General features: G+C 43.1%; 117 protein-coding genes and 3 tRNA genes (1 of these 120 running past the window's edge). 64 read left to right on the top strand and 56 right to left on the bottom strand.

The genetic code is table 11. The annotated features are described in order from the left end of the window. Both WAO38_RS02785 and ccoS read left to right on the top strand, forming a co-directional pair. On the top strand, positions 1–972 hold the final stretch of the coding sequence (locus WAO38_RS02785) for a heavy metal translocating P-type ATPase (RefSeq protein ID WP_422234131.1). The gene continues 1,422 nt to the left of window position 1, outside the view; the window shows 972 of its 2,394 coding nt (coding positions 1,423–2,394); the start codon falls outside the window, past its left edge; the stop codon is at positions 970–972. A 147-nt stretch (positions 973–1,119) separates the two neighbouring features. Next, positions 1,120–1,338 (top strand): cbb3-type cytochrome oxidase assembly protein CcoS, encoded by a 219-nt coding sequence (ccoS, locus tag WAO38_RS02780; protein ID WP_422234129.1) that lies wholly within the window; start codon positions 1,120–1,122, stop codon positions 1,336–1,338. A gap of 113 nt (positions 1,339–1,451) precedes the next feature. On the opposite strand, the gene WAO38_RS02775 is transcribed toward ccoS, so the two are convergent. Further along, complete coding sequence (locus WAO38_RS02775; RefSeq protein WP_422234127.1) at positions 1,452–1,748, bottom strand: c-type cytochrome; 297 nt, start codon at positions 1,746–1,748, stop codon at positions 1,452–1,454. Positions 1,749–1,871: 123 nt separating this feature from the next. Between WAO38_RS02775 and rfaD the strand changes: the two genes are divergently transcribed. Genes rfaD through WAO38_RS02760 form a run of 3 tightly spaced genes read left to right on the top strand, consistent with a single transcriptional unit; the run spans position 1,872 to position 4,893 of the window. Continuing rightward, positions 1,872–2,882, top strand: a complete 1,011-nt coding sequence (rfaD, locus tag WAO38_RS02770; protein WP_422234126.1) for an ADP-glyceromanno-heptose 6-epimerase — start codon at positions 1,872–1,874, stop codon at positions 2,880–2,882. Next, entirely contained in the window at positions 2,879–4,312 is a 1,434-nt protein-coding gene (gene rfaE1, locus WAO38_RS02765; protein ID WP_422234124.1) for a D-glycero-beta-D-manno-heptose-7-phosphate kinase, read from the top strand. Before rfaD ends, rfaE1 begins: the two co-directional genes overlap by 4 nt. Continuing rightward, a complete protein-coding gene (locus tag WAO38_RS02760) occupies positions 4,306–4,893 on the top strand; it encodes a YfaZ family outer membrane protein (RefSeq protein WP_422234122.1) in 588 nt (195 codons plus the stop codon). The genes rfaE1 and WAO38_RS02760 overlap by 7 nt, the downstream gene beginning before the upstream one ends. A gap of 130 nt (positions 4,894–5,023) precedes the next feature. Here WAO38_RS02760 and waaF read toward each other — a convergent pair whose 3' ends face one another. Beyond that, on the bottom strand, positions 5,024–5,986 hold the full coding sequence (gene waaF / locus WAO38_RS02755; RefSeq protein ID WP_422234120.1) for a lipopolysaccharide heptosyltransferase II: 963 nt from the start codon (positions 5,984–5,986) through the stop codon (positions 5,024–5,026). Then, positions 5,983–7,251 (bottom strand): glycosyl hydrolase, encoded by a 1,269-nt coding sequence (locus WAO38_RS02750; protein ID WP_422234118.1) that lies wholly within the window; start codon positions 7,249–7,251, stop codon positions 5,983–5,985. Before WAO38_RS02750 ends, waaF begins: the two co-directional genes overlap by 4 nt. A gap of 68 nt (positions 7,252–7,319) precedes the next feature. On the opposite strand from WAO38_RS02750, the gene WAO38_RS02745 reads away from it, so the two are divergent. After that, positions 7,320–8,291 (top strand): glycosyltransferase family 9 protein, encoded by a 972-nt coding sequence (locus WAO38_RS02745; RefSeq protein WP_422234116.1) that lies wholly within the window; start codon positions 7,320–7,322, stop codon positions 8,289–8,291. Here WAO38_RS02745 and WAO38_RS02740 read toward each other — a convergent pair. Continuing rightward, positions 8,251–9,018: a lipopolysaccharide kinase InaA family protein gene (locus WAO38_RS02740; RefSeq protein WP_422234115.1), complete on the bottom strand. Its 768-nt coding sequence runs from the start codon at positions 9,016–9,018 to the stop codon at positions 8,251–8,253. The two genes, WAO38_RS02745 and WAO38_RS02740, sit on opposite strands and share 41 nt — an antisense overlap. Positions 9,019–9,088: 70 nt before the next feature. Between WAO38_RS02740 and WAO38_RS02735 the strand changes: the two genes are divergently transcribed. Together WAO38_RS02735 and WAO38_RS02730 are read left to right on the top strand one after the other, a co-directional pair. Beyond that, a complete protein-coding gene (locus tag WAO38_RS02735) occupies positions 9,089–9,829 on the top strand; it encodes a polysaccharide deacetylase family protein (protein ID WP_422234113.1) in 741 nt (246 codons plus the stop codon). Next, positions 9,829–10,578: a glycosyltransferase family 2 protein gene (locus WAO38_RS02730; protein WP_422234111.1), complete on the top strand. Its 750-nt coding sequence runs from the start codon at positions 9,829–9,831 to the stop codon at positions 10,576–10,578. The genes WAO38_RS02735 and WAO38_RS02730 overlap by 1 nt, the downstream gene beginning before the upstream one ends. Positions 10,579–10,598: 20 nt before the next feature. On the opposite strand, the gene WAO38_RS02725 is transcribed toward WAO38_RS02730, so the two are convergent. Next, on the bottom strand, positions 10,599–12,533 hold the full coding sequence (locus WAO38_RS02725) for an LTA synthase family protein (RefSeq protein ID WP_422234109.1): 1,935 nt from the start codon (positions 12,531–12,533) through the stop codon (positions 10,599–10,601). 167 nt (positions 12,534–12,700) lie between these two features. On the opposite strand from WAO38_RS02725, the gene WAO38_RS02720 reads away from it, so the two are divergent. From WAO38_RS02720 to WAO38_RS02635, 18 genes are read left to right on the top strand one after another with little or no spacing between them, the layout of a single operon-like run. Beyond that, positions 12,701–13,891, top strand: a complete 1,191-nt coding sequence (locus WAO38_RS02720) for a UDP-N-acetylglucosamine 4,6-dehydratase (RefSeq protein WP_422234107.1) — start codon at positions 12,701–12,703, stop codon at positions 13,889–13,891. Next, positions 13,892–15,031, top strand: coding sequence for a LegC family aminotransferase (locus WAO38_RS02715; RefSeq protein WP_422234106.1), 1,140 nt, complete (start codon positions 13,892–13,894; stop codon positions 15,029–15,031). After that, positions 15,028–15,609, top strand: a complete 582-nt coding sequence (locus tag WAO38_RS02710; RefSeq protein WP_422234104.1) for a NeuD/PglB/VioB family sugar acetyltransferase — start codon at positions 15,028–15,030, stop codon at positions 15,607–15,609. Before WAO38_RS02715 ends, WAO38_RS02710 begins: the two co-directional genes overlap by 4 nt. Then, a complete protein-coding gene (neuB, locus tag WAO38_RS02705) occupies positions 15,606–16,601 on the top strand; it encodes an N-acetylneuraminate synthase (RefSeq protein WP_422234103.1) in 996 nt (331 codons plus the stop codon). The genes WAO38_RS02710 and neuB overlap by 4 nt, the downstream gene beginning before the upstream one ends. Continuing rightward, positions 16,598–17,761 carry a UDP-N-acetylglucosamine 2-epimerase gene (gene neuC / locus WAO38_RS02700; RefSeq protein WP_422234101.1) on the top strand — a complete coding sequence of 388 codons (1,164 nt, stop codon included), beginning with the start codon at positions 16,598–16,600 and terminating at the stop codon, positions 17,759–17,761. Before neuB ends, neuC begins: the two co-directional genes overlap by 4 nt. Further along, on the top strand, positions 17,758–18,807 hold the full coding sequence (locus WAO38_RS02695) for a nucleotidyltransferase family protein (RefSeq protein ID WP_422234099.1): 1,050 nt from the start codon (positions 17,758–17,760) through the stop codon (positions 18,805–18,807). The genes neuC and WAO38_RS02695 overlap by 4 nt, the downstream gene beginning before the upstream one ends. Continuing rightward, positions 18,804–19,715 carry a Gfo/Idh/MocA family protein gene (locus WAO38_RS02690; protein WP_422234097.1) on the top strand — a complete coding sequence of 304 codons (912 nt, stop codon included), beginning with the start codon at positions 18,804–18,806 and terminating at the stop codon, positions 19,713–19,715. Before WAO38_RS02695 ends, WAO38_RS02690 begins: the two co-directional genes overlap by 4 nt. Continuing rightward, on the top strand, positions 19,708–20,409 hold the full coding sequence (locus WAO38_RS02685) for a cytidylyltransferase domain-containing protein (protein WP_422234095.1): 702 nt from the start codon (positions 19,708–19,710) through the stop codon (positions 20,407–20,409). Before WAO38_RS02690 ends, WAO38_RS02685 begins: the two co-directional genes overlap by 8 nt. Beyond that, positions 20,402–21,172, top strand: a complete 771-nt coding sequence (locus WAO38_RS02680; protein ID WP_422234093.1) for an oxidoreductase — start codon at positions 20,402–20,404, stop codon at positions 21,170–21,172. Before WAO38_RS02685 ends, WAO38_RS02680 begins: the two co-directional genes overlap by 8 nt. A 15-nt stretch (positions 21,173–21,187) precedes the next feature. Continuing rightward, complete coding sequence (gene rfbF / locus WAO38_RS02675; protein ID WP_422234090.1) at positions 21,188–21,961, top strand: glucose-1-phosphate cytidylyltransferase; 774 nt, start codon at positions 21,188–21,190, stop codon at positions 21,959–21,961. After that, on the top strand, positions 21,946–23,061 hold the full coding sequence (rfbG, locus tag WAO38_RS02670) for a CDP-glucose 4,6-dehydratase (protein ID WP_422234088.1): 1,116 nt from the start codon (positions 21,946–21,948) through the stop codon (positions 23,059–23,061). Before rfbF ends, rfbG begins: the two co-directional genes overlap by 16 nt. Beyond that, positions 23,046–24,806 carry a thiamine pyrophosphate-binding protein gene (locus WAO38_RS02665; RefSeq protein ID WP_422234086.1) on the top strand — a complete coding sequence of 587 codons (1,761 nt, stop codon included), beginning with the start codon at positions 23,046–23,048 and terminating at the stop codon, positions 24,804–24,806. The genes rfbG and WAO38_RS02665 overlap by 16 nt, the downstream gene beginning before the upstream one ends. Continuing rightward, entirely contained in the window at positions 24,807–25,736 is a 930-nt protein-coding gene (locus WAO38_RS02660) for an NAD-dependent epimerase/dehydratase family protein (protein ID WP_422234084.1), read from the top strand. Next, the gene (gene rfbH / locus WAO38_RS02655; RefSeq protein ID WP_422234083.1) at positions 25,733–27,070 is read left to right on the top strand and encodes a lipopolysaccharide biosynthesis protein RfbH; all 1,338 of its coding nucleotides are present in this window, start codon (positions 25,733–25,735) and stop codon (positions 27,068–27,070) included. The genes WAO38_RS02660 and rfbH overlap by 4 nt, the downstream gene beginning before the upstream one ends. Before the next feature lie 10 nt (positions 27,071–27,080). Beyond that, positions 27,081–27,419 carry a GtrA family protein gene (locus WAO38_RS02650; RefSeq protein WP_422234081.1) on the top strand — a complete coding sequence of 113 codons (339 nt, stop codon included), beginning with the start codon at positions 27,081–27,083 and terminating at the stop codon, positions 27,417–27,419. Positions 27,420–27,435: 16 nt separating this feature from the next. Continuing rightward, positions 27,436–28,365 carry a glycosyltransferase family 2 protein gene (locus WAO38_RS02645; RefSeq protein WP_422234080.1) on the top strand — a complete coding sequence of 310 codons (930 nt, stop codon included), beginning with the start codon at positions 27,436–27,438 and terminating at the stop codon, positions 28,363–28,365. Beyond that, on the top strand, positions 28,362–29,945 hold the full coding sequence (locus tag WAO38_RS02640) for a hypothetical protein (protein ID WP_422234078.1): 1,584 nt from the start codon (positions 28,362–28,364) through the stop codon (positions 29,943–29,945). The genes WAO38_RS02645 and WAO38_RS02640 overlap by 4 nt, the downstream gene beginning before the upstream one ends. Next, positions 29,935–30,942: a polysialyltransferase family glycosyltransferase gene (locus WAO38_RS02635; protein WP_422234076.1), complete on the top strand. Its 1,008-nt coding sequence runs from the start codon at positions 29,935–29,937 to the stop codon at positions 30,940–30,942. Before WAO38_RS02640 ends, WAO38_RS02635 begins: the two co-directional genes overlap by 11 nt. Here the strand turns inward: WAO38_RS02635 and WAO38_RS02630 are convergent. From WAO38_RS02630 to WAO38_RS02470, 33 genes are all read right to left on the bottom strand, one after another. After that, positions 30,928–31,755, bottom strand: a complete 828-nt coding sequence (locus WAO38_RS02630) for a glycosyltransferase (RefSeq protein ID WP_422234074.1) — start codon at positions 31,753–31,755, stop codon at positions 30,928–30,930. The genes WAO38_RS02635 and WAO38_RS02630 overlap by 15 nt on opposite strands. Continuing rightward, a complete protein-coding gene (locus WAO38_RS02625; protein ID WP_422234072.1) occupies positions 31,755–32,861 on the bottom strand; it encodes a glycosyltransferase family 4 protein in 1,107 nt (368 codons plus the stop codon). The genes WAO38_RS02630 and WAO38_RS02625 overlap by 1 nt, the downstream gene beginning before the upstream one ends. A gap of 13 nt (positions 32,862–32,874) precedes the next feature. Beyond that, positions 32,875–33,660 carry a glycosyltransferase family 32 protein gene (locus WAO38_RS02620; RefSeq protein WP_422234070.1) on the bottom strand — a complete coding sequence of 262 codons (786 nt, stop codon included), beginning with the start codon at positions 33,658–33,660 and terminating at the stop codon, positions 32,875–32,877. A gap of 120 nt (positions 33,661–33,780) precedes the next feature. Continuing rightward, positions 33,781–35,007, bottom strand: coding sequence for an O-antigen ligase family protein (locus WAO38_RS02615; RefSeq protein ID WP_422234068.1), 1,227 nt, complete (start codon positions 35,005–35,007; stop codon positions 33,781–33,783). Then, positions 35,007–36,029, bottom strand: a complete 1,023-nt coding sequence (gene rfbB / locus WAO38_RS02610; RefSeq protein ID WP_422234067.1) for a dTDP-glucose 4,6-dehydratase — start codon at positions 36,027–36,029, stop codon at positions 35,007–35,009. Before rfbB ends, WAO38_RS02615 begins: the two co-directional genes overlap by 1 nt. Further along, the gene (gene rfbD, locus WAO38_RS02605) at positions 36,026–36,895 is read right to left on the bottom strand and encodes a dTDP-4-dehydrorhamnose reductase (RefSeq protein WP_422234065.1); all 870 of its coding nucleotides are present in this window, start codon (positions 36,893–36,895) and stop codon (positions 36,026–36,028) included. Before rfbD ends, rfbB begins: the two co-directional genes overlap by 4 nt. Further along, the gene (rfbC, locus tag WAO38_RS02600; protein WP_422234063.1) at positions 36,888–37,478 is read right to left on the bottom strand and encodes a dTDP-4-dehydrorhamnose 3,5-epimerase; all 591 of its coding nucleotides are present in this window, start codon (positions 37,476–37,478) and stop codon (positions 36,888–36,890) included. The genes rfbD and rfbC overlap by 8 nt, the downstream gene beginning before the upstream one ends. Then, positions 37,475–38,365, bottom strand: a complete 891-nt coding sequence (rfbA, locus tag WAO38_RS02595) for a glucose-1-phosphate thymidylyltransferase RfbA (RefSeq protein ID WP_422234061.1) — start codon at positions 38,363–38,365, stop codon at positions 37,475–37,477. The genes rfbC and rfbA overlap by 4 nt, the downstream gene beginning before the upstream one ends. Positions 38,366–38,403: 38 nt before the next feature. Further along, on the bottom strand, positions 38,404–39,762 hold the full coding sequence (locus WAO38_RS02590; RefSeq protein WP_422234059.1) for an exopolysaccharide biosynthesis polyprenyl glycosylphosphotransferase: 1,359 nt from the start codon (positions 39,760–39,762) through the stop codon (positions 38,404–38,406). Between the two features lie 50 nt (positions 39,763–39,812). Then, positions 39,813–40,643, bottom strand: a complete 831-nt coding sequence (locus WAO38_RS02585; RefSeq protein ID WP_422234057.1) for a hypothetical protein — start codon at positions 40,641–40,643, stop codon at positions 39,813–39,815. Further along, positions 40,640–41,578 carry a glycosyltransferase family 2 protein gene (locus WAO38_RS02580; protein WP_422234056.1) on the bottom strand — a complete coding sequence of 313 codons (939 nt, stop codon included), beginning with the start codon at positions 41,576–41,578 and terminating at the stop codon, positions 40,640–40,642. Before WAO38_RS02580 ends, WAO38_RS02585 begins: the two co-directional genes overlap by 4 nt. Further along, positions 41,575–42,423, bottom strand: a complete 849-nt coding sequence (locus tag WAO38_RS02575) for a glycosyltransferase family 2 protein (RefSeq protein ID WP_422234054.1) — start codon at positions 42,421–42,423, stop codon at positions 41,575–41,577. The genes WAO38_RS02580 and WAO38_RS02575 overlap by 4 nt, the downstream gene beginning before the upstream one ends. Positions 42,424–42,447: 24 nt before the next feature. Continuing rightward, complete coding sequence (locus WAO38_RS02570; RefSeq protein WP_422234052.1) at positions 42,448–43,773, bottom strand: hypothetical protein; 1,326 nt, start codon at positions 43,771–43,773, stop codon at positions 42,448–42,450. A 5-nt stretch (positions 43,774–43,778) separates the two neighbouring features. After that, on the bottom strand, positions 43,779–44,882 hold the full coding sequence (locus WAO38_RS02565) for a DegT/DnrJ/EryC1/StrS family aminotransferase (RefSeq protein ID WP_422234050.1): 1,104 nt from the start codon (positions 44,880–44,882) through the stop codon (positions 43,779–43,781). After that, the gene (locus tag WAO38_RS02560) at positions 44,879–45,394 is read right to left on the bottom strand and encodes an acyltransferase (protein ID WP_422234048.1); all 516 of its coding nucleotides are present in this window, start codon (positions 45,392–45,394) and stop codon (positions 44,879–44,881) included. Before WAO38_RS02560 ends, WAO38_RS02565 begins: the two co-directional genes overlap by 4 nt. After that, on the bottom strand, positions 45,391–45,789 hold the full coding sequence (locus WAO38_RS02555) for a sugar 3,4-ketoisomerase (protein WP_422234046.1): 399 nt from the start codon (positions 45,787–45,789) through the stop codon (positions 45,391–45,393). The genes WAO38_RS02560 and WAO38_RS02555 overlap by 4 nt, the downstream gene beginning before the upstream one ends. After that, the gene (locus WAO38_RS02550; protein ID WP_422234044.1) at positions 45,779–47,128 is read right to left on the bottom strand and encodes a glycosyltransferase family 61 protein; all 1,350 of its coding nucleotides are present in this window, start codon (positions 47,126–47,128) and stop codon (positions 45,779–45,781) included. Before WAO38_RS02550 ends, WAO38_RS02555 begins: the two co-directional genes overlap by 11 nt. A gap of 90 nt (positions 47,129–47,218) precedes the next feature. After that, positions 47,219–48,244, bottom strand: coding sequence for a glycosyltransferase (locus tag WAO38_RS02545; RefSeq protein WP_422234162.1), 1,026 nt, complete (start codon positions 48,242–48,244; stop codon positions 47,219–47,221). Between the two features lie 65 nt (positions 48,245–48,309). Further along, the gene (locus tag WAO38_RS02540) at positions 48,310–49,164 is read right to left on the bottom strand and encodes a sulfotransferase domain-containing protein (RefSeq protein WP_422234042.1); all 855 of its coding nucleotides are present in this window, start codon (positions 49,162–49,164) and stop codon (positions 48,310–48,312) included. Beyond that, the gene (locus WAO38_RS02535) at positions 49,161–49,904 is read right to left on the bottom strand and encodes a sulfotransferase (protein WP_422234040.1); all 744 of its coding nucleotides are present in this window, start codon (positions 49,902–49,904) and stop codon (positions 49,161–49,163) included. The genes WAO38_RS02540 and WAO38_RS02535 overlap by 4 nt, the downstream gene beginning before the upstream one ends. A gap of 3 nt (positions 49,905–49,907) precedes the next feature. After that, entirely contained in the window at positions 49,908–50,921 is a 1,014-nt protein-coding gene (locus tag WAO38_RS02530) for a hypothetical protein (protein ID WP_422234038.1), read from the bottom strand. Further along, on the bottom strand, positions 50,918–51,862 hold the full coding sequence (locus tag WAO38_RS02525; RefSeq protein WP_422234036.1) for a hypothetical protein: 945 nt from the start codon (positions 51,860–51,862) through the stop codon (positions 50,918–50,920). The genes WAO38_RS02530 and WAO38_RS02525 overlap by 4 nt, the downstream gene beginning before the upstream one ends. Before the next feature lies 1 nt (position 51,863). Further along, positions 51,864–52,514 (bottom strand): class I SAM-dependent methyltransferase, encoded by a 651-nt coding sequence (locus WAO38_RS02520; RefSeq protein ID WP_422234034.1) that lies wholly within the window; start codon positions 52,512–52,514, stop codon positions 51,864–51,866. Beyond that, positions 52,514–53,173: an acetyltransferase gene (locus WAO38_RS02515; protein ID WP_422234032.1), complete on the bottom strand. Its 660-nt coding sequence runs from the start codon at positions 53,171–53,173 to the stop codon at positions 52,514–52,516. The genes WAO38_RS02520 and WAO38_RS02515 overlap by 1 nt, the downstream gene beginning before the upstream one ends. Before the next feature lie 13 nt (positions 53,174–53,186). Continuing rightward, positions 53,187–53,876 carry a WbqC family protein gene (locus tag WAO38_RS02510; protein ID WP_422234030.1) on the bottom strand — a complete coding sequence of 230 codons (690 nt, stop codon included), beginning with the start codon at positions 53,874–53,876 and terminating at the stop codon, positions 53,187–53,189. After that, a complete protein-coding gene (locus tag WAO38_RS02505) occupies positions 53,873–54,946 on the bottom strand; it encodes a DegT/DnrJ/EryC1/StrS family aminotransferase (RefSeq protein WP_422234028.1) in 1,074 nt (357 codons plus the stop codon). Before WAO38_RS02505 ends, WAO38_RS02510 begins: the two co-directional genes overlap by 4 nt. Positions 54,947–54,952: 6 nt before the next feature. Further along, positions 54,953–56,272, bottom strand: a complete 1,320-nt coding sequence (locus WAO38_RS02500) for an ABC transporter ATP-binding protein (protein WP_422234026.1) — start codon at positions 56,270–56,272, stop codon at positions 54,953–54,955. Further along, positions 56,265–57,050, bottom strand: coding sequence for a 3'(2'),5'-bisphosphate nucleotidase CysQ (gene cysQ, locus WAO38_RS02495; RefSeq protein WP_422234024.1), 786 nt, complete (start codon positions 57,048–57,050; stop codon positions 56,265–56,267). The genes WAO38_RS02500 and cysQ overlap by 8 nt, the downstream gene beginning before the upstream one ends. Beyond that, a complete protein-coding gene (gene cysC, locus WAO38_RS02490) occupies positions 57,043–57,645 on the bottom strand; it encodes an adenylyl-sulfate kinase (RefSeq protein WP_422234022.1) in 603 nt (200 codons plus the stop codon). Before cysC (WAO38_RS02490) ends, cysQ begins: the two co-directional genes overlap by 8 nt. A 1-nt stretch (position 57,646) precedes the next feature. Then, the gene (cysC, locus tag WAO38_RS02485; RefSeq protein ID WP_422234020.1) at positions 57,647–58,378 is read right to left on the bottom strand and encodes an adenylyl-sulfate kinase; all 732 of its coding nucleotides are present in this window, start codon (positions 58,376–58,378) and stop codon (positions 57,647–57,649) included. Beyond that, positions 58,375–59,778, bottom strand: coding sequence for a sulfate adenylyltransferase subunit CysN (cysN, locus tag WAO38_RS02480; protein WP_422234018.1), 1,404 nt, complete (start codon positions 59,776–59,778; stop codon positions 58,375–58,377). Before cysN ends, cysC (WAO38_RS02485) begins: the two co-directional genes overlap by 4 nt. Then, positions 59,778–60,671, bottom strand: a complete 894-nt coding sequence (gene cysD, locus WAO38_RS02475; RefSeq protein ID WP_422234016.1) for a sulfate adenylyltransferase subunit CysD — start codon at positions 60,669–60,671, stop codon at positions 59,778–59,780. The genes cysN and cysD overlap by 1 nt, the downstream gene beginning before the upstream one ends. Before the next feature lie 21 nt (positions 60,672–60,692). Further along, positions 60,693–61,493, bottom strand: coding sequence for an ABC transporter permease (locus tag WAO38_RS02470; RefSeq protein ID WP_422234014.1), 801 nt, complete (start codon positions 61,491–61,493; stop codon positions 60,693–60,695). A 145-nt stretch (positions 61,494–61,638) separates the two neighbouring features. Between WAO38_RS02470 and WAO38_RS02465 the strand changes: the two genes are divergently transcribed. Beyond that, a complete protein-coding gene (locus WAO38_RS02465; RefSeq protein ID WP_422234012.1) occupies positions 61,639–62,040 on the top strand; it encodes a hypothetical protein in 402 nt (133 codons plus the stop codon). 47 nt (positions 62,041–62,087) lie between these two features. On the opposite strand, the gene galE is transcribed toward WAO38_RS02465, so the two are convergent. The 11 genes from galE to gyrA form a co-directional block, all read right to left on the bottom strand. Next, positions 62,088–63,092: a UDP-glucose 4-epimerase GalE gene (galE, locus tag WAO38_RS02460; protein ID WP_422234010.1), complete on the bottom strand. Its 1,005-nt coding sequence runs from the start codon at positions 63,090–63,092 to the stop codon at positions 62,088–62,090. A gap of 199 nt (positions 63,093–63,291) precedes the next feature. After that, positions 63,292–63,366: transfer RNA gene (locus WAO38_RS02455), tRNA-Asn, on the bottom strand. 27 nt (positions 63,367–63,393) lie between these two features. Further along, positions 63,394–63,468, bottom strand: a tRNA-Asn gene (locus WAO38_RS02450). Positions 63,469–63,525: 57 nt separating this feature from the next. Continuing rightward, a complete protein-coding gene (locus WAO38_RS02445) occupies positions 63,526–64,464 on the bottom strand; it encodes a radical SAM protein (protein ID WP_422234008.1) in 939 nt (312 codons plus the stop codon). Next, positions 64,465–65,508 (bottom strand): uroporphyrinogen decarboxylase, encoded by a 1,044-nt coding sequence (hemE, locus tag WAO38_RS02440; RefSeq protein WP_422234006.1) that lies wholly within the window; start codon positions 65,506–65,508, stop codon positions 64,465–64,467. After that, positions 65,501–66,025, bottom strand: coding sequence for a YqhA family protein (locus WAO38_RS02435; protein ID WP_422234004.1), 525 nt, complete (start codon positions 66,023–66,025; stop codon positions 65,501–65,503). Before WAO38_RS02435 ends, hemE begins: the two co-directional genes overlap by 8 nt. A 2-nt stretch (positions 66,026–66,027) precedes the next feature. Further along, positions 66,028–67,056 carry an aspartate-semialdehyde dehydrogenase gene (locus WAO38_RS02430; protein ID WP_422234002.1) on the bottom strand — a complete coding sequence of 343 codons (1,029 nt, stop codon included), beginning with the start codon at positions 67,054–67,056 and terminating at the stop codon, positions 66,028–66,030. Positions 67,057–67,145: 89 nt separating this feature from the next. Next, positions 67,146–68,303: a sigma-54-dependent transcriptional regulator gene (locus tag WAO38_RS02425; protein WP_422234000.1), complete on the bottom strand. Its 1,158-nt coding sequence runs from the start codon at positions 68,301–68,303 to the stop codon at positions 67,146–67,148. A 9-nt stretch (positions 68,304–68,312) separates the two neighbouring features. Then, positions 68,313–68,717 (bottom strand): hypothetical protein, encoded by a 405-nt coding sequence (locus tag WAO38_RS02420; RefSeq protein ID WP_422233998.1) that lies wholly within the window; start codon positions 68,715–68,717, stop codon positions 68,313–68,315. Then, positions 68,666–69,121: an LPP20 family lipoprotein gene (locus WAO38_RS02415; protein WP_422233996.1), complete on the bottom strand. Its 456-nt coding sequence runs from the start codon at positions 69,119–69,121 to the stop codon at positions 68,666–68,668. Before WAO38_RS02415 ends, WAO38_RS02420 begins: the two co-directional genes overlap by 52 nt. Positions 69,122–69,170: 49 nt before the next feature. Next, on the bottom strand, positions 69,171–71,654 hold the full coding sequence (gene gyrA, locus WAO38_RS02410) for a DNA gyrase subunit A (RefSeq protein ID WP_422233994.1): 2,484 nt from the start codon (positions 71,652–71,654) through the stop codon (positions 69,171–69,173). Positions 71,655–71,804: 150 nt separating this feature from the next. On the opposite strand from gyrA, the gene WAO38_RS02405 reads away from it, so the two are divergent. The 12 genes from WAO38_RS02405 to WAO38_RS02350 all read left to right on the top strand — a co-directional run bounded on the left by WAO38_RS02405 (position 71,805) and on the right by WAO38_RS02350 (position 81,963). Then, a complete protein-coding gene (locus WAO38_RS02405) occupies positions 71,805–72,143 on the top strand; it encodes a P-II family nitrogen regulator (protein WP_422233992.1) in 339 nt (112 codons plus the stop codon). A gap of 246 nt (positions 72,144–72,389) precedes the next feature. Continuing rightward, the gene (locus WAO38_RS02400) at positions 72,390–73,739 is read left to right on the top strand and encodes an ammonium transporter (RefSeq protein ID WP_422233990.1); all 1,350 of its coding nucleotides are present in this window, start codon (positions 72,390–72,392) and stop codon (positions 73,737–73,739) included. Between the two features lie 13 nt (positions 73,740–73,752). Further along, positions 73,753–74,091, top strand: coding sequence for a P-II family nitrogen regulator (locus tag WAO38_RS02395; protein ID WP_298691206.1), 339 nt, complete (start codon positions 73,753–73,755; stop codon positions 74,089–74,091). Positions 74,092–74,181: 90 nt separating this feature from the next. Then, positions 74,182–75,360: an ammonium transporter gene (locus WAO38_RS02390; RefSeq protein WP_422233987.1), complete on the top strand. Its 1,179-nt coding sequence runs from the start codon at positions 74,182–74,184 to the stop codon at positions 75,358–75,360. Positions 75,361–75,469: 109 nt separating this feature from the next. After that, positions 75,470–76,840 carry a phosphomannomutase/phosphoglucomutase gene (locus tag WAO38_RS02385; RefSeq protein ID WP_422233985.1) on the top strand — a complete coding sequence of 457 codons (1,371 nt, stop codon included), beginning with the start codon at positions 75,470–75,472 and terminating at the stop codon, positions 76,838–76,840. A gap of 2 nt (positions 76,841–76,842) precedes the next feature. Continuing rightward, on the top strand, positions 76,843–77,850 hold the full coding sequence (pyrC, locus tag WAO38_RS02380; protein ID WP_422233983.1) for a dihydroorotase: 1,008 nt from the start codon (positions 76,843–76,845) through the stop codon (positions 77,848–77,850). Continuing rightward, entirely contained in the window at positions 77,840–78,496 is a 657-nt protein-coding gene (locus WAO38_RS02375) for a response regulator transcription factor (protein ID WP_422233982.1), read from the top strand. Before pyrC ends, WAO38_RS02375 begins: the two co-directional genes overlap by 11 nt. After that, on the top strand, positions 78,486–79,331 hold the full coding sequence (locus tag WAO38_RS02370) for a sensor histidine kinase (RefSeq protein WP_422233980.1): 846 nt from the start codon (positions 78,486–78,488) through the stop codon (positions 79,329–79,331). The genes WAO38_RS02375 and WAO38_RS02370 overlap by 11 nt, the downstream gene beginning before the upstream one ends. Beyond that, positions 79,321–79,773 (top strand): TonB-system energizer ExbB, encoded by a 453-nt coding sequence (exbB, locus tag WAO38_RS02365; protein WP_422233978.1) that lies wholly within the window; start codon positions 79,321–79,323, stop codon positions 79,771–79,773. Before WAO38_RS02370 ends, exbB begins: the two co-directional genes overlap by 11 nt. A gap of 4 nt (positions 79,774–79,777) precedes the next feature. After that, positions 79,778–80,167: an ExbD/TolR family protein gene (locus WAO38_RS02360; RefSeq protein WP_422233976.1), complete on the top strand. Its 390-nt coding sequence runs from the start codon at positions 79,778–79,780 to the stop codon at positions 80,165–80,167. 71 nt (positions 80,168–80,238) lie between these two features. Beyond that, on the top strand, positions 80,239–80,934 hold the full coding sequence (locus WAO38_RS02355; protein WP_422233975.1) for a 2OG-Fe(II) oxygenase: 696 nt from the start codon (positions 80,239–80,241) through the stop codon (positions 80,932–80,934). 33 nt (positions 80,935–80,967) lie between these two features. Next, complete coding sequence (locus WAO38_RS02350) at positions 80,968–81,963, top strand: DUF475 domain-containing protein (protein WP_422233973.1); 996 nt, start codon at positions 80,968–80,970, stop codon at positions 81,961–81,963. 36 nt (positions 81,964–81,999) lie between these two features. On the opposite strand, the gene WAO38_RS02345 is transcribed toward WAO38_RS02350, so the two are convergent. The 5 genes from WAO38_RS02345 to groES form a co-directional block, all read right to left on the bottom strand. Continuing rightward, positions 82,000–82,914: a DUF234 domain-containing protein gene (locus WAO38_RS02345; protein ID WP_422233971.1), complete on the bottom strand. Its 915-nt coding sequence runs from the start codon at positions 82,912–82,914 to the stop codon at positions 82,000–82,002. 64 nt (positions 82,915–82,978) lie between these two features. Then, positions 82,979–84,760 (bottom strand): mechanosensitive ion channel family protein, encoded by a 1,782-nt coding sequence (locus WAO38_RS02340; protein ID WP_422233969.1) that lies wholly within the window; start codon positions 84,758–84,760, stop codon positions 82,979–82,981. Between the two features lie 37 nt (positions 84,761–84,797). Continuing rightward, entirely contained in the window at positions 84,798–85,127 is a 330-nt protein-coding gene (locus WAO38_RS02335) for an SHOCT domain-containing protein (RefSeq protein ID WP_422233967.1), read from the bottom strand. A 167-nt stretch (positions 85,128–85,294) separates the two neighbouring features. Further along, positions 85,295–86,926 carry a chaperonin GroEL gene (gene groL, locus WAO38_RS02330; protein WP_422233965.1) on the bottom strand — a complete coding sequence of 544 codons (1,632 nt, stop codon included), beginning with the start codon at positions 86,924–86,926 and terminating at the stop codon, positions 85,295–85,297. Between the two features lie 25 nt (positions 86,927–86,951). Continuing rightward, positions 86,952–87,212 carry a co-chaperone GroES gene (gene groES / locus WAO38_RS02325; protein WP_422233963.1) on the bottom strand — a complete coding sequence of 87 codons (261 nt, stop codon included), beginning with the start codon at positions 87,210–87,212 and terminating at the stop codon, positions 86,952–86,954. Positions 87,213–87,422: 210 nt separating this feature from the next. Between groES and WAO38_RS02320 the strand changes: the two genes are divergently transcribed. Next, positions 87,423–87,499 (top strand) — tRNA-Met (locus WAO38_RS02320). Positions 87,500–87,967: 468 nt separating this feature from the next. Continuing rightward, a complete protein-coding gene (locus WAO38_RS02315) occupies positions 87,968–88,390 on the top strand; it encodes a hypothetical protein (protein WP_422233961.1) in 423 nt (140 codons plus the stop codon). 119 nt (positions 88,391–88,509) lie between these two features. On the opposite strand, the gene WAO38_RS02310 is transcribed toward WAO38_RS02315, so the two are convergent. Then, positions 88,510–89,010, bottom strand: a complete 501-nt coding sequence (locus WAO38_RS02310) for a CZB domain-containing protein (RefSeq protein ID WP_422233959.1) — start codon at positions 89,008–89,010, stop codon at positions 88,510–88,512. Positions 89,011–89,230: 220 nt separating this feature from the next. On the opposite strand from WAO38_RS02310, the gene WAO38_RS02305 reads away from it, so the two are divergent. The 18 genes from WAO38_RS02305 (at position 89,231) to WAO38_RS02220 (ending at position 110,439) form a co-directional block, all read left to right on the top strand. Then, the gene (locus WAO38_RS02305; protein WP_422234160.1) at positions 89,231–90,991 is read left to right on the top strand and encodes a proton-conducting transporter membrane subunit; all 1,761 of its coding nucleotides are present in this window, start codon (positions 89,231–89,233) and stop codon (positions 90,989–90,991) included. Then, entirely contained in the window at positions 90,988–91,806 is an 819-nt protein-coding gene (locus WAO38_RS02300) for an NADH-quinone oxidoreductase subunit H (protein ID WP_422233957.1), read from the top strand. Before WAO38_RS02305 ends, WAO38_RS02300 begins: the two co-directional genes overlap by 4 nt. Beyond that, positions 91,803–92,324, top strand: coding sequence for an NADH-quinone oxidoreductase subunit B family protein (locus tag WAO38_RS02295; protein WP_422233955.1), 522 nt, complete (start codon positions 91,803–91,805; stop codon positions 92,322–92,324). The genes WAO38_RS02300 and WAO38_RS02295 overlap by 4 nt, the downstream gene beginning before the upstream one ends. Then, entirely contained in the window at positions 92,317–92,661 is a 345-nt protein-coding gene (locus WAO38_RS02290; protein WP_422233953.1) for an NADH-quinone oxidoreductase subunit C, read from the top strand. The genes WAO38_RS02295 and WAO38_RS02290 overlap by 8 nt, the downstream gene beginning before the upstream one ends. Continuing rightward, positions 92,658–93,743, top strand: coding sequence for a nickel-dependent hydrogenase large subunit (locus tag WAO38_RS02285; RefSeq protein WP_422233952.1), 1,086 nt, complete (start codon positions 92,658–92,660; stop codon positions 93,741–93,743). The genes WAO38_RS02290 and WAO38_RS02285 overlap by 4 nt, the downstream gene beginning before the upstream one ends. A gap of 8 nt (positions 93,744–93,751) precedes the next feature. Continuing rightward, entirely contained in the window at positions 93,752–94,177 is a 426-nt protein-coding gene (locus WAO38_RS02280) for a 4Fe-4S dicluster domain-containing protein (RefSeq protein ID WP_422233950.1), read from the top strand. Next, positions 94,174–96,603, top strand: a complete 2,430-nt coding sequence (locus WAO38_RS02275; protein ID WP_422233948.1) for a hydrogenase small subunit — start codon at positions 94,174–94,176, stop codon at positions 96,601–96,603. Before WAO38_RS02280 ends, WAO38_RS02275 begins: the two co-directional genes overlap by 4 nt. Then, positions 96,596–98,278 carry a nickel-dependent hydrogenase large subunit gene (locus WAO38_RS02270; RefSeq protein ID WP_422233946.1) on the top strand — a complete coding sequence of 561 codons (1,683 nt, stop codon included), beginning with the start codon at positions 96,596–96,598 and terminating at the stop codon, positions 98,276–98,278. The genes WAO38_RS02275 and WAO38_RS02270 overlap by 8 nt, the downstream gene beginning before the upstream one ends. Before the next feature lie 128 nt (positions 98,279–98,406). Continuing rightward, a complete protein-coding gene (locus WAO38_RS02265) occupies positions 98,407–99,000 on the top strand; it encodes a TetR/AcrR family transcriptional regulator (protein ID WP_422233944.1) in 594 nt (197 codons plus the stop codon). Continuing rightward, positions 98,981–99,868, top strand: a complete 888-nt coding sequence (locus WAO38_RS02260) for a hydrogenase (RefSeq protein ID WP_422233942.1) — start codon at positions 98,981–98,983, stop codon at positions 99,866–99,868. Before WAO38_RS02265 ends, WAO38_RS02260 begins: the two co-directional genes overlap by 20 nt. Then, a complete protein-coding gene (locus WAO38_RS02255; RefSeq protein ID WP_422233940.1) occupies positions 99,865–101,160 on the top strand; it encodes a nickel-dependent hydrogenase large subunit in 1,296 nt (431 codons plus the stop codon). Before WAO38_RS02260 ends, WAO38_RS02255 begins: the two co-directional genes overlap by 4 nt. A 198-nt stretch (positions 101,161–101,358) precedes the next feature. Further along, complete coding sequence (locus WAO38_RS02250; RefSeq protein ID WP_422233938.1) at positions 101,359–102,597, top strand: hydrogenase small subunit; 1,239 nt, start codon at positions 101,359–101,361, stop codon at positions 102,595–102,597. Further along, a complete protein-coding gene (locus tag WAO38_RS02245; RefSeq protein WP_422233936.1) occupies positions 102,590–104,365 on the top strand; it encodes a nickel-dependent hydrogenase large subunit in 1,776 nt (591 codons plus the stop codon). The genes WAO38_RS02250 and WAO38_RS02245 overlap by 8 nt, the downstream gene beginning before the upstream one ends. Before the next feature lie 10 nt (positions 104,366–104,375). Next, on the top strand, positions 104,376–105,092 hold the full coding sequence (locus WAO38_RS02240) for a cytochrome b/b6 domain-containing protein (RefSeq protein ID WP_422233934.1): 717 nt from the start codon (positions 104,376–104,378) through the stop codon (positions 105,090–105,092). 105 nt (positions 105,093–105,197) lie between these two features. Next, entirely contained in the window at positions 105,198–107,120 is a 1,923-nt protein-coding gene (locus WAO38_RS02235) for a hypothetical protein (protein WP_422233932.1), read from the top strand. Beyond that, positions 107,104–109,362 carry a carbamoyltransferase HypF gene (gene hypF, locus WAO38_RS02230; RefSeq protein WP_422233930.1) on the top strand — a complete coding sequence of 753 codons (2,259 nt, stop codon included), beginning with the start codon at positions 107,104–107,106 and terminating at the stop codon, positions 109,360–109,362. The genes WAO38_RS02235 and hypF overlap by 17 nt, the downstream gene beginning before the upstream one ends. Next, a complete protein-coding gene (locus WAO38_RS02225) occupies positions 109,352–109,909 on the top strand; it encodes a hydrogenase maturation protease (RefSeq protein WP_422233928.1) in 558 nt (185 codons plus the stop codon). The genes hypF and WAO38_RS02225 overlap by 11 nt, the downstream gene beginning before the upstream one ends. Continuing rightward, positions 109,909–110,439: a HyaD/HybD family hydrogenase maturation endopeptidase gene (locus WAO38_RS02220; protein WP_422233926.1), complete on the top strand. Its 531-nt coding sequence runs from the start codon at positions 109,909–109,911 to the stop codon at positions 110,437–110,439. The genes WAO38_RS02225 and WAO38_RS02220 overlap by 1 nt, the downstream gene beginning before the upstream one ends. On the opposite strand, the gene WAO38_RS02215 is transcribed toward WAO38_RS02220, so the two are convergent. Further along, entirely contained in the window at positions 110,420–111,112 is a 693-nt protein-coding gene (locus WAO38_RS02215; protein WP_422233925.1) for a transposase, read from the bottom strand. The two genes, WAO38_RS02220 and WAO38_RS02215, sit on opposite strands and share 20 nt — an antisense overlap. A gap of 123 nt (positions 111,113–111,235) precedes the next feature. Between WAO38_RS02215 and WAO38_RS02210 the strand changes: the two genes are divergently transcribed. The 5 genes from WAO38_RS02210 (at position 111,236) to WAO38_RS02190 (ending at position 115,221) form a co-directional block, all read left to right on the top strand. Next, a complete protein-coding gene (locus WAO38_RS02210; RefSeq protein ID WP_422233923.1) occupies positions 111,236–111,571 on the top strand; it encodes a copper-binding protein in 336 nt (111 codons plus the stop codon). Then, positions 111,568–111,768: a hypothetical protein gene (locus WAO38_RS02205; protein WP_422233921.1), complete on the top strand. Its 201-nt coding sequence runs from the start codon at positions 111,568–111,570 to the stop codon at positions 111,766–111,768. Before WAO38_RS02210 ends, WAO38_RS02205 begins: the two co-directional genes overlap by 4 nt. Further along, positions 111,762–113,105, top strand: coding sequence for a TolC family protein (locus WAO38_RS02200; RefSeq protein ID WP_422233919.1), 1,344 nt, complete (start codon positions 111,762–111,764; stop codon positions 113,103–113,105). The genes WAO38_RS02205 and WAO38_RS02200 overlap by 7 nt, the downstream gene beginning before the upstream one ends. Continuing rightward, positions 113,105–114,439 (top strand): multicopper oxidase family protein, encoded by a 1,335-nt coding sequence (locus WAO38_RS02195; RefSeq protein ID WP_422233917.1) that lies wholly within the window; start codon positions 113,105–113,107, stop codon positions 114,437–114,439. Before WAO38_RS02200 ends, WAO38_RS02195 begins: the two co-directional genes overlap by 1 nt. A 143-nt stretch (positions 114,440–114,582) precedes the next feature. Beyond that, positions 114,583–115,221, top strand: coding sequence for a hypothetical protein (locus WAO38_RS02190; RefSeq protein WP_422233915.1), 639 nt, complete (start codon positions 114,583–114,585; stop codon positions 115,219–115,221). The last annotated feature ends 122 nt before the right edge of the window (positions 115,222–115,343 follow it).

The following is a 115,343-nucleotide window of genomic DNA, read 5'->3' as shown; positions in this document are numbered from 1 at the left end:
GGGTTGGCGCTGGGAGCCAAGCGGGGAATATTGTTTAAATCGGCTGCACAGATCGAGACGATGGCCAAAGCGACGATGGTCGTACTCGATAAGACCGGTACGATCACCCAAGGACGTCCTGAAGTGGTGTATGTCAGTGTTCATCACCCTTTCAATACCGATACGCTGCATACGCTTGTCTCTTCCTCCAAACATCCGATCAGCCGCGGTGTCATGGAGTATCTGGAGCGTACCGAAGAGGGGCATGATACCGGTACGATCGAAGAAGCACGTGAAATCCCTGCACGCGGTATGGTTGGGAGGGCAAACGGTGTGATGATCGCCGGAGGTAATGCATTATTAATGGAAGAACTTGGGATCGATGTGGATTCATCGAGCGACAAGAGCCTTTTTTACTATGCGGTGGACAATACATTGGTTGCTGTCTACGAGTTACGCGATCTTCCGAAAGAGAGAGCCTATGAATCGATAGAAGCTCTAAAAACATCAAACCTTCGTGTCGTAATGCTGACTGGGGATCATGAAGCGGCGGCGTTAAGAGTGGCAAAAGAAGTCGGAATTGATGAGGTGCACGCCCATTTGACTCCTCAGGAAAAAGCGGCCTTTATTGATCTTGTGCATACTCAGGGGCATATCGTCGTGATGGCTGGAGACGGTGTCAACGATCTTTTGGCACTTGCTGCCGCAGATATCGCGATCGCTATGGGCAATGGCAGTGATATCGCAATCGAGGTGAGTGATGTGGTGCTGATGAATGATTCGTTGACATCGTTGGCGGAAGCATTCGGAATCAGCCGCAAGACGTATGGATTGATCAAACAAAATCTGGGTGTGTCACTCGTCTATAATTCGATAACGATTCCCCTCGCGATGATGGGGTATGTTATTCCGCTGATTGCGGCAATCTCGATGTCGTTCAGTTCTCTTCTCGTTGTCGGCAATTCGATGCGGGTTCGCTGGCTTTATAAATGAGTATAGATCTCTCAAGCATCCATTAAAGCCACGCACGATGGCAGTAGTGCCAAAAGTTGCGTGAGCGTTTTGGTTGAGAGATGAGCTTCTTTTGTTTCTTTTCTTTGTGGTAAAGAAAAGAAAAAATAAATAAATAAAGGGATAAACATGGATTCTTGGGTGATAGCCATGATGCTTGGTGCATCGATCTTTTTGGGCGGTATTGCGTTAGCGGCTTTTTTGTGGGGAATCAAAAACGGTCAGTTTGATGATGAGACCAAAATGATGAATCAAGTGCAATATGATGATGAGAGTGAACTCAATGATGCGGCAAATCAGCAGCGCAAGCAGGAAGCAGCACGTAAAAAAGAGTATAAACCGGAATAAGTAGAGAAGATAAACGAAGAGAATAATTAAGTGCGGTTTACTGCACGTGGGCTTTCCGCCGAGGGAACCTCAGCGTTAGCGTAGCCAAAGGGATAAATTCCTTTGGAGTTAAATTACTTGATACCTGCGATATAAGTAGCAGCTGCTTTGATATCTGCATCAGACATTGTAGCAACTTGACCTTTCATCAATGCACCCATACCAGCTTTGTTTTGTGTACCAGCTTTGTATGCTTTCAAAGAAGCTTCGATAACTGCTACTGATTGGCCTTTTACGATTGCTGATTTACCAAGAGCAGCTTTTTCGAAAGAAGCACCATGGCAAGCAGCACATTTAGCAGTTAGGGCTTTACCATCGGCAGCCATCAAAGATACACCAGCGAATAACATTGCAAGAGCAATTTTTTTCATTTGTTTTCTCCATAAAAAATTTCGGCACCATTATAGTATTAGCAATCTTAAAAACGCGCTAACTGCTTAACCTTTAAACTATTGTTTGTTACAATATGATACTACCTTAATATAGGATTACTTATGCTGTACAGTGATGTTGATTTGAACTCTAAAACGATTTTAATAACGGGAGGAGCAGGTTTTATCGGTTCCAACCTTGCGTTTTATTTTCAGGAGAATTATCCGGATGCCCATGTCGTTGTATTGGATCTTTTTCGCTCAAATTTAACCCTCTCAAACGGTAATCTTAAAAGTTTCGGACATTTTAAAAATCTTCTCGGCTTTCGCGGTGAAGTGATCAGCGGTGACATTAACGACAAAGCGTTACTGGCGATACTGGAAAAAAACTACAAATTCGACTATATTTTTCACGAAGCGGCGATTTCCGATACGACGGCCTTGGAACAGGACCTAATGATTCAGACGAATGTCAATGCGTTCAAAGATCTGCTCGATATGGCTGTGGCACACGGCGCCAATATGATTTATGCCTCTTCGGGTGCGACGTATGGTGATGCAGCGTCCCCGCAGCGCGTCGGACGGGAAGCTCCTCAGAATGTATACGGTTTTTCCAAACTGATGATGGACCATTTAGCGCGTCAATATGCTCAAAAATTTAAAAACATTTCTATCGTCGGATTGCGCTATTTCAATGTTTACGGGCCGAGAGAATTTTTTAAAAACAAAACGGCATCGATGGTCGTGCAGTTCGGTCATCAGCTCTTATCGGGGAAAAATCCGAAACTCTTTGAAAATTCGGATCAAATTTTACGGGATTTTATCTACATCGAAGACATTGTTCAGGCCAATATACTCGCGATGCACCCTAAAGAAAACGGTGTGTTCAATGTCGGTACCGGCAAAGCGCGATCGTTTCAGTCGATGGTCGATATCTTGCAGCGCGAATTAGGGACATCGTATCCGTGCGAGTATATCCCCAATCCGTATGTGGGGCGTTATCAGTTTCATACGGAAGCGGATATCCAAACTACACGTGATGCGTTGGGGTATTCTCCGCGTTATGAATTCGAAGAGGGGATCGCGGCCTATGTTCCGGAGATCAAACGCACGTATGAGCAGGAACTATCATGAATCGGCTTCATAATGCCCATCCCCATATCCTCGTCATCGGGGATTTGATGATCGACCATTATTTATGGGGAGGATGTGAACGAATTTCTCCGGAAGCCCCGGTGCAGATCGTTGATATTGCACGTGAGACCACTGTTCTCGGAGGTGCGGGAAATGTGATCAATAACCTCGTCGCACTGGGAGCAGCGGTGAGTGTTGCAGGTGTGATCGGTGATGATGAAAACGGCGAAGAGTTGCGTGCAATGCTCAGTGATATCGGTGCCGACAGTAATGGACTGATCCGCCAATCGGAACGCAAAACATCGAAAAAGAGTCGCATTATCGCGTCTAATCAGCAGATTTTGCGGTATGACAAAGAATCCAAAGAGTCGATTGACAAAACCAGCGAACGTGCTATCGTCTCTTATGTGATCGAAGTAATCGACACCTGCGACATCATTATTCTTTCCGATTACGGCAAAGGGGTGATTACTGACGCCGTTGCCGGCGGAGTAATCGCTGCCGCAAAAGCGGCGGGGAAAAAAGTGCTCGTCGATCCCAAGGGGAAAGATTATCGCAAATACCGCGGAGCTTATTTGCTCACCCCTAATAAAAAAGAGGCTTCCGAAGCGACGGGTATTGCGATCAATGATGATAAAAGTCTCCAAAAAGCTCTTTTAAGTCTAAAAGAAACCTGTGCGTTAGAGTGCTCGATGATTACCCTCTCCGAAGACGGGATTGCAATCTATGATCAAAATATGCGCCGTTTTCCGACCGTTGCAAAAGAAGTTTATGATGTAACGGGCGCGGGAGATACGGTGATCGCATCACTCTCCTATGCCCTGAGCTGCGGACTGAGCATCGATGAAGCGGCTCCGTTTGCAAATCATGCCGCTGCTGTAGTCGTCGGCAAAATCGGTTCCGCCACGGTTACCTTGGGTGAGATCGAAATGTATGAATCGAGTCTGCACCAAAGCACGTCCGAGATGCACATCAAAACAGCGCAAGAGATAGCGGCTATTGCCGACCGGTTTAAAAAAGAGGGGAAAAAAGTCGTTTTCACCAACGGCTGTTTCGATATTCTCCACGTCGGTCATGTCAAATATCTCCAAGAGGCAAAAAGCTACGGCGATATTTTGATCGTCGGGCTGAATTCGGACAGTTCGGTACGAGAGCTGAAAGGGCCAACGCGTCCGGTGAATATCGAAGCGGATCGCGCCTATATTTTAGCGGCGCTCGAATCGGTCGATTATGTCGTATTGTTTAGCGAAGAGACTCCGCATGATTTGATCAAAAGTATCGCTCCCGATATTTTGGTCAAGGGCGGTGACTACGAGGGCAAAAGCGTCGTTGGAGCAGAATTTGCTAAGGAATTGCGACTGGTTCAGTTCGTTGATGGCAAAAGTACAACTTCCACAATAGAGAGAATAAATAAAGGAACATCATGTTAAAAAAATTACTGTTAAGTGCCTTGATCAGTACCGGAGCATTTGCCGCCCACGAGATTGAAGCGAATGTCAACGACCAAGAAGTTGAGGGTCAAATTCGCCTGGATATGGGACGTATGGGGAATGCGATGAGCAATACCTATATCGGAGCCCGTTTTTTGAACGGTGATAACAACAACAGCCATACTATCGCCGATCCTGATCCGTTGATGGAAGTCTCTTTTATGGTAATGCGTCCGGTTCAAGGTGTACGGGGATTAAAATTGGGTCTTGGGATGAAGGCGGAATATACAAAAATCGATGGTAATTCGTATGCAGCTGTTCCGTTGGGGGCAGAAGCGGAACTCCGTCTCCCTTTGAATACGCCGTTTCCTTTTTATCTCGGCGGCGCCCTTTATTATGCCCCTTCGGTTCTTACCTTTAAAGAAGGAGACGGGTATTTTGAAACCCGTATCCATTTGGATGCGGAACCGATTGAAAACGGCCGCCTTGAAGTGGGATATCGTCAGATCGATACCGATCTGAAAAGCCGCAATGTGACCTATAATGATGCGTGGTATTTTGGACTTCGATTAGATTTTTAAAATACTTTCTACTTTTTTGCCCCGTCAAAAAAGTAGGCAAAAAACCTCTATCCCCTAAGCAAATCGCTCACGCATCGTTTGGCACGTCTGCTACGAGTGCGGCTTTTTTGGATGGTTAGGGGATATTGATCTATTCTATCAGTGTTTTTATTGCTTCAATAACTTCTTGTGCTTCGATGCTCTTCATACACTCATGATGTCCGAGCGGGCATTCGCGCTTCATACAGGGTGCACACTCCATATCGTGACGTACAATAACACTTTTTTCATTCATCCACTGGGATGTTTCCAGATGGCGTGTCGGGCCGAAAATGGCTACGGTCGGAACCTGATAGGCTGCCGCAACGTGCATGGGGCCGCTGTCGTTTGTGATAAAGAGATTCAAACCGCCGATAAAACTGCATAGTTCCTGGATTGAGGTTCGTCCGGCCAGATTGGTGATATTGATCCCCTTTAGGCGTGACTCGATATCGTTTGCCATTCCCACTTCGTTGGGGCCGCCGAAGAGGATGATGTCATATCGGTCGGCATAAGCGCGAGCCACTTCGGCAAATTTTTCAGGATACCATCGTTTGGCACTTCCATAAGTAGCCCCCGGATTGATCCCCAAGGTCGGACGCAAATAGCGATGCGGCGGGAGATAAAGTTTGAGATGGCCGATACTCAGCGGCTCCTGTGTCAGGGATTGGGCGATATCAAGATATTGTTCTACCAGGTGGGAGGGATGTGAGGGCTTGATGCAATGGGTCAGCAATCTGCATGAATGCCAGCTTTTACGTCCTGCCGTGATCGGAGTTTGGGTGAACCGTAACAACAGCGAGGAGTGGAGCTGATTACGAAAGGTGATCGCCATATCATGGCGTCCGAGCTCTTGAGCAAACCGGTAGGTATTGAGGAAGCGATTTCCCCCTTTTTTGGTCTCATCAATATAGGAACGGACGCATTGGGGATGATGTTTGAGCGCTTCACAGCTCACATATGAGCCGACTATCGTTAGTTTGGCGTGCGGGTAGACACGGCACAGCGCTTCGATAGCGGGTGTCGCCATCACCGCATCGCCGAGCCAGTTGGGAAGTATGATCAGAAGGTTCATAGGTCGTCCAAGGAGGTGAAGTAATAGATCGGGGAAGGTGAGAGGGTAAGGGTATCGGCCGTGAATGCTTCACCGTCGCGAAAGGTTCCCTCGACGCTATGCGCAAGCGGAACTTCCAGCGTTCCGGATATCAGCCATTCGACGTGCAATAATCCCCGAGGAGTTTTGGCTAGGAAGGTATGGCGTCCTCTTTTCTCTCCGTATCCGATAAATTCCGCATCGCTTAAATGGCGGAACATCGTCTGATAAGCATTAAAGGCACTCCGCTTGCGCAGCGTTCCCTCACGGTTATCGACAAGGCCGTATCCGGGGGCAATCAGCTGATGCCAGTAGACACATGCGGCGTGTTGGGAAGCAAAAGCGAGGAGATGATAACGGACCATAAAGGAGGCATACGTCTCTTCGTCTACACACTCGGTTTCACTGGTCGGGGCATAAGGGGCGGTATTTTGGATCGGCCAGTTGGTTTCGGTGATGATCACCTCACCGCCGGTTTTGGAAGACATCTGGGCCAATACGGCAAGAAGGCGGATTTTTTCCACGAGGTTGAACCCCAGCTGGGTATTTTCCGGTGCACCGCGGCGATCGACATAGAGGAGACTTCCAAGCGCATCGTATCGGATTTTTTTGAGATTGAAGAGGGTGTGCGCACTAAAATGGTACTCAAAATCGATGACCTGAGAGCCGATGAGTTTCAGATGAGGAAAGCGCTCACATTTGAGATCATACGCAATGCTGTAAAAATCGAGATATTCGTTGACACTGAAGAATCCCCATTTGGCGCGGTTGATCGTACTTCCGATGATAAAGGTATGACACACTCCTTCAAGTGCTTCAAAAATCTGGATGAAATGGTCACGGCTCATGGAGGCACTCATGATATGCTCACGGTCTTGCAAAAGGGCAACGGTGATCTGTTTTCCCTCGAAGCTTCGGATAAAGGTGACATACTTGTCTAATTGTTCAATCTCCCACAGAGGAATGCGGATCAGGAGTTTTTGAACCCCCAATTCATTGAGGAGATAGGGGGTGACATGGGGTTCTTTGTCGAGATTGACCCCCATACCGAAAAACTCCTCTCCTTTGATGTCGCGACGCTGCAAAAAAGGGATGGCAAATACCGCTATCGGCAGGGTTAGGAGTCCGATCAAAAATGTTTTGATGAGTGAGGGGAGTGCGGAACGGCGCATTTTACGCTTTAGCGCACGGTCACGTATGATGGCAGGCTGATCGGAATAATGATCCCAGGCAAATGGTTCTTTCATGGGCGTATTGTATCGTTTTATCAACGTAAACTGGGTAAAATCATTCCAATGATACACAAGGGTTGGCAATGAATATACTGGTAGTACGTAACGATAAACTCGGAGATTTCATTACCGCTTTGCCGACCTTGTATGTTCTCAAACACCATGATCCTTCAAATCGCATCGTTGCCCTGGTCGCTCCCTTGAACCGCCGTCTTGCCGAAGCGTGTGATTTTATCGATGAGGTGATCGTCGATGAGGGGGCAGATATTTTAGAGCTTGCCTATAAAATCAAACAAGCCCATATTGACACTTCCATCACCCTCTTTTCCAATACCCGTGTGGCAATCGCACAGTGGGTTGCCAAAATTGCGCTCCGTATCGCCCCTGCGACCAAAATTGCCCAAATTTTTTATAACCGCCGAATCAAGCAGCGGCGCAGCGAAGTGAAGATGGCGGAGTATGAGTACAACCTGGAACTGGCCAAAGCTCTTTTTCCGGAGATCAGCCTCGATTTTCCGAAGCCGCTGCTGCATTTTGAAGAGAGTGCGAAAGCTTATGCAGAATTTTGCACTGAATTTGGGATTACGAAACCGGTCGTGGCATTTCATCCGGGTTTCGGAGGCTCATCGGATGCGAATTGGACACTCCGCGAATATATTGAGCTGGTTCGGATTGCGGAGGCGGTGGAACAAATCGATGTCGTCATGACGTTCGGTCCCGATGAAGGAAAACTTTATGAAGAAGCGAAAGACCTTTTAGGGGAGAGTCGGGTGATTTTGTACCGTTCGCAGGCGAGTGTGGTCGACTTTGCCAAACTTTTGAGCAGTTTTAAACTGTTTATTAGTACCTCTACGGGGACCTATCATCTTGCGAGTGCGGTGGGATGCGAAACGTTTACCTTTTTCGCCGATACCCTCTTCGCCTCTTCGGCGCGATGGAAAAGTATCGGTGAGAAACAGCGCCATTTTATGATTCCGCTGGATGCTTCGGGGAGAGCAGAGATGTTTGAACGGGTTAAGAGAGAGCTGAAAAATCGCCTTTCAGTATCCGTTTGAGTTTTTTCTTGAAATTTTTTATCTGTTTGTTTGCATCATTGTGACGTTTCATCTCTTCAATGGCTACCGTCTCATTTAATCCGCTCAAACGGGCGTATTCCCGTCCCATAATTTCCAGTTCTTCATCACTCGCCCAAAGTTTATTAAAATTCTCGCACCCTTCCAGAGGGGTGATCGGACGAAACTCCATTCGATTGATATCGACGATTGAAAACTGATATCCCTCATCCGTCCGCTTGATCAGGATGTTGCCCGGGGAATAGTCCAGATGCCATACCCCTTTTTGGTGGAGATCATAGGTATAGGCGGCAAAAGCGGTGAATATGGCTTCACGCTCTTCCAGGGGTTCGAGCAGGGGAGTCCGGATGGTAAAGTCGTATTCGAAATATTCGCTGATAAAAAAACTCTCTTTCAGTAATCCGGAGGAGAAAAATTCGATGAGGGCGATCGGTTGAGGGGTTGAAATGTTCAGCTCTAGAAGACGCAGGGCATTATGATACGATTTATGGGCTTTTCCTTCGCGAAGAAAAGTATAGACGATCCGGTTGAGCAAATGAGGAATTTTAAACGATTTCACAACCGTTTTGATCCCTTCCAACTCTATGATTTTTAGTTCGTTGCGCGCTTTGTGGATGGAGTGATCATCATGAGAAAAAATGGATTGAATATGTTCACATGTCGCTTGTAAATAGGCATATTGTGATGGAGACTCATATTGAAAATGCATATTGACCTTTGAGTAAGTGAGGGTATGATATGATACTTTATTATTCCTGAAACACTTCAAGAGGATGTGAATGCTTCCAGCCATAATGTACCATCATATTAATAGCGATGATTTGCCATTATCCAATACTGATGGGATGATGGAAGCCCATTTGAAACTTATATCCGAACGTTTTACCACGGTATTTCCAGGTGATGAACTCACCGGAAAGTCAATTTGCTTAACCTTTGATGACGGGTACTACGATTTTTACCATTACGTTTTCCCTCTGCTCAAAAAATACCATTTAAAAGCTGTCCTTGCCGTTCCGTCTGCCTATATAGTAGAGGATACCGATTTGCCTTCTGAACGTCGCTTATCCCTCAAACATCATGAAATATATCAACAAGAGAACTATCTCTCCTTTGCTCCGTTTTGTACATATACCGAATTGCGGGAGATGATTCAAAGTAAACATGTTACGGTCGCTTCACACTCTATGAATCATGTGAATCTGAGCGAAGCCGGGGTCGATCTGGAGGAAGAAATATTGGGTTCTAAAGCAGTCCTTGAAAAGAATCTCGGATATCGGGTTGAATCGTTTGTTTTGCCGTATGGAAAATACAATGATGCCGTGATTAAACTGGCCAAAGAACATTATCCGTATGTATTTCGGATCGGGAATGCGTTCAACCCATCGTGGGATGGTATCGGAGGGCTTCTTTACCGGATCAAAGGGGATGCGCTGCAAACTCCGGATGAACTATTCAAACCGCTCAAACAACTGGGTTTTTGGTTTAAAACGATAATAAAACTCGTAAAGGTGAAATGATGAACGTATCGGCAGTGATGATTGTTAAAAATGGGGCCCGTACGATCAAACGATCGCTAGAGAGCCTGAAAGAGTTTGACGATGTGATTGTATACGATAACGGTTCGACGGACGGAACGCAAACAATCGCGGGCGAATTTAAGAACGTTCGATTGATTGAGGGGGAGTTTGACGGGTTCGGGACAACCAAAAACCGTGCGGCAGGGTATGCCAAACACGATTGGATACTCATTATCGACAGTGACGAGGTCGTAGATGCCGAGTTGCTTAGTGCCCTTGCTACGAAGTCTTTCGATCCGCATACAATCTATGTCGTCAATTTCCTCGCCTATTACAAAGAGATACCGATCCGCCATTGCGGATGGAATAATCAAAAAATCCGTCGGTTATACAATAAAACCGTTACCCGTTTCAATGATAACTTCGTGCATGAAAATATCATGGATGAAGGGATGAAAAAAATGCCGATCGAGGGAAATATGAAGCATTACAGCTACATGAGCATTTCCGATTTTATTGTGAAGCTTGACCGCTATTCGACCCTTTTTGCGACGGACAATGTCGGCAAAAAATCTTCCTCTCCCGCCAAAGCCTTTTTTAACGGGCTTTACTCTTTCTTCCGTACCTATATTCTGAAACGGGGTTTTTTAGACGGCTATGCAGGACTTATCATCGCATTTTCACACATGGCGACGAATTTTTATAAATATATCAAACTCTATGAGATGAATTTGGAGCAGAAAAAATAAGTATTAAATCCAAGGAGGGCTTATTGTGCCCACTTGTTTTTTTCTAAAAGTTTTGCCTCTGCCACATCAACGGCGAATAGCTCTTTTTGAAGTTTTTGTGTTCCCTCTTGGGTGGCATTGCTTTCGACTATCGTTTTAAAATTGTATTTGATATACCCTTCTTTCCCGATATAACCGATCAAATCACCGGCATAAAAATAGACAAAACGGTTTTTGACCGATGTATCAAACAAGGAGTTCCCCATGACGGTATAGGGTTGTTTAAATCCTAATATGTCCAGAACGGTTGGGAAAATATCGTTTTGGGAGCCTAAGGTCTTAACTTCTTGCGGTTTAAAGATCTTGGGAGCATAGATAATCAGCGGGATTCTATTATGGTCAATGGACGCCAGCGGTTTGTCATTCGGCCGCAATTCTTGTCCGATAGGACAAAGGGCATTTCCTGAACCATGGTCGGCAGTAAAAATGAAGATTGTATTATCAAACCAAGGCTCTTTTTTGACACCTTCAATAAACCGTTCAATCGAATGGTCGGCATATATGAATGCATTTAATGAACCGTTGTAGTTTCGCAAATCATGGGGGTATCGCTCATATTTTTTAGAGGGAAGATGGAAATCGCTGTGGTTGGTCGAACTGAAGGCAAATCCGATAAACGGTTTTTTGGCGGCGTTGAGTTTTTGATGTAAAAAATCAAATAAATTATAATCATAGGTACCGGTATTCGGATGTCTCCCCGGCTCTACCTCTTCTACATTGGGCATATCTTCACCACCGTAATATTCGTCGAAGCCGGCAAGATAACTCACGGCATCGACTCGATAGGAACGACGGTTTCCACCCTGCATTGCAATGGTTTGGTACCCATTTTCTTTAGCGATTTGTCCAAGATAGCTTAGGCGGGAAAGTTCAAGACCGTCTCCGAGATAGGGGAATCCGGAAGGGAGTGTAATCCCGGTGAAAATAGAGGTGATGCCGTAGATGGAACGGTAGCCGTTCGCATAGAAGTTCGTAAATTTCAGACTTTCATTACTCAGCTTTTTAAAATACGGAGTAACATTCAGCTCTTTGTATCGGGTAAAACCGTCGACATGTTCGGCACCCCAGGATTCCATGAGAACGATGACAACATTATAAGGGTGTTTCGGGTTATTTTTAAAAGCACGTGCAAGCGGAACGTTTTCGTCCACGAAAGGGGCGTTTTTACTCTCAAGAAGAGTCTTTGCGATAGGGATGGATTCGTTTAAATCCATCTGATTGTGTCCGCTTCCCTTCTTACGGCTTACCGTACGGTAGACACAAAAAAAGCCGTTTAAGGCAAGATTGCCGGAACTCACTTTACTGACGGCATAAGCATCAGACAACCCAAATGATTTATGGCTGAATGAATTACGGATACCGATAAATAAGAGCAAGATGATGACGAGCAATCCGATCCAGCTTTTGCGGCTTATTTTTTCATGTTCCAGCGGGGCACTGAATATACGGTAAAAAAGGAGGGCTAAACCCAAAAAGAACAGTGCGGCGGAAATAGTGTAGTAAAGGTAAGAACCAAAGGCCATGTCCGTAATGAGATCCATGTCATTGGAGAGGGCGAATAATTCATTGGAAATATGCCGATGAATAAAATCGAAATACAAAACATCACTGAAAGAGATGAGCAGAATAACACTCAGAAAGGTACTCCAGACAAATCCCATACCGATACGAAATTTACGTTTGTGAACCCATTTGACCGGAAATGAGAGTAGAAGAATGGACAAAGACAAAAAGGTAAAAAGGGTGATCATATCAACGCGGAATCCCATTAAAAAGGATTGAACAAGTTCCAGAAGAGTCAAGTCGGAAAAATCTTCCGGGTACATTCCAAGCAAGGCTAGGCGGGGAATCATCATCGCAATAAAGCTTACTAAAAGTGCAGCATAAATTTGAGTATAGCGGGAACGAAATTTCATGAAGGTGGTCCTGAATCTTGGGTAATAGCGAATAAAAAGCGATCATTATATCATTTACTTAACAAACTTTGGATAGAATAAAATGAATAAACAGCGAAGATTAAATTTCGGATAAATGATTTAAATCCTAGAATTTTATTGGAATATTTTTACATTGGAGTTCGGCAATGAATGATATCTTAGGGCTTATCGGCCGAGATAAAGAGCTTTTTGCATCCGATATCAACCATCACGAAAAAGAATTGTCTGCAATCATCTCTTCTTCTACTTTTTTAGTGATCGGCGGAGCCGGATCGATCGGACAGGCCGTTACCAAAGAGATATTCAAACGCAATCCGAAAAAGCTGCATGTTGTCGATATCAGCGAAAACAATATGGTCGAACTGGTACGGGACATACGAAGTTCGTACGGTTACATCGACGGAGATTTTCAAACCTTCGCTCTGGATATCGGTTCGATTGAATACGATGCGTTTATCGAAGCGGACGGAGAATACGATTACGTCTTGAACCTTTCGGCGCTCAAGCACGTTCGCAGTGAAAAAGACCCTTTTACGCTGATGCGGATGTGTGACGTCAATATTTTTAATACCGACAAGACGCTGCAGCAATCGATCCGGAAAGGGACGAAAAAATACTTTTGCGTCTCCACCGACAAAGCGGCAAATCCGGTTAATATGATGGGAGCCAGCAAGCGTATTATGGAAATGTTCTTGATGCGCCGCAGCCGTGAGATTTCGATCTCGACGGCTCGTTTTGCCAACGTAGCTTTCAGTGACGGATCACTGCTCCACGGGTTTAATCAGCGTATTCAAAAGCGCCAGCCTATCGTCGCACCTAATGATATCAAGCGTTATTTCGTCACACCGAAGGAATCCGGTGAACTCTGTTTGATGTCCTGTATTTTCGGCGAAAATAGAGATATCTTTTTCCCAAAACTCAGTGAAGCGCTGCATTTGATCACGTTTGCCGATATCGCCGTAAAATATTTGGAAAATCTTGGATTTAAACCTTATTTGTGCGAGAGCGAAGATGAAGCGAGAGCTTTAGCGGCCACATTGCCCGATCAAGGAGAATGGCCATGTCTTTTTACCGCCAGCGATACGACGGGGGAAAAAGATTTTGAGGAGTTTTTTACGGAGAATGAAACGCTGGATATGGAGCGGTTCCACAATCTCGGTGTCATCAAAAATGAACCGGTATATGATGAGTCGAAACTTCAGCATTTCACCGAGACGATCGATCGGATGAAAGCGGCGCGGAAGTGGAGCAAAGATCAGATCGTCGAGCTGTTTTTTGAAATGATCCCCGATTTCGGCCATAAAGAGACCGGAAAATATCTTGATGGGAAGATGTAGATGTTGCAGGATACCGTAAAATTTATCCAAAACCTTTATAAAACGGAAGCGTTTATCCCTCTCCATGAACCGCGGTTTATCGGTAATGAAAAAAAGTATTTGAATGAATGCATTGATTCCACCTTTGTTTCGAGCGTGGGGAAATTTGTCGATCAGTTTGAGGCGGAATTCGCCCGGATGGTCGGAGCTAAATATGCTGTCGCTACGGTTAACGGCACGGCTGCGTTGCATATCTCTCTGATTTTGGCAGGGGTAGAGGGCGAGGATGAGGTGATCACCCAGCCGCTTACCTTTATCGCGACGGCGAATGCAATCAGCTATATCGGGGCCAAGCCGATCTTTTTGGACGTTGATCTCGATACCATGGGTCTTAGCCCCAAAGCACTAAGAGACTTTTTGGAAAAACATTGTGTCGTGACGGATGGAAAATGTCTCAACCGCTCAACCGGAAAGAGAGTAAAAGCGTGTGTTCCGATGCATACGTTCGGGCATCCGTGCCGGATCGATGAGATCAAAGCAATATGCGATAAATGGCATATTTCTTTGGTTGAAGATGCGGCAGAGTCTCTCGGAAGCTATTACAAAGAAAAGCATACCGGAACATTCGGATGCGTAGGGGCATTCAGTTTTAACGGGAACAAGATCATCACGAGCGGTGGCGGCGGAGTCATCGTCACCGATGACGAAGCGTTGGCCAAGCGGGCGAAACATATCACGACTACCGCTAAAGTCCCTCATAAATGGGAATATGTCCACGATGAGATCGGTTACAACTACCGTCTTCCGAATCTCAATGCGGCGCTTCTTTGTGCTCAGCTGGAACAGCTGGAAAGTTTTTTAGAAAATAAACGGATGTTAGCTGCTGAATATAAACAGTTTTTTACATCTCAAAACATCCGATTTGTCGAAGAACCTGCGGATGCGAGATCCAACTATTGGCTTAATGCCATTCTCTTGGAGGATGCCGGAGAACGGGACGCGTTTTTGGAATATACCAACAGCAACGCTGTTATGACCCGGCCGATCTGGGCACTGATGAACAAACTGGAAATGTTTAAAGAGTGCCAGTGCGGTAATCTCGAAAATTCCCTTTTTCTGGAAGAACGCGTTGTGAATATTCCGAGCAGTGTACGGCTATGAAACCGCAAATCATTTTAATCGGCGGCGGCGGTCATTGCAAATCGCTTATAGATGTGATTGAGATGGAAGGGTCTTTTGAAATCGCCGGAATTGTCGATCAAAAAAAATTTGTCGGCCAAAACGTGTTGGGGTACGAGATCATCGGCTGCGATGATGATCTAGAGGATCTTTTCCAAAAATACAAATATGCGATCGTTTCTGTCGGTCAGATCAAGTCTCCCGATTTACGTATCAAACTTTTTAATCATTTGAACGCAATCGGTTTCGAAACGCCTACAATCGTATCTCCCAGAGCCTATGTCTCGAAACACGCGTCGGTTGACAAAGGGACGGTGATACTGCATGATGCCCTTGTTAATGCCGAAGTCCGGATAGGGAAAAATTGTATTATCAATTCAAAAGCTCTGATCGAACACGATTGCAGGATCGGAGACCATTGCCACATCTCTACGGGCGCTGTCCTGAACGGGGGAACGAATATCGGTGAGGGGACTTTTTTTGGAAGCAATGCCGTTTCCAAAGAGTATTCGGTATTTGCGGAGAGAATGTTTATCAAAGCGGGGAGTATAGCCAAATGAGTATATTTATCATCGCTGAAGCCGGAGTCAATCACAACGGTTCGTTAGAGTTGGCCAAAGCACTGATAGATGTTGCCGCTGATGCCGGTGCCGATGCCGTTAAATTCCAAACTTTTAAAGCGGATAAACTGGTTTCCAAAACGGCGCAAAAAGCTCAGTACCAGAAACAGACGACCGATGCCGCCGAAACGCAGTATGAGATGATCAAAAAACTGGAACTGAATGCGGAAGCGCATCATGAACTGATGGCCCATTGCAAAACCAAAAACATCCTCTTCTTATCCACTCCGTTTGACCATGAGAGTATTGAATTGCTCCATGAATTGAAGATGGAAATTTTTAAAATCCCCAGCGGAGAGATAACCAATCTCCCCTATCTTCGTCATATCGGCTCACTTCGTAAAGAGGTGATCCTTTCTTCCGGCATGGCGGATTTGGGTGAAATCGAAGATGCCCTGGATGTTCTGATCGCATCGGGAACGCCGAAAGAGCAGATCACCGTGTTACATGCGACGACAGAGTATCCGTGCCCTATCGAAGATGTCAATCTTCGGGCGATGCAGACCATAGCGGGAGCCTTTGGGATACAAACAGGCTATTCGGATCATACTAACGGTATCGAAGTGCCTATCGCGGCAGCGGCGATGGGAGCGAGCGTCATCGAAAAACATTTTACGCTAGACAAAACGATGGACGGACCGGATCACAAAGCGAGCCTGGAACCGGAAGAACTTTATGCGATGGTGAGTGCTATCCGCAATATTGAAAAAGCGCTGGGGAACGGGGTGAAAAAGCCAAGCCCGAGCGAAGCTAAAAATATGAGTGTTGCCCGAAAATCGATTGTAGCGGCGCAACCGATTCAAAAAGGGGAGATATTGACCGAAATCAATCTGACGATCAAACGCCCCGGCAACGGGATCAGCCCGATGCGATTTGATGAGGTTGTCGGTACTGCGGCCCTTAAAGATTATTGCGAAGATGAATTGATATGAAAAAAATATGCGTCGTTACCGGAACCCGGGCAGAATACGGACTTCTTTATTGGCTGATGAAAGAGATAGATGCGGATCTAGATTTAGAACTGCAGATCATCGTAACGGGGATGCATCTCAGCCCTGAGTTCGGTCTGACCTACAAAGAGATCGAAAAAGATTTTGTGATTACTAAAAAAATCGAAATGCTCCTCTCCAGCGATACACCGGTCGGTATCTCAAAATCGATGGGATTGGCACAGATCTCTTTTGCGGAAGCGTATGATGAATTGAAGCCCGATATCGTCGTCGTTTTAGGTGATAGATACGAAATCTTCAGTGCCGTCAGCGCGGCGATGATCGCACGCATTCCGATCGCCCATTTGCACGGAGGCGAAACGACAGAGGGGGCATTTGACGAATCAATACGCCACAGTATTACCAAGATGAGCCATTTGCACTTTACCGCTGCCGAAGAGTACCGTCGTCGGGTCATACAGCTGGGTGAGCATCCGGATCGTGTTTACAATGTCGGCGGGATGGGGATAGAAAATATCAAACGTCTCAAACTCTTAGGCAAAGAAGGATTTGAAGAGAGCATTGATTTTAAACTCGGTGAGAAAAATGTGCTGGTCACCTTTCATCCGGTGACGTTGGAAAACTCTACCGCGGGACACCAGTTTCAAGAGCTTCTGAACGCGCTTGATACACAAAAAGATACGCATATCATTTTTACCAAAGCCAACAGCGACACGGACGGCCGTATTATCAATCAGATGATTGATGATTACGTTGCGCACAACCAAGACAAATCGATCGCTTTTACCTCTTTGGGGCAGTTGCGATATCTGAGTGCTCTTCAATTTATGGATGCCGCAGCAGGGAACAGTTCCAGCGGTTTACTGGAAGCGCCAAGTTTTAAAATAGGGACCGTCAATATCGGGGATCGACAGCTCGGGCGTCTGAAAGCGCAAAGCGTTATCGATTGCCAACCGGATCAAAAGAGCATAGAAGAAGCTTTTGAAAAATTGTATTCCGATGAATTTCAAAGGACTCTTGAAAATGTCAAAAATCCTTATGGCGAGGGGATGGCAAGCAAGCAAATTTTGGATGTTATTAAAACAATAGATCTTTCAAAACTGGTCAAAAAATCTTTTTACGATTTAGGAACGATATCATGAAATCGGTAGACAGTATTAAAATAACACCCCGTGCAACCATACGTGAAGCCCTTAAGATTATTGATAGCGGAGCAATGCAGATTGCTATCGTTGTGGACGAAAACGACCGATTGATCGGTACGCTTACCGACGGTGATATCCGCAGAGGGTTATTGAATAATCTCACCTTGGATGACGGTATCGAAAGTGTTATTTTTAAGACGCCGACTATCGCCACTCTACACGATACCAAAGAGGAAATCCTCCAAAAAGCCTTGGGGAAAAAGCTCCACCAGATACCGATTGTGGATGATGAACGCCGGGTAATCGGGATCAAAGAGATCGAAGAACTTGTCCGGCCTCACGTTAAACCGAATGCTGTCGTCTTAATGGTAGGCGGCCTTGGGAGCAGACTGCGTCCGCTGACTGAAGATACCCCCAAACCGATGCTGAAAGTCGGAAACAAACCGATCCTTCAGACCATTGTCGAGAAATTTGCTGAATACGGGTTCGTCAATATCGTGATGTGTGTAAACTATAAATCGCATATCATTCAGGATTATTTCGGAGACGGAAGCGGATTCGGGGTAAACATCGAATATGTTTTGGAAGAACAGCGCATGGGGACGGCAGGAGCCCTGAGCCTGCTTCGTTCGGCTCCGAAAGAGCCATTTTTCGTCATGAACGGAGATCTCCTTACCAATATTAATTTTGAGCATCTTTTGGACTACCACACTGCGCAAAACGCTATGGCGACGATGTGTGTACGCGAGTATGATTTTCAGGTTCCCTACGGGGTAGTCAATCTCGAGGGAAACCGTATCCTCTCGATCCAAGAAAAACCGGTGCATAAGTTTTTCGTCAGTGCCGGAATCTATATGCTCAGCCCTGAAACGCTTGCCATGATCCCCCAAGATCAATTCTATGATATGCCTACATTGTTCGAAGCACTTATCCAAGAGAGTAAAAAAACGGTCTCTTTTCCGATTCGCGAGTATTGGCTCGATATCGGACGGATGGAAGAATATGAGCGCGCCAACAGCGAGTATCACGGAGTATTTAGTTGAAAGTACTGTTGATCGGGTACGGATCGATCGGCAAGCGCCATTATGAAGTGCTCAGTGCGATTGATTCGGTGACACAAATCGATGTCGTAACCGCACAGACTCTGCCAGAATTGAGAACGTACGGATCGATGGAACAAGTCGAGGATTTGGAGAGTTACGGTTATATAGTGATCGCGTCTGAAACCTATAAACATTATGGGCAAATCGAGTATTTGGAAAACCATACAAACCATAAAATTATTTTGTGCGAGAAACCGCTTTTTGATACCTTTCGAGAAATCGACGTTAAAAATAATTCCGTATATGTAGGGTATGTTTTACGATTTCATCCTTTGTTGCAAAAAATACGCCTTCTGTTAAAAGGGGAAGAACTCCTAGCCGCACACATTCGATGCGGCTCTTATCTCCCCTCCTGGAGACCCGGGACAGATTACCGCAAAAGTTATAGCGCCTCTAAAGAACAAGGCGGCGGCGTATTACTCGATTTAAGCCATGAAATCGATTATATGCAATGGCTTTTCGGATCCGTTGAGTCCATTTTTGCTTATCAATCCAAAATATCGGATTTGGAAATTGATTCGGATGATATTGTCAGTGCAGCGGGAAAGACGGAAAAACAGGTGACTTTTACAATCTCTTTGGATTATATTAGTAAAATTCCCATGCGAGAAATTACGATCCATACGAATGACAAAACAATACAAGCAGACTTAATCTGCAATTCATTGAAGATCGCCTCAAAAGAGGGCGGTATTGAAATGATTGAAATCGAAAGTTTTGATCGAAATGATCTTTTTCGGAAAATGCACCTTTCAGCGTTAGGGGATAAAGAGAACCTGTGTACGCTGGCTGAAGGTTTAAACGTGATGAAAACAATATCTACGATTCAGGGGCAAAACAATGGCTAAAGTATTGTGTACGATATGTGCCAGAGGCGGCTCAAAAGGGGTCAAAAACAAGAACATCAAACTGCTTCACGGGAAACCTTTGATTGCATATACCATTGAGCAGGCAAAAGAATCCGGTTTGTTTGAACATATTGTCATTAGTACCGACTCCGACCTTATCGCAACCGTGGCACAGGAATATGGGGCGGAAGTGTTTTTCAAACGCTCCGAAGAGATGGCATCCGATACTGCCGGGAAATTAGAGGTTATCAAAGATGCCTTTGTGCGATCGGAAGAGTATTATCAAACGTCGTTTGATTATTTGGTCGATCTGGATGCCACGGCACCGCTTCGAAGTGTTCAGGACATTATTGGTGCGTATCAGCAGTTTTTGAAAGATGACAATGATAATCTTATCACCGCGATGCCCTCACGACGAAGCCCTTATTTTAATTTGGTAGAAGTCGATGCCTCGGGTAAAGTAGCACTGTCCAAAAAACTGAGCAGCAGTGTCGTACGAAGGCAAGATGCCCCCCAAAGCTATGACATGAATGCCTCAATATACATTTGGAAACGTGACATCATTTTGAATGAGAATTCTATCTTTTTGGAAAAAACAGGCCTTTATGTGATGCCGGAAGAGCGTTCGATCGACATAGATTCGGAGCTTGATTTTGAATTTGTAGAGTTTTTGATGAGGAAACAGGATGCTTAAAAACAAAGTAGTCGTTATTACCGGCGGTGCAGGGCTTATCGGCAAAGAGTTTGTCCATGCGGTTATTGAACAAAACGGTATCGCTATCATTGCGGACATTAATGAAGAGATAGGAAACAAAGTTAAAGAAGCTTTGTCCCAGGAGTTGAATACGCAGCAAATCGATTTTGTAAAGGTGGATATCACTTCGAAAGAATCATTGCAGCATGTCATAGCCTATCTGGACCAAAAATATGGAAAGATTGATGCTTTGGTCAACAATGCATATCCCCGCAACAAGAATTACGGGAAACATTTTTTTGATGTTGAGTATGAAGATTTTGCCGAAAATGTCAGTCTGAATCTCGGAGGATATTTTTTAACTTCGCAACAATTTGCACGGTATTTTCAGACACAAGGATATGGCAATATTGTCAACATATCATCTATCTATGGTGTTGCCGCTCCAAAATTTGAGATTTATGCAGATACCCCTATGACCATGCCGGTCGAGTATGCCGCCATAAAGTCGGGACTACTTCGTTTAACCCAATATATGGCAAAATATTTTAAAGGGATGAATATCCGTGTTAATGCATTAAGTCCGGGCGGTATTTTCGACCATCAGCCTGAACTTTTTCTGGAAAGTTATAAAAAGCAATGTCTTAATAAAGGGATGCTGGATAAAAGTGATCTCAAAGGGACTTTAGTTTATTTATTGAGTGATATGAGTCAGTATGTGAATGGACAAAATATCATTATTGATGATGGATTTACATTATAAGAAAAAAGGAACACAGTGAAAGTAGTACTTCTCGCAGGCGGATACGGGACACGTATCTCAGAAGAAACGGATCTCAAACCAAAACCCATGGTAGAAATTGGTGCTAAGCCGATTCTTTGGCATATTATGAAAATTTACAGTCATTACGGGTTTAATGATTTTGTTATCCTTCTTGGTTACAAGGGATACTATATCAAAGAGTATTTTGCAAATTATTTCCTTCACCAAAGCGATGTAACGATTGATATGCAAAACGGGAAAATGGAAGTTTTGAATAATTCAAGTGAGCCTTGGAAAGTGACACTTTTAGACACTGGGCTTGAAACGATGACGGGCGGCCGCGTAAAGCGGGCACAGAGTTTTATCGGGAATGAACCGTTTATGCTGACGTATGGCGATGGTGTGAGTGATATCAATATTACCGAACTTGTTCAATTCCATAAATCTCACGGAAAAATAATGACCATGAGCTCGGCACAGCCTGAAGGCCGCTTCGGCGCTTTGAATATCGAAGAAAACAATCAAGTCACCCATTTCCTTGAAAAACCTAAAGGAGACGGCGGCTGGATCAATGCCGGTTTCTTTGTCTGTGAACCAAAGGTTTTTGATTATATTTTAGAGGGTGACGGTACCGTATTTGAACAAAAGCCTTTGCAAACGTTAGCAAAAGAAGGTGAAATATTTACCTATAAACACAGCGGTTTTTGGAAGCCTATGGACAGTTTGAAAGATAAAAATGATCTGAACAAACTGTGGGAAACTCAAAAAGCCCCATGGAAAGTTTGGTAATGCGCAACCTGTTTGGCGGTATTTATAACAATAAAAAAGTGCTTGTAACGGGGCATACGGGGTTTAAAGGCTCTTGGCTGAGCTATTGGCTTACGCAGATGGGCGCCGATGTCGTCGGTTATTCCCTTGAAGCTCCGACGCACCCTAATCATATCGGTTTGCTTAATCTCCCGATAACCAATGTCATCGGTGATATCCGGGACCAAAATAAGCTGGATGAGACATTTGCCGTGCATCAGCCGGATATTGTGTTTCACCTTGCGGCACAACCTCTTGTCCGCCTCTCCTACGATGAGCCTGTCGAAACGTTTGAAACCAATGTGATCGGAACACTCAAAGTATTTGAAGCATGCCGAAAAACATCTTCGGTAAAGGCTATTGTCAATATTACCAGCGATAAGTGTTACGATAATAAAGAATGGGTTTGGGGTTACCGGGAAAACGATCCGATGGGGGGATATGACCCCTACAGCGCGAGTAAAGGATGTGCGGAACTGGTTGCGAACAGCTATCGAAATTCTTATTTCAATCTCAAAGAGTATAAAAAATCACATACGGTTTTACTGGCCAGCTGCCGAGCAGGAAATGTGATCGGCGGAGGGGATTGGGCGCAGGATCGGCTTATGACCGATATTATGCTTGCCGTCAGTCAGGGACGCAAGGTATCGATTCGAAATCCAAAAGCTACCCGTCCATGGCAGCATGTTCTTGAGCCTCTCTCCGGCTACCTTATGATCGGGCAAAAACTGCTCGAAGAGAGAACCGAATTTGCCGATGGCTGGAATTTCGGCCCAAGCGACGAAGGAAGTGTCACGGTTGAAGAAGTGGTACTGAATATCAAAAAACATTGGGACACGATCGATTATGAGATCAATCGCGATCCGAATCAGCTTCATGAGGCCAATCTGCTCAAACTTGATTGCTCCAAGGCTCATATTCTTTTGAAGTGGAAAGATGTCTGGGACACGGCGGAGACCTTTGAAAAAACGGTTCTGTGGTATAAAAACTTTTATAACACTCAGAGCGTTGATACAACGGCTGATCTGAATCAATACGTTTCGGATGCACAAAAGAAAAATTTGGAATGGACACGTTTATGAAAGCTTCGGATTATATTGTTCAGTTTTTAGTCGAAAAGAACATTGATAAAGTATTTGGCTACATCGGCGGTGCAGTTGCCCATTTTTACGATTCGTTGGATAAAAACGGGCAAATCGAGATCGTCAATACCATCCACGAACAAGGGGCAGGTTTCGCAGCCGAAGGATATGCCCGAATGACCGGAAAGACCGGGGTTGCAACAGCAACCAGCGGACCGGGTGCCACCAATTTGATTACGCCGATCGGAAGCTGTTTTTTCGATTCGGTCCCCACCTTGTTTATTACGGGGCAAGTGAATACCTATGAGTATAAGTATGATCAGCCGGTACGGCAGATAGGGTTTCAGGAAACAGATATCGTCAGTATAATCAAACCCATTACAAAATACGCCGTTATGGTAGATGATATAGCAAATCTAAGATATGAACTTGAAAAAGGATACTTTCTTTCTCAGGAAGGGAGAAAAGGTCCGGTGCTGATCGATATTCCTATGAATATCCAACGATCGGAATTTGATCTTGATCAACAAACTTCTTTTTATGAGAGTGCCGAATACCAAACTTATCTGGAAAAATCGGATATCAAAAACAATATACGCACCGCCGTTGAGATAATCAATGCCTCCAAACGTCCGATTGTTTTGGTCGGCGGCGGGGCACGACTATCGGATGCCGATGATGAACTCAACCGCTTATTGAATACCAATAACTTTCCGGTCGTTTACTCGCTCTTGGGGAAAGATCTTATCAAAGATGATTATACCTACAACCTTGGACTTATCGGAGCCTATGGCAACCGATACGGAAATATGGCATTGGCAAATGCCGATTTGATCTTGGTCTTAGGCTCCCGGCTGGATACCCGCCAAACGGGAACAGATCTAAAGACGTTTGCGAGAGAAGCCAAAATTATTCAGGTCGATATCGATAAAAATGAATTGGGATCCAAAATAAAAGCCGATCTTTTGATTCATTCGGATATCAAAAGTTTTGTTGAGTCGCTTCGCCAACATATCTTTACCAATGATATTACGTATTGGCAAGAGAAAGTGCTCTCCTATAAAGAAAAATACTCCTCCATTGTCGGAATCGACCAAAAAGAGAAAATACCGAATAAGATCATTCATAAAATAGCGCATCACCTAAACCCGCACGATTCGATATGCGTCGATGTTGGACAGCATCAGATGTGGGTCGCGCAATCGTTAGAAACCAAAGGTGAGCAAAGAGTATTGTTCTCCGGCGGAATGGGTGCGATGGGCTGTGCCTTACCGACGGCCATCGGTGCAACGCTCGGAACAGGACAACGATCAATTGTTATCGTCGGCGACGGCGGATTTCAGATGAATATTCAAGAGCTTGAAATCATAAAAAGACGCCATCTTCCGATCAAAATATTTATTATGAACAATACTAACCTTGGTATGGTTCGGCAATTCCAAGAGCTTTATTTTGACAAGAACTACGTAGGGACAAAGAAAGACTACAGTGTGCCCGATTTTGAAAAAATAGGAAATGCCTATGGCATCGCAAGCAGCACTGCACGGACGAATGAAGAGATTTATCAAAAGATTGAAGAAATGCTGGCTGATGATGAACCGGCAATTTTGGATATCCGATTGGCCGAACCGATGACAACGGTCGAGCCGAAGCTTATCGTCAATAAGCCGATCGAAGATATGTATCCCTTTTTGGAGCGTGATGAATTTACAGAGCAAATGATTATTAAGCCGCTGGATTCTTAAATGAAAATTCTGATCATCGGCGCGAATGGCTTTATCGGAAAACATTTGCGTGAACATTTTCTGAATGAGAGCAGTTATAGCCTCTTGAGCCCTGATAGCAAAACGTTGAATCTCATGGATGAAACAAGTGTCGATACCTATATCAGCATGATTCAACCGGATATCATTATCAACTGCGCCAACCGCGGTGGCGGACGGGATAGCGGGAATGAAAATATTATTCATGACAATCTGAGAATGTTTTTTAACATTGTCAAGCACTCCGATAAAGTCTCAAAGATCATCCATTTCGGAAGCGGAGCTGAGTACGGTAAACACAAGAGTATTGTTGATGTGAAGGAAGAAGATGCGGATCGGGCACTCCCTCTAGATGAATACGGATTTTATAAATCGGTTTGTTCAAAATTCATTGAAAAAAGTGATAATAATCTCAACTTACGGGTATTCGGGTGTTACGGTGAATTTGAAAACTACGAGTTCAAGTTTATTTCGAATGCTATCGTGAAGAATCTTTTACATTTGCCGATAACAATCAATAAGAATGTTTTTTTCGATTATATTTATATCGAAGATCTGGTAAAGATAGTCGATTATTTTCTGAAAAACAGTACCCGTCACAAAGTATACAATGTAACCACGGGGATGAAAATCGATTTACTCTCATTGGCCAAGCTGGTCAATGAAACAAGCGATTTTACTTCCGAGATCAAAGTAATCAACGAGGGCTTGAACAACGAATATACCTCCCTCAACGACAGGCTGATGGATGAGATCGGCGCGTTTGAATTTACACCGCATCGTGAAGCGATTATTCGGATGCGGAACTATTACCGATCCATTTTAGACCAGATCGACAGAAAAAAGATAGAAGCAGACCCCTATTTGCAATTATGCAGTACATTTTGGAACAAACACGAGGAGAAAGAATGACACAACAAGAAGTCCTGAAAAATGAAATTTTGGCTAAGACCAAAGAGTATTATGAGCTGGTTCATAAACCGATGCAAGACGCTTCCTTTGAAGCCGGAAAAAGCAGAGTCAATTATGCAGGACGCGTTTTTGACGAACATGAAATGATGAATCTTGTCGATAGCTCGCTCGATTTCTGGCTTACTTACGGCAGCTACTCCAAAACATTTGAAAAAAAACTGGCTGACTATCTCGGTGTACGATGGACCTTTCTCGTCAACAGCGGAAGCTCTGCAAACCTTCTTGCTTTTTATACGTTGACATCACCGCTTTTAGGCGATCGTCAAGTCAAACGCGGAGATGAAGTCATTACTGTTGCCGCCGGATTTCCGACGACGGTCGCACCGATCGTTCAGTACGGTGCGGTTCCTGTTTTCGTCGATATGGAACTGACCCATTTCAATATCGATACGACGCAGCTTGAAAAAGTGTTGAGTCCGAAAACCAAAGCCGTCATGATCGCCCACACGCTCGGAAATCCTTTTAATATACGTGCCGTCAAAGAGTTTTGTGATAAGCATAATCTCTGGCTCATTGAAGATAACTGTGATGCACTCGGCTCAGTCTATGAAGGGAAACCGACAGGGACATGGGGGGATATCGGTACGAGCAGTTTCTATCCGCCGCATCATATGACTATGGGAGAAGGCGGAGCGACTTACACCGATAACCCGCTTCTCAAAAAGATTATGCTTTCAATGCGTGACTGGGGACGTGACTGCTGGTGCGAAAGCGGAATAGACAACACCTGCGGATGCCGTTTTTCACAGAGTTTCGGGACATTGCCGAAGGGATATGATCACAAATATGTCTACTCTCATTTCGGGTTCAATCTGAAAGTCTCTGATATGCAAGCCGCCATCGGTGTAGCACAGCTCGAAAAATTCCCTAGTTTTGTCGAAAAACGGAAAGAAAATTTTACTAAACTTTATGAAGGGTTGCGAGGAATCAATGAGCTGATTCTCAATACTGCTACTCCCAACAGTGATCCGAGCTGGTTTGGCTTTATGATTACGCTCAAAGACGGGGTAAATTTTTCCCGCAATGCGCTGGTCGAACATCTCGAAAATGCCAATATTCAAACTCGAAACCTCTTTGCAGGAAACATGCTTCGCCATCCGATGTTCGACAGTATGGTTGAAGGTGTCGATTATCGTGTTGTCGGGGATCTGCCGAATACCGATAAGATCATGAACGACAGTTTCTGGATCGGCCTTTACCCGGGAATGGGTGACGATAAACTGGAGTATATGGTCCACACGATCAAAACGTATGTTAAAACGGCAAGTAATTAGATTTATAGCGGTGGGGGTAGTCAATACCCTCTTTGGCTACGGTATTTATGCATTATTGATATTTTTGGGACTGAATTATATGTATGCTGTGCTATTTGCAACGGTAGCGGGAGTATTATTTAATTTTAAGACCATTGGCCATTATGTATTTGAATCGACCGACCGAAGCTTGCTTCTGAAATTCTTTATGGTGTATGGGATCGTCTACGGGATCAATGTCGGCCTGATTCGCTTGTTCTCACTATGGAATATCGACTATTACACGGCAGGCTTTTTAGCGATAGTTCCGTGTGCCGCAGTGTCGTTTATCCTCAATAAACGGTTTGTGTTTCGAGAACAAAAGTTATAAATAAAAGGAAAAATATATGAAAAAGATCAGCATCGTCACCCCTTGCTATAACGAAGAAGACAATATCCAAGAATGCTACTCGCAGATTAAAAAAGTATTGAACGCATTGCCCCAATACGCCTATGAACATATTTTTATTGATAATGCTTCGACCGATAGTACTGTTTCCTTATTAAAAGAGATCGCACAGCAAGACAGCAATGTAAAAATCATTGTCAACAGCCGGAACTTTGGGCATATCCGTTCTCCGTATTACGGGATGCTGCAGGCAACCGGTGATTGCGTCATTTTATTTGTAGCCGATCTGCAAGACCCTCCGGCGATGATTCCGGACATGATTCAAAAATGGGAAGAAGGATATAAAAGTGTCGTCGGAGTCAAACGGACAAGTGAAGAATCATCCGTTATGTTTAAGATCCGTAAACTGTACTATAAAACGGTCAACAAACTCTCCAACATCAAACTGATCGATAACTTTACCGGATTCGGGCTCTATGATCGCAGAGTGATCGAGATCCTTAAAGAGATGGATGATCCGTATCCTTATTTTAGAGGGATGATTCCGGAAATCGGTTTAGAGATCTTCGAAATGCAATATGACCAGCCTGTACGCAAACGAGGGATTACCAAAAACAATTTTTATACCTTGTACGATATCGGGATGCTCGGTATTATCAGCCATTCGCAGGTTCCTTTGCGCATCGCAACTATGGCGGGATTTTTGGTGTCCATATTGAGCTTGACCGTTGCACTGGTTTATTTGATATTAAAGCTCTTTTTTTGGAGTACTTTTAGTATAGGGATGGCCCCGATAGTCATTGGTCTTTTCTTTTTTGGGTCCGTACAGCTTTTTTTTATCGGTATAATCGGAGAATATATCGGTTCAATTCATACCTATGCGAAACGCAGAAAACTTGTGATTGAAAAAGAGAGGATTAATTTTTGATTGAACTGCTGAAATCCAAAGAGTTTTATCTTTTTTTTGGACTTTATTTAGTTTCTAATATCTTTTTATTGCTGAATGTTGACGGACTGTATTGGGATGACTGGATAGGTTATCATCAGGACAATATAACATTGGCTGTTCTCTTCGGTCAGATTCAGCACGGGATAAAAGGGGATATATTCGTATTCTTTTCACATCTTTGGAATGGTATTTATGGATTTAGACTTTTTGTTTTTATTGCGACCTTTACCATGGGAATACTGGTTTATTTGATTCTTAAAAATATCAAAGAACTGGATAAAAATACCCTTTTTTTTCTAACGGCTTTTTTTTTAATCATACCAGTAAACAGTGCTAAAATATCCATTGCTGTTGTCCCATTTATCTTTCCTGTATTGCTTTTTTATCTGGCATTTTATTTTTTGACACTTTATTTAAAGCACCCGTTTTTTGTGGCTAGAATAGCAATTTTGGCACTTTTTTTTACTTCGTTTTCAACCAATTCGCTCTTGGTATTTTATTTCTCAATTTTTATGTATATTTATTATTTTTATTTTCACTTTTCATATGGGGATATCTTAGAGAAATTCAAATTTTTTCTTAAAAAATATTGGGATTTTTTACTTCTCCCTTTTGTTTATTTTATTTATAAATCATTTTATTTGAAGCCTTATGGAGTGTATGAAAATTATAATACAGTTTCTCTGAGCAGTTTGCCAAAAGCAATTATGTCAGTATTAAGAAATTTCGATAATTCGATGTTTGAAGTGATCGGCGAGTCTTTATACTCGATCACTTCAGTGTGGGTGATAGTTTTGGTATTGATCTATGCCTTAGTTAAACGAAACCAATATGGGATTGAAACAAAGTATAATCGGACCTTTTTAATGGTAGGAATCATTTTATTTTTTCTGGCTGTATTTCCTTACGCTATGGTAGGAAAAAATGCGGAATTTGAGAGTTGGAATTCCAGATTTCAAATCCTGACGCCGTTGGGATTGTCTTTTGTTTATTATTTTGGGGTTCAATTATTGGGTAAATATTTGCAATTAAAAGAAAAAATTATTTTAGCTCTGACATGGTTATTAGTTTTTTCGTTTGTAGGAAAAAATATTTCTGATCAGTATAAAGAACACATTGATTGGTTTTATAGCGTATCGATACGTGAAAATATCAAAGAGAATGATCTTATTCGTCAGCATACGACATTTATCGTGAACAACAATATTAAGGATATGCTATTTTATAAACGGGATATGATTTATTATGAATTAAACGGTATTTTTAAAAGTGCTTTCGGAGATGAAAAAAGATTGGCAATACGATATGATCATTATATAAATGATATCCAAAAAATTTCTAAATTGACGGCACAGAAGCAGTACAATTTTTCGCAATGGGAATCGGAACCGCTGTTGATGATTACTGTGTCGCATAATTATAAGTTTCATTCCGGACAGGATGAGTATCTTCGGATGATTTATCTTAATATAACGGATCATCAAAAATTTTTAGCAATGGCAAAAGATCTAACGACGATAACGGTCGACCCATTGCCGGAGGATCATGATGAAATATAATCTATTTTTAATAACGTCACCATTGCAGCTGATCAATGCTATAGAAGCAAAAGCACATTTCAAGCTAACGCTTAATATATTGGTCGTGATATTTACCGAGCACGAATCGAAAAATAAGAACCAAATATCCAGATTGATCAATGAGGATGAATGGGATAAGGTTATCCGTTTTGACCAGCGGTTAAAAAACAGCAAAACAACCTTTCTGCGACAAATCAAACTGGTTAGATTATTGCAAAAAGAATCGTACAATATGCTATTTTGCGGGGATTTCAGCAGTATTAACAAAATGATTATTGCAAATGTTCAGAAGAAAAAAGTCTATTTGATGGATGATGGTGCTGTCACTATCAACCGGTATTTGAATGAATTGGGAGTGAGGTACTCCGATCAGAAAATTCCCCTCAAGAAAAAAGTACGTCAATGGCGTTTCAACCTTTTTGGGCTCAAGACGATTCCGACCGATACGATCAATATGTTCACGTCTTATGAACTGACTCCGCATGGCAATGAGGAGATCGTACGGAATGAATTGAAATATTTTAAAGAGACTTTTTTAGCGCAGGCAATGATCGATAATACGGTTTATTTTTTAGGGCAGCCGCTCTCTGAAATCCATGTGATCAAGCGTGAGACCTATTTAGAATACATCCAAGCGATCAGAAACTATTATGATACGAAGATTGTCTATATTCCGCACCGTGCTGAGCATGTGATTGATGATATTATAGCTATGGAAGATGAACGGTTCAAAGTCGTCTATACCGATCTGCCGATTGAATTGGAATTTATTATGACGAACCGCTATCCGATGCAAATCGGTTCGTTTTTCTCTTCGGCACTTTTTACTCTGAATATTATCTATCCTGAGGCAACGATTATCGCGTTTGAGATCGAACACGATAAAATGATCACACCGCGCCCGGCTATCGATAATGTTTATAACTATATGGCTAAGAGCACTTCAATCAAAAAAGTACCCTTAGGCAGTTTGTAGTTTGACAATTCCGTTCGGGCAGATGATTTCACCGCGCTGCTGTTTATCACGCATATAGGCGACATTTTTATCATAAATATCTTGACGGTCATTTCGGGAATGATCAAGATGAAAAAGATTGGCACAGTATTTACAGGATTTCATCGTAACGCCGGAAGCTATAAAACGCCATTCTAAATCGGTGTCATCCACGCCAGGTCCGTCTTGCATTGACTCGTCACAGCCGTTGATGTATACGATGTCTGTTTTAAAACATGAAAAATTTGATCCGACCATGTGAATATTTTGGTCATGTCCGGCTAAATACTGTTGAATTATCCCGTTAGGTTTAAAACGCAGCCCTTGTTCGATATGACGTGTTTTGTCCTGGAGTAACTGGGGGAGAAAGCGCCATACGCGCTCAAGGTCGGTAGAACGTATCTCATGATGGCGCAAAGCATCCGACATCCTTTTTTCGAGATTGACACGACGGCCACACAATACTTTTTTAGGTTCTGCAAGGGCAACATGCGATTCGATAAATGTTGTATAGGGGATGGTATCGCCATCAATAAAAATAAGATATTCCCCTTCGCTCATACGTATGGATGCATTTCTGGCAATGGCTTTTCGCAAACCGATGTCTGCATGAAAATAATGTTTAATCGGAAAAAAAGCGTCTACGGATGCCAGATATTTTTTTACTTCATCCGAATCGTTATCTTCAGCGACGATCAATTCAAAATTTTTATAGGTCTGCTCTTTTAAGGCATCAACGATTAGGGATAAAGCTTCTATATCTTTATAGATAGCGACGAGAATACTGACATACATTACAGCTCCTTTAGGATTTGGGAAAGTTTTTCAAAATGGGCTTCGTTTGAAAATTGTTCACGGGCTTTGGTCTGACCGTTGGCCGCATATTTTTGATGCAACTGAGGGTTATCATAGAGAATTTTTATCTTTTCTGCCAGGCTGTCTGCCTGCATACTTTCAAATAACAAACCGGTAATATTATCATCGATGATTTCCAAAACTCCCCCGCGGTTACTCCCGATAACGGCAGTTCCGACTTGCATTGCTTCGATAAGAACCAAACCGAATGTTTCATGCTCTGTCGCCAATACAACGGCATCGCATGCCTGCATAAAAGGGTGGGGATCTTTCATAAATCCTAGAAAATGGATAGCATCTTCCAGATGTTGTTCCCGGATTTGTTGTGTAAGGGTTTCCAAATAATGTTCATTCATAGGATGGCCGACAAAAAAAGCTTTGACATTGATTCTCGTTTGGCGTAATTTCCGAATAGCTTCAATCAGGAGATATTGCCCTTTGGTCTCTTCTATGCGTCCGACAAGACCTATGGCAAAGCAATCGTCCATATGAAGCTTTTGGCGAAGTGCAATAATTTCTTCATGATTGAGTAGTTCAATTTTTTCGGTACCTATGTGGAGTGTTTGGACAATCGGACAGATGTCCGAAGGGATAAACTTACGGATTTGATCGGCGACTTGATGGGTGACCGCTAAAATCATGGCAATGTTTTTATAGAGAAAACGGTGATAAAAGTCATTTTTAAACCGTGTCATCGTCATATGGCGGGTTTGAATGATCTTAGGATTTTTTGAGGAGATTTTTTTGGCGAGAACGGCCAACGGGATATCTTTGGTCCAGTGAACATGGATAATATCAATGGCATTTTCATCGATTATTTTTGCCAATTTTTTAGCGGCACTGAACATAAAAATATTTGATTTTTTTTCAATAAAATCATAGCGGAGAGATGCCTCCTCATAGTATCGTGCAAGTTTCCCTTTCGGGTTGACAACACTGATAATATTGAAATTGTCATTTAACGCTTTTGCCGACCGCACCATATAAAGTTCAAGACCGCCAAGATCGGGTGAAAGACAAAGTTCTATAAGATTGATTTTTTTCACTTCTCCCCTTTGTCTAATTCGCTTCTTTGTTCTTCAAAAGATTTTCTTTCTTGGTATGGGTCCACTTGCCGCGCGGTTTGTCAATATATTGAAAATATTCATTGGTAAAACTGCCTTGTATACAAGTAATACGATTATGTCTATAATTAACGGTTTCATCTCCGATAGCTCTGTTTAATACGGTTGGACCGGTTAAATCGTATACACCGCTTCCGATATTCTTTTGTTCAATGTTATCGACAATAATCTTGATGGCTTTTTCTAAGTGCGGATTGCTTTTAGAAGATGCGATAAAGTAGTTGCTGTAATTGTGCTTGGTCATCAAAAACACCTCTTTATCATCAGGTTTGACTATTTTTGAGAGGGGCCATACCACATGCGCATCAATATCCATATAGACGCCGCCATAATAGTTCAATACAAAAAGTCTCCATAAATCTGCTTGGGATGCTCCATCCGTCAGTTGTTCGTATGCATTGGATATTTGATCGGATGCATGCGCTTTAATGAATTCTAAACGATCTTCGGTACTGACATATCGGTACTCCCAGTCTAATGTCAGAAGACGGTTGAATAAATAGTTTATATAGACGGGTAAACTGACATTATTGGTGTAATTGGTTTGCCATATGATCTTGGGAATCGTGTAAGATGTCTGAGTTTTAAAAAAAGCTTTTTTTTCTTTTGGAATGGTAAAACGTTTTTTTGGAAAAATAAAATGAAACGGATACGCTAATGTTTTTACTATAGCACCCAGTATTTTACTTAAACGATTGGTAAGAATGATCATCAAGGGCATTTCTATTCCTAATTACTGAATTTAGAGTTATTTAGGCCTCATTTTAGCAAAATTACATGCAGAAATTCTTCTTTGAGTATTATATAGTGTATTGGCTGAGCTCTTTATAGAGATGGATAATCATTTTTCCATCCTTTGCGAAGAAAGAGCGCTTGCAAGCGAAACAGCTGAAATAAAAACAAATAGAATAATCGGAAATTGCAATATCCAGAGCGGTTCGGCAATACAGCCGACGGTAAAAACGCTCAGACCGAGGAGACTGAATTCTTTGACCTCTTTATCTTGAATTTTGAGTCTAAAAAGTTCTGTCAGCAGCCATAGCATAAGGATGAAACCAATGAGCCCGCCTTGGGCTAAAATCATCAAATATTGATTATGGAAATGTGTGCTTTTACACCATTTGATGACATAAGGGCTGAAGCCATGATTATTTTTTTCCAATGCTTCAGCTGCGGCATGCTTGTAATCTCCGATGCCTGCGCCGATGAGAGGATGCTCTTGCAAAATATCTTTGGTGATGATCCAAAAAGCCGCCCGTTCTCCGAATGAGTTGCTAAAATTATTGGCTTGAATATTTCGAATGTCCTGCATCCCGGAGTCAATACGTTTGCTAAAGAGATCAAATGTGGAATATGCCAGCGTGAAAATAGCAAAACTAAATGAGATAAAAAGAAGAAATGATTTGAGTGTCAAACGGTAATGGATAATGATAGCAACTCCAAGGGCAATAAAAAAAGCCAACTGACCCGTTCTCCCGGTAGAGAACATCAGATTGCCTGTAGCCGTAAGAAAAAATATTAACATTAGTAACTTGATTTTCCAATGATAACGATTGGAGAGGATGCGGCTGAGCAGTATGATGGAGGTTGTCGCCAAAAATAAACTGTAGTGAATATGGGACATAAACGGGCTAGGATAGTCAGGTGTCCTCCCGTTGATGCTCCATAAGTCGAAGAAAATACCGTAAGCGAGTATTTCACTGACAAACATCCCTCCCAAAAAAGCGCTGATAATCGTGGGGAGCCACTCTTTTTTCAAAGTTACGGCGAGTATCGGGATAATGATCCAATAGCTGTAAAGACGCATTTGTTTGAGACCTGTATGAATATCGCTTGACCATAAAGTGGAGATAAACATAAAAGCTATAAATGCCCCCATTGCAACAAACGCACGGTTGGTTTTCAGTAATTCCCATGAGGTTCTATAGTCTCGACGCGCTATAAACAGTACGATAAACCACAGGATAAAAAAACTTATAGCGGCACGTGAAAGCGGAAGGATAAATGCAAACAGCAGTGCTGAAATATAAAAAATACGGTCTTGTTGAAGTTTTTGGAGAATACTCACTATTGATCCAAACTGTATTTATTCAAATACCATTCAACCGTTTTAACGATGCCGGTATCGAACGTTTCTTCTGCACGCCAACCCAGCTCGGTTTCGATTTTGGTGGCATCAATCGCATACCGTCTGTCATGCCCTGCACGGTCTTCGACGTAGGTAATCAGATTTTTATAGCTTATTCCATTTTCATTCGGTTTTATCGTATCGAGCAAGGTGCAGATACGTTCCGCGATCTGGTTATTGTTACGCTCATTGCGTCCGCCGATATTGTATACCTCTCCGCTTCTGCCGCTATGGTAAACCAGATCGATTCCTTTGCAGTGGTCCAGGACGTAGAGCCAGTCTCGGATATTCTTGCCATCCCCGTAGATGGGGATATTTTCGTTGTTAAGGGCTTTGCGAATAATGGTAGGGATCAGTTTTTCATCATGCTGTTTAGGTCCGTAGTTGTTAGAGCAGTTAGTGATCACCGTATCCATTCCATAGGTGTGGTGATAACTGCGGACGATCATGTCGCTTCCGGCTTTGGAGGCGCTGTATGGGCTGTTGGGAGCATAGGAGGTCTCTTCGGTAAACAATCCGGTTTCACCCAACGTTCCGTAGACTTCATCTGTACTGATATGGTGAAATCGGCACCCCTCATATCCCGGTTTGAAGACGAACGGTTTTTCCATCCAGTATTTATAGGCTACATCGATAAGGGTAAACGTTCCGTTAACATTGGTTTGGACGAATATACCGGGATTTTTAATGGAGTTGTCAACATGACTTTCTGCCGCGAAGTGAATAACTCCCCGAATATCATACTGGTTAAATAGAGATTCAACGAGAATACGGTCGCAGATATCTCCTTTGACAAAGATGTGTCGATCTCCCTCCGGAGCATCCGAGAGGTTTTTCAAATTTCCCGCATAGGTTAAAGAATCGAGATTGATCAGACGAATATCGGGATATTTGTCTAAAAAGTAGGGGACGAAATTACTCCCGATGAATCCGGCACATCCGGTGACTAATAGTGTTTTCATTGTTTTTCTCCTAATGAGTTCAAGCATTCTTTGAGGGAATCTCTCCAATACGGGATCGTGATTCCAAACTCATTTGTGATTTTAGTTTTGTTAAGCAGAGTGTAATACGGGCGTTTTGCCACAGTAAGGTATTGATCCGTAGTAATAGGATTTACTCTGCAGTTAACCCCTGAAAATTCGAATATCGCTTTGGCAAAATCATACCAACTCGCGGTACCTTCATTGGAATAGTGGTAGATCTGCGGTGCTGTATTGCTGATTTTTGGAAGGATATCCAGTATGACTTTTGCAAGATCTCGCGCATAAGTCGGGGTCCCTATCTGGTCGAAGATGACACCGAGACTATCACGCTCGCGTCCAAGACGAAGGATCGTTTTGACAAAGTTATTTCCGAAGTTGGAGTAGACCCATGAAGTACGAATGATGACAGCATTCTCAGGGGCAACGGAGAGAAGAGCGTTTTCACCATTGCATTTTGTTTGTCCATAAATGCCTTGTGGGTTAGTGGAATCAGTCTCTACGTAGGGACAATGATTCTTTCCGTCAAAGACATAATCGGTGGAGATATGAATCAGTGTGATTTTTTTTGCTTTAGATATTTTAGCCAGCATACTGACGAAGCGATGGTTGATCGTATCAGCAAGTTCTTCTTCGGATTCAGCTTTATCGACGGAGGTATACGCGGCACAGTTGATAATTGCATCAAATGATTTATCTTCGAAGTAATCTTCTAACTTACATAAAATGCTGAGATCGAGTGCTTTTCGCTCAGCAAAAGTAAAAGTATAGTGAGGGTAGGAAACACTGAGCGCACGAATTTCACTTCCCAGCTGCCCGTTAGCTCCGATGACAAGTATATTAGTCACGAAGACCCTTTAGAGAATAAAAGTTGTCCTCAAAAATAAAATGATCGGCATTTGCAAATGAAGGTTGTGTGGTGTCTTTAGCCGAGAGCTGAAGTTTTTCACGAGGTACTTTCCAATCGATCCCCAGTACGGCATCATCAAATGCAATCCCCCGGTCACATTCAGGGTTGTAATAATTATCGACTTTGTAGGTAAACGTACAGGTTTCGGAAAGTACGACATATCCGTGTGCGAATCCACTCGGGATTAACATTTGCCGTTTGTTCTCGCTGCTGAGTTCAACTGCTATATGTTGACCGAAAGTTGGGGAACCTTTGCGAATATCGACGGCAATATCCAAAACCGCTCCTTCGATAACCCGTATAAGTTTGGTTTGTGCATAAGGTGGAATCTGATAGTGCAGCCCGCGGAGAACACCATAACTGCTCGAAGATTCATTTTCTTGGCAAAACGGGATATCAAATCCTAAAAATTCAAAAAGTTTATCGGCACGAAATGTTTCGACAAAATAACCGCGTGCATCGCCATGAACTTTGGGATCGATGAGGATAATCTCAGGGATTAGAGTCCGGGTAAACGTCATTCGCCGATCTTCCCTTCACCCGCTCTGCGGATTAGGTATTGCCCATATTGGTTTTTAGAGAGAGGCTGTGCTAACTCTAAGAGTTTTTCTTTGGTAATGTAATTCATTTCATAGGCGATCTCTTCGATACAGGCAACTTTGAGTCCTTGGCGATTTTCGATCGTCTGTATGAACATACTTGCTTCGAGTAAGCTCTCATGCGTTCCCGTATCGAGCCATGCATATCCTCGACCCATAAGTTCAACTTTGAGTGCATTCTGGGCCAAATAAGCCTGATTGACAGTGGTAATCTCAAGTTCTCCGCGATCTGATGGTTTAATATTTTTGGCGATTTCGATAACATTATTGGGGTAAAAATACAGACCGACTACGGCATAGGAACTTTTAGGATACAACGGCTTTTCTTCGATTGAGAGAACGTTGCCTGAAGCGTCAAATTCAGCGACTCCATAACGTTCAGGATCTTTGACCCAGTAGCCGAATACCGTTGCTTTTCCTTCCTCTTTAACATTGCGTACCGATTGGGCAAGCATCTTTGTAAGACCGTGTCCATGGAAAATATTATCACCAAGGATAAGACATACGTCATCATTTCCGATAAAATCAGCTCCGAGAATAAACGCTTGGGCTAGACCATCGGGTGAAGGCTGGATACAGTATTCGAAGCGCATTCCGATATCGCTTCCATCTCCTAAAAGTTCTTCAAAACGGGGAAGATCATTGGGGGTTGAGATGATAAGCACTTCAGTAATACCGGCGAGCATTAAAACCGAAAGTGGATAATAAACCATTGGCTTATCGTAAATGGGGACCAATTGTTTGCTCACTCCTTTGGTAATCGGATAAAGGCGTGTTCCGCTGCCGCCGGCTAATATAATACCTTTCATCTGTCGTGCTCCTGTCCCCGTAATTTAATATCAACCACCTAATAACTCCCTTTGCGGCTGAGCACAACGATGATTGTTTTAATCAAAATATCAATATCGAGTTCTATCGACCAGTTTCGGACATACCAAACATCCAGCTGTACCCGCTCATCATAATCGAGGTCGTTACGGCCACTCACCTGCCATAATCCGGTGATTCCCGGTTTGACGGCGATGAAATAGTCATAGAATTCACCATATTTTTTGATCTCAGTATCCACAATCGGGCGAGGACCGATTAAAGACATTTCACCGTATAGAACGTTTATCAGTTGAGGCAATTCATCCAGAGATGTCTTACGCAAAAAATGACCTATTTTTGTCACGCGAGGGTCATCTTTAAGTTTAAAGTCTCTTTCCCACTCTTTTCTGCTCTCAGGACAAGTTTGAAGCAGTGTTCTCAACTTTTCATCTGCATCGATATCCATTGTCCGAAATTTCCATACTTGAAATTTTTTGCCTCTGTATCCGATTCGCTCGTGTGAAAAAAGCGGATGCCCGCGTGTTGCGATAAAAATGATTCCATAAAGTAAAATCAATAGCGGAGAAAAAAGGATAATCAGTACGAGTGCCATAATATAGTCGAATGCCTGTTTTAGATATCTGTCGGTCGTGCTGAGAAGGTTGTTTTTGATATAAAAAGCCATTCCTTTATGATGGATAGAACTGATTAGTTCCCCGTTGATCATTGGCATTTTGGATATCTGCGGGAGGATGATAACCCTATGGAGATTTTTTTGGATATGGTCGATTAAATCATTAGTCTCATATATGTCTGATCCATTGACGTCGATAATGGCTGCATGATATTTGCCTGATTTGATCAGTATTTCAATTTTATTGTGGATTAAAATCAGAGGCTCTTCATCAATATTTAAAGTGACTGTTATATCGTAGCCAAATGGATTTTCAGGAGCAAACCATTGTTGTATATTGTCGAGTCCTTTGCTATCGCAAATAACAAAAACGGGCTTGCGCATCCATCTAAAGGACATGGCTCTTTTTTTGATGATATACATCCACAATGGATTCAACCCATTGAGGATAAAATGGATGATAATTATGGTCCTAGAGACATTTTCACCAAGTTTGGCCAATGCTACAACAAAAAAGATAGCAAACAATGCAATGATATTTGATTTTAGGATAATGATCATTTCATTGGTTGTAACCATCCGCCGAGTAAAGAGTCTGTGTGTGTAATAGGTCAGCAGATAGATGGCGCTTACCCAGAGATAATCGAGGATATGGTGGGCTGTACTGTCTACAATGAATTTTTCGGCAATCATAAAGGCAAGAACAAGATTGGTCAAAACTATGAGGGAGAAAAAAAACAATCGAAATAAAATATAATTCAAAAAAACTCCAAAAAGCAACTATACTAATATAAGATTATAACCAATAGCTTCTAAATATAGGATTTAAAAGCGATATATTTAGTGATGGATATCATTATGGATTTAGGAATAGAGAGCGGAGCATGCTTAGATAAGTATTTAAGTTCTTCGATTGCTTGCATAATTCCTGTAGATTCAACTTTGCGGTAGCGTGCAATGCTCTCATGAATCCATGGATTACGAGAGAAGAATTTCCCGATTTCCCGATATCGCAACCAGATTTGTTTCAGCGTGAAATTATGGGAATGATATACTTTTCCTTCTGCGGAATATGCTATTTTTTTATTATTCAAAATGGCACGGGCCGCGAATTCCATGTCTTCATTTGTATTGAGTCCAGGGGTAAAGCCACCGACAGATCTGAAGTATTCTCCTTGATACATAGCACAGCTATTGGAAGCAAAAAAGGTTTTGACCCCCAGAGTCGCTAAATCTTTTTTCGATTTGACAATAGAATCTTCAGGATAGTTCTTATGGCGCGCAAAGATCTCGATTGTATCAGCATTCTGATAAGGGAGCTGCCGGGCATAAGTCACGACGACGTCGGTATCCTCAAACGATTTCAACAAGTTTTCAATTAAATATTCATCATAGGGAGTGGCATCCTGTGTCATAAATAGATAAAAGTCGGCCTGATAATTTAGGGAAAAATTTCGTGTATCGGCATGATTAAAGTTTTTTTGTTCAATAGTTAATATCTGATAATTCCCATCAGGAATTTTAGAACCAGAATTGATCAAGAGTATTTTTGGATGGACGGTTTGAGTCTCTAAATTAGGAAGAATATCATTGAAGAATGTCTTTTCAGGTGCTAAAATCGGGATAATAAGTTGAATATTCATGCAAAAACCATAAGTCCGAGATTACGAATAAATCCGTTTTTGAAGATTTTATATTTAATCAATACCTTACGTTTCTCAAACCAATTCATTTGATCAAGGCGAGAGATGGCATCCAGAATCTCAATGTGATCAGAAGTTAAATGACTACGATATTGTTCTAAAAATACTTTTGCCTGTGTGATATATTTCATTAACGACGGTTTTTTTAAAAACTGATTATACCCGTATCTCCAACCATACTTTTTCGCTCCGGTATCATTTCTGGCATGTTGACGGTAAAGTATCAGGGGTTCATTTATGTAACCAATTTGGCCGAATGTTGAGGCAACCATGGCAATCCACCAATCATGCATAATCGCTTCTTTAGGGATATTCTGTATTAGTCGAGCAAGATGAGAATTCAACATAGCGGTACATCCTGTAATATTATTGTCAACTATAAAATTATGCAAAGAACTTTTTTGAGGATCAATGTTTTGATATTTCCAGAAAGAATTATTTAAAAGATTCATGTCTTCGTCCACGACTGCTAGATCGGAGTGCACTAAAATCGGGAGATTCGGATATTGATTTTCCATTTCTTTCATTTTTAAGATAGTTTTTTCAATTTTGTCTTTTTTCCAAATATCATCTTGATCACAAAAGAGAATATATTCTCCCCCCATATCGAGTGCAGTATTCATAAGGAGTTCGAAGCTTTTTTTTACGCCCATATTGTTGCAATCAGTGAGTAATTTGACTTGAAGTGATGAGTTTAATGTAAACTGACGTAAAAACTCATAGCTTTCATCATCTGAACCATCATCGCGGCATAATAAAAGAAAATCGGAGTGATTGTAATCTTGATCTTCGAGTGATGAAAGCTGTTCTTGTAAAAACTGAATACCGTTGTATGTTGAAAGGCAAATAATAATCATATTTTTACAAGAGTTCATAATAGATTAAAATACTTGGAAAGTACATAGAGTTTTATCATTGACAGGTTGGATTTAATATATTTAAAATAAAGGATTATATTAAAAGGGAAGTCAAAATTTTTACGGTTTTGATGAGCTGTTTGCGCAATAGCTTTCAACATATTTACTCTATTAGACAATGTGGCATGGGCATTATTGTTATGTATTCGATAGGCAGATACTTTTATATCTTCAAATAATATCAATTTTTTTGCACTTGCACGAAGGTAAAAATCCCAATCTTCAATCGGAATATCGGTATCGTAGTAGCCGATTTGATCGTATATTCTTTTATCCATTATACAAATTGGACCGACACAAGACCAGTTTCGTACAATTTCACTTATCAATCCCTCTTCAGAAAAGAAATTGTTTTTATTTCCTCCGTATAATTCAAAATTCCCGCTTGCAAAAGTGATATCGTTATTCTCATTGACAACAATTGCATCATTGATCAACATGAGCTTCTCAGGATTATTTTTTAACACTTCAATACGATGTGATGTCATGTCATTAATCAGATAATCGTCGCTTGCTATAGGAATGATATATTGGCCCGAAGACATGGAAATTAATTCATTTAAGGTTCTGGTAATACCTTTATTTTCTCTCGATTTATACACTACAGTAATATCGTTTTCATGTATTTTCAGCCATGACTGAATCTTTTCATGGCAAGCATCTGTAGAACCATCATTGATGATGAGGATCTCTTTATTCGGATAAGTATCCAAAAGTATGCTGTCGAGTGTTTGCACTATATATTGCTCATGATTATAAACAGGAATAATATACGAAACGGTTGGAAATGAAATCATAGACATTTGGTATGGCCCTAAAAAATCATGTTATGCATATTGTTTATTTTTATTTTTTCTATGCAAGAACATTAATAGTATAAACATTGTTATGATCACAATTTTAGGAAAATAAAAATAACGAACTTCAAAATGCGCTATTGTAAAGATGATGAAGTATGTGGATAATATAGATACGTTAAACCACAGTAACAAAAGCCATAATTTGTCAGTTTTTAGCTTATAGTTGAGCAGGAAATATAGTATGGCGATAAGCATTCCCAATAAGGATCCATTTATTACTATATCTGATATTGTTGAAGCAACTCCGACTGTAACAAAATTTTGTATAGATGAAAACCAATATTTTCCTATGAGACCTAATTTAAGTGAATACCATTCCAAGGGGTGTTCTAGGAACGTTTTAATAAATAACTCTTTAGCATTAGCCGTATCTCCACATGCAGCAGGATTTATTCTGCAAACCAGATTACCGCCGCCGGCGACAACAAAACCGCCATGTACACTTTCAAGAAATTCGGATGATGATACGGCATTCCCGAAAGTTACAGAAACCGTGTAGACCCAAAGCGGACTCCCTTGATGAACCCAATGATATACTCTCCATGGAATGGTAACGGCATGTGCGACCAGAAGAATAACGCCTATCGTTTTAAGAGCTGATTTGATATTTGGAGATTGAAAACGGATGATTTTGGAAATAATAAATAATAATATACCCCAACCTGTTAGAATGATTAAAACAATCTCAAATTGAGAGCGAAAATATGCGGATAATGCTAAAAAGATTCCGGCATAGATTGCCTTACGGAATGAGTTCTGTACTACAGAACGGATAGACAACAAGATTGCTAGAAGAAAAAAACCGACGGAAAAGCTTTCTCCCAGAGAAATGCCGATCGGTTCCAATAAAAAAACTCTGGCAACAGGAAAAGCAAAAATCAGCAAAGGCAGAATGAGTGCAATTTTTTGATTAATATGTTCATTCAAAAATTCATAAAGCAACAGCAATACGACAGAAAATAGGGCAGAAGCCATGATCTGCAATACCAAGATGATTGGGGTGTCTATTCCGAATACTTTTATGATGAACGCTTCAAGTAAGACAAAGCCCGGCGGCCATAAATTTAAAATCCATTCATTTGCACTGCTGATCCATCCATTTTCGGCAATATCGATTGCAGCTGTAGCAAAACTTGCCGGATCTCCCATTACACTTACTTGAACAAGCTTTGAGATCGTTAAATCAAATGGATTGTATTGGTTCGGAATATCTCTGGCAAACAGTGCAATGCACAGTAGAATAACAAAATATGCTAATCCTACCCATATTCTTGTAGTGTATTGTAGTCGCATTGTTTTTACCCCTTGTAACTATTTACTGTATCAACGATCTGTTTTACATCATTGGGCGTCAAATGACTGCCGATTGGGAGACTTAACACTTCTTGATGTATTTTTTCACTTAGCGGGTATTTTTCACTATGCCACTCATGATAAGCATTTTGTTGATGCGGTGGAATCGGATAATGGATAAGCGTCTGTATGCCATCTCTAGAAAGATATTCTTGTAATTTATCTCTTTGTTCGGTACGTATTACAAACAGATGCCATACATGATTATTTTGTTTTAAAACTTCTGGCAAAATAATCAAGTCGTTCTGGATGTTTTCGAGATAGTAGTTGGCAATTTCACGGCGTTTATTTATCTCACTATCTAAATATTTGAGTTTTATTCTAAGCATAGCCGCTTGGATTTCATCAAGGCGGCTATTAACCCCTTTGAAGAGATTTTCATATTTTTTATGACTCCCATAATTTCCTAATGCTCGTATCGTTTGTGCTAAATCATCATTGTTTGTTGTAACCGCACCACCATCACCGAGTGCCCCTAAATTTTTCCCCGGATAAAAACTAAAACCGCTCGCATCTCCTAGATTTCCACACCGCATTTCACCGGAATATGCTCCGTGGGACTGAGCAGAGTCTTCAATGACTTTGAGATTATATTTTTTAGCAAGAGTATTGATTGCATTCATATCGCATGTTTGACCATAAAGGTGAACCGGCAGAATAGCTTTTGTCTTGGAGGTGATCTTTTCTTCGATTCTTGTTGGATCAATGAGATAAGTATCCAGTAATGGTTCCACAAGCACCGGAATGAGACCATTCTCTGAAATTGCTAAAATTGATGCAATATAGGTATTAGAAGGGACAATGACTTCATCCCCTTCACGCATTACACCTAGTTCTTTGTAGGCTCTCAGGATAAGAATTAATGCATCAAGCCCATTCGCAACACCTATACAATGCTTTGAACCGCAGTATGCAGCAAACTCATCTTCAAACCTCTCACATTCATTTCCTTGAATATACCATCCGCTATCAATGACTTTTGTGAATGTGTCAATTAATTCGGTTCTGTACTGAGCATTGATAATTTTAAGATCTAAAAAGGGAATCATATAGTTTTACCTTTACAATCGGTGCAGGATAAGGATTGATCACATTTTTGACCGCAGGTACAAACGTAACCTTTCATTTTGGCGGGATTACCATACCATAGCTCCTGCACCCCTACATTTTTTGTAAGTACACTACCGGCACCTATCATTGCATATTCACCTATCGTTACTCCCCCTACAATCGTACTGTTCGCTCCGAGGGAAGCCCCTTTCTTTATAATTGTTTTCATGAATTCTTTTGGGTAATGTTTACTTCGAGGTAAAATATCATTGGTAAAAGTGACGTTCGGCCCAATGAAAACATTGTCTTCTAGGGTTATTCCATCCCAAATTTGTACACCACTTTTAATAGTTACATTATTACCTATGATTACATCATTTTCGATCAAAACAGAAGCATTGATATTGCAATTACTACCAATGACGGCACCTTTCAAAATGACGCAAAATTGCCAAATAGTTGTGTCTTTACCAATACTCTGTGTTTGCACATCCGCTAATATATGAATCATGGATTCACCGTTTTTAAAAATTCGTCATAATCTCTTATATAGTCATCTTCATTATAGTAATTGTCTGCTAACACCATTAAGACGCAATCAGGGGTGAAATCATACATTTCTCTCCATATGAGCCCTTCTATTAATAGCCCCTGAGTTGGTGAATTAAGTTGTACATGGGTTTGTATTTTTCCATCATCGAGTAAAAACTGACAACTACCACTCGTACAAATAGCAAGCTGTTTTAAGTTTTTATGCGCATGATAGCCTCTTCGAACACCTTCTTTCGTACCAAAAATATAATAAACGCGTTTAACATCAAAAGGAACATTATGATTCTCTTCCAAAGCTATCAATGAGCCGCGATCATCACCCAAAAGTTTAAAATCAATAATTTTAGTCGTCATTTAATACATCTCCTAAAAGAATGGATAGATTTTTAAGATCAACGAGAAAATTATCATGAATGCTCGATTTAAATTTTGAGATAGTCTTGAAATGAACTAATTGTATATTTGATACATCTGCTAAGGGCTGAAACATATAATGATTAATACTTGAATGTGAAGGGAAAAATACAATTGCAATAGTTTTTGGCTGCATAAACAATATGTTAGTAAATGTTGCCCCTGAAGCACCGACGACAATTTTGGCTTCTGAAAATAGTTTTACTTGCTCCGAAAAAGAGATGGTATCTGTCTCAATGATTTCAAAACCATGAGTCGTCATAAATGCTTCAACTTGATTATTATTGATGATGGAACGCATCTGCGATACTCTGCGTCTCAAGTATATCTTTCTAAACGGTTCTTTTTGTGTCAACGGGATTTTTTTATTGATCTCTTCCCGAACGAGGGAGAGTGCATATTTGTCTACAAAAAACTCATTAATGTTCAATATCCCTTTTGTATTATCAAGCGACTGCCAAAATGGGGAACAATAAAGTAATGTTTGACATCGGATAAGCTCCCCGCGCTTTACCGAATGAATTTTAAATCTTTCATTGGTTACCAATCTGACAATTTCGAGACACTGCTGCGGCATCTCATCATCTATAAGTAATATGATATTTTGATTTATAAAAATATCACGATGATTTGAAGTGTTTATTAATATATTACTTAAAATCAATCGAGGAATATTTTCAGTAATCCAATGATAATAATTTGTAGAGTGCTCTTTTAATAAACTTACATAGATGGTATCGGAATGATTTAAAACGGATTGACTCTGCGTTAATGTTAATACACCATTGACCTCAGGGAAACGTTCTATAAAGATGTCGTCACGCTTAAGATCATGTTTTTCTTCCATATTGTTGAGTTCTTGATGATAGATAACGCCATGTGAGATTAGCGCATCAGTCATTCCTAAAACAGCAATATTATTGATTAAAAAAACTTTGCTATCCAATACCGGATTTTCAAGCTTTTCTAATTGTATGTATTTTGCATTATGTGTAAATAGTTTTGGTCCATTTATTTTTGATTTTCTATTCAACTCAGAATAGAGCAGCTGAATATTTACATTCAACTCATTTGTGTTTTCAGTTAGAATTAAAAAAAGTGCCTCTCTACGTTCTTTAAGAAAGGAGATAGAATTTTTCATTTTAATTTTATTGGCTAAATCTTTATAAAAATCGATACTGTCTTTATACTGATCTCTTAGAAATTTAGGGAAAAGATAATAAATAGATTTCAGTAAGATAATTTTTTTCTTTTTAGCCACAAGAAATTTTCCATTCATTATATTTTGTACTATTCGAAAGAATAATCAGTTTTTGAGTATTTTATTATCTTAATAGAGTGCAACTGGAATGCAAAAATAATAATATTATTACACCCAATTAAAAGAAGTGTATTTTTTTATTATTTTACCCAATCTAAACCATTTTGATGAGTATAATTTATTTAAATCAGCTTCTTTTCCTGCAATAATTTGATTTTTTCCTGCAATAATTTGATCTTTCTTATGAACCGATTCATTTAGCTCAATGGTTTTACTATACATATTCTGGAGGATTTTGATTAAATCATCTTTATTAATATCATTAAATAAATTTAAAAATGAATTGACGTCATTATTTTTGTATGATTCCAAAGATATCCGAGTAAAGAGTTCTAGGAAATTTTTCTCATATTCATAATCAAATATTTTATTAAATGCAATGATAGCTTTTAAATTGGCTACGATTTGTTTTTCTTTATCCAGTAAAGACCAAATTCCTGCGTCATGAACTCTATAAACCGACATGACCTCATCTAAATATTTTATCGGTCCGAATTTAGAAAAGGAAATTAGCATAAACCAATCACCTCGGTGTTTATTGAGATAGTCATACGGTGCTTTTTCTTTAAAATTATTTCGATAAACCATCGAACTTGTATGGAAATAGGCTTCACCTTTTGTAAAATCATCAATAGTAAAGACATCTTTGTTGCTGGAAGAAACGATTAATGAATCTTCTTCCGCATTTATTTCATTAATAACTTTCGTATTGTGGGAACATCCAACAAATTCAGGATTCTGTTCTAAAAAATCAACTTGTTTTTGCAGTTTGAGTGGATCAGTCCAGTAGTCGTCTCCATCGCAAAATGCTATGTATTTACCTAACGCTCTTGGAATATTATAAGTAATATTGAGTTTAATCCCTTTTGAATACTGATTTTCTACTTGATATATTGGCTTTATTATCTCAGGGTATTTACTTTCGTATTCTTTGATTATTGCGGCAGTATTATCTGTAGATGCATCATCGTGTATCAATATTTCTATTGCAAAATTCGTTTCTTGCATCAAAAAACTATTCAAAGTATTACGAATGAATTTTTCATGATTGTATGTAAAACAAGAAATACTCAAAAGTAGATTTTTTTTATACCATGTTTTTATTATTTGATTTTGAGTTCTTAGATTTTCAGAAATAGTTACCAATTGATTTCCCCAATTCTATTAAATAATAAATCATTATAAGGTCGGTAGAAATCTTCAAGAAAAAGTTTACTTTCTTCTGAGATTTTTGAATCATAAGCGCGTTGGTGCTGAGCTTTTAAATCGATATTTTTGTCTTCTAGTTTGATGTCAATATTGAGGAAATTTAATATGTTTTTCAACACACCAAGTGGTTTTTCTGATAAATCTTTATTTCCAATAATAAGAATATTTTTTTTATCAAAATATTTTTCATATTCTTCTAGTTGATTTATGTAGATCCCTCTTCTCAAAAAACTGGGTTCAAAATATTCAGGGTTCTTTTTAATAATATCGGATTCTATACGTATATATTCTTCAAAGGAAGGGAAGTAGCTTCTATTCATAAAAAGTAAATCAATTAATTTATTATTTTTGTCTTTCTCTGTAGTATTTTTTGTCAACATTGCTAACCAATCATTACTTTCAAATGCTTGCTTGTACATATTCCATGCACTATAGGCTCTGCTTATAGGCTCTCTTAGGATAAAAATCAATTTCATTTTAGGGTTATATTTATATATCCGTTCGGCTGTATTGGGAAGATATGAATAAGATGGAGTAGACTCAAAATAGATATCGTGTTTATTGCCTGCAAAATGAGATTCATACCAATCATTATTATGGTGGGTTAAGTGCATAAAATCAAAAAAATGTAATTCTTTTTTCTCGGAACCATGCAATGTAGGTATTTGACTTAAATAGTGGTGCAAAGAAGATGTCCCGGCTTTTTGAGCCCCAATAATTAAGAAAGAAGGTTTATTTTGCTTTCGCATTTGTAAACTAGTCATTATAGATTTAATAATATTCATGTTTTATTCTCATGTGGAAATTTTTCGTACAGAGGCTTTTTATTTAAAAAACCGCATAAATTGGTGTATGAATCTTCATCCTCAATATTTAGGATCAAAAAATTTGGGCTATCTTGAAAATATTCCTTTGCTTCTTTGATATGCTGCTCATAGTAATGTTTACAATACGCTTCATCAAAGAATTTGTCCCGATCTAAAAGAATATGTCTATCTCGAAGCCACAACATTTTTGTAATGTTGAAAGGCATATCAGGATAGCGGTAATTTAGTTTTTTTATATCCCCAATTGTAAGTTCTTCGCCAATAGGAATACCGGCGTGGATAAATCGCTTTTTGGTAAAGTTGACAAGGCTTCGATACCATGTGTCCGAATCTTTTCTGACAGTTAGTATAAATTTGGCATTAGGGTATCTTCGGTGTAAAAGTTTGTAGTATCCTCTGAAACTAAAGGGCTGATCCTGAAAAGCATTTGCAGTTTTTAGATACGCATATAAAAATTGATAATTTCCTTGTAATGTGTAATCACTGATTAATTCTGCATCGATTTGATTGCCTAATTTATAGTGTAATTCCCTTAAAGCTGTTTCAGTTGATGTCGTTCCAGTTTTATTTAGACCTATTACAAAAACTTTATTATCCGGTTCATAATCTTCGGAAAATGTATTTTTCAAAAATTGTAAAAAATTATAAACATGTCGTATAAATCCGTATTTTTCGATTGTTCTATACCATTTATTCAAATCTTAAAACTCCATTTTGAAATAATTGTCAGGTAAATCAATTCCATAATTTTTCGATAATTTTTCATTGGATTCTATAAACATTTTTTTTAATTTTTCAACTATTGTAGTATCTGCATAATAATTAATTTTTCTAGAATCATTTTTAGCTAATTTTTCAGCATATTCTAATAAAATTCTTTTGATTTTGACATCATGATAAATATCTGTTTCATTAAACTCTATAAACTCGAAAATATCTCGATATTTATGAGTATCAATTAGTGCATAATTCCCTTTACCCAAATTGTACTTATACTGGTTATTTAAGGCTAATAATTGAAAAGCTTCTTTGTCACTTAATGAAGGATTATTATGGGTTAATGTAATATTTTCATATTTAATTTCTAGAAAATTACAAATGACAGTGAGAAGTATATTTTTTCCGTCAATTTCCTTTAAATGGCCATTAATTCTAAAATTTTCTATAGGTATTATAAGTATATTTTCAAGTCCAAATTTATTTTGATACAGCTCTATAACTCTATCAAATTTTATTTCTTGTAAATAACTATGAATTCTACTTTTGTATAATGCATTTACATAGTCATGAAAATCTATTCCAAGACCAGCTTTTAAGGATTCTTTATATAAAGATTTGATCAGATCAAATTGATTTCTAATGATTACAATAATTCGAGTTTCTTTACCAAACAAATCATATAGTCTATTTATTTTTTGAGTAATATCTACTTCATCATTTGAAAAGTGAAATGATAAATTTTCATGGGAAATACCATATTTTTTTTTGAAATTAGATTTGATTGAATCCAAAAAATCATTATGAATATCTTTGAATTCTATATCTCTTGCTCGTAATAATGACTCAAAATAAATTGCAATATCTCTATTTAAATAATTCATACTTTGACCATTATTTCCAAGCCCTAGATGCGATAGCTCTGAATGTTTTGAAAAAAAATCATTTTGTAATGTTGTAGAAAGATTCTTGGGATATCCGATATGAATATAGTTCATTTAGTACTCTCTAAAATAGCATACCCGAATCCACTTTTACCAAAGGTATTTCCATTGTAAAACATATACCTTTTCCCGTTATGATCATAAACAAAAGGGTACTCTATCATTTCATTGTCCCATCCGCGCTCACTCACATCGATACCCACTTTTTCATCCATTCGTATCCAATCGATCCCATTGGATGATTCAGCATACCCGATTCGGTAACTGTTGCTTTTATTTTCTCGGTAATCTTGCAGGTTCCTGTGAGCATACCACATTTTGTATGTCTCACCGTCTTTCATGACACAAGAGCGTACGATACCGCACTCATTTTCATCTTTATAATCGATAGCGACTTTTCCTTCCCGCTTCCAATCAATTCCGTTATCCGATTCCGCATACTTGATATGATAAAACGGTTCGCTCTTCCCGTTATATTCTACCCATGAGGTATTAGAGAGATACCACATTTTCCAAATGCCGTTTTCCTTCAATACAAATGGTGCTGCACTAAAATAAGGTTCCCTATAGTTTCTGTCAAATAAAGGTCCTTCTGAAAACTTTTCGAATGTTATCCCACCGTCTTTACTGATTGCTAACCCTATAGAATTATGATAGGAAATCGTATTTCGGACATTCCACCCTATATAGTACATCCAAACTTCATTCTCTACCTTTATTACATGAGAAACCATTGCACCGCAATCATCATACATACCCATTTTCCCGTGTTTTAGTACAGAATCGTTATGCACATATAAAATTTTTTCAGGAACTTCTGCATCTACTTCTATAAAAGAGATATTAGTCCTATTATCACCGTCTCTTGCCGTATAGTAAATTCTTAATCTATCTTCCGTTATTTTATATACAGTTGGTACAGAGGCATATCCTTTCCGATTCCATTCGAATCTATCGTCAGGGGTAAAAATCAACCCTTTTTTTACCCATTTCATCTTATTTATCTCCAAATTTATATAAATAGACTGTGTATTCATATAAACCGTAATCATTTCTAATGATAAAATCTCGAGTAATATTTTTCGTCAAAAAATTTGCCATATGATCTAAAGGGACATGAAAAAGATGGTCTAGTTCCCAGTCTACATGTTTTGACATAACATTAAATGCTACTCCTCTCCCACAAATGGGGTAAATTGCCTCAATCATCTTTGAAAAATATTGAAACATTTCATGATATTCCATATCCCTTTTTTCCGTAAAAACTCCGTTCATTACAATGTAATCATATTTTCTTTTCAATACCTTGCTATCTTTTAATATGTCACCAATTATATATTCGTTTTCTGGAAATTTTTTCTTTGATTCATTATAAAACTTTTCTGATATCTCCAAGCCATGATAATTTATGTAGCTAAAATCATTTTTTACAATATACTCATAGAGATGCGACAATCCACATCCAAAATCTAAAAATGACCTTTTATCTGTCAGTAAGAAATTCTTTTCTCTGAAATTTGCTATTTCTAGCATAGTTTGATATCTTGAATTTACCTGTTCTTCTTTTGTCCAATCAACACCCTTTGGTGTATCACCATACTTTTCAAAACAATCTTCATAATGAGCAATTATTTCTTTATAATCCATCAAAAGCCTCTTAAGCGATTGCTAGGCACTTTAGATTTTTCAGTTTCTGAAGGTGCGTAAACCGAGAAATCTTCTGTATTTTTAAAAATAACCGCATTTGATCCTATAATATTTGATTTACCCACTTTAACATTATTAGCGATTGTACTATTAACACCTAAAAATGAGTATTCTCCTATAATAACATTTCCTGACACTACCACCTGCGAAGCCAAAAAACAGTGATCTTCTACGGTTGAATGGTGTCCTATGTGATTTCCACTCCATATAATACAATTGTTCCCAATTTTAGTAAAAGGCTGAATTACGTTATTTTCAAAAATAAAGCAGTTTTCTCCCACAGGTGTACCATAATATGTTGCTTTTGAACTAATATAACTAATACACGTATACCCTTTTGACTTTGCATCTATAAATTTTTCAGCCCGTAGTTTATTCACTTTTTTATAGCTTATCGGGATAAAAAGATTGTACTCATTTGGCGGATATTTAAGTAAAAGATCTTCATAAGCCACTACGGGCAAATTATGGAAATGATCAATATGTAAAAATTCTTTGTCTACTGTGAATGCAACTATTTCATGCTCGCTGTCATGTGTTAAATAAAAATGTGCAATTTCAGCGATTTGACCTATTCCGAATATAACTACTCTTGCCATTTTTATTTCTCCCTTACACCAAATTATATTGATTCAACATAGTTCTAATATCTTCGATTGCATTAAACATCATTATATCAATGATAGAAAGGTATGGAATGAAAGTATTGTTAAATTGTTGATATTTTCGAAGCTCTGTCTGCAAAAAAGCAAGTTCTAATCCATTGTTCAAAAATGTTTTTTTATCATATAATTCTTGTCCACCTATGGAATTTATATATTGTTTAGCTTCTAAAAGCTTGACGATATTGATTATTTTCTTTTCACCTGTAAGGAGATTCTGTTTATCGATTTCACTTGAATAAATAAAGCGTGTATCTATATTTAAATAGGATGAAATTTTTTCTAATGAGTGACCTATGAATTTTGCAAGATTTTTTTCTTCGTATTGTAAAATCGTTGAAATAAGAGGAAAAATCTCCTGAAAATAGGGGGCTTTTTTATATGTTATTTCAATTGTTTTAAGCAATTTATTTCTATTAGTCCCTATTTGTATTTCATGGATTTTTTTATTTTGGCTTGCCCCGATTAATTCCAAAGTAAAAAGTTGTTTTTGACCATTTATCAATATATTGTTTCGGTTTATATATCCTTTGTTGATATAATTCACATCATCAAATATCACAAAAGTATCTACGGCATTGATAAGTTGCCAGTATCCAATATAAGGGAAAAAATAGGGTTGCATAATTGCAACAGTCATAAATTTTCCTTTATTATTTTCATAATTGATAGTTGGATTTCATCTGACAAATCGGGATAGATAGGGATACACAAAACCCTGTTTGAGATGTCTCGTGAAATTGGCATATATTGCTTTGGTTCAATATAGCTCAGTGTATCAAGCGAGGGATAAAAATATCTTCGTGGATATATGTTTTTTTCATTGAGTGCTTTTTGTACTTTTAAAAGTTGTTCTTCAGTTTCAAATATTACAGGGAAATAGCTGTAGTTCAGTGTAGCATATGAATTTAGCTCTTGATACTGGACTAAACCTTTTAGCCCATTTTGGTAAGTCTCGTACACTTTTTTTCTTTTGACATGTATTGTTTCAATCTCATCTAGTACACACAAGCCCATGGCTGCTTCAAACTCATTCATCTTTGCGTTGGTTCCAAGTTCGGGAATTTCTTCTTGGTTTTTGATTCCAAAATTGATTAGATATTTCGCTTTTTGTACAAGTTGATCATCATTGATGATCAGCGCGCCACCTTCTATGGTGTGAAAAAGCTTTGTTGCGTGAAAACTAAGTGTTGTAATATCTCCATATTTGGCTACATTTTTTTCTTTGTACTTCACTCCAAAAGTATGAGCACCGTCATAAATCACTTTAAGGTTATGTTTTTTAGCTATAGCATCTATGGCTTCTACGTCACATGGATTGCCAAATACATGTGTTGCTACAATCGCTGAAGTATTTGGAGTGATTTTCTCTTCTATCTTATTTGGGTCGATGTTAAATGTTTTTGGATCAATATCCGCAAAAATAGGTAAAAGGCCATTGGTTACCAAAGAACTCGTTGTTGCAACAAAGCTAAATGGGGTTGTGATAGCAAAACCTTTTAATCCTAATGTTCTGTACGCTATCTCTAGTGCTACTGTACCGTTTGCGACTAGGATGATATTTTTTACTCCGAGATATTCAGCAAGCCTTTTCTCAAGTTTTTGCACAAGAGGACCATAGTTGGTTACTTTTCCACTCGTAAATATCGCATCTACATAGCTTTTATACTTTGCAATATTAGGAAGATAGGTTTTGGTTACGTTGATCATACTACTTCAATCAACTTGCATGATTTTTAATTTAGGAAATAAATCTACTTTGGACCATATTGGGTGAATTGGTCTTTGCCCTACTTTAAAAACATAAGCGTCAGGTACTACATCAATGAAAATCGGCGTATCATTTCCCTCTAAAAAGGATGAAATAACAGTTTGAATAGAATAACCATTTTCTTGAAGAGGAAGCTTTAAAATATAATCTATGATATATTTCTCTCCTGTTTTTACGTGTAATAAATGTTCACCCAATTGCTTAAAGCCACCGGCAGTGATATTTATTTTTTTATCATCAAAAATTTGAAAATTGATGGCGATCAAAAGATCAGAATAACTTTCAACATGTATTCGCACATTTACTTCTTGATTAAAATCGGGTTCTATCAATGTTTCATTATTCATATTTAATAATTCAACAAATTTGATTTTAGCTTCACCACTACCGTAACGAAATTGGGCCACTCTCTTAGCAAATTCTTCTGAAGTTTTAAATTTTAAGTCGTTAGCTACTTTAATGATATTTTGATTTGTTTCTGTAGGGCACATCTCTAAATCCATAGCAAATTTTTGATGTTCTTCATTCAGATGCTCTCTCATCTCTCGGATATACAGCTCGGCTATCTCGCTAGCGCTTCCTATGGAATGAAGTTTGCCGTTTTGTATATATATGCCTTTTTGGCATAGACTCTTTACAATATTAATGTTATGACTTACAAAAAGTATAGTAGTTCCTTTTTGTTTCATCCTATCCATTGCGGTCATACATTTGGCCTGAAAATTCATATCACCGACACTGAGAGCTTCATCGACAATCAAAATATCAGGATTAACATTAATTGATATAGCAAAGGCTAATCTGGCAAACATACCACTACTGTATGTTTTTACACTTTGATGGACGAACTCATCAATATCAGCAAAAGTAAGAATATCATCAATTCTGGCATCCATCTCTTCTCTAGAATACCCCATAAGAGTTCCCTGAAGATAGATATTTTCTATTCCCGTATATTCAGGGTTAAATCCTGCACCCAACTCTAAAAGGCTGGCAATCCGCCCATGGATATGAACACTCCCGCTAGTAGGGGTTAGAACTCCAGTGATAATTTTTAGGAGGGTGCTTTTCCCTGCTCCATTTTTACCGATTATACCTACAGTCTCACCTTTTTTTATTTCAAAGCTGATATTGTTGAGTGCATAAAACTCATGGTGGTATTTTTTCCCAAACGGATGAAGAGATTCTTTGAGCCGATCAACAGGATTGTCATATAGCTTATATGTTTTGGTCAGGTGTTTGACGGAAATCGCTGTATTAGACATTTAACTCTTTTTTTTGTAAACTGCATATAAACCAAGGGTTGAGTAAATTAATTTTATTATACTTTAAATAAGCTTCCATTTCCCATATCATAGTTGCTCCTCCTGCTTCTCTCAAGATGGCATCAGCCGCCGCTGTATCCCATTCCATGGTCGGTGCTAAGCGGGGATAAATATCGGCACTTCCATCAGCGATCATACAAAGTTTTAGCGAACTTCCTTTGGATATACATTCGATTTTTTCGGTGGATTTTGCCAAGTTGTCAATATACTTTTGTGTTTCAGAACTTAAATGGGATTTACTGGCAACTATACGAAGTAATTTATCAGTATTTTGGTTTATGTATAGTGGAAGTCGTTCATTATTTTTAAACGCTCCATTTCCTTGTTTAGCCCAATACAGCTCATTCAGTGCCGGTGCGTATACTACACCGAGTACAGGAAATCCATTATGAATCAGCGCAATATTGACGGTAAACTCACCGTTTTTTTTAATAAATTCTTTCGTTCCGTCTAGCGGATCTACCATCCAAAAATATTCCCAGCCCTTACGCTCTTCATCAAGAACCTCTTTTCCTTCTTCTGAAAGAATCGGGAATTGAATGCTTAGCGCCAGCAATCCGTTCTCAATGATTCCATTTGCTATTTTATCCGCTTCCGTGATGGGGCTTTTATCGTCTTTATACTCGACATCAAAATCTTTTGCATAGACCTCCATGATCGCATCTCCGGCTTTTTGTGCGATGGATATGATGTCGTTAATATCAATCTGTTTAAGCATTCAAAAATCCTCTTTGGCGTAAATACTCCAGGATTTGACTGACGGAATCTTCTACGCTTTGATGTGAGGTAGAGATGTGTATCTCAGGATATTTAGGCGCTTCATAAGGTGAACTGATACCGGTGAAATTTGGTATTTCACCCTTACGCGCTTTTTGGTAAAAACCTTTTGGATCTCTTTGCTCACATATCTTTAAGGGGGTATCGATAAACACCTCAATAAATTCTCCCTCTTGGAACAAATCCCGTACGATCTGTCGATCTGAAAGAAACGGAGAAATAAATGCACTGATCACTATCAGTCCTGCATCTACAAAGAGTTTGCTAACTTCTCCGATACGGCGGATATTTTCGATGCGATCTGCATCGCTGAATCCTAAATCTTTATTCAGGCTATGGCGGACATTGTCCCCATCGAGAAGGTAAGTGTGTTTTTTCATGGCATAGAGCTGACTCTCCAGCGCATTGGCAATTGTCGATTTTCCGGAACCGCTTAGTCCGGTAAACCACAAGAGGCAGGGTTTTTGCTGTTTCTGGATGGAATGTTGCTGTTTTGTAATGTGGTGCTGATGCCAGACAATATTTGAATTACTCACATTAAATCTTTATATAATTTTTTTTAAGATAACGGACAATAAGTTCAGCCGCTTCCTCAGTTTCCATCGTATCGGTATCGATGGTGATCTCTGCACGGATTGGCTCTTCATACACATCATTTACTCCGGAAAAATTTTGCAGTTCTCCTCTGAGGGCTTTTGCATATACCCCTTTGTAATCTCTGGCTTTACAGGTCTCAATATTAGCTTTGACATACACTACGACATTGTTTTTTACCATTTTTCGAATTGCCTTACGTGATTCTCGATAAGGCGATACGAACGATGCTACCGTCGAAATCGAGTTGTTTTGCAAGGTTTTGATGAGATGCCCTATACGGTGCATATGACGATTCCGATCATCTCGAGAGTATCCAATATCCGGAATCAAATCACGAATGTCTTTACTGTCGATCCTTTCAATCGGAATATGGTATTTTTTGAGTTTTTCAAATACCAGATCTGCAATCGTACTTTTGCCTGACAGCGGCAAACCGGTGAACCAGAGGTTGAACGGTTCAATTTTCTTTTTGCCCCACAAAATTCGCTGCCAAATTCTTTCGTGTGCGTAATAGAGTAAAACTTTAGAGATCGTCTCGATGACTCCGGCCGCTATCGCTAAATCCAAACGCCCGAAAAAGAGATAGACGATGATGACGGTAACCGATGTTGCAAAAAAACGCCAGCTAAATCCTTTTGCAATGGAACGGGTATTGGTTTCTTTGTACATCATATGGCCTTGCAATCCCATTCCGGGAAATGTTTTCGGATATAGGCATTGAGTTCTCTTTCCTCCTCAGTGTACTCTTTTCTCAGGGATCCTTGATCCCGTCGGCTTAGTCCAACGATCATCCCGGCGCCTACCGTATTATTGGTGATGCGGTCAATGACAATAAAACTGCCGCTCAAGCGGTTCGTATGATAAGAATCTGCCGCAATCGGACGTGTAAGAGTCATTCTGCATGAGGCGATGTCATTAAAATCGAGTTCTTCAACCTGCATTCTTTCGTAGGTATTGACATCAATTTTGTAATTTATTTTTTCAAAACTGCCCGCTAAAACCGAGGTCGCACGTTTGATATCATACATACGCCCCAATATCATCGGGTTCTCATCCATCCAAACCAGCATCACCTTGAGATTATTGGAAACGCTTGGAAGCGAATGGGTATGAACGATCATATCACCGCGTGAGATATCCACTTCGTCTTCGGTTGTGATGCTTATCGCCATCGGTGCATAGGCTTCTGTCGCCGTTACGCTGCGGTCTGCTTCGGTAATATCACCCGCATTAATAATACTTTTGACCTTTGTCGATTTGCCGGAGGGTAAAATTGTGATTTCATCACCGACTCGTACTCTTCCGGAAGCTACTGTACCGCAGAAACCTCTAAAATCAAGATGTGGGCGGTTAACGTACTGTACGGGGAATCTAAAATTTTCAGCTTTTTGCTCTTTCGAAATATCCATTGTATCCAGCAGGCTTAATAACGGTTTTCCGCTGTACCATGGAGTATGTAAGCTTACATTGACAACATTGTCGCCATTTAACGCACTCAATGGAATGTAATAGGTATTTTTGATCCCTAGTTCATTGGCTAAGGTCTCATATTCCTGACTGATCTGATTGTAGGTATCTTCACTAAAATCGATTAAGTCTATTTTGTTAATAGCAACGATGACATGTTCTATTCCCAATAAAGAGACGATAAAACTATGACGGCGGGTCTGTGTCAAGATGCCTTTGCGTGCATCTATGAGAATAATGGCTACATCGGCGGTAGACGCACCGGTGACCATGTTCCGGGTATACTGCTCATGTCCGGGAGTGTCTGCAATAATAAACTTACGGTTGTCGGTAGCGAAAAAACGGTAGGCCACGTCGATAGTAATCCCTTGCTCTCTTTCGCTTTGCAGGCCGTCAACCAACAGTGCCATATCGATTTTTTCACCGGTAGTCCCATATTTTTTACTTTCACTTTCTGCAGCGGAAAGCTGATCATCAAAGATCATTTTGGAGTCATACAGCATCCGTCCGATGAGGGTGCTTTTACCGTCATCGACAGAACCGCAGGTTAAAAAACGGAGCATGTCTTTGTGCTCATGTTCTTTGAGATAGTTGACAATATCCATTAAAAATATCCTTCAACTTTTTTCAATTCCATAGCACCTACCTGATCTTTGTCGATCAGACGTCCTTCACGCTCACTGCTCGTTGAGAGAAGCATCTCCTGAATGATTTCAGGCAATGTCGTAGCTGTGGAATTGATTGCCCCTGTTAGAGGGTAGCATCCGAGCGTACGAAAGCGGACCATCTCTTTTTTTGCCGTTCGGCGAAGCTCATCGGGCATACGGTCATCATCCACCATGATTTTAGTGCCGCCGTACTCCACTACTTCGCGTTCTTTTGCAAAATAAAGAGAGGGGATGGGTATCCCCTCTAAATAGATATACTGCCAAATATCGAGTTCCGTCCAGTTGGAGATCGGAAAAACACGGACGCTTTCCCCTTTATGAATGGCGGTATTGTAGATATTCCACAGCTCGGGACGCTGATTTTTCGGATCCCAGCGATGATGTTTATCCCGAAATGAAAAGATACGCTCTTTCGCACGGCTTTTCTCTTCATCACGGCGTGCTCCGCCGATAATAGCATCGTATCCGCCTTTGTTGAGTGCTTGTTTGAGTCCTTCGGTTTTCATGATATCGGTATGTATCTTACTGCCATGTTCGAAAGGGGAAATATTCATTCTGATCCCTTCGGGGTTGGTGTGGACGATAAGATCAAATCCCAAATCCTTGGCCCGCTGATCGCGAAATTCGATCATCTCTTTAAATTTCCAAAGGGTATCCACATGTAAAAGGGGAAACGGGAGTTTAGCGGGGGCAAATGCTTTCATGGCGAGATGCAGCATAACGGATGAATCTTTACCAACAGAATACATCATTACCGGATTGGTAAACTCTGCCGCAACTTCGCGCAAAATATGGATCGATTCAGCTTCGAGCTGTTTGAGATGAGTCATAAAATCCCTTGTATTCATTATTTATAAAACATCCGCGAAGTGAGGTCGAAGTTTACGAAATACAATCGCACCAAGAAGAAAAAACATTCCTGTTACTATCCAAAAATGGAGCGTCTCTATCGGTTTTTCCCAAAACCATACATTATTTATCAGTGCATCACGATAGCCTTGAGTTATGTAATAGGCTGGATTGAGCTTGAATATCCATTGATAGTTTTCCGGTACCATCGTAAGCATCCAAAAGATCGGAGTGAGCCAAAATCCAAATTGGATTGCCATCGCGACGAGTTGTCCCATATCACGGAAAAAAATTACGATAGAACTGGTAATCCATGAAATTCCGAGCAGTAAAATCAGTGTGGCAAAAAGATAGTATCCGATCTGGAACCAATAAATATTTGGCATATAACCATAATAGAGAAACATCCCAAGCATAAACAAAATAAAAAATATATGGATAATTAGTGCTGAAGCTATTTTGACAATTGGTAAGAGGCTGACTCGAAAGACAATTTTTTTGACTAAAAAGCTATTGTCCAAAATTGCATTGGTCGCTGAACCAAGAGACTCTGCAATAAAAAACCATGGAATCATTCCGGCGATAAGCCAGAGAACAAACGGGGTCTCTTGAATGGGGGTAGCCCTCAATCCTACCTGAAATACGAACCAGAAGATGAGGATAGTAATAGTCGGCTGTATAAATGCCCAAAGGACACCTAAATAGTTATTTAAGTAACGTGATTTAAAATCATTTTTGATTAAATCGACTAAGAGTCGATGGTTACGTATAATATCCCGTAAAAAACGATAAAAATTGGTCAAATAAGCTCGTTCTACTAAGGAAGTTATCATATATATGCTCTTTATTTTAATTTTATATTATCCCTTATAATGCCTTAAAATAACGATAATGGTTTTTATAAAAAGGTATATACTTTTTTAATAGTAATTTTGTAATAATTCGGACATGAAAATATTGATTATAGATCGAAGCGGCTTTCAGCTTCAGACCCGAAAAATGTTACTCGAAGAGGAACTTGGGGAAAGTGTTGATAGTGCCTCTACGTTGGGAGAAGTTTTTACCGCTTATAAAAAAGGGCTTTATGCCGTTGTCGTCATTGATCACGAGATAGAAAATGGCCAGCAATGTGTTGACCATATTTTATCAATAGATCCGGTGCAGAACATATTGGTCGTGAGTACGGCGATTCATTGTGTTATAAAACGCTGTGGAGACTGTGTAAACAATAATCAAATCCGTCGTTTGTTCAATCCGACGCCGATTAAAAATATTATCCGTCTGGTAGAAGGATTTCGAGGGTATAAATGTGATCATTACGATGAAGAAACTAATAAATTAGACGTGTGAGAAGTGGCCCCAGATACTGTACGATTATACAGAATCAATAAATCATTTTATAGCCGGTATCCATCTGGATTTTTGAATTGAAAATTCCATGTATCACGGCACATATCTTCTAAACTTTTGGATGCGCTCCATTGAATGAATTCTTGAGCGAAAGAAGGATCGGCATAAAACTCGGCAATGTCCCCAGGACGACGCGGAGCAATTATATAGGGGACTTCTTTTCTGCTTGCATTACTAAATGCTTTTACGATATCGAGGACACTGTACCCTTGCCCGGTTCCTAGATTAATCGGCGTACACTGAGGCAATTCTAACGCTTCTAATGCTTTAATATGTCCCTGTGCTAGGTCAACGATATGAATGTAATCCCTCACTCCTGTTCCATCATGTGTTGGATAATCATTGCCAAAAACATTAAGAAATTCACGCCGTCCTATTGCAACTTGAGCAATATATGGCATTAGATTATTAGGGATTCCCTGTGGATTTTCACCAATCAATCCACTCGGATGTGCTCCGACCGGATTGAAATATCGTAAAATGATGATTTTCCATGAATTATCCGAGCGATAAAGATCACGCAGTATTTCTTCGACGACGAGCTTAGTCTGCCCATAAGGATTGGTGGGTTGAAGAGGGTGCCTTTCGGTAAAAGGCAGTTCTATCGGGTTCCCATAAACGGTCGCAGAGGAACTAAAAACAAGTGTCTTGATATTATTGATTTTCATTGCACGAAGAAGACAAAGTGTCCCATGGACATTATTATCATAATAATCTAATGGCTTCTCTACAGATTCGCCTACGGCCTTAAGACCTGCCAGATGAATAACTGCATCACACCCTTCCATTGCCGCCATCATCGTGTCTTCGTCGCGAATATCACCGATTATGAGGGTTAGTGTTTTTCCTGTTATGGATTCAACTCGTCGTATTGCTTCTGCAGAACTGTTGGAAAAATTGTCATAAACAACGAGATCGTAACCTTTTTGGAGTAATTCTACGCAGGTATGTGTACCAATATATCCTGCACCGCCGGTTATAAAAATTTTCATGTTTTTCCTTCTTAAGTATAATACTTTATTTCAATATTTTTAAAGTTTAAATTAAACAGCAATAGTTGATGATTTTAATCACTGATAATTTTCAATTTGAGTAAGCGTAAATTTACAGGTGAGATTAGAAATAGGACAGTTAGGCAGATTGCCGGGCGTTTGTATTCTAAAAGTGATTATTGATAGGAATTATAAGGGGTGGCTCCGAATACTGGATTCGAACCAGTGACCAAGTGATTAACAGTCACCTACTCTACCGCTGAGCTAATTCGGAATAAAAAAAGGGAGAATCTCTAAAACGTGGCTCCGAATGCTGGATTCGAACCAGCGACCAAGTGATTAACAGTCACCTACTCTACCGCTGAGCTAATCCGGAATGTTTATGAGGGCGTAATTATACGTTATGAAGGCTCAATTGTCAATAAAAATAGAGTTATTTAACGCGTTTTCGGTCAATATTTTGGGTCGGAGTGAAAAAGATTACATTTGAACGCTCAATTTGAGCGATTTTACCTTCAGATATAAGGTTTTGTAACCGTTCTTTGGATTGTTCATCGAAAAGGGCATCGATATCTTCCGTGGTGAGAGGACGTTTATCGAGGGTTGTCAGAATCTCTTGCTCGCTATAGGGACTCGGTATTGCCGATGCATGGGTTCGTGAGACGATGTGGATCGGCAATAGGGGGTCAAAATGTTGTGAAAGCGTATAAAGCTCAGAAAAATCAAGTCCCTGAACACCATATGCCGGAGGGCGGTCAATCGTACCAAGATCGATACGCTCACACCGGATACCGAGCAGGGTATGGTTAAGGGCATCTATTTCCTCTGCTGCGTCGTTTACCCCTTTGACCAATAATATCTCGATAAAGAGTTTCCCCTGAAATACCTGTGAGAATCGGGTAATACTGTCAATAATGGCATCGATTTCGATCCCCTCGGCGGGACGGTCGATTTTTTTAAAGACATCCGGGGTAGCTGCATCGAGAGAGAGTTTGACTTGGTCGAGTTTTAACAGTGTGTCAAAGACATGCTGATCACTTAAGCAGGCGCTGTTGGAGAGGATCAGGGTCTGTATATTTCCCTTGATCGTATCGATTTGATCGATTAGGGGTTCCAAATAGGGATACATCGTCGGTTCGCCGTTTGCGGTGAGGGTGATCACGTCAATGTCGGGATGTTTTTGAAGGGCTTCTTTAAGGTCATTGAGTATGGTTTCCAGCGGAGTGACCGATTGCTGGTGTTCCATTGCCGAAGCAGGTGCGAGTTCGCAGTAAAGACAGTCGAAATTGCATTGTTTGTGCGATGCTGAGAGATCGACCCCGAGCGATACGCCGAAACGGCGTGAATGAACGGGACCGAAGATCGTATTCATTTAGTTTTTCTTACTCACTCGTTGGCACTCTTTTACAAAGTGTTTTGCATTTTCGACGGGGACGTCGGGGAGAATCCCGTGGCCTAGGTTGAAAATATGGCGTTTGCCGCCCATGATCTTTTGAATCGCTTCAACGCAGGCCGTCGTTTGTTCTTTGGAATACAAACGGCACGGTTCCATGTTTCCTTGGAGGACGTAGCGATCCCCGAGTTTTTCTTTTGCCAGAGCCATAGGGGTGCTCCAATCGACTCCGAAAACGTCGAAATTTCCATACACTTGGTCTAAAAATGCAGGGATCCCTTTCGGGAACATGATGACCGGTACGTGAGGATATTTTTCTTTTAAATACTCGGCGATCTCGACCATGTATTTCCATGAAAACTCATCGTATTTGCTCGGTTCGATGGCGGCTGCCCAGCTGTCGAAGATCTGGACGACATCGATACCGGACTGGATCTGTTTTTCCATGTAAAGTTTGACAACTTCGGTCACTTTACGAAGGATTTTATGGAGAAGTTCGGGATTTGAATACATCATTTTTTTGCAGATGTTGTAGGTCTTTGTCCCTTGTCCCTCGATCATATAGGTAGCGAGGGTCCATGGTGCACCGGTAAAGCCGATAAGGGCTTTCTCATCATCACGTGCATCGAGTTGTGCTCTTAAGATTTTGATGGTCTCATAGACATAGGTAAGTTTAGAAGCTGCCTCATCGCCGCCGATCAACGCGTCCAAATCTTCTTCGGATGCGATCGGCTGATCAAAAACGGGACCTTCACCTTTGATGAAGTCCAATTTCATCCCCATTTCATTGGGAACGACCAAAATATCGCTAAACAAGATTGCAGCATCTACGCCTACGATATCAACCGGTTGGATGGTCACTTCAGCAGCCATATCCGGGGCATGGCAAAGGTTTAAAAAGTTCCCAGCACGGCCGCGCACTTCCATATATTCCGGAAGATAGCGTCCGGCTTGGCGCATCATCCATACAGGTGTATAAGGGGTCTCTTTTCCGAAACACGCATCGACAAAAATTTTACTCATGATGACCTACTTTGCTTAGAAAATAAAGACCCACGGCAACTGCGGTGATGGAGAGGGCAAGATAAAACAGCTCCAATGCTCCGGTAAACACGGTATGTCCAACTTTTTGGAAGAAACCGACCACAAGCACCATCACGATGACTTTCGAGATTTTGTCTTTCAGCTGATCGAGTGAATGAACCGCCAGGAGCTGGTTTTCTTTTCCCTGTTCATCTTTAGCCGGGTCGATATCCGAAATAAAGAGCTCGTATAGACCGAAAGAGAAGATGATCATGACGACACCGATGAGGTATAGATCAACCGCGCCGATGATACCGCCGACTACTTCTTCATGAAAGTGCTCGGGATGCGCATGGGTCGCATAAACATTAATAACGTATGCCGCAGTTTGAAAAATATCGATACTGGCAATCGCAAAGAGTAAAACTGCACCGACAAGTCCGAAAACGACCGCCAGTACAATGATAAAGCGTGAGTTCCAAAGCCCGTGTTCAAATATTTTTTCGATTATATTCATCGTTATTCTCCTTGCATTTCAACCCATTTTTGGGCGATTCGTACGGCATTGGTCGCCGCACCGACACGAAGATTATCCGCGACAACCCATAAATGAAGAACATTCTCTCGGTAAAGGTCATTGCGGATTCGTCCTACAAAGGTCTCATTCTGATCGATACAAAGTGACGGCATAGGGTAGATACTCTCTTCCGGGGTATCGAGTACTATGATATTCGGAGCTTTGCTCAAAAGTTCGCGTGCTTCATCTGCATCTACGGCACCGTCAAAGGTGAGGGTAAGGGTCTCTGCATGACCGCGAAGTGTCGGAATACGGACACAGGTCGCGCTCACTTCGATCTCTTTGTGCATGATTTTTTGGGTCTCATTGACCATTTTGAGTTCTTCTTTGGTATAACCGCTATCGGTAAACGAGTCGATTTGCGGGATAGCATTCAAGGCAATACGGTGAGGAAATTTCTTGGGTTCGGTATCATCGAGTTTGAATGCGAAAAAAGCCTGCATTTGCTCGATAAGTTCTTCCATCGCCGATTTTCCGGCTCCGGAGGTTGCTTGGTAGGTGCTGACATCGATTCGTTGAAGATCATAGGCATCATCAAGAGGTTTAAGGGCTTGCACCATTTGGATGGTTGAGCAGTTTGGATTGGCAATGATGCCGCGGTTACGCCATTGGGCGATGTCTTCAGGGTTGACTTCAGGAACAACGAGCGGAACATCATCGAACATTCGGAAATGACTTGTATTATCGATGACAACGGCTCCGGCTTTTGCCGCATAGGGGGCAAACTCGGCAGATACATTGCCTCCGGCACTAAAGAGGGCGATCTCGATCTCTTCTTCATCAAATACGGTGGGGGTCAACTCTTTAATAACGAGCTCTTTATCATTGAAGGTTACGGTATTGCCGGCACTGCGTGCACTTGCCATCGGGACAAGCTTGGCGAGAGGGAAATCGATCTCTTCGAAAATGCGTAAAATTTCTTCTCCGACGGCACCGCTGGCACCGACGATAGCAACGTTATAACGTTTCATAGGAAGCTTTCCTTGGGGTATGAATAAAATCATCCGTAAATATTTTCCCGCGATTATAGCGAATCAAGGCTTGGAGGGGATTGAAAGATTTAGATTCTTCCCAACCCTCTGGCTTCCAAAAAGAGATCTTCGGTATCGATAAGATTCCCGTCGCTCAAAATCGCGGAACGCTCGACGACGGAGATGAGTTCCCGAATATTCCCGGGCCAATTATAGTGTTCCAGTGCATGCAATGCATTCGGTGAAAAGGATTTGGTTTCAAACCCGTACTGAAGGCAGTAACGCGCCAGTGCGGCATCGGCTATCGAGAGGATCTCTTCTTTGCGTTCGCGCAGAGGAGGGATGTTGAGTGGGATCGTGTTGAGGCGATAGTAGAGGTCTTCGCGGAATTTCCCCTCCGTGATTTTTGTATGCAGATCCGCATTGGTGGCACAGATAATGCGGACATCGATTTTGGTATTTTTAGAAGCACCCAGGCGGCGTACTTCTCTCTCTTGCAAAACACGTAATAATTTGGCTTGAAGGGAGTAGGGCATTTCGGCTATCTCATCCAAAAAGAGGGTTCCCCCCTCGGCAAGTTCGAATTGTCCTGTTTTCGCTTCGGTAGCATCGGTAAAAGCCCCTTTTTCAAAACCGAACAGTTCGCTTTCGATCAGATTATCGGGGATGGCTGCCATATTGATAGCGACAAAAGGCTTCGAAGCACGAGGTGAACTCTCATGAATATGGCGTGCAAAAAGCTCTTTTCCCACACCGCTTTCGCCTAAGAGCATCATGCTGGCATCGGTGCTGGCCGCTTTACTGATGCGTCCAAGGAGTTTGTCAAGGGCGGGAGAACTTCCTAAAAAAGTATTGGATGAAGAGAGGGAGACAGAGGAAAAAGGCTTGGGCATTTTTTTGCTTACACTGGCCGTTCTCTCAATCGCGGTGATCAGTGTTTCGATTTCGAACGGTTTGAGTAAAAAGTCTTTGACACCGAGTTGGATCGATTCGATAGCACGGGTGAGAGTCGCATTTCCGGTGATAATGATCACTTCGAATTTTCCTCCAAGCGTTTTAACGAACTCGATTCCATCCATTCCCGGCATATTGATATCACTGATAATAAGCTCAAAGGTATCGTCGAGTTTTTTCAGGGCGTCGCGAGCATTTTTAAAGGTATGAACATCGTATTTCTCATAATCGCCCATAGCGATCTCCAGTGACTTACGCATATTGATATCATCTTCAACAATCGCAATTTTCATCTATTTCCCCTATTTTAGTAGAGTGATTGTAACAGAGCGATCATTAAACTCGACTGCATAGCATTTCGTCGGAAGGGTAAGAGTCTGCAGCGTTTTAATATTGAGGGGAGTGAGTGTCTCATTACTTTTTATTTTAAACTCTTGGGATGCGGCAAACTCTAAAAAATGTGTCCTCTCCCGTTCCAACAGAGCTGCAAGTGTTTCATTCTCCTGCCGCTGCAGGGATAAAGCCGAAAGCGGTTCATTTGAACACGGGCGCATTGCTTTGGAAAGAGTGAGGGTTTCATCGATGGGCTGGATATTGTTTGCGGTAAGCCGATACCCTATATAGTAGTTATCGGCTCCTATGCAGAGAGTCGTGATTACTGCAAGACTCGAGAATAAGAAAGGGCGATTTCCATTTCGACTTCGCACAGACCCTCTTTAAATGTAGTATTGAGTATATTGGCTCCGCGAACGATTGCTTCAACGGATGTTTTGGTACTGGATTGCTGCAACATCATGTTTTTGATGGTGTCTTGGCCTTCAACTTGAACCCCTTTGACCCGCTCAGCAATCAGACGGTATCCATCTACCATTGCCGCACGTTTTGCGAGTGCATAGGCCTGTGCCGGGGAAGAGGTGACGGATGGGGCCACTCCTTGACCTGTGACGGTGATAACAAGTTCATTTTGCGATCGTAAAATCGGTTCGACACAATTTCCGTCAGTGCCGCTGTAGACACATCTAACCTTAGGCTCAGAGGGTTCGCTGGAGAAAAATCCCGCATGGAGTGCGGGAACAGTGAGAAGCAGTGCAAGCGCAGCATAGATTCGCATTCGGGTTCCTTTGGTAGGTTTGGAGTAATTACTTAATTAAAAGCAAATATTATTCCAACTCTAATGTTCCCTCAGGTGCTTCGCTCTCTTCATCTTCATCTTCTTCTTTTTTCGGACAACGGGAAATACTGGCGACATCATCCCCTTTAATAATGTAAACACCGCTGGTATTGCGTCCTGATTTTGCAATGGTCTGCATATCGACACGGATCATTTTGCCCGCTTTGGTAAGGGCCATCATATCCATGCTCTCATCAACCATCAGACAACCGACAACCGTGGTTCCTGTTTTCTGATTGAGTTTCATGGCGATGACACCGGAACCGGCACGGTTGGTGAGGCGGTATTCTTCCGCAGTTGTACGTTTACCGATCCCTTTTTCACTGACCATGAGAATCTCTTCTTCATCGCTTTTAATGATATTGGCATCGACAACGACGTCACCGTCTATTTTAAACTTGATACCGCGAACACCGCGGGTACTGCGCCCTTGATCACGGGTTTTGTCGATTTCGAATTTAATACATTGTGCGTATTTGGTAACGATAAAGAGATATTTGGTCTCTTCATTCGCGATGTGTGCGGTGATAAGTGCATCATCATCATCGAGAACGATCGCTCGGACACCGTTGCTTCGGACATTTGAGAATTCGCTCAGTGCCGTACGTTTGACAATCCCGTTTTGGGTAAAGAACACCAGAGATTTGCTTTCGCTGAAATCGGTTGTCGGGATAATCGAACGGATTTTCTCATCGGCCTCAAGGTTGATCAGATTAACAACCGCTTTACCTTTGGCGGTACGGGATCCTTCAGGGATTTTGTACACTTTGAGCCAGTGGAGTTGTCCGCGATCGGTGACGAACATTAAGGTGTCATGCGTATTACAGGTATAGAACTTCTCAATAAAATCATCATCATACGTGGTTACGGCAATTTTACCTTTACCGCCTCGAATCTGTTTTTCATACGCGACGAGAGGAACGCGTTTGATATAACCGCGGTGGCTGATGGTGACAACCATCGGCTCGTTCGGGATCAAATCTTCGATATTGATATCATCGTAATTATCTTCAATGTCGGTGACACGAGGGATATTGTACTGTTCGACAAGCTCAACGAATTCCCCTTTGATAATCCCTTTGAGGACCTCTTCACTGCGAAGGATACTTTCGAGATAGTCGATGTGTGCCAAAATTTCTTTCAGCTCATTTTCGATTTTATCACGCTCTAATCCGGTAAGGCGCTGGAGACGCATATCGAGAATCGCTTGGGCTTGGATAGGAGAAAATCCGAACTCTTCGATCAAACCGTTTTTAGCTGCTTCGCCGTCACTGCTAGCGCGGATCAGTTTGATGATTGCTTCGATATGATCGAGAGCTTTTTTCAAACCTTCTAAAATATGGGCACGGGCTTTTGCTTTTTCAAGATCAAAAATCGTACGGCGGATAATAACCGTTTTGCGGTGGTTGATAAAATGACCCAACATTTCCAAAAGGGTGAATACACGCGGCTCTTGATTGAAGACCGAGAGCATGATGATCCCGAACGTTGTTTCCATATTGGTCGACTTATAAAGATTGTTGAGGACGATTTCACTCATTGCATCGCGTTTGAGTTCAATGACGACACGGATCCCCTCACGGTCGGATTCATCTCGGATTTCACTGATCCCCTCGATAAATTTGTCTTTGACCAAATCGGCAATCGTTTCGATCAAACGGGCTTTATTGACTTGGTACGGAAGCTCATCGATGACGATGACATCTTTGTTCGATTTTTTCTCAATATGCGTTTTAGCGCGTATGCGGATACGGCCGCGGCCGGTTTCGTATGCGTCCAAAATCCCTTTTTTACCGTAGATGGTTCCTCCGGTAGGGAAGTCAGGAGCTTTAATGAACTGCATAATCTCAATCAGTGATGCATTGGGATTATCCATAAGGTAAACCAGGGCACTGAGAACTTCATTCGGATTGTGCGGAGGAATATTGGTTGCCATACCGACGGCGATACCGGATGAACCGTTGATGATAAGATTCGGAACACGGGTCGGAAGGACTTCGGGTTCGAAAGTGGTCCCGTCGTAGTTCTCAATCATATCAACAGTATCTTTTTCAAGATCTTTGAGAAGTTCTCCCGCATAACGGGTCATTCTCGCTTCGGTATAACGCATTGCTGCAGCGCTGTCTCCGTCAACGGAACCGAAGTTCCCCTGACCGTCAACCAGCGGTGCACGCATCGCAAAAGGCTGTGCCATACGGACCAGCGCATCATAAACCGATGTATCACCATGCGGATGATACTGTCCGATAACGTCACCGACGATACGGGCCGATTTCTTATATTTTGAACCTGCGGAGAGGCTTAGTTTGTCCATGGCATAAAGAATACGTCTGTGTACCGGTTTAAGACCGTCTCGGACGTCAGGAAGTGCACGCCCGATGATAACGCTCATCGAGTAATCAAGATAACTGCTCTTGAGTGTGTCTTCTATATTAATGTCATTTATTTCGCTGTTGTCTAGCAGATCGTTCATGCGGTCCCCAAAAGTGAAGATAATATGGCTGATTATAGCCGAATGAGACTTAAATTCTTAAAAACTGTTTTTTTAGCTTTAATTTGCTTAATTAATTAAATAAGGTTACAATTGTCTCAATAGATCAGTCATTATGGAGTTCATTAATTTATGAAAAAAATTGAAGCGGTTATCAAACCATTTAAACTTGAAGACGTAAAAGACGCCCTTGCCGAAATCGGTATCACGGGTATGACGGTAAGTGAAGTAAAAGGATACGGACGACAAAAAGGGCACAGTGAGCTATACCGCGGCGCTGAGTATGTCGTTGACTTTCTTCCGAAGATCAAGATGGAGATGGTCGTTGATGATGCGATGGCCGACCAAGTGGTCAATACGGTTGTCGAAGCTGCCCGTACCGGCAAAATCGGAGACGGTAAAATTTTTATCAGCGATATTAATCAAATCATCCGAATCCGTACGGGTGAAACCGACAGCGACGCGATCTAATCTGCCCATTCATCTTCTTGCAGTGAGACTATTTTCATTGCAAGAGTTAAATTATCGACTTCCCGTTTAATCAGTACTTATTCTCTTTCCTTATATATAAAAAATCATCTGTTTTTAAATTCATCTCTATAACTGCTTAAAATTTAAGCAATAATTTGCGCCATTGCTTTTAAATTACTCTGTACAATGGTATCTGACATTTACGTTAATACGGACCGATCAAAAAGTCCAAAATAAGGAGAAAAAATGAAAAAGTGGCTTTTAGCTTTATCGCTACTAGGCGTATCGGCATTTGCTGATGATGCGGAAACAGCGGTTGCTGCTGTGGCAGCTGTTGCTGAACCGGTACTCAACTCTGGTGATACTGCATGGATGATGATGTCGACAGCATTGGTTATGTTGATGACTCCAATCGGTTTGGCGCTGTTTTACGGCGGAATGACAAGAGCGAAAAACGTTCTTAATACCTACGCGATGGTATTCGGTGCATTTGCGGTCGGTTTTGTTGCATGGATCGTTGCAGGTTATTCGGTTGCATTTGGTACGATGGACGGTTCAATGAATCAAGTCATCGGCGGATTCGGCAATGTTATGCTCAGCGGTATCAGCTGGACAGAATTTGCGAGTGTTGATCTCGGTCAGCTTTATCCTAAATACGTTTTCGTTGTTTTCCAAGGGACATTTGCGGCCATTACGATCGCGATTGTTGCAGGTTCGGTTATTGAACGTATGAAGTTTTCAACGTGGATGGTTTTTGCAGCTATCTGGACAGTCGTTGTTTACGCTCCGATTACGCACATGGTATGGGGTGGCGGTTACCTTTTCAATGAAGGTACACTTGACTTCGCCGGTGGTACGGTTGTACATATGAACGGTGGTTTGGCCGGTCTTGTTCTTGCATTATTGTTGGGTAAACGTTCAGGATATCCTAAAACTGCGATGAAACCTGCAAGTGTCGTATTGACTGCTGCCGGTGCCGGTTTGCTATGGTTTGGTTGGTACGGATTCAACGGCGGTTCTGCATTCGGTGCAAACGCTATTGCCGGTGTCGCTTTCTTGACAACAACGATTGCAGCTGCTGTTGCAACATTGACATGGATCGTAATTGAGTACGCAGTATTCAAAAAACCGACATTGCTAGGAGCTGCTTCTGGTGCTATCGCCGGTTTGGTTGCTATTACACCAGCTGCGGGATTCGTAGGAGTATCCGGTGCATTTATCATCGGAATCATGGGGGCATTAATCGCTTTCTTCGGAGTAACTGCACTTAAGAAAAAATTGGGTTACGATGATTCATTGGATGCATTCGGGGTTCACTTCCTTGCAGGTCTTTGGGGTGCGGTTGCTACCGGTATCTTCGCTCTTAACGATAAAGCATTGTTGTGGGACGGACCGCTTAAAGCATCAGATGACCGCATGGGACAAATCATGGTTCAACTTGAGTCGGTTCTTGTTGTAGGAGCATTTACATTGATCGGTACGGTCATCGTTTACTTTATCGCAATGGCATTGACTGGCGGTTCACGTGTTAACGAAGAACAAGAGAGCCAAGGTTTGGATGAATCAGTACACGGTGAACGTGGATTTAACCTATAAGAAGGAATGAACAATGAAAAAAATTGAAGCGGTTATCAAACCATTTAAACTTGAAGACGTAAAAGACGCCCTTGCCGAAATCGGTATTACGGGTATGACAGTGAGTGAAGTAAAAGGTTACGGACGACAAAAAGGGCACAGCGAGTTGTATCGCGGTGCTGAGTATGTTGTTGATTTTCTTCCGAAAATCAAAATGGAAATGGTTGTTGACGATGCAATGGTTGATCAAGTGGTCAATACGGTTGTTGAGTCTGCTCGTACCGGCAAAATCGGAGACGGCAAAATCTTCGTAAGCGATATCAGTAAAATCGTCCGTATCCGTACGGGTGAGACTGACGTCGAAGCTATTTAATCATTTGATTAAAATTTAATCAACAGTTCTACTCAAATCCATTTATTTGGATATATAATGCACACCTTTATCTCAAATTAAAGGTGCTGCATGGATACTGCGTACGTTATCGATACCTTCTTTGCTCTTTTTTCAATCACTTTGATTATTTTAATGGTTCCGGGTTTTGCTATGCTCGAGGCAGGTTTGGTCCGTACTAAAAACGTTTCCAGCGTTTTGACCGTCAATGTTATGATTTACGCGGTTGCGTCGATGGCATTTATTCTGATCGGATTTCATTTAGCTTTTGGCGACGCACAGACTACGAGCATGAGTAAATGGGCTTTTTTCATGTTTCAAATGGCGTTCGTCGGTAAGGCGATCAACATTATGAGCGGTGGGGTCGGAGAACGTGCTATGTTGCTGCCGTTGACACTTTTTACGATTGTCATGGGAGCCTTGATCTATCCGACAGCGGTGAATATCAGCTGGGGAAGTGACTGGTTAAAAGAGACTATTTTTGATTTGAACTTTGTTGATCTGGCCGGTTCTACCGTAATCCACTCTACCGGAGGATGGGCGCTTCTTGCGGCGATTTTGATTATCGGACCGCGTAAAGGGCGTTATGTCGGCGATCAAATCCGTGTTATTCCCGCTTCCAATATCCCTTTGGTCGTTTTGGGTGCAATGCTGCTCTGGATCGGATGGTTCGGTTTTAACGGCGGATCCGTGGGAAGTATCGCAACCAAAGAGGCGGCAGACAGTGTCGCTTTGACGATTTTCAATACCAATGTGGCAGGGCTTGCCGGTGCGATTTCAGCGGGGATCATTATTTATGTTCGATACAAACTTTTTGATATCACGATGATTCTCAACGGTGCGCTGGGGGGATTGGTAGCGATTACCGCCGGACCGCATCTCTATTCTTTGTATGATTCATTGCTGGTCGGTTTGATCGGCGGTATTTTGGTCGTTTTGGCGATTCCGATTTTTGACCGTTTTCGAATCGATGATCCGGTCGGAGCATTATCGGTCCATCTGGTTAACGGTATCTGGGGGACGCTTGCGGTGGGAATTTTTGCTTCTGATGCTGCGAACGGAATAACCTTCTTGAATCAGCTCAAAGGGGTTGCCGAAATCGCCGTATTTGTCTTTACCGTATCGTTTGGCGTTATTTATCTTATCAATAAAATCGTTCCGTTTCGCGCAACGGATGAAGATCAGCTCCAAGGGCTGGATGTCAGCGAATGCGGGCTTGAAGCCTATCCTGAATTTAAACGGGCTATTTAACACTTTTGTAACACTTCCCAGCTATCCTTCTTCGGGGGCTTTTGCCCCTAAAAGACTCTTTTAACCACCTCGTTGTATAATTTGTTAATGTTGATAGAAAAGGGAAAATATGTCGATTTATCGTGAATATGATATCCGTGGAATTTATGAAAAAGAGTTAAATGAAGAAACCATTACCCGATTAGGGTATGCATTGGCCGATCAGATGAGAGAATACGGTGAATATGTTGCCGTCGGATACGATGCACGCTCCCACTCTCCTGTTTTGTTTGAGTACCTAAGCGCCGGGCTCAATGCCGGAGGGATGAAAGTACTCGGGATGGGTATGGTACCCACACCGGTCAATTATTTTTGCAATTATCAAAGTTTCGACGGTATCACACCGTGCGCTTCGGTGATGATCACGGGATCACATAACCCGAGTGAATACAACGGATTTAAAATCACGATCAATAAAGCTCCATTTTTCGGCGAATCGATTTATGCTCTCGGGCGTACAATCGAGACATTGCCGTTTCCTCGGAAAGCAGAACGTCAAGTGGTAGAGATCGATGCCCTGAGCCGCTATAAAACGTTTATGATCGAATCGTTCGGGCATTTGCGCGGAATGAGTGAACGGATTGTGTATGACTGCGGTAACGGTGTTGCAGGATTGGCGATTGAGGATATTTTTAACGCGCTTGAACTGAAAACCAAAGGGATTTATGTTGATCCCGACGGAACCTTCCCGAACCATCATCCCGATCCGAGCGAAGAGCACAACCTTGAAGACATCAAAAAACTCTTGGCAGCCGAGGGTGACATCGCTTTCGCCTATGACGGCGATGCGGATCGTATTGCGGTTTTGACCCCTAACAACAACATCAAGGGGGATATGATGGCAATCTTGTTTGCCCTCAAGATGAAAAATCCTACCGTGATCGGCGAAGTAAAATGTTCGCAGGTCATGTATGACACCCTTCGCGAGCGCGGCGCGACCGCCGTCATGTATAAAACGGGGCATTCGAACCTGAAGGTCAAAATGAAAGAACTCCATGCCGATTTGGCGTGTGAAGTGAGCGGGCATGTATTTTTTGCCGATCGCTATTTCGGATATGATGATGCGATTTATGCGACCTTGCGGATGCTTGAACTTATCCAAGAAGGTGTCGATCTCGATGCCGAGATCGCAAAGCTTCCGCAGGTTTTTTCCACTGAAGAGATCAAAGTAAAAACTACCGAGCAGGAAAAATTCCCTCTCATGGATAAACTCAAAGAGCTCCTGCAAAATCCTCCTGCTTCTTTTCCCGCTATCAAAGAGATTATTGAAGTGGACGGCGTCCGGGTTATTTTTGAAAAAGGGTGGGGATTGGTTCGTGCGAGTAACACGACCCCGGTTCTTGTGACCCGATTTGAATCGACGGAGCAAGCGGAAGCCATTCGTTATGAAGAAGCGCTCAATGCGCTGATTCAAGAAGCGCAACATCAGCTAAAGGCATAATCATGAAAACAATTTCTTTAACCATGCCGTTGGACATGCATCTTCATCTTCGTGACGGCGATATGCTGGAATCGGTCGCTCCTCTCACCTCCTACAGTTTTAGCGGTGCGCTCGTGATGCCGAATCTCGTTCCTCCGGTAACGACGAAAGAGATGGTCAAAGAGTATAAAAAACGGATCAAACATGCGATCGGACGGGATGATTTTGAACCCTACATGACCCTGTTCTACCAAAACTACAGCCGTTCTTTTTTAGAGAGTGTCGTGGATGATATAACGGCGATTAAACTCTATCCGAGCGGGGTAACGACCAATTCCGAAGGGGGCGTGGCATCGTTTGATATCGAGTCGATGCGTGAAACGCTTGAAGCGATGGCGGATTTGGGGATTGTCCTTTCGGTTCACGGAGAGACCAACGGGTTTGTCATGGATCGCGAAGCGGAGTTTATGAGCGTATATGAGATGCTGGCGAGTAATTTTCCAAAGCTGAAAATCGTCATGGAACACATTACGACAGCCGATGCTGTCGCGATGCTCGATCGATACGAGAATCTATATGCCACGATTACGGTTCACCATCTTATGATCACTCTCGATGATGTGGCAGGAGGGATGCTTCGCCCGCATCTGTTCTGCAAACCGATCGCAAAACGTCCCGAAGACCGTGCCGCTTTGCTGAGCATCGCCCTCGAAGCCCATCCGAAAGTGATGTTCGGCTCCGATTCCGCACCTCACCCGAAACATGCGAAAGAGTCGTGCGGATGCGGGGCAGGGGTATTTACCGCACCGATTGCACTGCAATTGCTGTGTGAAGTGTTTGATGCCCATGATAAGCTTGATAACCTTCAAGCCTTTGTGAGTGACAACGCACAGCAGATTTACGGTATCTGTGCCGAATACAAAGAGGTCGTGTTGGTAAAGCAAGATTTTGTCGTTCCCGAACTTTACGGCAGTGTCGTGCCGATGAAGGCGGGGGAAACACTCCAATGGACGATTGAGCGTGTCGATTAAGGTTTTGCTGCTGGAAGACGATTTGCTTTTCGGCGAATCGATCATGGACGTTCTGGAAGAGGAGGAGTTTGAAGTAGTGCTATGCCGAAACGGGCAAGAGGCTCTGGATGAAACCTACAAAAACCACTTTGATCTCTATCTCCTCGACATCAACGTTCCGCTTATCGACGGACTTTCTCTCCTAAAAGAGCTTCGTCGTGCCAATGACACTACTCCGACTATCTACCTTACATCCCATCAAGAGATCGAAACCCTCTCCAAAGCATTTGAGATCGGGGCGGACGATTATTTGAAAAAGCCGTTTAATAACGACGAATTGATCGTTCGGCTTCATGCCCTGTTACGGCGTACCAAAGGGAAAGAACGCTTTTGTGTCGGAGACCTGTGTCTGGATGATGTCCATAAATGTATTTTAAAAGAGGGCAAAGAGATCCCATTTTCTCTTAAAGAGTATCAGCTGATGGCCCTTTTTATCCGCAATGCGGGTGAAATCGTGACCAAAGAGATGATCATGGATACTCTCTGGAACCCTTCGGAGATGATCAGTGACGGGGCAATAAGGGTTTACATCAACCGTCTCAAACAAGAGATCGGATCTGAGCTGATCGTTAATATCCGCGGTGTAGGATATCGTCTTGTTTCGTAGTGTCCAAATAGCCTTGGCATCACTGTATGTGACGACGACCGGTATCTTAATCGCCGGTATTTATTATGTCCACCAGGTGCTGGGTGTAGAGCAATGGGGGATTATCGCTTTTGTCTCTTTGGTGATAACACTGGTCGCGGGAGGGATATTGGCAAAAATTGCGATCACTCCGCTGCGGGAACATTTTGAACATTTGGAACGTTTTTCCAAAGAGACGCTGCATGAGCTGAATCTTCCGATCAATACGATCACCGCCAATGCGCAAATGCTGCGCAAAACGCATGACGATGAGAAGAGCCTCCGACGGCTGGAGAGAATCGAGATGGCGGCGGAGATGTTAAAAGAGCGGTACAATGAACTCGATTATCTGATCAAGAAGCAGACAGAGCGGGAGAAGATCGAAACCTTTGATCTGCGCGACGTCATCGAAGAACGGCTGGGTTTTTTACGCTCTTTGTACCCTGCGGCATCGTGGGATGTTTCGATGGAGGCGTGTGAAGTACGGATGGATCGAATCGGTCTGGGGAAAGTGATTGATAATTTGGTCGAAAATGGGGTCAAATACTCCCTTCAGAACCCTCGGATTACAATTACATTGTACAATCATGTCCTCAGTATCTGTGATCAGGGAATCGGTATGGATGAGATCACTTTGATGCGCATTTATGACCGCTATTACCAAAATGATTCGACGATGGCCGGCTATGGGATAGGGCTTAGTCTCGTGAAGCGCTACTGCGACCGTCACTCAATTAATTTGCATGTTGCCTCCCAAGTGGGAGAGGGGACCTGTGTCAAACTTGAATTCAAAAAAAAGGAACGAAATGGAAAATAGCAGCTGGTTGGAGTTTGCGCACTCGGCAGTAGATTATGGGATTATCGGTATTTTGATCGTGATGAGTATCGTCTCATTGTGGCTTTTTATCGAGAGAATGATGGCTTACGGGGCTGTTCGTATCGGCGATTACGAGACGAAAGAGGAACTTGAACTCGATTTGGGGAATAATGTCAGCACGATTGCTACGATCGGTTCCAATGCCCCTTATGTTGGATTGCTGGGGACTGTACTGGGGATCATGATCACGTTTTATACGCTGGGAGATGTGGGTGCCGTTGATCCGAAGAAAATCATGACGGGTCTTGCATTGGCACTCAAAGCGACGGCGATGGGGCTCGTTGTCGCCATCCCTGCCATCGTGTTTTACAATATTTTATTGCGCAAAATGGAACGTATTCTGGCGCAGTGGGATATTAACGCCCACCAAAACCGAGGATAAACCGATGAGAATGAAGCGTATCGATACGATCAACGTTATCCCCTTCATTGATATCATGCTGGTTCTTTTGGTCATGGTATTGACGACCGCTACGTTTATCCGGACGGGACTTATCCCGGTCGATCTCCCTGAAGCCAAAGGGACGGCGGCGGAGCATAAGCCGAGTGAACTCAAGCTCACGATCCAAAAAGACGGAACGCTTATGCTGGGAGATGAAAAAACTCCCATTACCCTGGATCAGTTTGAACAGCGCGTCGTTTCCGGAGGCAAAGAGATGACGGTGGTTCTTTACAGTGATAAAGAGGCCGCATTCCAAAACTTCGTCGGTGTCATGGACGTATTGAAGCGTTTGGGACACGAACAGCTTTACATCGTGACGGATAAGCAAAAATGATCCATTCTGCCTCAATAGCGGCAAACATAGTCAAAGGGATTGTATTCCTTTGGCGTTTCAAAGAGTGATCCGTGCATCAAATCTCCAATTACGTTTATGCGCGCGATGAACTTCTAAACTGGGAGATACCGACGAAAAGACTCCCGAACCCCTATCACGATTTCCCCTATATGGTGATCGAAGGGGTGCTTAGCCCGAGTGAATGCCGTGCGATCACGGCGGCGGCACTCTCGGACAAAGAGGCGGTACAAGCAGAGCTTCGCGGCAGATCCCTCGATACTGCGATTCGTAAAACGGAGATCCATATGCTGAGCCCTGAACTCCGCAGTATATATGAGAACCGGTTTTCTGCGGTCCGGGCTGAGATCGAGGCATTTTTTGCCCTCTCTTTAACGACGGCTACCGATATTCAGGTACTGGGGTATGAGAGCGGGTCGTTTTATCTTAAACACAGTGATGATTCGAGCGAACTGCGTAATCGTAACGGGGAAACTATCGGTTTTACACCCGTAGCGCCGGAACGTAAACTGACTACCGTATTGTTCACGACGTCCTACACGCCTCATCCCACCGATACGGATCATTTTAGCGGCGGAGAACTTCTGTTTAATTATCTGTGCGATGAGCATGGCAATACGATCACTCTGCGTCCGGAAGCGGGCGACATGGTGGTATTTCTAAGCAATCCCTATTTCTCTCATGAGGTTCTTCCGGTCAAAGAAGGGTTTCGCCTCAGTCTAGTACAGTGGCATAATGCCCACAGGTAGGATATAATTTCGGATCTATTTTAAAGGATGCCGATGCGCTACTTTTACAGCTCGTTTGCAATCATGGCTTTAGGGCTGATTGCAGCGTTTTACCTCGGTGGGCTCGCCGCTATTTATATCACCTTTTTATTGATTATCCTTGAAATATCGCTTTCATTCGATAATGCGGTGGTAAATGCCAAAGTATTGGAAACAATGGATCCGATCTGGCAGAAACGGTTTATCGTTTTCGGTATCCCCATCGCAGTTTTCGGAATGCGATTGATTTTCCCTCTCGCTATTGTCTCCATTGTAACGGGGATGGGATTGATCGAGACCTTGCAAGTGGCAATGAATCAGCCTGCGGAATACGAAAAAGTACTCAAAGCGACCGAATCGACGATCTTCGCATTCGGGGGAGCTTTTTTGCTGATGGTCTTTTTGGACTTTTTCTTTGAAGAACGCGATATCAAATGGGTGACGTTTGTTGAAGGTTCCAGAATGATGGAACGGTTTTCAGGGGTAGCCAATATCGAGCTCATTACGGCAATCATGGTGGGGATCGCTCTAGGGCATATCACTGAGGATTTTAGCATTGTGCTGGCATTTATGTATGGGGTGCTGCTGCACTCATTGCTCGGGATGCTGGATCATTTCCTCTCTTCGGATACGGTTAAAAGCGGTATCGCCGGTTTTATCTATCTTGAAATTTTGGATGCCAGTTTCAGTTTCGACGGCGTTATCGGGGCGTTCGCTCTGACGAGCAATATCTTTATCATCATGATCGGGCTTGGAGTCGGAGCGATGTTTGTGCGGAGTATCACCCTCTATTTTGTTGAGCATAAAACCCTTTCTCAGTTTCGCTATCTTGAACACGGGGCACACTATGCAATCGGGATTTTGGCGATTATCATGTTGATGAAGATTACGATGCATATCAATGAAGCAGTGACAGGGACGATCGGTATCGGTTTGATTACGATTGCGTTTTTGCATTCGATTTGGGAAAATCGACAAGCAATAATCCCTGCTGAAAGCGATAATGAATAATTTACACCTCACCCTTTCATCAGGGGTGAAGATTTTTTAGTACTTCTTGTTGGTATTGACGAGAAGATCTTTGGGACCAAGATCCTCCATCAGAACTCTGAGATGCTTCAGGGTAAAGAGTTTTAGCCCTTCCCCTTTCTCCTTTTTAAACTCACTCGAGAAACCGTTTTTAGAGAAAATCACAAAAATATCGGCATGAATCTGGGCATCTGAGCATTTCTCTTTGAGCTTGGTCAGTTCGCTTTTATTGGCTTTTGATTTGGAATATTTACATGACCCTGCGATGATCTTGCCGGATTTGGTACGTGCCAGAATCTCGATTTCACTGTTTTTATCCCAGTAAGAGCCGATTTTTTCGACCCGGTCTTCGGTAAAACTTTTTTTGATCAGTTCCCTTACCAGCTGTTCGTAGATGAGGTCGGTAAACTCATGCTGAAGATGGCTCCACCGTTCTTTGACCTCGGTGAAATTCCCCTCTTTGATCCCTTTGTAATAAGGGGAGATGGAAGAGAACCAAAAGCGCATAAACGGGGCGATGAAAAACAGTTTGTCCGATACGACCTCTTTTTCATCGACCGGCTGATCTTGCGATTTGTCACGGATCAGCAGCCCGTTATCGATCAGGAAGTTGATCGACGCTTCCCCTTCGGCTCTGGTAACATCGGCTCTGCGGAATGCGGAGTGTTCCCGTCTGTCTCCGATGGCGATGGCGCTCAGGAGCGCATGGTGGGTTTGGTTGCTTTGGGTGATCTTTGCGATATCCCCATGAATGTATCGGTAATTTTTTAAGATCTTCTCTTCGATCAGTTCATCTAGGGGTCTAGAGAGGTCGACGCTCCACCCCATCCCTCCGAAAACTGAAAAATATCGGATAGCTTCTTCAAGATCGTTGGCATTGTTTTGAAAACAGAAAGAGCGAAATTGTTCTAAGAGTGTCGGATATTTTGCCATGTGTATGAGACCTTAATGTATTTTCCGTATTATAACGGATTAGTGTTTTTCTTACATGAGATCTTTATTCCGCATTCGTTTGAACCGCGACAGGATTGCGAATAGTGATATCACTTCGTGGGAACGGGATCGATATGCCATGTTCGCGGAATTTGCTCAATATTCGGCTCATGAGTTCCCCTTTGAGGGCGCCGAGTGCCCGAACGGTTCGGATATTGGTCCAAAAATAGGGGGCCAGATCGAGCGAGCTTGAACCGAATTGGGTAAAGATGACCCCTTTATCCATCGACTGCTCGATCTCATCGCACTCATTCATCGCTTCGATAATCAGTTTTTCGACTACTTCCAAATCGGTAGTGTAATCGACACCGACGGAAATCTTTACCCGTACAAAAGGGGAGGTCTGGGAATAATTGATGATCTTTTCGGCGATAAAAAAAGAGTTTGGGATCGAAATTTCAATCCCGTCGACGGTTCGGAGCGTTGTGGAAAGGATATCAATGGTCTCGACGGTTCCTACGATGGTCCCGCTGGTATTGCCAACAGCACTCCCCGCATTGCCCGGCAGTTCGACGATGTCGCCGATCCGCAGTTTTTTGGAAAAGAGGACGATGAACCCGCTCATATAGTTATTCAGGATGGTTTGAAGCCCGAACCCGAATCCTATCCCGAGAGCCCCGGCAATCGGAATGAAAACACGCCATGATACGTCCATCTGGATAAAAGCCAAAATGAGAATGATCAAAATTCCGAAGTTGAGACTGAGGGCTTCGATTGATTTTGCGTTGATGCTGTGACGAAATGCCCGAAACAATCGTATCCGTTTGGCGACCATAAAGAGAAGACTGTAGAAAAGATTAAAAACAAAGAGTGCGCTGATTAATTGCAGCAGTGAAAGCTCCAGCAGCGTTGTTTGGATCAGCACTACAGATTCCAGCATTTCATTTAATCGTTGCAGTTCGCTGAACAAAGGGGTCAATCGGTAAAAAAAGAAAAGGAAAACCAAGAGGAGACTTTTGTGAAGGTGGTACGAAAGATTTTCCAATTCTACCGGAGTATAGAGCTCCGGGTTGTAAAGATGGCGGATAATCCACTCGGTATGATTGCGGATCATGACAAAGGTGCCGATGAGTACCGAGGAGAGAAAAAGGAGCATCAGCACTTTCAGAGAAACACTCAGAATATTACCGAGCCACAGCAGGGAAACGAGCACAAAGAGCACTCGGGAAAAAAGCCGTATTCCCCATGGGGAACTCCACCGAGGAAGAATTGCCTCCCATCGTGTCAGCAGTGCGGGCAGCAGCATATGTCCGTAGAGGTACAAGCCGATGATAATCCCGAATTTTGAGATGATCGTCAGGAGCGCAAACAAAGAGACGGCATCGAGATAGAAATCATTGGAGGCGATTTCGCTGAGTTGCTTAAAGAGTAAAATAGCGCCGGAGAGGGCTAAGAAACCGCTGGCCGTATAAAAAAGCTTGCGGTTGAAAAAATTGAGCATCTTTAGGGGAATGCGCAGGAGCGAGATGGCCAACCAAAAAGAGGCGAGGGAATAGAGGATAATCATGACGCTGTTTGCGGGCTCTTCGCTGAGTACATACAGAGCTACAAACATGGTCATAAACGGGGAAAAGGATGCGGCAAAGATCGGGAAAATCGACCGGCTCGTAAAAAGATGTGCAATTTTTATCCGTATCAGCAGCGTCGTGATTATTAAAACGGCGATGATTCCCATCCAGACCAGTGTCGTATTATCGACAAGATACTGAAGCAGATTGGTTTGAATATCGGCAGCGATATGACCGAACTGGATCGGTACGAGTTGAAAATTGATTAACGGAACCATTGCCATCGCCTTTAGAATAGGTATAGTTTAGATTGCCCTAACGGCGCAATATTTTCTCTTTTTCACTTTCATACTCTTCGGGTGTGAGTATCCCCTCATCCAAAAGTGTTTTGAGTTTGGTCAAATGGTCGTATTTATGATCCTCGATACGTTCTTCGGGCGGGATCTTTTTCATCGAACGGCCGATCAAAAGATAGAGTAAAACACCGATAAACGGTAAAAAGAAAACGACCAGAAGCCAGATGACCTGCATGAGATCTTCTTTGAATTTGGAGGTGATGATATCGGCCATGGCCCATATCCATATCAAAAAGAGGCCGACGACAATAAAAAGCAAAAACAGCTGCAATCCAAAGAACATTTCCATAGTAACCTCGATACTGAATAGATTTAGCGTCAATTATAGCTTGAATAAGTAACGGATGGATAATTTCACAGAGATAGAAAGTAGAAGTAGAGAGAGTATTTAGAGGAGAAATCCCGTTGAAAACTCCGTTGAAGGAATTTTCTCGGGGCGGGAGCGTGTAACGGCTGTTACATCATCCCCGGCATTCCGCCCATTCCGCCCATATCCGGCATTCCGCCGGCTTTGTCGTCTTTGATCTCATGGATCGTCGCTTCGGTTGTGAGAAGCATACTCGATACCGATGTTGCATTGGTCAACGCGACGCGCTCAACTTTCAACGGATCGATGATTCCCGCTTCGTACATATCGACGTATTCGCCGGTAGCGGCGTTGAATCCGATGTTTTCGTTGGTTGCGCTCACGATCGTGTTGACGACAACACCTGCATCGTATCCCGCATTTTCAGCGATTTGTTTAACCGGTGCAGAGATAGCACGGAGGATGATCTCCCATCCGATCTTTTGATCGCCGGTAAGCTCATGTTTCACTTTTGCCGCCGCACGGATCAGTGCCGCACCGCCGCCGATAACGATACCTTCTTCAACGGCCGCTTTGGTAGCAGAGAGAGCATCGTCAACACGGTCTTTTTTCTCTTTCATTTCGGTCTCGGTAGCCGCACCGACTTTGATAACCGCAACACCGCCGGCGAGTTTCGCAAGACGCTCTTGGAGTTTCTCTTTGTCGTATTCACTGGTGGTGGTTTCGATTTGGGTACGGATCTCTTTGATACGGGAGTTAACCGCGTCTTTCTCTCCTGCACCGTCGACGATAGTGGTATTGTCTTTGCTGATAACGACACGTGCCGCTTGACCGAGGTCTGCAACGGTTGCGCTATCCAATGTACGGCCGATCTCCTCAGAGATCACTTGTGCACGGGTCAATACCGCGATGTCTTGGAGCATCGCTTTACGGCGGTCACCGAATCCCGGAGCTTTAACCGCAGTGATGTTGAGTACGCCGCGCAGTTTGTTGACCACCAATGTCGCCAACGCTTCACCTTCGACATCTTCAGCGATGATCAAAAGCGGGCGTGAACTTTTTTGAACTTGTTCCAATACAGGAAGAAGGTCTTTGAGGTTTGAGATTTTTTGATCGAAAAGGAGGATAAACGGGTGATCCAACTCTACGGTCATTTTCTCAGAGTTTGTGATGAAATACGGGCTGAGGTAACCGCGGTCGAATTGCATACCTTCAACAACGTCGAGTTCATCATTGATCCCTTTGGCTTCTTCAACCGTGATAACACCGTCACGGCCTACTTTATCCATCGCTTCCGCGATCATTGCACCGATACGGTCATCCGAGTTAGCAGAGATGGTTGCAACCTGAGCGATCTCTTTTTTGTCGTTGATGATACGTGAAGCGGCTTTGAGCTCTGCCAAAATCGCTTCGGTTGCTTTATCCATACCGCGTTTCATTTCGATCGGGTTAGCACCCGCAGTGATGTTGCGAAGACCTTCTTTAAAGATGGCGTTGGCAAGGATCGTCGCTGTCGTCGTACCGTCTCCCGCTTCATCCGCCGTGTTGGAAGCAACCTCTTTAACGAGCTGCGCTCCCATGTTTTCAAGAGGGTCTTTCAGTTCTACCTCTTTGGCAACCGATACACCGTCTTTGGTGATGCTTGGTGCGCCGTAGCTTCGTTGGATGAGGACGTTACGTCCGCGTGGCCCCATGGTTACTTTAACCGCGTCGGTCAATTTTTGTACCCCTGCGGCTAACTTATTGCGTGCTTCGTCTGAAAAATGGATCTCTTTTGCCATAATATTCTCCTTATAAAGTGGTTAGTTATTTAATAATTCCGAGAAGGTCGTCAGTCTCGATGACCAAATACCCTTTTCCATCGAGGGTCAATTCACTGCCGGCATACTTACCAAATACGACGGTATCTCCGGTAGAAACGTTTTCGACTTCACTGCTGATTGCGATAACAGTGCCTTGTGAAGGTTTTTCTTTTGCATTGTCAGGGATGATGATTCCTGAAGCGGTTTTGGTTGCCTCTTCGAGACGTTGAACCAAGACTCGTTTTCCAAGCGGTTGAAAGTTCATAGCATTTCCTTTTAAGTGATTTATATGCTCGGGATTGTACACGAGTTTGGATTAATTGTCAATCTCTTAGTCAACTTGACTCAATACTTATGAGCTGAATCATGTATGATGTAATTAAATTTATTATTCTCTTTAAAACTTGTTCAACTTTTAGTTTTTAATAAGCAATGGTTCACTATAATTCCGGCCTTATCCAATTCTACATAAGATGGCTGGGTAGCTCAGCTGGTTAGAGCGCTGGTCTCATAAGCCGGAGGTCGGGGGTTCGAGTCCCCCCCCCGCCACCATCTTACAATCATTAAAATCCCTTAGAAATCCCAAAAATCATCCACTTATAAAACTATTTAAAAATCTTTCTTATCTTGCTCATCCAATAATGATTTACGCCCATTTTTTCAGACCCGTTTTCAAATAGTGAATATTGAATAGCCGACTCTTTGATTAAAATTGATAATAAGATTCTCAATATATTATTTGAAGGATCGGAGATGGTTAATTGAAATACAATCTTTGTAAATATGCATAGATTTTGTGTTAGACTCTTTAGAGAATTACAGTAATGGTTTAAAATTAATATCTTGGTTGACAGATATAACTTAGAGTGGATAGTGTTGAAGTCTATTAAAGATTGAGAGATATAAAAGAAGCAAAAATAAAATGTGGATGCAAGTATTTATGGATCATTACTCTAAACATCCGATTCGTCAAATTTAATGGGTTCGAGCATTTTAACAGAGTACATTTGAGGTGTTGATTTGAATAATAAAGTTCGATTAGTAAAAAGAGAAGAAAAGATTCATACCGCAAATAAAAACTCAAAACAACAAACGATTAGTTTGAAGAAAATGCTGTCATTGATAAAAAAACTCAAATATGATGATTCATTAGAAAAGGAAAGTAGTCTTCAATACTGGATACGCAAATTGAAAGAAGCTGTTGAAACTAGAAATGTGTTGATTGATGATATTGCTTTAAGCAAAGTAGAAGATCCTGAGCCATGTTTATTAAAAGAAAAAAAGCTATCTTTAATTGAAGAAAAAATTAGAGTTCGTTATAAAAAATATGCTGACGTCAAAAAGCAATACGAGGTGCACAAGAAAAGCGATCATTCAAATACTGTAAAAGAAGTAAATGATAGTATATTATATATTATAACTAAACGGAATAAAAAATACTAACTAGGTTTGGATATACAATCAGATTATTGTATGCACTTGTACAAACCTGTTAAGTAATAAATAAATAGGTAATTCAATCATTCTTCATTTTTATTCGGCAGAGTGGATAAAAAAATTATTTACGACCTTTGCAGCACATCATCAGAAGCAACTCTCCCCGTATATTTCAACGACTGCGTTCCATGCATGCTGAGAGCTCCCTCTAAAATATCGAGCGCCGCAAACAATTCCTCTGATTTTTTCTTTAACAGATGGTATCTCTTTTTTATTTGAGAAGAAACGGATAGGGTCGGGTGCCACCACATAACGATTCTTTGCATGCCGAACAACATTTTATTTTGGCCCTTGCCGGATTTCAGTGCGAGAATGTCTAAATATAAATCGTGTAATTCTTTATGGAATGTATCAACGGCAGAAAATGCATTAAAGATTTTGGAATTTCGATCGATTGACTTAAACTCATGGATAAGCCATTTCCCAAGGGCACATTCGGTTCCGGAGGATTCTATCAGAGGTGAATCGGAGAGATTGTTCTGGACAAGTTCCTCAACTCTGCCTATCCATCGGAGATGTCCTTTTTTAGCCTCATGTAATCTAACTAAAAGTGCATTTGGTGCCATTGTCATTCCTCAATTTGAATTCCAACTATAAACAAATGATTCTATCGACGGTTTCTTTAAAATGTAATAATAAAGAACTTAAATGATGAAATAAAAATTGTTGCCAAGTAGGTGTCACGCTGACCGGTCACGCTATAAAATTTAGAATATTTTGTAACTTTTTGATGCAGATCATGTGTTATAATCTTTCAAATTAGCTCCTAAAAGGGATGCAGGCGTGATGGTATTAACATTGATCGTATTACCGATGATTACTGCTGCTTTGGTATTGGCATTCTCGTCGGTACGGATGCTCTATCTCCTGTGTACGGCACTTTTGGCGATCGGGAGTTTCCTGTCGGTTTCTATTTTTACGTCTGCGGAGCATCTCTCGTTTTATCTTCCCTATACGCTGAATACGATGATCGTGATTGCGGATATTGTGTTATTGCTATACTTTTTATATCAGGGGAGTAAGTATAAGAGCCCCAAAATAATGATACTGGCCGCCGTTCAACTGCTGTTGTACGGGTGGGCGGAGTCGGCTGCACCTTCGGGGGGATCGGCGGAGGTTATCGTCGATGATCTCTCTGGATTTATGTTTTTGATCATCAACATCGTCGGCGGAATCATCGTCCTCTACTCCGTCCGTTATATGGAAGATGAGCCGGCAACTCCGTTCAAAAAACGGCTATTTGTCGGCTCGCTGCTTTTGTTTCTCTCCGTTATGAATACCCTTGTCTGCGCCAATTCGCTTTTGCTTTTCTTCTTTTTGTTTGAGCTGACCACCCTCGCATCCTATCAGCTGATTGCTTTTCGAGACGATGAGGTGAGCCGCACGAATGCCCTCAAAGCGCTTTGGATGAATCAGATCGGTGGAGTGGTCATTCTGGCGGGGATATTGGTTGGCGTCTCAGGTTTTGGGACGGTGATGTTGGATACATTGATACAGCAATCCGGCGGTGTATTGCTTCTTGGCGTAGCGTTTTTAAGTATGGCGGCGTTGGTGAAAGGGGCATCGATCCCGTTTGATAGCTGGCTGCTGGGCGCGATGGTCGCGCCGACCCCGGTGAGTGCCATGCTCCACTCGGCGACGATGGTCAAGATCGCGCCGTATCTGATGTTAAAACTTGCTCCTCTGCTGGGGATGACGCTGCTCGGAGGTCTTCTGTCCGTAACGGGGGCTCTGGTGTTTGTCGCGGCCTCTTATCTGGCATTGTCCCGTTCGCTTTTGAAAGAGATTCTGGGGTATTCGACCGTGGCACTGCTGGGTCTTATGATGTCGCTGGCGGCAATCGGTACGCAAGAGAGTATGACCCTTGCCATGGTGCTGATGGGGTTTCATGCCCTCTCTAAAGCGCTCCTCTTTTTGGCGGCGGGGGTGTTGGAAAAACAATATCATATGAAAAATATCGAAGAGATGAAAGGGCTGGTGCGCCGAGCGCCTAAAACGGTCGCCTTTATCGTCTTCGGGTTTGTCTCTTTGACCTTGCCGCCGTTTGGTCTTTTTATGGGAAAACTGTTCGCGATCACCTCGGTTGCATCGCTCTTGCGGGAGCGTCCTTTGCTGTTGATCGTATTGTTATCCATGATCATCGGAAGCACGTTGCTGGTGCTTCTGTATTTTAAAGTCTCTTCGGCACTTCTCTCTAACACCTCGGATGTTGTGGGTGCAGAAGAGGAGCGTATCCCGCCTGGTTTTAGTATTCCGCTGATATTTTTGACCCTTCTTATTCTGGGTTCCGGTGCCGGATTTATCATAATTCAGCGTGACGTTTTGCTCGCACTTTTCATTCTTCCGCTGCTGTTTGTATTTGCGCTGCCGTCGATGGTGCGGAGTATGGAACGGTATGACCGCACGGGGCCTTATCAATGCGGGGAGAAAGAGCCTTTTGATGCGGCGCTGGTCTATTATGAACCTTCGCCTCCGGTGAAACAGGTGATTTACGGGAGTTTTACGCTGGTGTTTGTCGCCGTAGCTGTCGTCGGAGCATTCTCATGATTTGGATATGGATCGCACTTGCACCGATATTGGGCGCTCTGGTATACGGCGGCGAACGGGTTCTTCGGGCGCGGATGCAGCGGCGTCAGGGGCCGCCGCTTCTGCAGCCGTTTTATGACATGTTTAAACTGCTGGACAAACGGACCCTCATCATTCATGCCCCCCATGCTCTGCTGGCAGTCGCCCATTTCTTTCTTCTTTGGTTTACCGTCGCGGCGATCTTTTGGGGATGGAACCTGCTCTATGTTATTTTTTTGCATCTCTTTGCGCAGATGCTGCTGGTTTTGGCGGGGTACAGTGTCCGTTCGGCGTATTCGCATCTGGGGGCCAACAGAGAACTGCTGATGCTCGTCGCGTATGAACCGATACTGATTTTGACGGCAGTCGGTTTTTATCTGCAAAGCGGGAGCTTCGAGATTTCGGAGATATTGGGGCAGGGGGGGTATCTGCAGCAAATGCCCCTTTTGTTTGCGGCATTGTTGATGATCGTCCCGATCAAGGTGAAAAAGTCCCCTTTCGATGTCGGTGAAGCCCATCAGGAGATTGTCGGCGGAGTCGAGATCGAGTACAGCGGTGTTTTTTACGAATTCCTCTATATGTCCCGTTTTCTGGAGTACCTGTTCATTTACAGCTTTGTCTTTATGTTCGGAGGCTCGTCGATTTGGCTCGGGGCTGTTTTAGTCGGAGTAGTATTCTTGCTGGTCAATTTGGTCGATAACGCTACGGCCCGCGTCCGCAGTGCGCATATGCTCAAGATCATCTACGGTGCCGCGATGACGCTGGCCGTTATGAACCTTTTATGGATGCTATCATGAAGTTTTTTAGCGCGTTTCGGAAAAAATCGCCGTGGATATTGCACTACAATGCGGGAAGCTGCAACGGGTGCGATATCGAGATCCTCGCGGCATTGGGACCGAAGTTCGATCTGGAGCGTTTCGGGGTGATCAATACGGGAAATCCGAAACAGTCGGATATCTTTTTGGTGACGGGTCCGGTCACCTACCGCTCCCGCGAACGGCTGGTAGAACTGTATTCGCAAATACCTGAACCCAAAGTGGTTATAGCGGTAGGATCATGTACGGCAACAGGGGGCGTCTTTCGGGGGATGGTCAATGTCGAAGACGGGATTGACCGTTATATCCCCGTCGATGTTTATGTCCCCGGATGTGCCTCGTCGCCGCAGCTCATCATTGATGCACTGGTCAAAGCGGGTGAGATTTTGGAGCAGAAGAGCAAAGCAATCGAAAAACCGTTCAAACTTTTCGGAGCCGTTGAAACGATCGGTAACAAACTCAGCCGCCTTAATATGGCAACAAAGGTGAAGCATGACTAAATTAGCGACAACCCTTCCAAACCTTATCGCAGATATCGGCGCTTTTTATAAACCCAAAAAGTGGCATTTCCTGACGGTCAACGGGATCGATCTGGGTGAGGGTAAGATCGAACTGCAGTGGATTTTCTCCAAATACGGTACCAAAGACGAGGTCGTTATCTATTATGCCCTCAGTGATTATGAAACACCCGTCCCCTCGGTTGTCGCACTGATCCCTTCCGCCTTTATGGGGGAGAGGGAGATCGTCGATATGTTCGGATTAAAGGTTGAAGGAGCGGCACGCGGGCTTTATTTGGATGAAGATTCGCTGCAGCATCCGCTAAGGGGTGAGGGATGAAAAAGACGATCCAAATCCCTCTGGGGTCTCAGCATATCTCCCTGCTCGAACCGGTCCGATTCAAATTCGAGTGTGAAAATGAGAAGATCATCGGAGTCGATGCCGATGTGGGGTTTGTCCATCGGGGGGTGGAGCTGGCCTGCACCCGTAATTTCGAATTCAAGCAGGTGGGGTATGTCGTTGCCCGCGTCTGCGGGCTTTGCGCCATTACCCATTCGCTCTCGTATACCCTGGCGGTCGAAAAACTGCTGGGATATGAAGCGAACGAGCGGATCAAATATCTGCGGATGCTGATGGTGGAGCTCGACCGTATCCACTCGCACATGCTCTGTCTCGCCCATACGGCGGAGAATGCCGGATTCGAAGCGCTTTTTATGCAGATCATGGCCGATCGGGAACTGGTGATGGAACTCCAAGAAGCGATCAGCGGGAACCGTATCCAGTTTGATTTTATCTCGATCGGAGGAGTGAACCGTGATCTGACCCCCGAGCTCTCCGGTATGGTTCGTAAAAACCTCACGCTCCTTAGTGAAAAAATCGAGACGCTGGTCGACCTTTTCGACAATAACTGGTCCCTGTCTCTGAAATACAAAGGGGTCGGCATATTGACACTGGAGGACGCCTATACCTATAATGCGCTGGGCCCTTTGGCCCGCGCGTCAGGGTTGGCGACGGACGTCCGTTCTGAAAGCTCCGATTTTCCCTACGAAGCGCTGGGGCATAAAATGATTCTGGAGTCCGGCGGTGATATCCATGCCCGCAACTTTGTCCGGCTTCGGGAGATACAAAACTCTATGAGTATCTGTTTGCATATCGTGGACAACCTCCCCATCGGAGAGATCCAGGGGAAGGTGAAAGGAAAGCCCTCAGGAGAGACGGTCGTTCGTGTCGAAGCCCCGCGAGGAGAACTCTTTTACCTCGTACGCGGCAACGGCAGCAGCATGCTCGAGAGAGTCCGTATCAAAACGCCGACATTCTCGGGGATACCGGCAATGATGGAAGTGTTTAAGGGGGCCGAGTATGCCGATGCTCCTGCCATCCTCGCCTCTTTCGATCCGTGCATGTCCTGCACGGCAAAGTAGGAAAAGCAATGTTTAGAGCAATCCTCGAAGCGTTGAAAAACCTTTTTAAGCCGATCCATACCATGGATTATCCGGCTAAGGATATGGAGCTGCCCAAGGGCTACCGGGGATTGATCGAATATGACAAAGAGTCGTGTATTTTCTGCGACAAATGCGAAAAGGTGTGTCCTCCGGGGGCTATTTTGTTCTACCAGCCCTTGGAGGGGGAGAAAGAGTATCGCTATAATCCGTGGCTCTGTATCTACTGCGGCGAATGCGTACGTGCCTGCCCCAAACCCGAAGAGGCATTATGGCAAAGCGAAACGAAGCAGCAATCTGCGGTGAAAGAGGATGCGGCCAACGAGGGGTGGTTTGTATGGGAAGCCTCATGCAAACAAAGCCGTGAAGATTTTAAAGCGGCAAAAATCAAAAATATGAGTGAGGAACCGATATGAGGATTGTAATTGTAGGAGGCGGAATTTCCGCCGTTTATCTCGCCAATGCCCTTATGGAACAAGCTCCGGAATCGGATGTCTTGATCGTCTCCGATGAAGTGCATCCTCCGTATGATCGGATTCATCTTTGCTCTTTGGTCGATCATTCCAAATGTGCGGAGAACATCGCCCTGGAACTCCATCCGAAAGTGCGGTTGGAACTGAACCAAAAAATCACTTCGCTTGATCCGGGCGCAAAACGTATTTTTAGCGAACATGCCGCTTTTTCGTACGATAAACTCATCATTACGACGGGTTCTATCCCTAAAGCGCTTTTTGATATATCACAGATCGATAACGCGGCAACGTTTCGAAGTGTCCGTGACTGTGAAGAGATCGCACGGGGGATTATCGGGAAAAACGTAGTCATTATCGGTGCGGGACCGATAGCGCTTGAGCTTCTCGATACCTTGATGCGCAACAATGACGCTAAAAGCATCACCCTGATCGTACGAAGCGAGTATCTCTATTCCCGTGATTTGAATTCTGCCGCCGTTGCACTGATACGGGGGATTTTTGAATCCGATCCGCGTATCAAAATCGATTTTAACGACGCGATCGTCGATCGGGAAATCGCCGGATCGGCGATTACGCGCATTTTGACCCGCAAGGGGACGGAAATAGACGATCCGTTTCTGATTTTCGGTGTCGGGATCGATCCGAATATCGCCTTTGCGCGAGGGGCTGTCGAATGCGACAAGGGGATTTTGGTCAATGCGTCGATGCAAACGTCTGATCCGGATATCTTTTGCGTCGGGGAAGCGGCACAGCTGCGCGAGGGCGGGTTTATCGCCGGACGGGTGAAAGAGTGTACCCTCCAAGCCGATGTCGCGATTAGCAATCTTTTGGGTCACGAAGAGAAAGCGTTTCATGAAGCGGTATCGATCGACGGACTCAAAGTAGGATCCTTTTTGTTCGCGGATGTCACGTCCCCTGCGTTTGACCCGAACGATCCGGATAACGAAACGATTCTGATCTCTCACGAAAACCGGATCGACCAATACATCGTCAATCACGACCGTCTGAAACGTTTTATCGGGATCAATACGAATATCGACCTTTTGAGGCTGAAGCGTCTGATGGAGCTGGATGAGCCGATCGATGCGGCCTATTTTTACTCCAACCGTTTGATGTCCGAAAACGGGCGGCTGGTCTGCAGCTGCGAAGGGGTACACGAGCAGGAACTGATCAATCTGATCCAAGAAAACGCCGTGACGTCGTTTGGCGAGCTCAAAGAATATACCAAGGCGGGACGTACCTGCGGACGGTGCAAACAGGATATCTGTGCGATTTTGGATGCGACCCCGATCGACCCCGAAGAATCGGCACGGTTAAAACTAGAGCGTGAAGCGGCGGCTAAAGAGGCGGAACTCTCGGTTGTCCGTGAACGGATCGAAAAATACAACCGTATCCATCCGAAAAATCAGCTCAGCAGCGATAACCTCGAAGAAGCGATACAGTCGTTTGAGATGAGCCACGAATTCAACCGCTGGGTCTCGATGATTACCGCTTCGATGCATTTGCATCCGAGCTACGAGGAAGTGGTCAAAGAGGGGGTGACGAACCTCAATAAAATTCCGATTATCTGGCTGGAACTTGCCGATTGCAGCGGAAATTCGGAAGGGTTTATCAAAACGGCCCATCCTAAAATCGACGATCTCATCCTCAAATACATTTCGCTCGATTACCATGAACTGCTGATGGCGGCATCGGGGGAACAGTCCGAACAGGTTCTCCGTGACATCGTCCGCAATGATGCGGGAAAATACGTCCTCATCGTCGAGGGGGCGGTACCGATGGGTCTGGATGGGAAGTTCCTGCGTATCGGCCCTAAAGGAGAGACGGGCGTTGATCTGCTCAAACGGGTTGCCGCAAATGCGGCGGCGGTCATGGCGGTAGGATCGTGCGCGTTTGACGGGGGGGTGGTTGCGGCAGCGCCCAATCCGACGGGTGCGGTCGGGGTGAGCGAAGCCCTCGGACGCTCCGATATCATCAATCTCCCCGGATGTCCCGTCAACCCGATTAATATCGTGGGGACCCTCTTGCATTACATCATGTTCGATGAGTTTCCGAAACTGGATGCTAAAAACCGTCCCGAATGGGCGTACGGGTTCAGGGTGCACGACAACTGCGAACGGCGCGGCCACTATGATCTGGACGAGTTTGTTCTCGAATGGGGAGATGCGGGGGCCAAGAAGGGGTGGTGTCTGTTTCAGATGGGGTGCAAAGGGCCGTATGCCGATCTCAACTGCTCTTTGGTCAAGTTTAACGAGGGGACGAGCTGGCCGGTGCAGGTGGGGCATGGATGTTTCGCCTGCGGCCAGGGTAAAATCGCGTTTGACAGCTATGCCAACAATCGAAAATTAGAGGAGAAACCGCATGAGTAACCGAAAAATCGTTATCGATCCCATAACCCGGATCGAAGGACATCTGCGGATCGAGGTTGAGATTGACGAGAACAATGTCATACGCGAAGCATGGGCATCCGGACAGCTGTTTCGGGGGATCGAGACGATCTTGAAAGGGCGCGATCCCAGAGATGCCGGACTGATCGCTCAGCGAATCTGCGGCGTCTGTACGAATGTCCATTACCGCGCCTCGATCAGTGCGGTGGAAGAAGCGTACGGAATCACCATTCCGCACAATGCCGAAATCATCCGCAATCTCGTCACACTGTCGCTGTTTGTCCAAGATCATATCGTCCATTATTACCACCTCCATTCGCTCGATTATGTCGATATCACCGGAGCTTTAAACGCAGATTGCCTGAGTGCTTCGCGTGAAGCGGAAAAATGGAGTACCAACCCTTATCGAAACTCCGCAGCCCATATGGAGAGTGTCAAAGAAAAACTCAGCAGCTATGTCAAAGCAGGCCGCCTGGGGCTTTTTGCCAACGGATACTGGGGGCATAAAGCCTATCGTCTGACTCCGGAACAAAATCTTATTCATATGAACCATTACCTCGAAGCATTGAACATCCAGCGTGAAATCTCCAAAGCGGTTGCGATTTTCGCGGGTAAAACGCCCCATCCGCAGAACCTGGTCGTCGGAGGGGTGACCAGTGTCGCTGAAATCCTCAATCCGCAGCGATTGAACGATTTTCTCTTTATCATCAAGGATGTTCGAGGGTTTATCGAGCGTGCCTATATCCCGGATATCTTGATGGTTACGGATGCCTATCGAGAGACGATCAAATCAGGGGAGGGGAGAGCAAGCGGAAACTTCATGGGGTGCGGCGGATACCGTTTCGGCAAGCAGTCGGTTTTGTTTGAGTCCGGTGTGATCAAGGGACATGATTTTGAGAATATCGCGCCGTTTGATGCGGGTAAAATCACTGAAGAGGCCTCTCGCTCATGGTATGAGACGAATGAGCCGCTCTCACCGTATGAAGGAGAGACGGTACCGTTTTATACCGATCTGAACGATGACGGAACGCTTAAAAGCGAGGGAAAATACAGCTGGGTCAAAGCACCGCGCTATGATGGAGAGGTGATGGAAGTAGGGCCTCTGGCCCGTATGATCATCGGGTACAGCAAACATTCGCCGATCATACGTCCTTATATGGAACGGTTTATGGAACGCTCTCAGATGGAATTGATCGATTTTTCGACGACACTCGGACGCAATGCCGCCCGTGCGGTGGAAGCACAGATTTGCTGCGACTACCTTTTTGATATGATGAGCGATTTGATCGAAAACGTCAAATATTTCGATGAGACAACGTGGACGAAATACATTTTTGAAGAGCTGCCGCAGGACGCGAAGGGGGCGGGAATCTTTGAAGTACCGCGCGGGGTATTGGGACATTTTATCCGTATCGAAGAGGGAAAAATCGCCAATTATCAGGCCGTGGTTCCGACAACATGGAACGCTTCGCCCAAAGATGCCCATAATGCCAGAGGGGCTTATGAAGAGGCGTTGATCGGTATTACTTTATCTAATCCGGAACAGCCGCTGGAAGTTTTGCGGACGATCCATTCGTTTGATCCGTGCTTGGCATGTGCGGTCCATGTGATCGATGCAACGGGACGGGAACTGTCACACTATAAGATTATGAATTAGTATTCGCTATAATTATGAAAACGAATAAGTTCTGCCTCTACTGAGGCAAGCTTTAGCGCCACAGCGGCAAGCGTAGGAAACGGGGTTTTACTCCGTTTCCGTTTTCAAAATAAATATAGGAATAGAATTTGGCACGATTAACGAAAGAAGAACGCAGAGTTTCCATTATGACAAAAGCCTTGGAATTATTTTCCAAAGAGGGATTTTATCAAACGACAATGCCTACTATCGCTGAAAAAATCGGGATGAGTGTCGGGAACCTTTATAATTATTTTACCTCCAAGGAGATGCTGGCGAAAGATCTGATCCTTTACATCGCCAATATTTTAGGGGAAGAGATTCGGAAAATCAATGAAAGCCCTTTGAATACCAAAGAGAAAATCGATGCGATTGTCCATATGTATTTTAGAATCGCCCAGGAGCGTCCGGAAACGATCGAGTATTTTTTACGGGTCTATCTCTCCAACCGCGAAGTATTTCAAAACTGCTGCGAAGGGATGATCTGTGTTTCGGCATTTGTGACCGAATTGATGATTTTCTTCGAAGAAGGGGTCCGTTCCGGCGAGCTGAGAGATCAGGATTTTTTCAGCGCATTCGGACTTTTCATGGGATATCTAGGGGGAATGGTCTTTATCAACGGGGAGAAAATCCTCCCTAAACCGTTGGAGAGTTATGAATCCTCCATCTCTGAAAATATCTATTATGCCCTCAAAACCCGCTAAACTTAAAGTTATTTGGCTGCAGGGAATCACCTGTAACGGAAACACGCACTCTTTTTTAAATGATCCTTCCTTAGGGGTGTTTTTGGATAGGGTGGAATTTATCCATCATCCGCTTCTCCCTTGTACCCTCACTTTGCAGCAATTGGTCACCAAGGTTCCAAAGTCGGACATTCTTATTTTCGAAGGCTCATACAAGGGCGATTTTGAACGTGCCGGTATCACGATGAAAGAGCTTTTGCCGGTGCTTACCTCTAAAACAAAACATATTATTTCGATGGGAAGCTGCGCAAGTTTCGGGGGTATATTCAAAGAAGCGGATCCCGAACATATCAGCGGTATTTTGTTTGACAAAGAAAATGCGAGCGGACCTTTGAGAGAGATGAGGGAGAAAATAATCACTCTCAGCGGCTGTCCGGCCCATCCAGAATGGCTGAGTTTTGTGATCGATATGATTTATCATGGCAAGACGATCGCGGTGGATGAGTTTTGCCGTCCGACAGAGCTGTATGCCTATCTGGTCCATAACGGCTGTTTGCGCAACGAATATTTCGAATGGAAAGTTGACAGTGAGACCTTCGGGACCAAAGAGGGGTGTCTGTTTTACGACCAAGGGTGTCAGGGGCCGTTAACCCACGGCAGCTGTAATAAAATACTCTGGAATGGGGTGAGCTCTAAAACCCGTGCAGGGACACCGTGTTTCGGATGTACCGAGCCCGCTTTTCCCAAACGGGAGCTCTTTTCGACGAAAACGTACATGTCTATCCCCGCTGAAATGCCGCTGGGAATCCCGAAACGGAGCTATCTCGCCCTTGCGGGTGCGGCAAAATCATTTCATATTAAACGATTGGAAGAGAGACTGCTTAAATGATTACCCATCAGCTGATCGAACGGATAGAGGGAGAGGCGGTCATCGATTTTCGTTCCGATAAAGACGGACGCATTGAAGAAGCAAACATACGCTTTTTGCATTTTCGAGGGATGGAAGCAATTTTGGAGGGGCGAAATGCCTTGGATGCATTGGTGATTACGCCGCGCGTGTGCGGTATCTGCGGACACTCCCATCTGATTGCTGCGGTACGGATGCTCGAAAATGCTTATGCTGCTGCCGGGGCATCCGTTAAGATCACTCCGAAAGCACATTCGATACGAGAGATTACGCGAGTGTGCGAAGTGATCCAAAATCATATCAAGTGGCTTTATCTCGTTATGCTGCATGAGAGCGGGAAACTCTTAGGGACGGAGCCTTCTGTCGCATTGAAAGCTCTGTATGTCTCTTCTCAGGTCAACCAGCTGTGCGCTTTGTTTAGCGGGCAGTGGCCTCACAGTTCATACGCACTTCCCGGAGGGGTAACCTGTGATCCGACGCACATCGAGGTGATGCAGGCTCTGAAAATCCTTTCTGATGTGGAGTCTTTTATGGCCCAAGAGGTACTGGGATGCAGCAGCGAAATGTTTGAAAGCCGGATGAGCCGGGAATTTTTACTTTCGCTAAAGGGAGATTTCGGGACTCTTTTACGTAATTTTGAAAACTTAGATTTGCTGGATTCGGGGAAAAGCTACGGCCGATTTTTGGTGTTAGGTGAAGAGAAAACGGCCATCATGAATAATATACGGAGTGCTTCCGATATCGGTTTAGTCAGTGAGGACGATTCGCAGACCTTTGCTCAGGGGGGAAGCACGTATGCCAAAAATGCCCTCTATAATGGCGAATTTTACGAGACGGGTCCGCTGTCTCGTTCTATTGTTACGAAACGCCCCGGTGTTACGAATCTGTATCAACATTGCGGCGATACCGCTCTCACCCGTATTGCTGCACGTGTGGACGAAATGGTCTATCTGGTCGCGTATGTGAGAGAACTTCTGACCTCGCTGGATCTTTCCGAACCATCCTTTATAGCACCCTCAGCGATTGAGAGTATCAGCGCCGAGGGAATCGGCATCGTAGAAGCGCCGAGAGGTTCCCTGATCCACCGTGCCACAATGGAAAAAGGTAAAATCACGGCGTATTCGATTATTACCCCAACACAGTGGAATTTGGGTAACGGTACTCCTGAAATACCCGGAATTGCCCAAAAAGCGATGATCGGGGCAGAATCTTCGGCTAAAGCCTCTCTAATCTTTCGAACGTTTGACGTTTGCTCTGTCTGCACAACACACTAAGATAATTTTTTCTAAATAATCCCTTTGAAGGATTAATAATTTTTTTTTATCCTTCAAAATTACGAAATGAAACCCGCTGAATCCTGAAAATACATAAGAAAAATGTTTATTCAATAAATTTTATGCTTTAAATATTCGTTTAAGTTATCCAGACGTACAATACTGAATAGTAATTCATTACAAATTGAGGAGGGGATCATGTCCGATAAAATAGAAGCAGTCAAAAAACTGTTTACTTCGAAAAGTTCGCGTGTTGAAACGAACAAGGGTGATACGTATTATCAAGACTTGTTCGAAAAATGTGAAGCACGTTTAAATGAAATGCGGGCAAATGTTCCTGCCAACAGACTCGACTTTTCTGAACTTTTGGAAGAAAACGGAATTGATAGACGGGAATTTATGAAATGGGCGAGTGCAACAACTGCAATGCTGATGCTCCCTCCTATGTTTACTCCATTGGTCGCTGATGCGGCAATCATGATGAACCGTGCACCGGTTGTTTGGCTAGAGCTTCAAGACTGTGCCGGTAACTCCGAAGCTCTTTTGCGTGCGGACGGGCCAAAAATCGATGAGATCGTATTGGATATTATCTCCCTCGAATATCATGAAACATTACAGGCGGCATCCGGTTTCCAGGCTGAAAAGCAGCTCGATGAAGCGATGGAACATTTCAAAGGAAAATATCTTTTATTTGTAGAAGGTTCGATTCCGATGGGGATGAACGGTCAATATGGAACCATCGGTGCTGCCGGTGAAACATTCCATGATCATCTTGTCCGCTGTGCCGAAAATGCTGCGGCTGTTGTTGCTGTCGGTGCGTGTGCTACATTCGGCGGTATTCCTGCCGCATCTCCGAATCCTACCGGTGCGGTAGGGGTAATGGATGTCATTAAAAATAAACCGTTGATCAATATTCCGGCATGTCCGGCAAATCCGGCAAATATGGTCGGCGTGATCCTTCATTATGTACTGACGGGGCAAGTGCCGGAGCTGGATTCCCTTCTTCGTCCTAAATTCGCATTCGGTTACCGTATCCATGACAACTGCGAACGCCGTGCGCACTTCGATGCGGGTGAATACGTAGAAGAGTGGGGCGATACCGGAGCACAAAACAATTTCTGTCTTTATAAGATGGGATGTAAAGGACCAATGACCTTTAATAACTGTTCTATTGTCCGTTATAACGAAGGTGTTAACTGGCCGATCGGAGTAGGACGCGGATGTATCGGATGTTCGGAACCTGATTTCTGGGATAAATACGCGTATGAGCGTCCGATGGCCGATGCAAAAATCAAAGCACCTACGGGTGGTGTTGAAAAAACCGTTGACGAATTCGGTTTGGGTATGTTGACCGCAGCCGGTATCGGTATCGCGATCCATGCAGCAGCAAGCACCGTAGCAGGTAAACGAGAAAATTCAGGAGAGAACCATGAGTAAGCATATTGTAGTTGATCCAATTACCCGTATTGAAGGGCATTTGCGTATCGAAGCAGTCATTGATGATAATAATACGATCGTAGATGCGTACAGCTCTTCGACGATGTTCCGCGGAATTGAAACGATTTTGCAAGGGCGTGATCCACGCGACTGCGGATTGTTGGCAATGCGTATCTGCGGTGTTTGTACCGGTACCCACTATCAGCGTTCTATTGAAGCGGTTGAGGATGCATTTGATATTACGATCCCAAAAAATGCACGTATCGTTCGTAACTTGATTCAAGGTGCATTGTATGTGCATGACCACCTTGTTCACTTTTATCACCTTCATGCGCTGGACTTTGTCGATGTCGTTTCGGCACTTTCGGCAGATCCTGCAAAAACAGCCGCTGAAGCACGTAAATGGGCAACTGTTGCGGGGGAATCACCGTTTATTGACGGTGAGAGCGAATTTAAAGCGATTCAAGATCGCGTCGCTAAATTCGTGAAACAGGGGCGTTTGGGAATTTTCGGAAACGGATATTGGGGTAATGCTCATTATAAGTTGACGCCGGAACAAAACCTTATCGGGGTTGCCCACTATTTGCAGGCATTGGACATTCAACGTGATTTGGCAAAAATGCAGGCGATTTTCGGCGGTAAAAATCCGCATCCGCAATCGATTGTTGTCGGTGGTGTGACGTGTGTTCAGGATATTCAGAACCCGGCACGTATCGCATTGTTTAAATCATTGCTCCTTTCAGGACGCAAATTTGTCAAACAAGCGTATTTACCGGATGTTTACATGGCAGGGACGATGTATGCGGGTGAAGCAACAGATTCTAAAGCGACGTTTACTGAACTCATGGCAGGCAAAGGTGTCGGCGGAACCGGCGGCGGATTGCTGAACTACATGAGTTACGGTGATTTCCGCCTCGATGATACCGGCTTCTACAAATCAGCACTTCTTTTCCCAAGCGGTGTCGTTTACGGCGGAGACATCAGCAAAGTTGCTCCGGTAGATCAAGAAAAAATCGCAGAAGATGTCACTCACGCATGGTATAAAGGGGATAAGCCTCTCCATCCGTATGTAGGGCAAACAATTCCTGAATACACCGGTTTGGATAAACGTGAAGACGGTATCGCGTATCTCAAAACCAAAGAGAAATACAGCTGGATCAAATCGCCGATCTATAACGACACCCGTGTTGAAGTAGGGCCGTTGGCACGTATGGTGATCGGTGTCGCATCCAAAAATGAGCGTATTACCAAATACGTTACAGAGTTTTTACAACGCGGAAATCTTCCGGTTACTGTATTGTTCAGTACCATCGGACGTACTGCGGCGCGTGCGATTGAAACTTCATTGATGGCGGATGTCATGATCGAATGGGTTGATGAGCTTGCGGCCAACGTGGTGGCAGGAGATAAGAGCACTTGGACCGAATTTGATTTCGATAAAGTCAGTGTAAGTGCAAAAGGGCGCGGTATGGCGGAAGCTCCTCGCGGAGCACTCGGTCACTGGGTCAGCATTGAAAATGGAAAAGTTGCGAATTATCAAGCCGTCGTCCCTTCAACCTGGAATGCGGCTCCTCGTGATCATAAAGGACGCCTTGGTGCGTATGAAGCGAGTTTGATCGGAACCAAAGTTGCCAACCCTGAGCAACCGTTGGAGATCATCCGAACCATTCACAGTTTTGACCCTTGTATCGCCTGTGCGGTACACGTTGTCGATACCAAAGGTAAAGAGCTTGCTGTTTACAAAGTAGATACCTCTTGCAGTATCTAAGGAGATAATCATGAAACAGGGGTATAAACAAGTCAAGCGTATGACGCCTGCTATGCGAATCATTCACTGGGTGAATGCATTCAGCATGATCGGAGCCATCGTAACAGGACTGTATATCGGACATCCGTATTATCAGACGTTTATGGCGGATGGTGCAGTTGATAAGTATGTTATGGCGTGGAATCGTTATGGTCATTTTATTATCGCGATTATTTTCGATGTCACATCGGTTCTTATCGCTTATCTTTATTTTTTCAGCCGGTTTGAAAAACCGTATAAAAAACTGATTCCGAATAAGAAAAATATTACCGAGTTTAAAGCGGTATTGGTTAACCTGTTGACACTCAATCGTAATAAAGAGTTTGATTCATCACACTCGGACAGTTTCAATACGGTCTATTTTACGATTTTCCATTTACTGTTGATCTGGATGCTTTTGACCGGTCTTCAAATGTATGTACACGGGCTTGGATCGGGAATGAGTTCTATCGGATCATGGTGGCCATGGATGTTGCATCTGACAACAGACTGGACAATCGCGATTACGGGCGGTTCTTTGATGGACGTACGAATTTCTCACCATACGACGATGTGGATTATTATCTGCTGGGTAGTGTTCCATATCTACTATCAGGTTTGGAGAACTATTTTTTGGAAAGAAGCGGATATCGCCATCGTTATCGGCGGATCGAAGTTTGTTAAAGATGATTCACTTAAGGGTGAATGATTAACACTGCATAGGCTCGCCTGAGCCTGTGCACAATAGTCTTTTTATAATTCTCCCTCGGGAGAGCGATAAAAGAACTATTATTTTTGTGCATAAAGGGCAGTTATGGCATTTACGTTAGAGGTGATGACCTCTTTTTCTCAACCGACGATTAAAAACTATCTGATTTCAACGATCCGCTCTTTTAATATCAAAGCAGTAGTCCATCAACAAAAATCAAAAATCATCTGTGCCTTTGAGAGTAATCACGAAAAACTCCAAGAGTGTTTGGAAGCGATCGGGAATACCCTTCCGGCTTCGTGTTTTATGACAACGTCTCAACATTACGATATGGAGGGAGAACCTGAGTCGCTTCCGGATTTTACTCAGGAATATCCGCTCGGGCTGGGACTATGTCCCAGTTGTCAGAAAGAGATCTTTGACCCGGCATCCAAGCGCTACTATTATCCGTTTACCCACTGTACCCATTGCGGCGGACAATACGCTTTTTTTGAACATTACCCGTATGAACGGGCGAATACGGCACTTTCCTATGTAAAGGCATGTTCGACATGCGAAGAGGAATCACAAAACCTCGGACGACGCGAGAAACAGGTGCTTAATTCTTGCCATGAATGCGGAATACCGGTTAAATTGCTTCATAAAGATAAAGAGCGTTACGCCAATGATGCCGGAAGTTTTCGTACGATGTTTGAAGTCTCCGCCAAAGCATTGCGCGACGGTAAAACGCTTTTGATGAAAACGACGATGGGATACCGTCTTTTTTACCGTGCCGATAAACTCGAATACGGCTCCGTATTAATGCTGGTAAATGCAATGAAAATCACCGACTATTGTTCATTGATCCATGATGAATTCAACGCACTGCTCAGTATTGAACGTCCGATCTTGCATGTGGCGCTCAAAGACGAAACGATCCGAAGTACCTTCGGAACCTCTATCGATGTCAAATACCCGGATGACGGCTTTTCTATTTTGCTGGGAAAAGAGTTGAGTCTTTTGGGACTGGACTATATCGCCTATGAAGCGTTGGAAAAACCGTGCGACGCTGATTTTGTGATGGATTTCGACTTGAATATTCAGCATCAGAGCGATATGCGTCTTTTCATCAACAAAGATATTCGATTTATTACTTCAGGAGAGAGGGTTTCGTTTCCTTCTCGTCTTCCTTTCGGAACCGAAACGCTGAGTATCGCACACGGCCTTGTCGGTATCAAAGATGAAAACGGGATGCTGTTTGATCAGATGGAACGTTTTAGCTCAACGCAGGCCCATAAAGTCAATCAGCTCGAAACCGAGACCCCTTTGGTCGAATCGAGTAAGTTTCATGCGATTGCCGAAGATGAAGCCTCGTTTATGTCCGTCATCGCGGAGCATAATAAATTCGGAACCAAGGTGGTCGGAGCCTATTTTCAGGGAGAACCTTCTTTTCTCTATTATGATGGAAAAAAAGTGATCCGGGTCGTTCCTCCCCACACATTCAGTCCGGTAGGACTGATCGAGAAAATGGGCACATTGCGTGAGGGCTCGGACAGGCTGATGGGCAATATCAAAAACAAACTGCCGGAAATGTATGATTTGCTCTTAGAACTGGAACAAAGCAATGCCAACCTTTTTGAAGCGACGGCGATGATTCTGGGACTGGAAGAGAAAAACTATGAAGGGGTCATGAAAGAAGCGCTGAAGTTTATCGGCAAAGGCGGACTCCAAATTGATACCAAAGTACATGACAACCGATTTAATCACGTCGCCTTTTTATCCAGTATCATCAGCTATAAAATTGCCGGCGTAGATTCAGTTTATCTGAGCTATTCTATCTTCGAATCGTTCGGAGACTATTTCAGTGAGCTGTTAAATGAGATCAAAGGGAAAACCAAAGCAACCGATATCGTGTTGTGCGGAACCTATTTTGCAGGCCAATCTCTTTTTAGCCGGTTGCAGAGGAATTTGAAATCGACTCCTCCGCTGTTGAATGTGAACTATCCGATCGGGAAGGAAAATTGCGTTGTCGGTGGGGTCTTCTTATAATCAAAGCGTCAGCATCCTTGTTCAGGGGATAGTCCAAGGGGTCGGATTCCGCCCTTTTGTCTATCGTGAGGCTAAGCGCCATGGAATCGTCGGATACGTTATCAATACTCCTGACGGCGTTCGGATCGAGGCACAGGGGGCTCACTGTACAGCATTTATGGATGCTCTGCAGAAAAATCTCCCCGAACGTGCCCGTATTGATTCTTTCGTGATTGCCAAACGGGAACCTATGGATTGCCGTGAGTTTGAAATTCGCGAAAGTATAGAGGGAGAGGGGAATATTGCGATTCCTCTGGACACTGCGTTATGCCCTGCATGTCAAGAAGAGATGGATGATCCGCACAATCGCCGCTACCGATACCCTTTTATCAACTGTACCGATTGCGGACCCCGATATACGATACTCCAAATCCCTCCATATGACCGTGTCCGAACTTCAATGAAGAATTTCACGATGTGTTCTGCGTGCGAAGCGGAATACACGGATCCCGCTTCACGCCGTTACCACGCCGAACCGATTAGTTGCCCGCAATGCGGACCGCAGCTGAAATTTCTTGATAATCGCGGAAAGGCAATAGCGGGTGATCCGATAGAGCTTGCGGTGAGTCTGCTCAAAGCGGGGAAAATCATTGCCCTCAAAGGGCTGGGCGGATTTCATCTGATGTGCAATGCGACCGATGATGCGGCTCTCGGCGAGTTACGCCGTCGAAAACATCGCAAGGGAAAACCTTTAGCGGTGATGTTCTCTACCTTGGAACAGCTGGAAACGTATGCCGAGATCACCGATGATGAACGCTCGCTCATCACCGGTGCGGTCAAGCCGATAGTGATCGTAAAGGCTAAAGCAGGGAGCAATCTTTCCCCGCAGGTAGCTCCGCTGATCGATCGGCTCGGGGTATTTCTCCCGTATACGCCGCTTCATCGCCTTATTTTTGAACGAATCGATTTTCCGCTGATCGCGACAAGTGCGAATGTGAGCGATGAACCGATCCTGATTCGGACCGATGAGATAGTCAATCGCTTGGGAACTGTCGTCGATGGGATTTTGAGCCATGACCGCACCATCGTCAATGCTCTCGATGATTCGGTTGTGCAGATCGCACAAGGGAAAGTCGTGATGCTCCGGATGGGGCGCGGATTTGCCCCGCATACGATTGCCCTTCCGAATTCTTTATCTGGAAGCATTTTGGCGGTGGGTGCCCATCAAAAAAGTGCCGTGGCGCTGGGGGTTAAACAAAACATGATCCTCAGCGGTCATATCGGCGATTTGGGCAGTGTTGAAGCGGACAGCTATTTTGAACGGTCGATTCAAACGTTTAAGCGCTTTTACGACAGCGAACCGTCGCTTTATATCAGCGATTTGCATCCGACGTATTCCTCGACCCGATATGCGCTGACTCAGAAAAGGGGGCACGATACCCTGCAGCATCATTATGCTCATATTCTTGCCTGTATGGCCGAATTCACACTGAATGAAAAAGTGCTTGGATTCGCATACGACGGAACCGGATACGGAGATGACGGAAATCTTTGGGGCGGAGAAGTGCTGATCGCCGATACCCACAGCTATGAGCGGATCGGATGTTTAAAACCGTTTGCCCTCCTGGGAGGGGACAAAGCGATTAAAGAACCGCGTCGTATTGCCCTTTCTTTGTTGTTTGAATCGTATACTCTGGAAGAAGTGATGGAGTTGAAATCGCCGACAACGGAAGCTTTTTTACCGCATGAGATACGGACACTTCACCATATGTGGGTCAAAAAACTCAATTCCCCGATGAGCAGTTCGATGGGGCGTCTTTTTGATGCGGTTGCAAGCTTGGGCGGATTTATCCAGAGTCTCGATTACGAGGGGCAGGGAGGGATGATCATGGAGTCTTTTGTCGATGAATCGATGATGGAACCGTTTGAATTTAGTGTGTTGAACGGGGAGATCGATCTCTCTGGGATGGTCAAACACATTATTGTTTTGGCATCCGCTACGGACTCGAAACGGATCATCGCCAGCCGGTTGATCGCCACGGTTGAAGCCATAATACGCTTTTTCGCTACGATGCATCCCGAATTGCCGATTGTCATCGGAGGGGGGGTATTTCAAAACCACGCATTGATGTCCCGACTCTATCGCAGTTTTGGCTCAAGCCGATTTTATGCTCAGCGGCAAACTCCGATCAATGACGGCGGAATTGCTTTAGGCCAACTTTATTACGAAATACACAACACAAAGGAAAAGAATGAACGCTAAAGTCGCCTTAATCGGTTCGGGAAATGCATTTTTTATGGATGAGGGGATCGGGCTTTATGTCGGTAAATACCTCAAAGAAAATTTTACCTATGAACCGGCGCTCGATATTGTTGACGGGGGAACTTTGGGGTTTCGTCTGATGCCGCTGCTGCAGGAATATGAACATGTCCTGATTGCCAACACCAGCTCGGACGATAGCAAAGCGGTAGGAACGATCACCGTTATGAGCGGCGATGAACTGATCGCCAGCCAGGGGATCAAAAAAACGGCTAACGAGGTAGAAATTACCGAAATGCTTCAAATCTGTTCTATGGCAAATCACTGTGCGGAAACGACAATGATCAGTATCGTTCCCGAAGATATTATCAGTGTTTGTGTTGATGTAACTCCGGCACTGCGGGCACATTGGGAGAGATATATTGATGTGATCGTGGAAGAACTTGCTCAATACGGGATCACGTCAACCCGAAAAAGCGATGTCATGAATCTGGATGAGATTTTAGAGCAGTTTGCCAACCCGAGTATCGAATACGGAAAAGGGTTCTAATGTCGATCGTTGTGTTGGGGGTCGGGAATATTCTCGAAGAGGATGATGGGGTTGGAATTTATGCGGCAGCATTTCTGAGTGCCAACTATACGTTTAGTCATGATCTTCAAATCATCAACGGAGGAGTTGAGGGGATTAATCTCCTCAACCTCTTTTTAGAAAACGATCATATTATTATCCTCGATACGATCAATCTCGATGATGCAGCGGGAAGTATCTACAATATCCCCTCCTATGAACTCAGCGGTTACGGACTTAACAGCGGCGGTGCCCATGAAGTGGGTGTCATGCAGTGTCTGGATATGATTGAACTGATGGGACATCCTTTGCCCGAATCTAATGTAATTGGGATTGTTCCCAAAAGCATCACGTTTCATATGGGGCTGAGTCTAGAATTGGAAAACCGATTTAATGACTATATAAATACAGTTATAAACTATTTAAAAACTATTCAAATCCATGCGACACCGAATGCGTCGTTTAAAAGTCTGACAGAGATTATTGAAGCGTTTAAATATCCGAGCCGGTAGGACGGAAATAGAGCTGTTCGAGGATGTCGGCCCGTCGGTGCATCGGCGTATTGAACTTAAATTCCGCCTCTTTAAGATAGTAGGGGAAGTGTTCGTTGCTGACCCCTTTAAAGGTAGTAATAAACTGTTCAAAATAGTGCCAAAACTTGGTGATTGCATTGTCATGTTCGGAGATTTTGATGATTTTGCTGGTGCGCATGAATTTCGAAAACTCTTTAACATAGACTCCTTCGAGGTTATCTTCCAAAAATTGCTGTTTAAACATGCCCAGCGAGGGCATGAGAAGCGTGTACACATGTTGTTTGTAGCTGAAGGTCAAAAAGTTATGGGAGTCGAAAATGGCTGCTTTGTCACGGCGTTTTGATTTTTCTATGTAGAGATATTCTTCGTATTGAGACTCTGCAGTACGATAAATTTCATATTGGGCCTCGCAATACTCTGCACATAAATGACGGAACGTTTGATAGTATTTGAGGACGGTTGCATAGCTGAGTTCTAGAGTTTTGGAGGCGTTCAGAGCATTTTCATCTTCGCAAAAGAGCTGGATGAGGGCTTTGATCTGAGCGACCCGTTTCGTGCTGTATTTTTTTTTGCATACGGAACATTTGACCATTCCGTCACCCAGCGTGTAAAGCGGATGATGGCAGTAAAGACAGCGGTTTTGTTCTTTCATAGGGGTATTGTAGCGCATCAAGATTGCGGATAAGACAAACGCGTAACATTGTTATTATTAGATTAAATGATTTATGCCGTGTATGTGGTACACTTTTTAGCAATGACATATAAAGGAGTTAGGATGCGAGCGAAATTTTTGAGTGCGGTATGCTTTGGTGTATTGACCATCGGGTCAGGTGTGTGGGGAATGGATATGGAACATTCCCACTCTCAAGCCGCCGTTGCCACTGAACAAACGATCCACGCTACAGGGACGGTAAAGTCGATTGCCGACAATCACGAAAGTATTCGTATCTTTCACAATCCTATCCCCGAACTGCGATGGCCGTCTATGATAATGGCGTTTGACGTGAATGATCATGAACTGACCCATCCTTTGGAAATCGGAGACAAAGTAGGTTTTGACTTTATCCAAAAAGATGGGAAAAATATCATTGTACGGATGAAAAAGCAATGAATCCGATTCTCATCCTTGTTTTGATCGGGATTATTGGATATGCCGCCGAGACCAATGTATCGACCCCTGCATCCTCCGATGCGTTGAGCGGTAAAAGTGTTTATACGCCTCCATCCCGTTCGATTGACGTAGCCGAAGAGGGGTGTGTTCAAAAAGAGGACCAAAACGCAACGGGGCATGGAGGCGCAAAATGGTAGCAAAAACGGTCAGTGTATCGTTAGCGGCATTGTTTATCCTTTCGGGATGTTCCGCCATCTCTCAAAAAGAGGCGTTTGACTCCGTAAATCAGCTAACCGCAGAGCAAGGAGTTAAAAATCTGCAATGGATCAAAACGTCTCAAGAAGCGAAAAGTGTCGATGAAAGTGTACGAGCGCTTTTGTCGAAACCTTTGACTCAGGAAGATGCTTTACGGATTATGCTGATCAATAACCGTGCATTGCAGCAAAGCTATGAACATATCGGCATAGCCCAGAGCGAGTTGGTGGAAGCAGGATTGATGCGTAATCCTCTTTTGGGCTACAGTATCGGTCGAGGCAACGGTGTAAGCACGTCGACAATCAGTGTCGAAATAGCCTTTTTGGATCTTCTTTGGATCCCTCTTCGGCGCGAACTCGGGGGCTTGGCCCTTGAAGAGGCTATACTCACGGTCGGGGATAGTGTATTACGCAGTGCGAGAGATGCAAAGAAGAGCTACATAGATGCGCGCGTGTCGGAAGAAAAAGTGCTCCTTTACGGTCCGATTCTAAAATCGCATGAAGCTTCACTCCAACTCGCAGCTCGCCAATATACCGCAGGGAACCTCTCCAAGCGCGATATGCTCAGAATTCAAGAGAGCTATGAGCGTGCCCGCATCGAATCGATCAAGCTCTCTCGCCAAAACGCTACGGCGCGCGAAGCCTTAAATAAAACATTGGGGCTCTACGGAGAGCAAACTTATTATACTCTCAGCACAGAACCCCTAAAACGTATCGAGCCTGCCGTTTCAGAATCCGGATTGGAAAAACGTGCGATTGCCAACCGTCTTGATATGCGCAGTGCGATGAAATCGGTCGATTACGCCGCGGCACAAGCCGGATACAGTGAGAAAACACGTTTTGTCGATGAACTTGAACTTTCGCTAGAGAGTGAAAAAACAACGGGTGAAAAGCGGTTTAATACCTTTGGGATAAAACTTCCCATCCCTGTATTTGATTTTGGGCAGGCGCGGGTGAGCAAAGCGCAGGCGATCTACAATCAAAGCGTCCATCGCCTGTATGAGCAGGCGGTTAATATCCGTTCCGAGGTGCGTGAGGGGTATGCGCATCTTCGATATACGTACGATATAGCGCATTCGTACGATGAGGTGATAGTGCAAACCAATCAGCAGATACTGGAAGAGACACAGCTGATGTATAACGGTATGCTGGACGGTATTTACGAACTGCTCGAAGATCAGCGGCGTGCAGTCGAGGCAAAAATGGAAGCGCTCGATGCGCAAGGAGAGGTCCAAAAAGCGCAGGCCGATCTGGAATACACGATAGGGGGGAAACTCTAATGGGACACGATAGACGCGAATTTTTGGGTTTGGGTGCGGCATTGATCGCATCCGCGGCACTGAGTCCGAATCTCAAAGCCACAGAAGATGGGCATGCGGGGCATCAAGGGAAAAAACGTCAACTCACCCTCGTAAACGATCCCAAAAGAGTTCTCTCTCCCGCTACACTCATTACACCGCAAGAGGGGAAGAGCTACAAGCCCGTAGTAACCCTTAACGGCTGGAGTCTTCCGTATGAGATGAAAGAGGGGGTGAAAGAGTTTCATATAATCGCCGAGCCGGTAGTGCGAGAGTTCGCACCGGGTATGGTAGTGAACTGCTGGGGCTACAACGGCACAAGTCCTGGACCGACGATCGAAGCGGTGGAGGGGGATCGGGTACGGCTGATCGTCACAAACAAGCTGCCCGAACACACGACGATCCATTGGCACGGGTTGATCCTCCCGAACGGGATGGACGGCGTCGGCGGATTGACGCAGAGGGCTATCGCCCCCGGCGAAACCTATGTGTATGAATTTACCCTTCGCCAAAGCGGGACCTTTATGTATCACCCCCATGCCGATGAGATGGTGCAGATAGCGATGGGATGTATGGGGATGTTTATCGTTCATCCGAAAAACCCGCAATCGCATAAAGTGGATCGGGATTTTTGTTTTCTCCTTGCCAGCTATGACGTAGCGCCGGGTACCTATACCCCAAACCCTTCGACGATGACCGAGTTTAATATTTGGAGCTTCAACAGCCGTGTTTTTCCGGGGATCGATTCGATGAATGTAAGGGTAGGTGATCGTGTTCGCATCCGTGTCGGAAATCTAACGATGACGAATCATCCGATCCATATGCACGGACATACGTTCGAGGTAACATGTACCGACGGAGGATGGGTACCTAAAAATGCGAGGTGGCCTGAAGTGACCATTGATATTGGAGTGGGGCAAGTGAGAGCGTTTGAATTTGTAGCCACCGAAGAGGGAGACTGGTCACTGCATTGCCATAAGTCGCATCATACGATGGGGCCTATGGGACACAGCGTACCGAACATGATCGGGGTTAAACAAGATGACCTCACCGAAAAAATAAGCGATCTGATGCCAAACTATATGTACATGCCGATGGGAAAAAACGGGATGGCGGAGATGCAGGATATGGCTGAGATGGGGATGAAGCTGCCGGAGAATACCTTGCCGATGATGACGGGGAAAGGTCCGTTCGGACCTATTGAGATGGGGGGAATGTTCACCCTTGTCAAAGTTCGTAAAGATCAACCCAAAGACGATTATTCCGATCCCGGATGGTACCGCCATCCGCAGGGAAGCGTTGCTCGAAAACTATAAAAAGTGTTATTTGTACTTTTTATAGTTTAAACATAAGTTTTAGTCCTAAAAATATCTAAGAAATACATTTATTTAGGTTTCTTTTACCCTATTATTCTATAATAATCCTACTGAATGATTATTCATAAAAAAAGGACTTGAAAATGGAAATCGGTTTAATGATCATTTTTTGGTACGGAATATTACATGCGTTCGGACCTGACCATTTGACGGCAATTGCCGATTTCTCAATCGGTAAAGAGGCTAAAAAAACATTTATGATTGTTGGGGCTTTTGCCGTCGGACATGGGATAATGCTTTTTATGTTTGCAAAAATCTTGGAGCAGTATACGATTCCGGCAGAATTTTTATCGTACGGAGATATTATTGCCTCCACGGTCATTCTCTCTATCGGAGTTTATCTGCTCTATATGGTGTATGCGAATAAAATTCATTTGAAGACACATACGCATGAGCACAAAAGACATGTCCATATCTGGTTCGGCAATGAACATCAACATGAATCTTCTACGACTACATCAGCATTCGGTGTAGGGGTACTGATGGGGATCGGCGGGGTGCGCGGTATGCTTGTCACCCTCGGAGTCCTTCACGGACAAACGGTTGATATAACGATGATTATTGCCTTTATCGCAGGGGTCATGGTCGTCTTTTTTAGTTTCGGGCTGGTTATTTCGTGGATTAATAAAGATATTTTGACCAATATCAAAAATGTACGCCGGGTTTTTGCCGCAGTGGGAACGATTTCCGTTTTAGTGGGCGGAAATATGCTTTTGGCATAATAGAACAAAAATTAAAATTGCAATACAGGAGATTATAAATATGTGTAAAGATTGCGGATGTTCCATTACGGATCACGATCATCACCACGACCACGGCGGTCATCATGATCACAGTCACGATC

This window comes from Sulfuricurvum sp., from assembly GCF_049277495.1.
Lineage (GTDB): Bacteria > Campylobacterota > Campylobacteria > Campylobacterales > Sulfurimonadaceae > Sulfuricurvum.
Note: the sequence above shows the minus strand (reverse complement) of the source record. Positions and strands in the feature narration are given on the sequence as shown.

Excerpts from the sequence above, each read along its gene's own strand:
- WAO38_RS02630 (WP_422234074.1), bottom strand. The coding sequence starts at position 31,755 with ATGTATGTCAGTATTCTCGTCGCTATCTATAAAGATATAGAAGCTTTA.
- WAO38_RS02530 (WP_422234038.1), bottom strand. The coding sequence starts at position 50,921 with ATGAACTATATTCATATCGGATATCCCAAGAATCTTTCTACAACATTA.
- WAO38_RS02220 (WP_422233926.1), top strand. The coding sequence starts at position 109,909 with ATGTCGATCGTTGTGTTGGGGGTCGGGAATATTCTCGAAGAGGATGAT.
- WAO38_RS02215 (WP_422233925.1), bottom strand. The coding sequence starts at position 111,112 with ATGAAAGAACAAAACCGCTGTCTTTACTGCCATCATCCGCTTTACACG.
- WAO38_RS02350 (WP_422233973.1), top strand. The coding sequence starts at position 80,968 with ATGCGCTACTTTTACAGCTCGTTTGCAATCATGGCTTTAGGGCTGATT.
- WAO38_RS02225 (WP_422233928.1), top strand. The coding sequence starts at position 109,352 with ATGAACGCTAAAGTCGCCTTAATCGGTTCGGGAAATGCATTTTTTATG.
- cysC (WP_422234020.1), bottom strand. The coding sequence starts at position 58,378 with ATGATGTACAAAGAAACCAATACCCGTTCCATTGCAAAAGGATTTAGC.
- WAO38_RS02445 (WP_422234008.1), bottom strand. The coding sequence starts at position 64,464 with ATGAATACGATCTTCGGTCCCGTTCATTCACGCCGTTTCGGCGTATCG.
- neuC (WP_422234101.1), top strand. The coding sequence starts at position 16,598 with ATGAAAAAAATATGCGTCGTTACCGGAACCCGGGCAGAATACGGACTT.
- rfbG (WP_422234088.1), top strand. The coding sequence starts at position 21,946 with ATGGAAAGTTTGGTAATGCGCAACCTGTTTGGCGGTATTTATAACAAT.
- gyrA (WP_422233994.1), bottom strand. The coding sequence starts at position 71,654 with ATGAACGATCTGCTAGACAACAGCGAAATAAATGACATTAATATAGAA.
- WAO38_RS02300 (WP_422233957.1), top strand. The coding sequence starts at position 90,988 with ATGATTTGGATATGGATCGCACTTGCACCGATATTGGGCGCTCTGGTA.
- WAO38_RS02310 (WP_422233959.1), bottom strand. The coding sequence starts at position 89,010 with ATGGCACCAAATGCACTTTTAGTTAGATTACATGAGGCTAAAAAAGGA.
- WAO38_RS02515 (WP_422234032.1), bottom strand. The coding sequence starts at position 53,173 with ATGGCAAGAGTAGTTATATTCGGAATAGGTCAAATCGCTGAAATTGCA.
- WAO38_RS02190 (WP_422233915.1), top strand. The coding sequence starts at position 114,583 with ATGGAAATCGGTTTAATGATCATTTTTTGGTACGGAATATTACATGCG.
- WAO38_RS02285 (WP_422233952.1), top strand. The coding sequence starts at position 92,658 with ATGAAAAAGACGATCCAAATCCCTCTGGGGTCTCAGCATATCTCCCTG.
- galE (WP_422234010.1), bottom strand. The coding sequence starts at position 63,092 with ATGAAAATTTTTATAACCGGCGGTGCAGGATATATTGGTACACATACC.
- WAO38_RS02730 (WP_422234111.1), top strand. The coding sequence starts at position 9,829 with ATGAACGTATCGGCAGTGATGATTGTTAAAAATGGGGCCCGTACGATC.
- WAO38_RS02585 (WP_422234057.1), bottom strand. The coding sequence starts at position 40,643 with ATGAATATTCAACTTATTATCCCGATTTTAGCACCTGAAAAGACATTC.
- exbB (WP_422233978.1), top strand. The coding sequence starts at position 79,321 with ATGGAAAATAGCAGCTGGTTGGAGTTTGCGCACTCGGCAGTAGATTAT.
- WAO38_RS02525 (WP_422234036.1), bottom strand. The coding sequence starts at position 51,862 with ATGAAATGGGTAAAAAAAGGGTTGATTTTTACCCCTGACGATAGATTC.
- WAO38_RS02665 (WP_422234086.1), top strand. The coding sequence starts at position 23,046 with ATGGACACGTTTATGAAAGCTTCGGATTATATTGTTCAGTTTTTAGTC.
- WAO38_RS02385 (WP_422233985.1), top strand. The coding sequence starts at position 75,470 with ATGTCGATTTATCGTGAATATGATATCCGTGGAATTTATGAAAAAGAG.
- WAO38_RS02210 (WP_422233923.1), top strand. The coding sequence starts at position 111,236 with ATGCGAGCGAAATTTTTGAGTGCGGTATGCTTTGGTGTATTGACCATC.
- WAO38_RS02200 (WP_422233919.1), top strand. The coding sequence starts at position 111,762 with ATGGTAGCAAAAACGGTCAGTGTATCGTTAGCGGCATTGTTTATCCTT.
- WAO38_RS02685 (WP_422234095.1), top strand. The coding sequence starts at position 19,708 with ATGGCTAAAGTATTGTGTACGATATGTGCCAGAGGCGGCTCAAAAGGG.
- WAO38_RS02720 (WP_422234107.1), top strand. The coding sequence starts at position 12,701 with ATGAATGATATCTTAGGGCTTATCGGCCGAGATAAAGAGCTTTTTGCA.
- WAO38_RS02245 (WP_422233936.1), top strand. The coding sequence starts at position 102,590 with ATGAGTAAGCATATTGTAGTTGATCCAATTACCCGTATTGAAGGGCAT.
- WAO38_RS02550 (WP_422234044.1), bottom strand. The coding sequence starts at position 47,128 with ATGAATGGAAAATTTCTTGTGGCTAAAAAGAAAAAAATTATCTTACTG.
- WAO38_RS02295 (WP_422233955.1), top strand. The coding sequence starts at position 91,803 with ATGAAGTTTTTTAGCGCGTTTCGGAAAAAATCGCCGTGGATATTGCAC.
- groL (WP_422233965.1), bottom strand. The coding sequence starts at position 86,926 with ATGGCAAAAGAGATCCATTTTTCAGACGAAGCACGCAATAAGTTAGCC.
- WAO38_RS02390 (WP_422233987.1), top strand. The coding sequence starts at position 74,182 with ATGGATACTGCGTACGTTATCGATACCTTCTTTGCTCTTTTTTCAATC.
- WAO38_RS02500 (WP_422234026.1), bottom strand. The coding sequence starts at position 56,272 with ATGTCTAATACAGCGATTTCCGTCAAACACCTGACCAAAACATATAAG.
- WAO38_RS02260 (WP_422233942.1), top strand. The coding sequence starts at position 98,981 with ATGCCCTCAAAACCCGCTAAACTTAAAGTTATTTGGCTGCAGGGAATC.
- WAO38_RS02405 (WP_422233992.1), top strand. The coding sequence starts at position 71,805 with ATGAAAAAAATTGAAGCGGTTATCAAACCATTTAAACTTGAAGACGTA.
- cysD (WP_422234016.1), bottom strand. The coding sequence starts at position 60,671 with ATGACTCATCTCAAACAGCTCGAAGCTGAATCGATCCATATTTTGCGC.
- WAO38_RS02565 (WP_422234050.1), bottom strand. The coding sequence starts at position 44,882 with ATGATTCCCTTTTTAGATCTTAAAATTATCAATGCTCAGTACAGAACC.
- WAO38_RS02680 (WP_422234093.1), top strand. The coding sequence starts at position 20,402 with ATGCTTAAAAACAAAGTAGTCGTTATTACCGGCGGTGCAGGGCTTATC.
- WAO38_RS02280 (WP_422233950.1), top strand. The coding sequence starts at position 93,752 with ATGTTTAGAGCAATCCTCGAAGCGTTGAAAAACCTTTTTAAGCCGATC.
- WAO38_RS02575 (WP_422234054.1), bottom strand. The coding sequence starts at position 42,423 with ATGTCTATGATTTCATTTCCAACCGTTTCGTATATTATTCCTGTTTAT.
- WAO38_RS02570 (WP_422234052.1), bottom strand. The coding sequence starts at position 43,773 with ATGCGACTACAATACACTACAAGAATATGGGTAGGATTAGCATATTTT.
- WAO38_RS02620 (WP_422234070.1), bottom strand. The coding sequence starts at position 33,660 with ATGCCCTTGATGATCATTCTTACCAATCGTTTAAGTAAAATACTGGGT.
- rfaD (WP_422234126.1), top strand. The coding sequence starts at position 1,872 with ATGCTGTACAGTGATGTTGATTTGAACTCTAAAACGATTTTAATAACG.
- WAO38_RS02710 (WP_422234104.1), top strand. The coding sequence starts at position 15,028 with ATGAAACCGCAAATCATTTTAATCGGCGGCGGCGGTCATTGCAAATCG.
- rfaE1 (WP_422234124.1), top strand. The coding sequence starts at position 2,879 with ATGAATCGGCTTCATAATGCCCATCCCCATATCCTCGTCATCGGGGAT.
- WAO38_RS02435 (WP_422234004.1), bottom strand. The coding sequence starts at position 66,025 with ATGAATATAATCGAAAAAATATTTGAACACGGGCTTTGGAACTCACGC.
- WAO38_RS02695 (WP_422234099.1), top strand. The coding sequence starts at position 17,758 with ATGAAATCGGTAGACAGTATTAAAATAACACCCCGTGCAACCATACGT.
- WAO38_RS02250 (WP_422233938.1), top strand. The coding sequence starts at position 101,359 with ATGTCCGATAAAATAGAAGCAGTCAAAAAACTGTTTACTTCGAAAAGT.
- WAO38_RS02305 (WP_422234160.1), top strand. The coding sequence starts at position 89,231 with ATGGTATTAACATTGATCGTATTACCGATGATTACTGCTGCTTTGGTA.
- neuB (WP_422234103.1), top strand. The coding sequence starts at position 15,606 with ATGAGTATATTTATCATCGCTGAAGCCGGAGTCAATCACAACGGTTCG.
- WAO38_RS02505 (WP_422234028.1), bottom strand. The coding sequence starts at position 54,946 with ATGATCAACGTAACCAAAACCTATCTTCCTAATATTGCAAAGTATAAA.
- WAO38_RS02415 (WP_422233996.1), bottom strand. The coding sequence starts at position 69,121 with ATGCGAATCTATGCTGCGCTTGCACTGCTTCTCACTGTTCCCGCACTC.
- WAO38_RS02510 (WP_422234030.1), bottom strand. The coding sequence starts at position 53,876 with ATGACTGTTGCAATTATGCAACCCTATTTTTTCCCTTATATTGGATAC.
- WAO38_RS02395 (WP_298691206.1), top strand. The coding sequence starts at position 73,753 with ATGAAAAAAATTGAAGCGGTTATCAAACCATTTAAACTTGAAGACGTA.
- groES (WP_422233963.1), bottom strand. The coding sequence starts at position 87,212 with ATGAACTTTCAACCGCTTGGAAAACGAGTCTTGGTTCAACGTCTCGAA.
- WAO38_RS02240 (WP_422233934.1), top strand. The coding sequence starts at position 104,376 with ATGAAACAGGGGTATAAACAAGTCAAGCGTATGACGCCTGCTATGCGA.
- WAO38_RS02660 (WP_422234084.1), top strand. The coding sequence starts at position 24,807 with ATGAAAATTCTGATCATCGGCGCGAATGGCTTTATCGGAAAACATTTG.
- rfbC (WP_422234063.1), bottom strand. The coding sequence starts at position 37,478 with ATGACGTTTACCCGGACTCTAATCCCTGAGATTATCCTCATCGATCCC.
- WAO38_RS02255 (WP_422233940.1), top strand. The coding sequence starts at position 99,865 with ATGATTACCCATCAGCTGATCGAACGGATAGAGGGAGAGGCGGTCATC.
- WAO38_RS02645 (WP_422234080.1), top strand. The coding sequence starts at position 27,436 with ATGAAAAAGATCAGCATCGTCACCCCTTGCTATAACGAAGAAGACAAT.
- rfbH (WP_422234083.1), top strand. The coding sequence starts at position 25,733 with ATGACACAACAAGAAGTCCTGAAAAATGAAATTTTGGCTAAGACCAAA.
- WAO38_RS02740 (WP_422234115.1), bottom strand. The coding sequence starts at position 9,018 with ATGCATTTTCAATATGAGTCTCCATCACAATATGCCTATTTACAAGCG.
- WAO38_RS02725 (WP_422234109.1), bottom strand. The coding sequence starts at position 12,533 with ATGAAATTTCGTTCCCGCTATACTCAAATTTATGCTGCACTTTTAGTA.
- WAO38_RS02520 (WP_422234034.1), bottom strand. The coding sequence starts at position 52,514 with ATGGATTATAAAGAAATAATTGCTCATTATGAAGATTGTTTTGAAAAG.
- WAO38_RS02580 (WP_422234056.1), bottom strand. The coding sequence starts at position 41,578 with ATGAACTCTTGTAAAAATATGATTATTATTTGCCTTTCAACATACAAC.
- WAO38_RS02195 (WP_422233917.1), top strand. The coding sequence starts at position 113,105 with ATGGGACACGATAGACGCGAATTTTTGGGTTTGGGTGCGGCATTGATC.
- hemE (WP_422234006.1), bottom strand. The coding sequence starts at position 65,508 with ATGAGTAAAATTTTTGTCGATGCGTGTTTCGGAAAAGAGACCCCTTAT.
- WAO38_RS02745 (WP_422234116.1), top strand. The coding sequence starts at position 7,320 with ATGAATATACTGGTAGTACGTAACGATAAACTCGGAGATTTCATTACC.
- WAO38_RS02360 (WP_422233976.1), top strand. The coding sequence starts at position 79,778 with ATGAGAATGAAGCGTATCGATACGATCAACGTTATCCCCTTCATTGAT.
- pyrC (WP_422233983.1), top strand. The coding sequence starts at position 76,843 with ATGAAAACAATTTCTTTAACCATGCCGTTGGACATGCATCTTCATCTT.
- WAO38_RS02340 (WP_422233969.1), bottom strand. The coding sequence starts at position 84,760 with ATGGTTCCGTTAATCAATTTTCAACTCGTACCGATCCAGTTCGGTCAT.
- WAO38_RS02775 (WP_422234127.1), bottom strand. The coding sequence starts at position 1,748 with ATGAAAAAAATTGCTCTTGCAATGTTATTCGCTGGTGTATCTTTGATG.
- WAO38_RS02235 (WP_422233932.1), top strand. The coding sequence starts at position 105,198 with ATGGCATTTACGTTAGAGGTGATGACCTCTTTTTCTCAACCGACGATT.
- WAO38_RS02205 (WP_422233921.1), top strand. The coding sequence starts at position 111,568 with ATGAATCCGATTCTCATCCTTGTTTTGATCGGGATTATTGGATATGCC.
- WAO38_RS02430 (WP_422234002.1), bottom strand. The coding sequence starts at position 67,056 with ATGAAACGTTATAACGTTGCTATCGTCGGTGCCAGCGGTGCCGTCGGA.
- WAO38_RS02540 (WP_422234042.1), bottom strand. The coding sequence starts at position 49,164 with ATGAATATTATTAAATCTATAATGACTAGTTTACAAATGCGAAAGCAA.
- WAO38_RS02335 (WP_422233967.1), bottom strand. The coding sequence starts at position 85,127 with ATGGAAATGTTCTTTGGATTGCAGCTGTTTTTGCTTTTTATTGTCGTC.
- WAO38_RS02555 (WP_422234046.1), bottom strand. The coding sequence starts at position 45,789 with ATGACGACTAAAATTATTGATTTTAAACTTTTGGGTGATGATCGCGGC.
- cysN (WP_422234018.1), bottom strand. The coding sequence starts at position 59,778 with ATGGATATTGTCAACTATCTCAAAGAACATGAGCACAAAGACATGCTC.
- WAO38_RS02270 (WP_422233946.1), top strand. The coding sequence starts at position 96,596 with ATGAGTAACCGAAAAATCGTTATCGATCCCATAACCCGGATCGAAGGA.
- WAO38_RS02760 (WP_422234122.1), top strand. The coding sequence starts at position 4,306 with ATGTTAAAAAAATTACTGTTAAGTGCCTTGATCAGTACCGGAGCATTT.
- WAO38_RS02635 (WP_422234076.1), top strand. The coding sequence starts at position 29,935 with ATGAAATATAATCTATTTTTAATAACGTCACCATTGCAGCTGATCAAT.
- WAO38_RS02465 (WP_422234012.1), top strand. The coding sequence starts at position 61,639 with ATGAAAATATTGATTATAGATCGAAGCGGCTTTCAGCTTCAGACCCGA.
- ccoS (WP_422234129.1), top strand. The coding sequence starts at position 1,120 with ATGGATTCTTGGGTGATAGCCATGATGCTTGGTGCATCGATCTTTTTG.
- waaF (WP_422234120.1), bottom strand. The coding sequence starts at position 5,986 with ATGAACCTTCTGATCATACTTCCCAACTGGCTCGGCGATGCGGTGATG.
- cysQ (WP_422234024.1), bottom strand. The coding sequence starts at position 57,050 with ATGCTTAAACAGATTGATATTAACGACATCATATCCATCGCACAAAAA.
- WAO38_RS02345 (WP_422233971.1), bottom strand. The coding sequence starts at position 82,914 with ATGGCAAAATATCCGACACTCTTAGAACAATTTCGCTCTTTCTGTTTT.
- WAO38_RS02750 (WP_422234118.1), bottom strand. The coding sequence starts at position 7,251 with ATGAAAGAACCATTTGCCTGGGATCATTATTCCGATCAGCCTGCCATC.
- WAO38_RS02275 (WP_422233948.1), top strand. The coding sequence starts at position 94,174 with ATGAGGATTGTAATTGTAGGAGGCGGAATTTCCGCCGTTTATCTCGCC.
- WAO38_RS02560 (WP_422234048.1), bottom strand. The coding sequence starts at position 45,394 with ATGATTCATATATTAGCGGATGTGCAAACACAGAGTATTGGTAAAGAC.
- WAO38_RS02425 (WP_422234000.1), bottom strand. The coding sequence starts at position 68,303 with ATGAAAATTGCGATTGTTGAAGATGATATCAATATGCGTAAGTCACTG.
- WAO38_RS02290 (WP_422233953.1), top strand. The coding sequence starts at position 92,317 with ATGACTAAATTAGCGACAACCCTTCCAAACCTTATCGCAGATATCGGC.
- WAO38_RS02400 (WP_422233990.1), top strand. The coding sequence starts at position 72,390 with ATGAAAAAGTGGCTTTTAGCTTTATCGCTACTAGGCGTATCGGCATTT.
- WAO38_RS02715 (WP_422234106.1), top strand. The coding sequence starts at position 13,892 with ATGTTGCAGGATACCGTAAAATTTATCCAAAACCTTTATAAAACGGAA.
- rfbB (WP_422234067.1), bottom strand. The coding sequence starts at position 36,029 with ATGAAAACACTATTAGTCACCGGATGTGCCGGATTCATCGGGAGTAAT.
- rfbA (WP_422234061.1), bottom strand. The coding sequence starts at position 38,365 with ATGAAAGGTATTATATTAGCCGGCGGCAGCGGAACACGCCTTTATCCG.
- WAO38_RS02735 (WP_422234113.1), top strand. The coding sequence starts at position 9,089 with ATGCTTCCAGCCATAATGTACCATCATATTAATAGCGATGATTTGCCA.